Source organism: Flavobacterium sp. (genome assembly GCF_027531905.1).
Lineage (GTDB): Bacteria > Bacteroidota > Bacteroidia > Flavobacteriales > Flavobacteriaceae > Flavobacterium.
This window is the reverse complement of record NZ_JAPZSU010000048.1, coordinates 1-87891: the sequence shown is the minus strand read 5'-3', so window position 1 is coordinate 87891 and position 87891 is coordinate 1. Positions and strand designations below refer to the sequence as shown.

Annotated in this window: 59 protein-coding genes and 1 tRNA gene; 37 read left to right on the top strand and 23 right to left on the bottom strand. The window is 35.3% G+C overall.

Going from position 1 to position 87891, the window contains the following annotated elements; genetic code table 11:
- Positions 1-243: 243 nt before the first annotated feature.
- From O9307_RS12420 to O9307_RS12385, 8 genes are all read right to left on the bottom strand, one after another.
- Positions 244-2403, bottom strand: a complete 2160-nt coding sequence (locus O9307_RS12420; RefSeq protein WP_298299814.1) for a TonB-dependent receptor — start codon at positions 2401-2403, stop codon at positions 244-246.
- A gap of 247 nt (positions 2404-2650) precedes the next feature.
- Complete coding sequence (gene arfB / locus O9307_RS12415) at positions 2651-3052, bottom strand: alternative ribosome rescue aminoacyl-tRNA hydrolase ArfB (protein ID WP_298299812.1); 402 nt, start codon at positions 3050-3052, stop codon at positions 2651-2653.
- A 1-nt stretch (position 3053) separates the two neighbouring features.
- Positions 3054-5189 carry a DUF4301 family protein gene (locus O9307_RS12410; RefSeq protein WP_298299810.1) on the bottom strand — a complete coding sequence of 712 codons (2136 nt, stop codon included), beginning with the start codon at positions 5187-5189 and terminating at the stop codon, positions 3054-3056.
- Entirely contained in the window at positions 5141-5773 is a 633-nt protein-coding gene (gene pnuC / locus O9307_RS12405) for a nicotinamide riboside transporter PnuC (RefSeq protein ID WP_298299808.1), read from the bottom strand. Before pnuC ends, O9307_RS12410 begins: the two co-directional genes overlap by 49 nt.
- 3 nt (positions 5774-5776) lie before the next feature.
- Positions 5777-6508 carry a geranylgeranylglyceryl/heptaprenylglyceryl phosphate synthase gene (locus tag O9307_RS12400; RefSeq protein ID WP_298299807.1) on the bottom strand — a complete coding sequence of 244 codons (732 nt, stop codon included), beginning with the start codon at positions 6506-6508 and terminating at the stop codon, positions 5777-5779.
- A 30-nt stretch (positions 6509-6538) separates the two neighbouring features.
- On the bottom strand, positions 6539-7036 hold the full coding sequence (locus O9307_RS12395) for a DUF6169 family protein (protein ID WP_298299805.1): 498 nt from the start codon (positions 7034-7036) through the stop codon (positions 6539-6541).
- Positions 7033-7200 carry a hypothetical protein gene (locus O9307_RS12390; protein ID WP_155959406.1) on the bottom strand — a complete coding sequence of 56 codons (168 nt, stop codon included), beginning with the start codon at positions 7198-7200 and terminating at the stop codon, positions 7033-7035. Before O9307_RS12390 ends, O9307_RS12395 begins: the two co-directional genes overlap by 4 nt.
- A gap of 80 nt (positions 7201-7280) precedes the next feature.
- Complete coding sequence (locus tag O9307_RS12385) at positions 7281-7931, bottom strand: 4'-phosphopantetheinyl transferase superfamily protein (protein ID WP_298299801.1); 651 nt, start codon at positions 7929-7931, stop codon at positions 7281-7283.
- 296 nt (positions 7932-8227) lie between these two features.
- Here O9307_RS12385 and ahcY point away from each other — a divergent pair, with 296 nt between their 5' ends.
- Positions 8228-9544: an adenosylhomocysteinase gene (gene ahcY / locus O9307_RS12380; protein ID WP_298299799.1), complete on the top strand. Its 1317-nt coding sequence runs from the start codon at positions 8228-8230 to the stop codon at positions 9542-9544.
- A gap of 354 nt (positions 9545-9898) precedes the next feature.
- Complete coding sequence (locus tag O9307_RS12375; protein ID WP_298299797.1) at positions 9899-12163, top strand: patatin-like phospholipase family protein; 2265 nt, start codon at positions 9899-9901, stop codon at positions 12161-12163.
- A gap of 59 nt (positions 12164-12222) precedes the next feature.
- Here the strand turns inward: O9307_RS12375 and rpmA are convergent, their stop codons facing one another.
- Both rpmA and rplU read right to left on the bottom strand, forming a co-directional pair.
- Positions 12223-12483, bottom strand: a complete 261-nt coding sequence (rpmA, locus tag O9307_RS12370; protein ID WP_064714262.1) for a 50S ribosomal protein L27 — start codon at positions 12481-12483, stop codon at positions 12223-12225.
- Positions 12484-12507: 24 nt separating this feature from the next.
- Complete coding sequence (gene rplU / locus O9307_RS12365) at positions 12508-12936, bottom strand: 50S ribosomal protein L21 (RefSeq protein ID WP_298299795.1); 429 nt, start codon at positions 12934-12936, stop codon at positions 12508-12510.
- Between the two features lie 249 nt (positions 12937-13185).
- On the opposite strand from rplU, the gene O9307_RS12360 reads away from it, so the two are divergent.
- Positions 13186-14508 (top strand): pitrilysin family protein, encoded by a 1323-nt coding sequence (locus tag O9307_RS12360; RefSeq protein ID WP_298299793.1) that lies wholly within the window; start codon positions 13186-13188, stop codon positions 14506-14508.
- Between the two features lie 15 nt (positions 14509-14523).
- Positions 14524-16554 carry a pitrilysin family protein gene (locus O9307_RS12355; protein ID WP_298299791.1) on the top strand — a complete coding sequence of 677 codons (2031 nt, stop codon included), beginning with the start codon at positions 14524-14526 and terminating at the stop codon, positions 16552-16554.
- A 197-nt stretch (positions 16555-16751) separates the two neighbouring features.
- On the opposite strand, the gene O9307_RS12350 is transcribed toward O9307_RS12355, so the two are convergent.
- Positions 16752-17618, bottom strand: coding sequence for a DMT family transporter (locus O9307_RS12350; RefSeq protein WP_298299788.1), 867 nt, complete (start codon positions 17616-17618; stop codon positions 16752-16754).
- Positions 17619-17723: 105 nt separating this feature from the next.
- Here O9307_RS12350 and O9307_RS12345 point away from each other — a divergent pair, with 105 nt between their 5' ends.
- Positions 17724-18098 carry a heavy metal-associated domain-containing protein gene (locus O9307_RS12345; protein WP_298299786.1) on the top strand — a complete coding sequence of 125 codons (375 nt, stop codon included), beginning with the start codon at positions 17724-17726 and terminating at the stop codon, positions 18096-18098.
- A 201-nt stretch (positions 18099-18299) separates the two neighbouring features.
- Here O9307_RS12345 and gldD read toward each other — a convergent pair whose 3' ends face one another.
- The 3 genes from gldD to polA form a co-directional block, all read right to left on the bottom strand.
- A complete protein-coding gene (gene gldD, locus O9307_RS12340) occupies positions 18300-18857 on the bottom strand; it encodes a gliding motility lipoprotein GldD (protein WP_298299784.1) in 558 nt (185 codons plus the stop codon).
- Between the two features lie 22 nt (positions 18858-18879).
- Positions 18880-19317: a single-stranded DNA-binding protein gene (gene ssb / locus O9307_RS12335; protein WP_298299781.1), complete on the bottom strand. Its 438-nt coding sequence runs from the start codon at positions 19315-19317 to the stop codon at positions 18880-18882.
- 201 nt (positions 19318-19518) lie between these two features.
- Positions 19519-22380, bottom strand: a complete 2862-nt coding sequence (polA, locus tag O9307_RS12330; protein WP_298299779.1) for a DNA polymerase I — start codon at positions 22378-22380, stop codon at positions 19519-19521.
- 228 nt (positions 22381-22608) lie between these two features.
- Between polA and O9307_RS12325 the strand changes: the two genes are divergently transcribed.
- The gene (locus tag O9307_RS12325; RefSeq protein ID WP_298299777.1) at positions 22609-23844 is read left to right on the top strand and encodes a metallophosphoesterase; all 1236 of its coding nucleotides are present in this window, start codon (positions 22609-22611) and stop codon (positions 23842-23844) included.
- Between the two features lie 71 nt (positions 23845-23915).
- The gene (locus O9307_RS12320; protein WP_064714270.1) at positions 23916-24212 is read left to right on the top strand and encodes a thioredoxin family protein; all 297 of its coding nucleotides are present in this window, start codon (positions 23916-23918) and stop codon (positions 24210-24212) included.
- A 59-nt stretch (positions 24213-24271) separates the two neighbouring features.
- Here the strand turns inward: O9307_RS12320 and O9307_RS12315 are convergent, their stop codons facing one another.
- Both O9307_RS12315 and O9307_RS12310 read right to left on the bottom strand, forming a co-directional pair.
- Complete coding sequence (locus tag O9307_RS12315; RefSeq protein ID WP_298299774.1) at positions 24272-24913, bottom strand: polysaccharide deacetylase family protein; 642 nt, start codon at positions 24911-24913, stop codon at positions 24272-24274.
- Positions 24914-24993: 80 nt separating this feature from the next.
- Entirely contained in the window at positions 24994-28275 is a 3282-nt protein-coding gene (locus O9307_RS12310) for a DUF2723 domain-containing protein (protein WP_298299772.1), read from the bottom strand.
- 237 nt (positions 28276-28512) lie between these two features.
- Between O9307_RS12310 and O9307_RS12305 the strand changes: the two genes are divergently transcribed.
- Positions 28513-28583, top strand: a tRNA-Gln gene (locus O9307_RS12305).
- Positions 28584-28644: 61 nt separating this feature from the next.
- On the opposite strand, the gene O9307_RS12300 is transcribed toward O9307_RS12305, so the two are convergent.
- Positions 28645-29469, bottom strand: a complete 825-nt coding sequence (locus O9307_RS12300; protein ID WP_298299771.1) for a universal stress protein — start codon at positions 29467-29469, stop codon at positions 28645-28647.
- Positions 29470-29654: 185 nt separating this feature from the next.
- On the opposite strand from O9307_RS12300, the gene rimP reads away from it, so the two are divergent.
- The 3 genes from rimP to infB are packed head-to-tail and all read left to right on the top strand — an operon-like array spanning position 29655 to position 34294.
- Complete coding sequence (gene rimP / locus O9307_RS12295; protein ID WP_298299769.1) at positions 29655-30119, top strand: ribosome assembly cofactor RimP; 465 nt, start codon at positions 29655-29657, stop codon at positions 30117-30119.
- 13 nt (positions 30120-30132) lie between these two features.
- A complete protein-coding gene (gene nusA / locus O9307_RS12290; protein WP_064714275.1) occupies positions 30133-31386 on the top strand; it encodes a transcription termination factor NusA in 1254 nt (417 codons plus the stop codon).
- A gap of 52 nt (positions 31387-31438) precedes the next feature.
- On the top strand, positions 31439-34294 hold the full coding sequence (gene infB, locus O9307_RS12285; RefSeq protein WP_298299764.1) for a translation initiation factor IF-2: 2856 nt from the start codon (positions 31439-31441) through the stop codon (positions 34292-34294).
- A gap of 367 nt (positions 34295-34661) precedes the next feature.
- Here the strand turns inward: infB and O9307_RS12280 are convergent, their stop codons facing one another.
- Positions 34662-35051, bottom strand: coding sequence for an SPOR domain-containing protein (locus tag O9307_RS12280; protein ID WP_298299761.1), 390 nt, complete (start codon positions 35049-35051; stop codon positions 34662-34664).
- Positions 35052-35266: 215 nt separating this feature from the next.
- Between O9307_RS12280 and O9307_RS12275 the strand changes: the two genes are divergently transcribed.
- From O9307_RS12275 to queG, 10 genes are all read left to right on the top strand, one after another.
- Positions 35267-36598 carry a c-type cytochrome gene (locus O9307_RS12275; protein ID WP_298299759.1) on the top strand — a complete coding sequence of 444 codons (1332 nt, stop codon included), beginning with the start codon at positions 35267-35269 and terminating at the stop codon, positions 36596-36598.
- 34 nt (positions 36599-36632) lie between these two features.
- Positions 36633-39683, top strand: a complete 3051-nt coding sequence (locus O9307_RS12270) for a TAT-variant-translocated molybdopterin oxidoreductase (RefSeq protein WP_298299757.1) — start codon at positions 36633-36635, stop codon at positions 39681-39683.
- A 34-nt stretch (positions 39684-39717) separates the two neighbouring features.
- Positions 39718-41121: an NrfD/PsrC family molybdoenzyme membrane anchor subunit gene (nrfD, locus tag O9307_RS12265; protein WP_298299755.1), complete on the top strand. Its 1404-nt coding sequence runs from the start codon at positions 39718-39720 to the stop codon at positions 41119-41121.
- Positions 41114-41638 carry a DUF3341 domain-containing protein gene (locus tag O9307_RS12260; RefSeq protein ID WP_064716307.1) on the top strand — a complete coding sequence of 175 codons (525 nt, stop codon included), beginning with the start codon at positions 41114-41116 and terminating at the stop codon, positions 41636-41638. The genes nrfD and O9307_RS12260 overlap by 8 nt, the downstream gene beginning before the upstream one ends.
- An 8-nt stretch (positions 41639-41646) precedes the next feature.
- On the top strand, positions 41647-42192 hold the full coding sequence (locus O9307_RS12255; protein WP_064716308.1) for a cytochrome c: 546 nt from the start codon (positions 41647-41649) through the stop codon (positions 42190-42192).
- Positions 42193-42219: 27 nt separating this feature from the next.
- Positions 42220-43692: a quinol:cytochrome C oxidoreductase gene (locus O9307_RS12250; RefSeq protein ID WP_298299751.1), complete on the top strand. Its 1473-nt coding sequence runs from the start codon at positions 42220-42222 to the stop codon at positions 43690-43692.
- Positions 43693-43712: 20 nt separating this feature from the next.
- The gene (locus O9307_RS12245) at positions 43713-44867 is read left to right on the top strand and encodes a cytochrome c oxidase subunit II (RefSeq protein WP_298299749.1); all 1155 of its coding nucleotides are present in this window, start codon (positions 43713-43715) and stop codon (positions 44865-44867) included.
- A gap of 28 nt (positions 44868-44895) precedes the next feature.
- Positions 44896-46692 carry a cbb3-type cytochrome c oxidase subunit I gene (locus O9307_RS12240; protein ID WP_298299747.1) on the top strand — a complete coding sequence of 599 codons (1797 nt, stop codon included), beginning with the start codon at positions 44896-44898 and terminating at the stop codon, positions 46690-46692.
- A gap of 72 nt (positions 46693-46764) precedes the next feature.
- Positions 46765-47787, top strand: a complete 1023-nt coding sequence (gene ruvB / locus O9307_RS12235; protein ID WP_298299745.1) for a Holliday junction branch migration DNA helicase RuvB — start codon at positions 46765-46767, stop codon at positions 47785-47787.
- Positions 47788-47789: 2 nt separating this feature from the next.
- Complete coding sequence (queG, locus tag O9307_RS12230; RefSeq protein WP_298299743.1) at positions 47790-48713, top strand: tRNA epoxyqueuosine(34) reductase QueG; 924 nt, start codon at positions 47790-47792, stop codon at positions 48711-48713.
- Here queG and O9307_RS12225 read toward each other — a convergent pair.
- From O9307_RS12225 to O9307_RS12205, 5 genes are all read right to left on the bottom strand, one after another.
- The gene (locus O9307_RS12225; protein ID WP_298299740.1) at positions 48708-49733 is read right to left on the bottom strand and encodes a LacI family DNA-binding transcriptional regulator; all 1026 of its coding nucleotides are present in this window, start codon (positions 49731-49733) and stop codon (positions 48708-48710) included. The two genes, queG and O9307_RS12225, sit on opposite strands and share 6 nt — an antisense overlap.
- 623 nt (positions 49734-50356) lie before the next feature.
- Positions 50357-51886, bottom strand: a complete 1530-nt coding sequence (locus O9307_RS12220; protein ID WP_298299737.1) for an alpha-glucosidase — start codon at positions 51884-51886, stop codon at positions 50357-50359.
- Positions 51887-52066: 180 nt separating this feature from the next.
- A complete protein-coding gene (locus O9307_RS12215) occupies positions 52067-52975 on the bottom strand; it encodes a carbohydrate kinase (RefSeq protein ID WP_298299734.1) in 909 nt (302 codons plus the stop codon).
- On the bottom strand, positions 52968-54299 hold the full coding sequence (locus O9307_RS12210; RefSeq protein ID WP_298299732.1) for a sugar porter family MFS transporter: 1332 nt from the start codon (positions 54297-54299) through the stop codon (positions 52968-52970). Before O9307_RS12210 ends, O9307_RS12215 begins: the two co-directional genes overlap by 8 nt.
- Positions 54292-55896: a glycoside hydrolase family 32 protein gene (locus O9307_RS12205; RefSeq protein WP_298299730.1), complete on the bottom strand. Its 1605-nt coding sequence runs from the start codon at positions 55894-55896 to the stop codon at positions 54292-54294. Before O9307_RS12205 ends, O9307_RS12210 begins: the two co-directional genes overlap by 8 nt.
- A 184-nt stretch (positions 55897-56080) precedes the next feature.
- Here O9307_RS12205 and O9307_RS12200 point away from each other — a divergent pair, with 184 nt between their 5' ends.
- The 16 genes from O9307_RS12200 to sprA all read left to right on the top strand — a co-directional run bounded on the left by O9307_RS12200 (position 56081) and on the right by sprA (position 87757).
- The gene (locus tag O9307_RS12200; RefSeq protein WP_298299728.1) at positions 56081-58087 is read left to right on the top strand and encodes a glycoside hydrolase family 65 protein; all 2007 of its coding nucleotides are present in this window, start codon (positions 56081-56083) and stop codon (positions 58085-58087) included.
- A 408-nt stretch (positions 58088-58495) separates the two neighbouring features.
- On the top strand, positions 58496-61465 hold the full coding sequence (locus O9307_RS12195; protein ID WP_298299726.1) for a SusC/RagA family TonB-linked outer membrane protein: 2970 nt from the start codon (positions 58496-58498) through the stop codon (positions 61463-61465).
- 11 nt (positions 61466-61476) lie between these two features.
- Entirely contained in the window at positions 61477-63060 is a 1584-nt protein-coding gene (locus tag O9307_RS12190; RefSeq protein ID WP_366100517.1) for a RagB/SusD family nutrient uptake outer membrane protein, read from the top strand.
- A 168-nt stretch (positions 63061-63228) separates the two neighbouring features.
- On the top strand, positions 63229-66537 hold the full coding sequence (locus O9307_RS12185) for a VCBS repeat-containing protein (protein ID WP_298299721.1): 3309 nt from the start codon (positions 63229-63231) through the stop codon (positions 66535-66537).
- A complete protein-coding gene (locus tag O9307_RS12180; protein ID WP_298299718.1) occupies positions 66530-69781 on the top strand; it encodes a VCBS repeat-containing protein in 3252 nt (1083 codons plus the stop codon). Before O9307_RS12185 ends, O9307_RS12180 begins: the two co-directional genes overlap by 8 nt.
- A gap of 26 nt (positions 69782-69807) precedes the next feature.
- Positions 69808-71160 (top strand): vanadium-dependent haloperoxidase, encoded by a 1353-nt coding sequence (locus O9307_RS12175; RefSeq protein WP_298299715.1) that lies wholly within the window; start codon positions 69808-69810, stop codon positions 71158-71160.
- 4 nt (positions 71161-71164) lie between these two features.
- Entirely contained in the window at positions 71165-72076 is a 912-nt protein-coding gene (locus O9307_RS12170) for a hypothetical protein (protein WP_298299711.1), read from the top strand.
- A 333-nt stretch (positions 72077-72409) separates the two neighbouring features.
- Positions 72410-73720 (top strand): MFS transporter, encoded by a 1311-nt coding sequence (locus O9307_RS12165; RefSeq protein WP_298299708.1) that lies wholly within the window; start codon positions 72410-72412, stop codon positions 73718-73720.
- A gap of 136 nt (positions 73721-73856) precedes the next feature.
- Positions 73857-75035, top strand: coding sequence for a fructofuranosidase/invertase (locus tag O9307_RS12160; RefSeq protein WP_298299705.1), 1179 nt, complete (start codon positions 73857-73859; stop codon positions 75033-75035).
- A gap of 2 nt (positions 75036-75037) precedes the next feature.
- Positions 75038-75970, top strand: coding sequence for a carbohydrate kinase family protein (locus tag O9307_RS12155; RefSeq protein WP_298299702.1), 933 nt, complete (start codon positions 75038-75040; stop codon positions 75968-75970).
- A 10-nt stretch (positions 75971-75980) separates the two neighbouring features.
- Positions 75981-77195: an MFS transporter gene (locus tag O9307_RS12150; RefSeq protein WP_298299699.1), complete on the top strand. Its 1215-nt coding sequence runs from the start codon at positions 75981-75983 to the stop codon at positions 77193-77195.
- A complete protein-coding gene (locus tag O9307_RS12145) occupies positions 77192-79063 on the top strand; it encodes a trehalase family glycosidase (protein WP_298299696.1) in 1872 nt (623 codons plus the stop codon). Before O9307_RS12150 ends, O9307_RS12145 begins: the two co-directional genes overlap by 4 nt.
- Positions 79064-79129: 66 nt before the next feature.
- A complete protein-coding gene (locus tag O9307_RS12140) occupies positions 79130-79555 on the top strand; it encodes a CBS domain-containing protein (protein ID WP_064716331.1) in 426 nt (141 codons plus the stop codon).
- Positions 79556-79696: 141 nt separating this feature from the next.
- On the top strand, positions 79697-81982 hold the full coding sequence (locus O9307_RS12135; protein WP_298299691.1) for an NADP-dependent malic enzyme: 2286 nt from the start codon (positions 79697-79699) through the stop codon (positions 81980-81982).
- An 88-nt stretch (positions 81983-82070) separates the two neighbouring features.
- Positions 82071-82652, top strand: coding sequence for a Holliday junction branch migration protein RuvA (gene ruvA / locus O9307_RS12130; protein WP_064716333.1), 582 nt, complete (start codon positions 82071-82073; stop codon positions 82650-82652).
- Between the two features lie 23 nt (positions 82653-82675).
- Positions 82676-87757, top strand: coding sequence for a cell surface protein SprA (gene sprA, locus O9307_RS12125; RefSeq protein WP_298299687.1), 5082 nt, complete (start codon positions 82676-82678; stop codon positions 87755-87757).
- Positions 87758-87891: the final 134 nt, after the last annotated feature.

Genomic DNA, 87891 nt, shown 5'->3' with positions numbered 1-87891 from the left:
AACTTCTTCTTTTACTTCAATAGTGTTTGCCATTGAAACAGCGCTAAACGCCAAAACTGCCATAGCAGTAAAAATCATTTTTTTCATTTTTGTAACGGTTTTAAATTTATAAAATTTTTTTTGGTTAACCGTTACAAATAGTTAAGAAAAAAAAACATTTCACAATACCCACTTTTAGTGATATTTCAAAAAAAAATCCAGCATCAAAAAGACACCGGATTTTAAAAATAAGTAAACTAAAAATTAAAACTTCAAATTCAATCCTGCTAAGAAATTAATCTCTGCTTGTGGGTAATAGGAAGGATAGATGTCATACATATACCCGTTAGACACATACTTTTTATCCAAAAAATTATTCACTAATCCGCTTAACACAATTTCTTTAAAGATTGTTTTAGGCTTGAATGTGTAACTCACATTGAAGTCGTTTACAAAGTAATCGGCTAATCTTGCCTCGAGTGAGTCAGAATTATTCATGAATTGCTCGCCTACAAATTTTTGCAACAAAGACAAATGCAAGGCTTTAATTGGCGAAAACACCAATACATTGCCCATAATTACCGAAGGAGAATAAGCGATATCAGTCGTTACATTTCCAAGTCCAACATTCAAATCCACATTCTTGTTGGCACTTAAAGTAAAGTTAGGACGCACCATCCATTGTTCAGACAGGGCAATAGTCGCATCTACTTCAAGCCCTAAACGGTAACTTTTTTCGCTATTTGAACGAATGGGAGCGCCCACATCATCTAATTTTCCAGTCAAAATCAACTGGTTTTTATACGCCATATAGTAGAAATTGGTATTCAATTGTATTTTTTCGTTGTTCAAACGCCATCCCAATTCCAAGTCATCTAAGGTTTCAGGTCGTACGCCTCCATTTTCATAATCGGTGCGATTTGGTTCACGATTGGCTCTTGCATACGAAAAATACAATGTGTTCGCCTCGTCAATCTTATAATTCAAACCTGCTTTGGGATTAAAAAAACGAAACGTATCATTGACCAACCCCGTTTCTGGGCTATCGGCTTTGTACTGTACGTGACGATATTGTAAATCTCCGTACAAACTCAATTGTTCCGAAACTTGATAATTGGCTTTGGCAAAAAAGTTTCCATCCGTTTTCGTGGCAAAATCTTCATAATAACGATCTCCCAATTCACTTTGAGAAGCGTAGCGCGCCCAGATCACTTTTCCAAAATGGACACCTTCATATTTATTATAGCCTCCACCCAAAATTAATTGCAAGGCATCGGTAGTATACTTGGCAGAAAAAGTAGTTCCGTAAAAATCATTGTCTAACCATTTTTGGCGTACCAAATCGGTTTTGTTAATGGTTGTTCCGTTAATAACAATCGGTTTCAAACCATAACTAGAAAACTTAGCGTCTTCTTTGTAGTTTTCGTAATAGCCTTTCCCTTTGGTATAGTGCAACGCAAAATTAGAACTCCAGTTATCCGACCATCTTTCGTTCCAATGCAATTGCGAATGGTCTTGTTGGTAATTATCGGTTTCATTATCATAAAAACGAGTAGTTCCCGCTTCGTCTGTAAACATTCCAGCGCTGTTAAATCTACGATTGCTATTCAGCGTTTCTCCATCTATCCCGTTCCAAGCTTGGTATGTTTTTTCTTTTCCTCCAAAAACCAAAGCTTTTAGTAAAGTAGTTTTCCCCACATAAGTTCCTTGCAAGAAATACGATTTCAAATCAGAACTAGCGCGATCAATATATCCATCAGATTGTAAAACAGATAAACGTCCTGCGATTTCAAAATGGTCATTTAGTAAACCGGTACTGAATTTAACCGTGTTTTTCAAAGTATTAAAACTTCCTATTGAGCTAGCAATTTCAGCACTTGCTTCTTTGGTATATGAATCGGTTAGCATATTCAAACTCGCTCCAAAAGCTCCTGAACCATTGGTAGACGTTCCTACACCGCGCTGTAACTGAATACTTTCTACTGAAGAAACAAAATCAGGCATATTTACCCAATACGTACCATGACTTTCAGAATCATTGTACGGAATTCCGTTGATGGTTACGTTTACACGGGTCGCATCGCTACCACGCACGCGAATTCCCGAATAGCCAATTCCGTTACCCGCATCCGAAGTAGTTACCACCGAAGGCATATAGTTCATAAGTGTTGGAATGTCCTGACCCAAATTGCGAAACTGAATTTGTTTTTTAGTCAAATTGCTAAACGAAACCGGAGTTTTTGACGTCACACGCACAGCCGAAACCAAAACATCATCCAATTGGTTGACTTTGGTCGTGTCTTTTACTTGAGCAAAAGTGAAAAGTGAAAAGTGAAAAGTGAAAAGTAAAAAAAATAATCGAATGGAATGCTGTTGGCTTTTGCCTTGTGCCTTTTGGCTCTTTGATGTAATAATGGTGTTCATCCGTAAATAGTTTTACGAATAAAAGGGGGAATTATTCTTTTATTTTTAAATTAATAAATGATTTGTTTTTATGACAAGACAATAGCGAGTACTCTAGTATTTTGTCATTTTTTCCCTTGGCAGCATTACCCGCCTAGGTTCTTTGGGTATGATCTCAGCTCGTTATTTAGAGCACCCCTTTGAGACGGCGCAAATATATATCATTTGTTTGAAGTTCCAAGTTTAAAGTTTAAAGTTTTTGAAACTACTAAAAATCGGGCTTCCTTCTTGATTGCTTGATATCCGATAAACTCTTTTTATCCTTAATTCGTTTTCTGATGGCCGATTTTGGGATTTTGGTCGCTTTTCGTTCTTTGGGAACGAACAATCCATCACGGATTATGGCTAGGAAACGTTTGATTACAATAGCTTTATTTTTGAGCTGGCTGCGGTCTTCATCACAATGCAAAATCAAAAGCTGTTCTGACGTTACTCTATTGGCTAATTTGTTTGCTAACACTATTTTTTCTTCCTCGGTTAATGCCTGGGATTGTTTCAAATCAAAAGTTAAAACGACTTTAGATGATACTTTATTGACATTTTGTCCGCCAGCTCCACTGCTTCTAACGGCCTTAAACTGTAATTCGTTTACTATTTTTTCTGTTTCCATTTTACAAAATGTGCTGGGGCTGATGTGCTGGCTTGAGCAAATCATTTACATTTTTCACAGGGTTGAAAGTAACCATAGGTACCTCTACAAAAACGGTAATCCACTTGGCCATGGCTCCATTCCACAATCCAGGTAATTCGTAGGATTTTATGGTGTCGTTTCCTAACGTTCTTTCTACGATAAATCCGCTATTATGATCTACAAACTGACTTAAATCAAACTTTTTGTTTTTGTAATTTTTAATGCCACAAACTAAATCTACCGGATTAAAATGAGTAGCTTTATCCAAAATGTTCTGCTGTTTTTCATTTTTTAGATCCATCTGAGAAGATTCTACGATTTGCAAGCTTGTCTTTCCTTTGTCGTCCATTACCCAAAAAGGGCCACCGCCAGGTTCTCCTTCATTTTTTACCATGCCACATACCCGAATCGGGCGGTCTAAAACCCCGATCAATTCTTTTATTTTATTCTCAAATGTAAATTCTGGAAACCCTTTAATCATCTTGATACTCAATTCATTTTCAACAAAAGTTACGATTTTATCAACTTCTGATGTGCTAACTTGCTGTTGGTGAATGGCTTCTAGCTGTTTAAAAATGCGCTGTTGTAACTCAATTAAAATCCCCGCTAATCCCTTTTTGTATAAAGCAATGGCGTCCATTTGATTTTGAATTACATTATCAATGTTCTTGATAAAAACAAGATCAGCATCCAAAGCATTGAGGTTTTCAATCAAAGCACCATGCCCTCCTGGACGAAATAAAAGTTCATTATTTTGATTCTTTACCAAGTTATTTTTGGCATCTACTGTTACAGAATCGGTAGCTTTATCTTGATACGAATACCCAATTTCAATAATTGTATTGGATTGTGTTTCGATGGTACTTTTTAGTTCTTGCTCTAATTTTTCAAATAGGGTTTGATGTGCCTGAGTTATGGTAAAATGTAAATAACTTTTTTGTTGTACTGAGGCATAGGTCACACTTTCGTTTAGATGCTCTTCAAATGGCGTGGCTACGTGATCTGAATATTTATGAAAAGGCAAAACACCCTTAGGTTTACTCGCAAAATCAAAATAATCAGGGTATAATAAATAAGTTATAAAGTAATAATTTTTTTTGTCTGCTGGCCAAAACTCAAAGTCGGCAAAATCAGCCCTAAGTCTCTTATCTATGGCTTCAAAAAAAGAAAACTTATCCATACCCACAATAAAAAGCGACAGCTCTAAATCGCGCTTTCTGTTGATGTATGCATTAATACTCTCTGTTTCGTAATGATAATCTCTTAGAAATTCATTCAAAAACTTAAACATTCGTGTGGCTGCTCCAGAGGCAGGCACTAATTTTTTCAACGTTAAAGAAGCTTTGTTTGCATCAAAAAAAGTAGCTTTTTCAATAAACTCCTCCGTAGACAAATACATAATTCCATCACCAATTGTCGCAGGTCTGTCTAAAATGGTTTTGGCAATTCCGTTTTTGTAAATTGTTAGTTGTTCTTGGACTTTAGCTATCGGAATACCGTGCTCATAGATTTGCACAAAATCCAAAGAATCGATTCCCATTTTTTTAGCCTTACGCAACTCTTCCAGAATAGCTATGGCTTTGTTCAATCGGGTTCCTTTATCTCCAGTTAGAGTAATAAATGGTTTTTTGTTATCAATAAGTGATTGTTTGAACACTGAAAAAACAGACTCTCGTCCTTCAGGGCTATCTCTCAAACCATCATCTTCCCATGGCACGTCAATGTCTGTAAGAAAAAATAAATCATATTGGTGGGTGCGAGCCGCTTTATCCAATAACGAGTCACAAAAATTATAATACAATTCAGAAAACACTTTGGTCACCATCAAATTCGTATCACAAAACAAATAAGTATCTGCAATAGCGGCACTTTCATTTTCTAATTTAGTTTGTCCATAGGCAATTGGCAACATATCATCTATATCACAAACACCACGACCACTATTTAGCTTTTCTTGTAAATAGTCGCGTGCAAATTCGGGTACCCAAGCCGTTTGATAGTATTCGGCTAATTGTTTTGCCAAAGTGGTTTTGCCTGTAGATTCAGGTCCAAATATGGCAATTTTTATTATTTCTGAAGCTCCTGTTTTGGAGAGCTGTTTAAGGTTTTCTTCCATTCTAAATAACCATAAAAGGCAATAATTGTAAAAATAATGTATTGAAGGCTTGTAAAGGTATATCCTTTTGCAAAATAAAGCGGTATTGAAATGAAATCTCCAATAATCCAGAAAATCCAATTCTCAATTTTTCGTTTTGCCATTAACCACATGCCTACGAAAAATAGTGCAGTCAATAAAGTGTCTACGTACGAATACCAGGTGGTAAATTTACCAAAATAAAGGTAGACCAATACCACAAAAATTATGGTAGCTACAAAAATAACCATGCTATAGCCTTTGTCTTTTCGTGTGGTCCATGAAATAGGAAATTCAACTTTGTCTCCCTTTTTACGTGTCCAATGGTACCAACCGTAAAGGCTCATTACAAAATAATACACATTGATCATCGAATCGCCTAATAATTCCCATTGCCAAAGCAAATAGGCATAGATTGAAGTACTAACCAAACCCGTTGGAAATACCAAAATATTATCTTTTTTGGCAAACCAAACACTGGCTAAGCCGAAAAAAATGGCAATGAGTTCCAGACTAACCATCAGTGTGGAATAGTCTTTATATTGAGCAAAAAAATAATCGATCATTGTTTATTGTGTATATTTATTTTCAAAAAAAGAAGGATTTTTTTCAAAAGCCGTTCCGATTACTACCAAATCAGCTCCTGCTTCATACGCATTTTGTATCCCCAACAAAGAGGTAATGCCTCCGCCAACAACTAGTGGAATAGTAATGTTTTTAGCCACTTCTCGAATCATTTCTAATGGAACCGATTGCTTTGCGCCACTTCCTCCTTCGAGGTAAATGAGCTGATGCCCTAGCATTTCGCCAGCCATCGCAGTATTACAAACGCTTTCAACATCGATTCGTGATAAGGGTGTAGTCTTACTTACCCGTGCTACTGCTGTTTCGTTGCCACTTTCAATTAAAATATAGCTGGTAGGAATAATTTCTAAGTCGGTTTTTTTGAGAATTGGCGCTGCTTTTACCTGATGTTCGATTAAAAAATCTGGATTGCGACCGGACAATAAGGACAAAAACAAAATACCATCAGCGTGAATTGAAATTTGAGATGGATTGCCAGGAAAAAGCACAATAGGTAATTCACAGATGCTTTTAATCTTTAGAATTAACTCGTCTATAATATTATGAGTTACGTGGCTTCCACCAATAAAAACGTGTGTGGCTGGAGAGCTTATCACTTTTTGAATTAAGGCAGGAACCGTATTCAAGTCAATTTTATCGGGGTCGAGAAGAATGGCAAGGAGCTTGCGTTTTTCTTTTTTTGCCAGTAGAATATCTTGATAGATTGTTGTAGTCATTAGTTCTTTTTAGGTTCTTACTTAATGACATTATTTATCCTCATTACTTCGTAAAGCAAGTAGACTAAATCCATTTATAATTTCTGAAAAATATGGGTTATTCCGTTGAATAATTAATGAAATTGGATAATAAATTCCTTTTGAATCACAAATATGCTCGTCTATTTTGACCAACCCAAATTGATTATGAGTATAAAACCAATTATCAAATTTTCGTCTACGAAGTTCTTGTTTTCCATCAGATGAATCGCAAATATAAATACAAACTGATTGCTCTTGTTTGAAATAAAAATCTTTTATAATCGAAGAAATAGTAGAAGATACTAATTTGTCTAATGGGGGATTTTTCCCAAGAGGATTATGCACAATCTCAATGATAAATTCAAAAATTAAGTGAGCATAAGGTGCTTTTTGGTCTCCCAATAAGTAACTCGAAGGACGGAATTTTATTTCATAAATCAATTCCAATTCCGTTTCAAAAAAATAACTATTGTTAGTTCCACCATCAAATAAAAAAGGATAACTCATTTTTTTTCTTTTTTCAACTGGCGTAACTTTTTCAAAATCTCTTGAAACTCTTCGGTATTATAGCGTTCTTGACTTTCGATTTTAGATTGCTTTTTGCTTTCCAACATCAATTCAATAACCTCATCATTAGATTTAAAAACAGTCTTTTTAACTAGAGTTTTCATGTGTTAGTTTTTTGTTGTTTTTTAGTTCAGATGGAATTTCGTATTCTTTTTGGGTTTTGAGACCAAATAAACTGATTTTATTATATACAAATATAATTATTTTCAAAAGCATAAACTAAAGTAAAAGAATCGAACTCATCAAAACAAATAGTAAACCATTGCTGCTTTTTTTCGAAATCCAAAATGGCCGTGGTTTTTTTTTGGTCTAATTCAAATGGACTGACTTTGATGTGGTTCTTAAAACTAATGCCTTTCTCGTTGCATATTTTAAAAATGGCTTCTTTGGCGCCCCATTTTACGGTTAACTTGCGAATATAATATTCCGTTGAGAAGCTTTGCAGTCGAGATAACTCAGCAGTATCGACAAATTTATCGGCGATGCGAAGGATTTTTTCTCGTTGCAATTCGATATCAATCCCAACAGTTTGATTACTTATGATGATGGCCGCGAATTCGTGTGAATGAGTTATGGATATGTATTTGTTATCGTTCAAATGAGGCTTGCCAGATTTGTCATAAAACAAATCAAAGTCGGTATAGCCTGCTTCGGCTAGTAGTTTTCTAACACTCAAAAAGGCACGCTGATGCAGTTGCGACTTCATTCCGTTGAGTCGCTGGGTGCTAATCGTGTTCAAGTGTACTTGTTCGTATAAATCCGAGAACGTCTCGGTAATGTGCCAAACGTAAAGTGTGGTTTCTTGGTTATACTGGATGGTTTTGAATAACGGCATTTGTAAATAAGGTGTCGTTTATGGTTTGGTTTTTGAATACAATTCTCTTGTCGTTTAGCACATTGCCTAGCCCTGATGGGAACGGCATCCTTGTATGGCGGGGTTCGCCATACAAGATATAGTGGACAGCAGGATTAGCTCCTTATAGTTGACCAACTTTGTATGTGCAATTGACAAGGCATTTAAAATTCTAACGCTTAAGGAATTAAACAATTCACAATTCTCAAAGAAATTGGTTTATTTCTAAACTTATTACGTAAATTTGCAAAAAATTTCAATATACAAATATACTATAAATGAGTACAGCAACTATGCCTTTTGTGGCTTACAAAGTGAAAGACATTTCCTTAGCAGCTTGGGGAAGAAAAGAAATTGAATTAGCAGAAGCTGAAATGCCAGGATTGATGGCGCTTCGTGCAGAATACAAAGACGAACAACCTTTGAAGGGAGCTCGTATTGCAGGATGTTTACACATGACGATTCAGACTGCGGTTTTGATCGAGACTTTGATTGCGCTTGGAGCTGAAGTGACTTGGAGTTCTTGTAACATTTTTTCTACTCAAGATCAGGCTGCTGCTGCTATTGCTGCTGCTGGAATTCAGGTGTATGCTTGGAAAGGTCTTGACGAAGAGTCTTTTGACTGGTGTATTGAGCAAACGTTGTTCTTTGGTGAAGACAGAAAACCATTGAATATGATTTTGGATGACGGTGGAGATTTGACTAATATGGTTATTGATCGTTACCCAGAATTAGTTGCTGGAATTAAAGGATTGTCTGAAGAAACTACTACTGGTGTTCACAGATTATATGAAAGAGTAAAAGCGGGAACATTACCAATGCCAGCGATCAACGTAAACGACTCGGTTACTAAATCTAAATTTGACAACAAATACGGTTGTAAAGAATCTGCAGTTGATGCCGTTCGTCGTGCTACCGATATTATGTTGGCTGGAAAAAGAGTAATCGTTTGTGGATATGGTGATGTGGGTAAAGGAACAGCTGCTTCTTTTAGAGGTGCTGGCTCTATTGTAACGGTTACTGAAATTGATCCAATTTGTGCTTTACAAGCTGCAATGGACGGTTTTGAAGTTAAAAAATTAGATACTGTTATCGCTACAGCTGATATCATTATTACTACAACTGGAAACAAAGACATCGTTTTGGGTTCTCATTTTGAAAAAATGAAAGACAAAACGATCGTTTGTAACATCGGACACTTTGATAACGAAATTGATATGGCTTGGTTGAACAAAAACCACGGTGCTTCGAAAATCGAAATCAAACCACAAGTTGACAAATATACTATCAACGGTAATGACATCATCATTTTGGCAGAAGGTCGTTTGGTAAACCTTGGTTGTGCTACAGGTCACCCAAGTTTTGTAATGAGTAACTCATTCACCAACCAAACATTGGCTCAAATCGAATTGTGGAAAAATAGTGCTGCTTACAAAAATGAAGTGTACATGTTACCAAAACATTTAGATGAAAAAGTGGCGATGTTACACTTAGCTAAATTAGGTGTTGAATTGGAGACTTTACGTCAAGATCAAGCTGAATATATTGGTGTTGAAGTTCAAGGCCCATTTAAGCCTGAATATTACAGATATTAGTATTAAGATTTTAGTACAAAGAATTAAGATAAATCCCTTGCAGAAATGTGAGGGTTTTCTTTTTGCAACACTTTTTTAATGTAGTCTTACATTCTGACTAAAAAAAAATTGATTAAAAATTAGTAAAAAATCATCAACCATCAAACTATCAAAATTTTAACAAAAGAAGAATGTTTGTTTGTTATTCTTATTTAGTATTTTAGAAGGCAACAAAAAAAATGAGTTTGCTAACCTATTGGTATTCAAAATATGAGATATAAAAATAAGTACTTCCGATTCCATACTTTTACTTTGAACCAGCTAAATTTCAAGTCGCATTGGCTGTCTTTTTTCTTATTAATAGTATTATTGGCAATGCCACAACATCACTTTTCGCAGAATAAAAAGCCAAAAGTAGCTTTAGTACTTAGTGGTGGTGGAGCCAAAGGAATTGCGCATATTCCTGTAATTCAGGCTTTAGATTCGTTGGGGATAGTTCCTGATTTAGTAATAGGAACGAGTATGGGAAGTATTGTTGGGGGATTATATGCTATGGGCTATTCAGGAGATAGTATTGCCAAAATTGCGAATAATGCTCGTTGGGATGAATTGTTGGGAGGGAAGGTGTCTCTAAATAATGTTAGTGTAGAAGAAATGAGTGAATTCAGTCGCTACTTAATCGACATCGATGTCAAAAATTACAAACCTATCATTAAATCTTCCTTATTAAATGACCAAAATCTTAGAGAGTTCCTATCACTAATCACTTATCCCGCTTATAACATTTCTAATTTTGATAAATTGCCGATTCCGTATAGAGCAATGGCAACCGATATTTTGAACGGAAAAGCGGTTATACTTGATGAGGGTTCCATTGCATTAGCGATGAGAGCGAGTATGTCTATTCCAGGAGTATTCAAGCCTGTACCTTACCAAAATACTATTTTGGTAGATGGTGGAATGTTAGACAATTTTCCAACAGATATTGCCAAAAACATGGGAGCAGACATTATTATTGGGAGCGATGTTGGTGATGATAAAGTAACTATTGAAAAACTTGAAAATCTCTCGACACTTATTTTTCAATCAGCCATGTTAACTAGTAATTTAAAGAATGATGAAAACAAAAAACTTTGTGATATATTGTTTAGTCATTATCCCAATTTAACTTATTCAACTGGCGATTTTGACGCGAGTAAAGAAATTTATAAAGAGGGCAAAATTGCCACGAAGCAAAATATACTTGCTTTAAAGGCATTGGCTGAAAGACTAAAAGCTTTTCCTGTAAATAAACCACAACTCCCCACTATAGATCGAGAGTTTATGTTGGATACTATTGTTTATAAGAATTTTAGTGATGCTAATCTTAAGTTGGTTGAAAAACGTTCTGGTATAAGAACAAACAACAAATATACCATAGAAGACATAGCTGAAGGAGTTAGAAAAGCAATGGGAACCAATTTGTTCAATCAAATCAATTACACCACTTTTTCAAAAGACAACAAAACCCATCTACAACTCAATGCTTCTGAATACTATAAAAATCAAATTAAAGCCTCTTTGCATTTTGATACTTTTCGCGGTTTTGGAGCCATTATCAACTATACTGGAAGGAATTTACTAGGAGAGTCTTCCCGAGTTCTAATTACAGGAGATATTGCGCAACAACCCAGAATCAGGCTCCAGTATCAAACTATTTTTGGTAAAGACAAAAAATGGTGGTGGCGCTCAGAAATGTATGGTCAACGCTTAACTCAGGATGTATATATTCAACGCAAAAAAGCTGATAATATACAATTTAATTCACTTTATTTTGATAATCAAATTAATAGAAATATAAATTCTTTGAAGAGTTATTTTGGCTTTGGGCTAAACTATCATTATACACATTTGAAACCAAAAACAGATCCCGGCTTTAATACTGTATTTACTTTAAGTAGCTACTATCTAAATCAAATAGAAATGAATGTTCATTATTATACGGACAACCTAAACAAGGTGTTTTTTGCCTCAACAGGAAATAAATTACAAGTAGAATTGTCACGTTCTATTCATCAAGATGTTGATATCAACTACACTAATAATACCGTTCAAAACTTTAGTGGGAGTCTGAATCCCTTTACTAAATTCAATTTTAACTACGAAAATAGAATTCCTATAAAAGACAAAGTACTCATTATGGAAGCTAGTGCAGGATTTTTATTTGAAGATCAAATACAATCTCATCAGATTTCTACTGCTCAGTTTGGGTATGCGTCTAAGTATTTCATTGGTGGTTACACCGCAAATCCCTTGAAGAATAGTGTAACTTTTACAGGTTTACAAGAAAACGAACTCAATGTAAGTCAATTTATAAAAGTAAATCTAAGTCTTCAGGCTAATCTTACGTCTAAAGTGTATTTAATTCCGCATATAGATTTAGCAACAGTTGGGTTTAAAAGTTTTAATGATTTTAAAAGTAATTTTTATGCACCAAAAGGCAAATGGCAAGATTATGATGCCACAAGTATACTGTTCTCTAGTGGTGCTACCATTTCGTATAATACCTTTTTAGGGCCTATCATTTTCGATACTTCTTGGGTGAACAACAATAAGTTAAAATTGTTTTTTAGCATAGGACTATTATTCAATCCATCATAAAAAAGAAAAGCCTGTCAATTCTTGATTGACAGGCTTTGTAATAATTATAATCCTATTGCTTATGCTTCAAATGGAAGTACAGAAACATATGATTTATTATCTTTTTTCTTTTGGAACTTTACAACTCCGTCTACTCTTGCGTGTAGGGTGTGATCTTTACTGATGTAAACATTTTCACCTGGATTGTGTTTAGAACCTCTTTGTCTTACGATGATGTTCCCAGCAATAGCAGCTTGACCACCAAAAATCTTAACGCCTAAACGTTTTGATTCTGATTCTCTACCATTCTTAGAACTACCGACACCTTTCTTGTGAGCCATGACGTATTGGTTTTAATATTGTTATTATTCTTTTGTATCTTCTTTTTTAGCTTTTGGAGCTTTTTTTACTTTAGGAGCTGGCGCTTCTTCAGTGGTTGCTTCAACAGCTGCTTTTTTTGGAGCTGCTTTTTTAGCTGTTCCTGCTGCAGTAATACCTTCAATTACAATTTGAGTAAGATATTGTCTGTGACCATTTCTTTTTTTGTATCCTTTTCTTCTTTTCTTTTTGAAAACGATAACTTTATCTCCTTTTAAGTGTTGTAACACTTTAGCTTCTACTGAAGCACCTTCTATAGCTGGGGCGCCTAAAGTTACATTTCCATTATCATCTAATAAAAGAACTTTGTCAAAAGAAACTTTTGAACCTTCTTCATTAGTCAAACGGTGAACATAAACCTTTAAGTCTTTGCTTACTTTGAATTGTTGCCCTGCTATCTCTACGATTGCATACATACCAAATTGATTTATTGATTTTTAAGGTTGCAAATATACAACTAAATATTAATCCTGCAATCTAATGCTTAAAAAATATTTCTAACCCTATTTTCCTCTGATTTTTAAGCTGTTTACAAGGTTTGAACTAATGTTAAAATCATGCAAAAACAAGATTCTATTTACAATAAAGACTAAAATAAAGTACATTTGGTGTAACATTTATTACAGAACCTGAACTAATGCAAAAACAAAACTTTTATAAACTTTATGAAAAAAACAATAATGGCTTTGAGTAGCGTATTGATGCTTGGAGGCGTTGCCTCAGCTCAAAAAGTAGCGTTTGAAGAATACGACTTAGACAATGGAATGCACGTTATCTTGCACCAAGATCCGTCTGCTCCTGTAGCAATCACTTCAGTAATGTATCACGTAGGATCCAAAGACGAAAAACCAGATCGCACTGGTTTTGCTCACTTCTTCGAACATTTGTTATTTGAAGGAACTGAAAACATCAAACGCGGAGAATGGTTCAAGATTGTAACTGCTAACGGAGGCGTGAACAACGCCAATACATCAGACGATAGAACCTATTATTACGAAGTTTTTCCTTCTAATAATTTAGAACTAGCTCTTTGGATGGAATCCGAAAGACTATTGCACCCAGTCATCAACAAAATTGGTGTGGACACGCAAAACGAAGTAGTGAAAGAGGAAAAAAGAACCCGAATGGATAACCAACCTTATGGCCGATTTCAAGCGGTAGTAAAAGAAAACCTATTCAAAAAACACCCTTACCGTTGGGCAACAATTGGCTCTATGGAGCATTTAGATGCTGCCACTTTAGAAGAATTTCAAGCGTTCAACAAGAAATTCTACATTCCTAATAATGCTGTTTTAGTTGTTGCAGGAGATTTCAAAAAAGACCAAGCCAAAAAATGGATTGCACAATATTTTGGTTCTATCCCAAAAGGAGCTCCAATCAAAAGAGAACAATTCATCGAAGAACCTATAACCGAAACTATAAAAGCCAAATTTGAAGACAACAACATTCAAATTCCAGCTATTGTAGCGGCTTACAGAACGCCTTCAATGAAAACAAGAGATGCACGCGTTTTAGACCTTATCTCTTCTTATTTAAGTGATGGTAAAAGCTCGAAATTGTACAAGAAAATTGTAGACGACAAAAAAATCGCATTACAAGTTGGCGCTTTTAGCAACAGTCAAGAAGATTACGGAATGTATATTTTGTATGGTTTACCAATGGGCAAAAACACCGCTACAGACATTTTAAAAGAAATTGACGAAGAAATAACAAAATTACAAACCGAATTAATCTCTGAGAAAGATTACCAAAAATTACAAAACAAGTTCGATAATAATTTTGTAAGCTCTAACTCCTCTATTGAAGGAATCGCCGAGAATTTGGCTAGCTATTATTTATTGTATGGCGATATCAACCTAATCAATACAGAAATAGAAATGATTCACTCTATCACAAGAGAAGAAATTAGAGACGTTGCCAAAAAGTATTTAAATCCTAATCAACGTTTAGTTTTAGATTACGTACCAGCTGCTGAAAAGGCCAAATAACAAGATATGAACATTATGAAAAATATAAGCATCCTCTTAACCCTATTCTTTGTAACAGGAATTATGCAAGCGCAAAACAGACCACAACCCAAGCCAGGACCTTCTCCAATGGTTCAAATCAAAAAGCCAGAAAGCTTTGTTCTAAAAAATGGACTAAAAGTGATGGTCGTAGAAAATCATAAACTTCCACGTGTTTCTTTTAACCTTACGCTAGACAATCCTCCTTTTGCCGAAGGCAACAAAAAAGGAGTTGATGATTTGACTAGTAGCCTAGTAGGTAACGGAAGTCAAAAAACTCCAAAAGATGTATTCAATGAAGAAATTGATTTCTTAGGCGCCAATATCAACTTCTCTTCGCAAGGCGCTTCTGCAAGTGCACTATCTAAATATTCTGGACGCGTTTTAGAATTGTTAGCTGAAGGCGCTTTGTTCCCGCTTTTCACACAAGAAGAATTCGACAAAGACAAAGCGAAAATGATTGAAGGATTAAAAGCCAACGAGAAAAGTGTAGCCGCAATTTCTAGCCGAGTTGTTGATGTACTAGCTTTTGGAAAAAATCATCCTTCTGGTGAATATGTTTCTGAAGAAACTTTAAAAAACGTAACACTTGCAGATGTTCAAAGCAACTACGCTGCTCGATTTGTGCCAGAAAATGCTTATTTGGTAATCATTGGAGACGTAAAATTCAAAGAAACCAAAGCCGCTGTTGAAAAGCTATTTGGTGCTTGGGAGAAAAAAACCATTACCAAAGAAAGCTATACCGCTAATCCAAACGTAGACAAATTACAAATCAACTTGGTAGACGTACCAAATGCTGTACAATCCGAAATTTCATTGGTCAACACTTTGAATTTAAAAATGAATGACCCTGATTTTTTCCCAGCAGTGATTGCTAATCAAATTTTGGGTGGTGATTTCAATTCGTATTTAAATATGAATTTAAGAGAAAAACACGCTTGGACTTACGGTGCGCGTTCTGAAATTGGAAGCGGAAAATATGTAACCAAATTTGTAGCTACTTCTGCCGTTCGTAATGCCGTTACTGACAGCGCCGTAGTAGAATTCATCAAAGAAATCAAAAAAATCAGAACCGAAAAAGTAGATGCCGAAGTATTGAAAAACGTGAAAGCAGGATACATTGGTCGTTTTGTAATGCAAGTTCAAAAACCACAAGCTGTGGCGCGCTATGCTTTGAACATTGAAACAGAACAATTGCCAGCCGATTTTTACGAAAAATACATCCAAACCATCAATGCTGTAACACCAGAGGACATTCTTCGTGTAGCTAATAAATACTTTTTATTAGACAACACCAGAATTGTAATCGTAGGTAAAGCAAGCGAAGTAACACCTGGATTAGAAAAACTAAAATTGCCATTGTTCTTTTTTGATAAATATGGTAATCCAGTAGAAAAACCAGTAACCAAAAAAGAAATTCCAGCTGGAGTTACTGCCAAAAGCGTTCTAGAAAACTACATCAAAGCTATTGGTGGGAAAGAGGCTTTAAAGAAGGTAAAATCAATCGTTACTATTGCCTCTGGATCAGTTCAAGGCACAACTGTTGAGATGACTTCAAAAATAACCTCAGACAAAAAATTGAGTGTAGAAATGAAGGCTGGAGGAATGACTATGATGAAACGAGTACTAGGAGACAAATCAGGATACGCGATTCAACAAGGCCAACGCAAAGACCTCTCCAACGAAGAGTTTAAAGAAAAGAAAGCCGATATGAATCCTTTTGATGAATTACCTTTACTTGATAAAGCCAGCATTACATTAGCAGGGATTGAATCTATCAACGACACAGATGCCTACGCAATCAAAGATGGCCAATCAACGCTTTATTATGATACAGTAAATTTCTTCAAAATCGCTGAAAGCAAAACTTCTGAAAGAGGAACTCAAACAACCTTTTTCAATGATTACAAAGAAGTTAAAGGAATAAAATTCCCACATACAACAATAATGAACATTGGAATAGAGCTTAAACTTACTACCTCCGAGGTAAAAATCAACGAAGGCGTAACCGATGCCGATTTTCAATAATCACAACTTAAATTAAAACAAAAAGACTGCTTTCATCGGCAGTCTTTTTTCGTTTATACTATTTTGGGCGTGACCCCATTTACCAAAAGAGGCTTATGACTAGCGTGCTATCCGCCTCTTTTGGCAACTGCGGTCGGGCTATACGCGCTACTTCGGTAGCAAGCTGCTATCCCTCACGCAAACCCCCTAAAAAACACCTATTTTCTGGCCGATAAATACACCCCAACCAAAACGATAAAAGCTCCAAAAAGCTGCACAGGAGTTAATAACTCTTGGTCTAACATCCCCCAAAAGAAAGCTACCACTGGAATCAAATACGTAACCGAAGTCGCAAAAACGGGCGACGAAATTTGAATGAGTTTAAAGAAAATAATATTGGCAATACCCGTTCCCAACACTCCCAAAATCAAAATATACAACACCGATTCTTGAACAACCGCTCCGTGCGTCATAGCGAAAAAATCAGTACTATATAATACAGCCAACGCTGGAAAAAGCAAAACCAAAAAATTACCCGTTGTAATACTCAAAGGAGGCAAATCCGATAAATATTTTTTAATCAAATTGACATTTGTAGCATAGCAAATCGAAGCAATCAGCACTAAAAAAGCGTAATAATAATTTTGATTGGGATGATGCACCGCGCCATTCCAAATCAACAAAGCACTACCGACTAAACCAATCAATACGCCAAAAATTTGATTGCGTCTAAAATCCAACCTAAAGAAAAGTGCGCCAATCAACAAGGTATTCAAAGGCGTTAAGGAATTCAGAATAGAACTTATAGAACTATCTATTTGCGTTTGTGCAATAGCAAACAAATACGCAGGAATAAAAGTTCCAAACAAAGAAGTCAAAGCAATATACTTCCACTGATGGTGAGGGATTTTTACTAAACTTCTAAAACCAATCACCAACAAAAAAAGCGCAGCAAAAATAATACGCAACGACCCCAACTGAAAAGCCGTTAGGCCTACCAATCCTTTTTTGATTAATATGAAAGAACTACCCCATATAAGAGATAAAAGCAGCAAATAGCCCCATTTGAATTGTTTTGATAGCATCTGTTTTATTTTGGTTCAAAATTGTAATTATTTTGGGAATATCTAGGTGTTTTTTTGATTAATTTTGACCCCAAATACATTTTAAACTCATCTAAATCAATACCAATGAATAGTAAAAAAACGATTATAGCTATTGCATTTGCAAGTATCGTTATGATAAGTTGCAAAAAAGAAACAGAAACAGCTAAACCAGAAGCCGCTACTACTGAAGCTCCAGCAGTTAAAAAACCAATTGCTGCCGCTAATGTACAAACCGCAAGTTTTGCTATCGAAGGAATGACTTGTGCTGTAGGTTGCGCAAAAACCATCGAAAAAAAATTAGCAGAATCTGAAGGAGTTGAGAAAGCAACTGTTGATTTTGATAAAAAATTAGCAACAGTAACTTTTGACAAAAGCGTTCAAAACCCAACGTCCCTAACTCAAGTAATTGAAGGCGTAGCTGATGGAAAAACTTATAAAGTAGTACAACCTAAATCATAGGCAGAACAACTCTTAAGCAAAAAAGCATTCGTTTTTGGCGAATGCTTTTTTTTATGTTTTTTACTTTCTTATGAAAAACCAAATGTTCTGGCTTAGCCCTGATGGGAGTGGCATCCTTTGCCGCCGGGGTTCGGCGGGAAAGATAGAACGTACAGCAGGAGGATTCGTTATTAAAAAACCAATTGTTGTGCTCCTAAAAAACTACTTCCATTTTAAGGTTTCCATCAGGTGCTGCATGTCGTTTTTGATATAACTTGCGGCAGGCATAATAGAATCAAAATTAGGCTTAGCATAGAAATAAACGGAGCCCGTAATGAAATGTCGCGTGCTATCGGTGGCGTAAAATTGTGAATTGGTGGCGGCATTACCATCGACTTGATAAAACATACCATAGACTTTTTTGTCGGGATTCAAGTAAGGTTGTTCGATGATGTCATCGGCCTTGATCACGTGCTCAAAAGTTAATTTCTGCGCGTCACGCAATAATTGCTTGATGTTATTGGACACCGGTTTGTAAGTCAAATAGATCGTAGCTTTCATTTTGGGATAGGTAATTGTATAACTACAATCTGATTTTCCTTCGATAATGGCAGCGTCATTGCTTTCGAAAGTGAAGGGACAAGCGTTTTTAAAATCGATGTATTGGGCTTCGGGATAATCCAAGCGCAAATAGCCTGAAGGTTTAGGCAACACATCGTCTTTACAACCCGTTATTGCCAACAATACTATTCCTATAAGTAGACTAACTTTTCTTTTCATTTTTATTCAATTGCAACTTTCTTTAAAATGGCAAGTCGTTTATGGGCAAACTGCCATTTGAGGCCTCAAAGTTAGTGTTTTTTGGAGATTCTTGACTGGGATTCGTTTTGTGATCTTGGTCTTTTTTGGTGGTCAAAAATGTAAACTCGGTGACTTGAATTTCGGTAGTAGATTTCATGGTGCCATCTTCGGCTTGCCATTGTCTGGATTTAATGCGTCCTTCTACATATATTTTATCGCCTTTCGAGAGGTATTTTTCACATATTTCGGCGGCTTTATTGCGCACGACCAAGTTATGCCATTCGGTTGAAGTAATTTTTTCGTTGGTGGATTTATTGATATACACTTCGTTTGTAGCCAATTGAAAGCGCCCAATACAGTTGCCGCCTTCAAAATAATGCATCTTAATGTCGTCGCCTAGATGCCCTATTAACATCACTTTGTTCAATGTTCCGTTCATGATTACAATGGTATTTCAACCAAAGATACATTAATTTTTTTAAAACTATTTTGTTGTACTATTATGGATTAAATTTCGAAAAAAGTTGATTTTTTTTGGGCGGTTCTGTAAACAATTATACAACTTGAAGTTACACAGTTAACGATACAAAACCGTCAAAATATAATTATCTTGACGGTTTTGTGTTTTTTAGTGAAGGTATCAATGTGCTTCCAGCCAATTTTTTCCCAATCCAATTTCAACATCCAATGGGACTGCCATTTTGAAGGCGTTTTCCATTTCGTGTTTGATCATGGGTTGTATTTTTTCAAGTTCAGAATGGTGAACATCAAACACCAATTCGTCATGAACTTGTAATAACATTTTGGACTGCCAATTTTCATCAGTGAGTTTTTTATGAATATTAATCATGGCAATTTTGATGATGTCGGCTGCCGAACCTTGAATAGGGGCATTGACAGCATTTCGTTCTGCTCCTCCACGGACAATGGCATTGGCAGAATTGATGTCTTTTAAATAACGTCTTCTGCCTGAAACAGTTTCTACATAGCCGTTTTCTCTGGCAAAATCAACTTGCTCTTGTATGAATGATTTTAATCTTGGATAGGTTTTGTAATACGCTTCTATCAAATCGGCACTTTCTTTTCTAGATAAATTGGTTTGATTGCTTAATCCAAAAGCCGATACACCATAGATAATTCCGAAGTTCACCGTTTTAGCATGGCTACGTTGTTCTTTGGTTACTTCTTCTAAAGGAACATTGAATACTTTGGCGGCCGTACTTTTATGGATGTCTTCTTTGTTTTGAAAGGCTTTAATCATATTTTCTTCCCCACACAAAGCGGCGATAATGCGTAATTCAATCTGAGAATAATCCGCAGAAAGTAGGGTGTAATTTTCATCACGTGCGATAAATGCTTTTCTGATTTGTCGTCCTCTTTCAGTACGAATAGGAATGTTTTGAAGATTGGGATTATTAGAACTCAAACGACCAGTTGCGGCAACGGTTTGCATGTAATCCGTATGTACTCGTCCTGTTTTTTTGTCGACCTGATTGGGTAAGGCATCTATGTATGTACTTTGCAGTTTTACCATTTGGCGCCATTCAAGTATATCGCGAACAATTTGGTGTTCATTGGCTAAGTAAGATAAAACTTCTTCACCAGTAGCATATTGTCCTGTTTTTGTTTTCTTTTGCTTAGCTCCTCCAATTTTTAGCTTATCGAATAATATATCACCTAGCTGTTTTGGGGATGCCAAATTAAATTTCTCTCCAGCCGTTTCATAAATTTGTTGTTCGAAAGCATCAATCTCTTTTTGCATATCAATCGACATCTTTTTTAGGAAATCAACATCCAAATTGATGCCTTCTTTTTCCATATCAGCCAATACTTGTACTAATGGAATTTCAATTTCATCAAATAATTTTTTTGTACCAACCTTTTCTAAAATTGGTTGGAAATGGGCTGCCAATTGAAAAGTGATGTCAGCATCTTCGGTGGCGTATTCTTTAATCGCCTCCAATTCTACTTGACGCATCGATAACTGGTTCTTTCCTTTTTTGCCAATTAAAGTTTCGATAGATTTCGGACTGTATTTTAGATAGGTTTCAGATAAAATATCCATATTGTGTCGCATATCTGGATTAATCAAATAATGCGCAATCATGGTATCAAACAGTTTTCCTTTGACTTGAATGTTGTAATTGGATAGAATTTTCAAATCATATTTCATATTTTGACCAATTTTCTCGATGGTTTCATTTTCGAAAAAAGGACTAAATTTTTCAATTAATTCTTGAGCTTCTTCTTGATTTTCGGGAAAAGGAACGTAAAATCCTTTGCCTTTCTCCCATGAAAAAGACAAACCAACAAGTTCGGCATTCAAAGCATCGATTCCTGTAGTTTCAGTATCAAAACATACTGAAGTTTGTTGTAATAAATTTTGAAGTAATAATTTTACTGAAAAATCCCCTTGAATGATTTGGTAGAAATGAGGAGTGTCTTCGAGTGTTTGGTAAAACTTATTTACACCATTTTCGTTGCTGTTCTCATCATCAGAGAATCCAAACAAATCCATTTGGTTTTCATCGGTCTTTTTTGATGTTGTTTTTTTTGAAGTGGCTGGATTAGTTTCGTTTCCATCCCCATTTCCATCTATTTCGTCATATTCTTTTCCTGTGCCAAAGAGTTTATCGAATTGTGTTTTCATTTGACGGAATTCCAATTCTTGAAACAAAGCGTCTGTTTTTTCTACATCAGGTTGGGATAATTCATAATCCTGAGCCTCAAAAGTAACAGGACAATCGAGTAGGATAGTGGCTAGTTTTTTGGATAAAATGCCTAATTCTTTATTGGCTTCAATCTTTTCTTTCATCGCCCCTTTAAGTTGATGCGTATTGGCCAACAAGTTTTCTAAGGTGCCATATTCGGCCAAAAATTTCTTTGCGGTTTTTTCCCCAACTCCAGGTAGTCCTGGAATATTATCCGCAGAATCTCCCATCATTCCCAAAAAGTCTATTACTTGTTCTGGTCGTTCAATTTCAAATTTAGCCAAGACCTCTGGAATTCCCCATATTTCAATATCATTCCCCATTCGGGCGGGTTTGTACATGAAAATATTTTCTGAGACCAATTGTGCAAAATCTTTATCAGGTGTAACCATAAATACTTGGTAGCCTTCTTTTTCAGCTTGTTTAGCTAAGGTGCCAATAAGGTCATCGGCCTCAAAACCTGCTTTTTCAATAATTGGAATATGCATCGCTTTCAATAACTCCTGAATATAAGGAACGGCAATTTTTATCGCTTCAGGTGTTTCGTCACGATGAGCTTTGTATTCTTGATACATTTCATAACGATAATCGCTCCCACCTTTGTCGAATGCTACTGCCAAGTGATCGGGTTTTTCTCTTCGAATAACATCCAATAAAGAGTTCATGAATCCCATAATGGCAGAGGTATCCATTCCTTTTGAATTTATTCTTGGGTTTTTGATAAAAGCATAGTAGCCACGAAAAATAAGTGCGTAGGCATCTAAAAGGAAAAGTCGTTTTTGAGTTGACATGAATTTTGAATCTAAAATTTGAAAGGGTAAAAATAAACAAAGCAATTTGATTTTGTTCATTGCCATTCTTCAAACTCTTGCATTTGTCTAAAATAATTACTTTTATGGAACCTATATTTAACAATACAAGAGAAGTAGGCTTGTTTTTTCTAAAACATAAGTTAAAAATTAAGCAAGGCGATTCATAGCGCCTACTTTCTTTGTTAATTTGTGCTAAATTTTAGAAATATGATTTTTCGCTTTTTAGTTTTGTTATTGGTTTTGGCGTTTATCGAGGTTTACACTTTTCAAGCGTTCAAAACAATAGCAAAGAACAAGACTTTTTTATGGATATATGCTGTACTTAGTATTGCATTACTCATTTATATAATTTACGGTTTCACTCAGTTTGATCGTTCTGTTGGACAAACACCGTCGTCTTTAAGGACAATGGGGTTACTGTTGTTGGTTTATGTTCCAAAAATTTTGATTACTCTTATTTTGTTAGGTGAAGATGTTTTTAGAATTTTAATTGGTGTAGTTAATCATTTTGTAGAGAATAGTAATGAATCTACTTTTTTGCCTTCTCGAAGAAAATTTGTGAGTCAAGTTGGTCTTGGTTTGGCGGCAATTCCATTCTTGTCATTGATTTATGGGATTTTTGAAGGGAAATATAATTTTAAAGTCATCAAACAGGCTATTTTTTTTTCTGATTTACCTGATGCTTTTGATGGTTTTACAATCACTCAAATTTCAGATGTTCACAGTGGAAGCTTTGATAATGCGGAGAAAATCAGTTATGCTATTGATCTGATTAATGAGCAAAAAACCGATTTGATTTTATTTACTGGTGATATTGTAAATACTCATGCCAAAGAGATGCATCCTTGGATTGACACTTTCAATAAAATAAACAAACATGCATTCGGAAAATATGCTGTGTTAGGAAATCATGATTATGGCGAATATGTTTCTTGGAAAACGAAAGAAGAAAAAGCTGATAATTTTGAAGCCATAAAGCAATTGTATAAACAAATAGGTTTTACTCTTTTGCTAAACGATCATACATTTATCGAAAAAGAGGGTCAAAAAATAGCCTTAGTGGGTGTCGAAAACTGGGGGCACAACTTCAAACAAGCGGGTGATTTGGACAAAGCTGGAGCAGGATTGACAAAGAATGATTTTAAAATTCTTATGAGTCATGATCCTAGCCACTGGGAGCATGTTGTAAAAAACGATCCAAATCATTATCATCTAACTTTATCAGGGCATACTCATGGCATGCAATTTGGTATAGAAATCCCTGGATATTTTAAGTGGAGTTTAGCACAATATGTTTATAAACAATGGGCTGGTTTATACGAAAATTTAGGTAGATACGTTTATGTTAACCGTGGTTTTGGATTTCATGCGTATCCTGGAAGAGTGGGAATTATGCCAGAAATAACTGTTATTCAACTAAAAAAAGGAGAAAATCGAGCGTAATTAGTTAAAAATGCTATATTTGCACCGTAATATCTCTGTATAAAGTATTATAAATTAAATATTTTGGTTTTATGTCAAAATTTGGAGAACTTATAAATGCACAAGTTCCTGTGTTAATTGATTTTTACACAGATTGGAACGAATCTTCAGTTTCGATGCATCCAGTTATAAAAGATGTGGCTGCTGCTCTTGGCGATAAGGCCAAGGTGATACGAATTGATGTTGATAAAAATCAAGAATTAGCCGAAGTTTTACGAATTAAAGGATTACCTACTTTGATGATTTACAAAGAAGGAGTAATGATGTGGAGGCAATCAGGGGAACTAGACGCTAATACAATCATAGGTTTGGTTCAAGAGCAACTATAGTTTTTGGGGTAAAAGAAGACTTAGTTTTATTTCATATAAGTAACGGATTTATATTTGAATCATCTTGGAATGACTTCAAATGTAAATCCTTTCTGTTTTAAGTAGTTTATAGTTTTTGGAAGGGTATATTTTAAGTTTTTTTCCGCTTTTAAGCTGTCGTGAAAAACAATGATACTTCCTGGTTGAACAGACGATATTACATTATTTAGACATTTTTCAGGTGTGATTTGTGTATCGAAATCAGCACTTAGTACATCCCACATAATAATTTTATAGCCTAATTCCTTAATTTTTTTCGCTTGTCCTCTTTTGATTCGACCATAAGGAGGACGAAAGAGGTAGGGCTGCTTACCCGTGTTTAGAGTAATAATAGCATCACATTTTTTGGTGTTTTCTATGTAAATTTCTTCGCTATTTTTCCAGCCATTGTAGTGATCGTTGGTGTGATTGCCAACAGTATGTCCTTCATTAACTATTTGTTTGAAAAGTTCTGGTTGTGCTTGAATGTTTTTACCAATGCAGAAGAAAGTAGCTTTGATGTTTTCTTTTTTTAAAAGGTTGAGTACCCAATTTGTCACTTCGGGTGTGGGACCATCATCAAAAGTTAAATAAATACAATTGTTTTTATTAGGGATGTCCCAAATATAATTGGAAAAATACGTTTTAATGAGGGCATTGGTTTTAATCCAATAGAATGACATATTCTTTTTTTTAATTTTAAAGATAAAAAAAATGTAGCATAAACTAGTTATGCTACATTTATCAGAAGGTGTTCTTTGTGTTATTCTTTTTCTCTACCAAATCTTTCAAAGATTGTGATATAGGTATTAAATTGTGCTTTGTTTTTATTGTAAAAATCCAAATCTCCACTTTCTTTCATTACTAATAATAAACTTCTATAACGTTCGATATCCGTAATGATATCAATAGCAATATCTGATTGTTCGGAAGGAGGTAAGGTGCTGTAATATTTGAGGTTTTCTTTGTACTTTACTATTAATTTTGATAATAAATCTTGAGCTTTTGCTTTTTCGTTAATGTCATAATATCCTTTGGCAAAAGGTTCAACTAAGGAGTAATAGCCAAATTTCTCCAAGGGCATTTTGGTCATAGCTAGTTCTATGATATTTTTTGCTTGGTCTTTTTTGCCTTCCAAAATCAATTGATTCATTAATCTTGACAAGTAAGAGCGATAAGTGATACTGTTTTTTCTTGTTTCAGGGTCATGATAAATAGTAAGGCTTTCGCTATTTCCCCAATCCCATTTCATCACATTTTTGTACATTTTATCACTATCAATTCCTCCCATTTCTAGTGGACTTGCGTCTTTTGGGATGACAGTTTTGATAGGAACCAATTTATAAGTCATTCCGTCTAATTGAAGGTAGTTTTTCATCCAAAGAAAATCTTCGTCATCATAAGCACCTCCACTAAAATAAATAGGTCTTTTCCAATTGTTGTTAGCGATTAAATCAAGCATCATCAATCGATTTTTGTATAAAGCACGACCTTTCATGTCAATATCTATATAAGGAACTATCGAGTCGTATTGTTTTGGAGATACTACCTTATTTTTGATAACGGCTTCTTTGTCAACGGCAAGTCTGATTTTATTTGTTGGGTAAAAATGAATTGACTGACCATTGTCCATTTCAACAATTGATTTTGGATTTTTGATAAAAGTAATCATGTCTTTGATGTCCCATCTGTTTTCAATTTTTGGAATATGGGCTACATAATCTAGTTTGTCACCTACATAGTCTTCATGATTAAACGATATCGGTAGAGGTTCTGATTCGTATGCTTTTCGTTTCATTTGATCGATGTACCAATCAGTCATAAACAGACTGGTATTCACAATTCGAATATCAGTTCGTACCTTTTCAATTTCTTGAGCGTACCATAAAGGGAACGTGTCATTGTCTCCAATGGTGAACAAAATAGCGTTTTTATCGCACGAATTTAGGTAAGCTTTTGCCATTGCAACAGCGGTATATTTGTTTGAGCGGTCATGATCGTCCCAGTTTTGAGAAGCCATTAAAACTGGAGCGGCTAGCAAACTTCCTGCAATAATAATTGGTCCAGCTATTTTTGGTGCCAAATATTTTTGAAGACTTTCATAGAGAGCATAAACACCAAATCCTATCCAAATGGCAAAAACATAAAAGGATCCTACTAAGGCATAGTCTCTTTCTCTTGGTTCAAATGGACGTTCGTTTAGATAAATTTTAAGTGCAAAACCTGTAAACAAGAATAATACTAAAAGAACATAAAAGCTTTTCAGGTCTTTGTTCGCATGGTACATTAAGCCAATTAAGCCAAGGATAAAAGGTAGGAAGTAATAAGTGTTTCTCCCTTTATTATTTAATACATCCGACGGAAGGTTATCTTGAGATCCAAGATGAATGGAGTCCATAAATGGAATACCACTAATCCAATTGCCATCAAGATTGTCATATTTACCTTGAATGTCGTTTTGTCTTCCTACGAAATTCCACATTAAATATCTCCAATACATATAACCAAATTGGTATTCGAACATAAACGTAAAATTGTCTACTGTGGTTGGTTTGTCTACAATCAAGTAATCGCCGTAGCTTTTTAGGAATTTAATGTAGCCGCTATTGTCAATTTGTTTCTGAGCGTAAGCACTTCTAAATTCTGCAACAATTTTTTCTATTTCGTTTCGAACTTGCGCGGTAGCTTTATTCAGGTCTTCTTCGCTTAACTGACTTGGGTCAATACCGTATTTTACCAAATCTTCTTCATAAGGATAGTTAGGATTTAGTCTAAAGGCCGGTGGATTGGTAAAATTGATATAGTTTTCAATATGATCTGCACTTCTCATTCGTGGCAAAATAGTTTTGTGACTATCATCACTATTTTGTTCTGCATTTTTAAAGTTGTTTACAATAACATATTTTCCGCTTTTGTAATCTCTTTCATAATTGGGAGCTTTGTCTAAATAAGGATTATTTGGATCAAGGCCCGCAAAAGCTTCAGTATATTGTGATCCATAGAACAATGGACTCGCGCCATATTGCTCTCTGTTGTAATAGGCTAAAACTTCTCTTGCGTCTGATGGTTTGTTTTCGTTGATAACCACATTAGCATTGGCTCGAATAGGTAACATCATCCAAGTTGAAAAGCCAATTAAAATAAATAAAATGCAAAGAATTATGGTGTTGTGAAAAACCAATCCTTTTTGGCGAGTGTATTTTAATCCAAAGTAGAAGAATAAACCAAATAAAATGGCAACAAAAATTGTCCCAGAATCAAATGGCATTCCTAGAGAATTAACCATAAACACTTCTGTTTTTCCAAAGAAAGCCATTGTTAAAGGAAGAAGTAATTTGAAAATGAATAATAATACAGATATTACAACAACATTAGCAATAATGAAATTTTTAATAGTAACCTTTTCATAATGTTTGAAATAATATAAAAATCCAATAGCAGGAATAGTAAGTAGCGCCATAAAGTGAACGCCAAAGGATAACCCAATTACTAATGAGATAATAAGCAGCCATTTGTTTCCTTTTGGTTTATCCATGTCTTGTTCCCAACGCAAGCCTAGCCAAAAAAGTAAAGCAATTAACAGGGAAGCCATTGCATAAACCTCTGCTTCTACTGCGTTATACCAAAAACTATCAGAAAATGTATAAGCAAGAGTGCCAACAAAAGAACTTCCTAAGATTACTATATTATTATTGGTATTGATTTCTGAAACTCTAGCAATTATTTTTCTCAAAATCATTGAACTAGACCAGAACATAAATAATATGGTAAAAGCGCTTGAAAATACAGATAACATATTCACCATTAAAGCAACGTGTTGATCGTTTGAAGCGAACATGGCAAAGAAAGCACCCATCATTTGAAAAAGTGGGGCTCCGGGAGGGTGACCAACTTCCAGTTTAGCAGCGGTTGCAATGTATTCTCCACAATCCCAAAAACTCATCGTGGGTTCTACCGTTAATGAGTAAGTAATTAAAGCAATGCCGAAAGCAATCCAGCCTAAAATGGTGTTCCATTTATTAAAGTTGAAAGAGGTCTTATCCATGAATTTTTATAGAGTTTGTTTTCAATTACAAAGAAAATGTTTTTTTGTGTAACGTAACAAGCATTAACATTATTTTCTGCAAAAGTAGTAGAATGTTGCAAGTTTCTGAAAACTAGAGTTTTTGATTTTTTTTGATTTCGATTTGTAAATTATTTTCATTTTTTTTGAATAAAATCGTCTTAAAAATTTGTACAACTTAAAATTTGTATTAAATTTGCACTCGCTTAATCGCACTGCTGGTCTATGGTGTAATGGTAACACAACTGTTTTTGGTGCAGTCTTTCTAGGTTCGAGTCCTAGTAGACCAACAAAAAAGCCTCTCAATTGAGAGGCTTTTTTTTATGCCTCATTTTCATGAGGCATTTTGTTTTAGAGTTTAAAAGTTAAAACAGGTTTTTGAGTATGGTTCACGATATCCTCTGTGATGCTTCCATTGAAAAAATGGGCTAAGCCTGTTCTGCCATGAGTGTAAATACAAATTAAGTCAGCATTAATTTTATTAGCGAAATTTAGAATCCCTTTTTCTATATTGGACTCATTGTAGATAGTAATGCTAAAATTACTAAGTGCAAACTCGTGCGCAAAAGCTTCCATGGTTGCGGTTGCGGCGTCCGTGGTTTTAAAGCTATTAGGAGTGCAAATGGTTACTAGGTTAATCTTTGCGTCTAATTTACTTGCGATGTCTTTCATTTTTAAGAAAGGAACTTTAGTTTCGTTAGAGAAATCTGAGGCAAATACTATTTCTTTTGGTGCAAATTCGCCTTCGTCTTTTTTGATAACTAAAACAGGAACATCTGACAAACGCACAACTTTTTCTGTATTAGAGCCAATAAAAATTTCTTCAACACCAGAAGCGCCGTGAGACCCCATAATAATAAGATCTACTTCGTTTTTTTTGGTAAATCGTAGTATACCATCGAAAGCTTTTTCAAATTGAATGAATTCTGTAACTTCGATTCCATCAAGATAAGGGCGATCAAAAATTTCTGCAAAAGTTTCTTTAGCTTTTTGAATAAAAAACATCACCTCTGGAATGCTTTTTCCGCTTGAAATAGCATCACTCATTTGGTTAGGTAGTTCTAACATGTGAAGTAATAAAATTTCAGCATTGTGTTTTTTGGCTAATTGAGCAGCGGCTTTTAATGCGTTTTCGGCATAAACTGAAAAGTCGGTTGGGACTAAAATCCGTTTCATGAGTAGATTGGGTTTAATTGTAAGAAAATCCTTTTTTTAAAAGGCTATAGTAAAGATAAGATTTTTTTTTACCGTATTCAAATAAAATGATTTGTAAAAAAACACTATATTTGCACCGTTATTTATTAAAAGTTAAGTAATGAGGGGACTAATGTCCCCTCTTTTTATAAAATAGTTATAAAAATATGACATTTAAAGAAAAAGTAAATGCATTGGTTGAAGAAGCTTTATCGGAAAGGACTTCTGTTTTTTTAATCGATTTAACTATAACAGATGCCTGTAAGATAATAGTTTCGCTAGATGGAGATAATGGAGTTGCTCTTCAGGATTGTATAGATATTAGCCGTGCAATTGAAAATAATTTAGACCGTGAAGAACAAGATTTTTCTCTCGAAGTTGCTTCAGTTGGCGTAGGTTCTCCATTAAAAATGATTCGTCAGTATAAAAAAAATGTGGGCAGAACATTAATTGTTAAGACAGGAACGGAAATTATTGAGGCAGAATTAGTTGAAGCTAACGATGTTTTTATAATTTTGTCATGGAAAGCCAGAGAGCCAAAAAAAGTAGGAAAAGGAAAGGAAACTGTTCAAAGAGAACTGAAGTTGCCTTACGCAGATATTAAAGAAGCAATTGTTACAGTAACATTTTAATTAAAGAATTCGCATGGAAAATTTAGCATTAATCGATTCATTTTCAGAGTTTAAAGATGATAAACTTATTGATCGTGTAACGCTTATGGCAATTTTAGAAGATGTATTTAGAAATGCATTGAAAAAGAAATATGGTTCAGATGATAACTTCGATATTATTATAAATCCTGATAAAGGAGATATGGAGATTTGGAGAAGAAGAGTCATTGTTGCTGATGAGGATTTGGATTTCGAAAATGAAGAAATTACTTTAACAGAAGCTCGTAAGATTGAAGCCGACTTTGAAATTGGAGAAGAGGTTTCCGAAGAGGTTAAATTGATTGATTTAGGAAGAAGAGCAATTTTGGCTTTACGTCAAAATTTGATTTCAAAGATACACGAACACGACAATACCAATCTTTATAAACAATTTAAAGACATTATTGGTGATATTTACACTGCCGAAGTACACCATGTGCGTCCACGAGTTGTAATTTTGGTTGATGATGAAGGAAATGAGATTGTTTTGCCAAAAGAGAAACAAATTCCTTCAGATTTCTTCAGAAAAGGAGATAATGTACGTGGGATTATTGAGAGTGTAGAGCTAAAAGGAAATAAACCTCAAATCATTATGTCTAGAACTTCTGATAAGTTTTTAGAAAAATTGTTTGAGCAAGAAATCCCTGAGGTTTTCGATGGTTTAATCATGGTGAAAAATGTGGTTAGGATTCCTGGAGAAAAAGCAAAAGTTGCCGTAGATTCTTATGACGATAGAATTGATCCTGTAGGTGCCTGTGTGGGAATGAAAGGATCTCGTATCCACGGAATTGTAAGGGAGTTAGGAAATGAAAATATTGATGTAATTAATTATACAAATAATATTCAGTTATTTATAACAAGAGCATTGAGTCCCGCTAAAGTTTCTTCTATTAAAATTAACGAAGAGACCAAACGCGCTGAAGTGTTTTTGAAATTAGAAGAAGTTTCTAAAGCTATCGGACGTGGTGGACACAATATTAAATTGGCAGGAATGCTTACGGGTTATGAATTAGATGTAATTCGTGAAGGTGATATTGCTGGTGCTACAGCTGATGAGGACGATGTTGAATTGACTGAGTTTTCAGATGAAATAGAAGACTGGGTAATAGAAGAATTTGCGAAAATTGGTTTAGATACTGCAAAAAGTATTTTGAAACAAGAAGTAGAAGATTTAGTTAGAAGAACAGATCTAGAAGAAGAAACAATTTTAGATGTAATGAGAATTTTGAAAGAAGAATTCGATAGTTAAATCTATATTCTTCTAACAACACAACAAAAAAAGATAATAATAAAAAGGTTTTATGTCTGAAGAGAGAATAATAAGAATAAACAAAGTTTTAAGGGAATTGAATATTTCTTTAGAAAGAGCTGTGGATTATCTTAAGGATAAAGGGATTGCTATTGAGTCAAATCCAAACACAAAGATTTCTGAAGATGTATACAATGTCTTGTGCGGTCAGTTTGCTGGTGACAAAGGGAATAAAGAGGCGTCGAAAGAAGTAGGTGAGGAAAAAAGAAAGGAAAAAGAAGCGTTGCGCATTGAGCGTGAAAAGGAAATCGAAAACAAACGCAAAGCAGACGAAGAACGTTTAAGACAACAAGAAATTATCAAAGCTAGAGCTGTAGTTACAGGTCCTGTTCAAGTTGGTAAAATTGATCTTAATCCGAAAAAAGCTGCTCCTGTTTCTAATCCAACTGTAGCTATCAAAAAGCCAGAAGTTCCAGCTGTAAAAGCAACTGAACCTGTAGTTGAAACTAAACCTATTTCTCCAGAAAAACCTTCAACAGACCAGCCAGTTGCGAAGCCAATTGCTGGTATTAAAGAAAAAGAAGTAGTTAAAGAAGTAACTCCAGTTGTAGAGAATACTGCTTCAACGCCTGTTACTCCTGTTTCAGACGAACCAGTTGAGGAAACTATTACAACGCAATACCAAAAGTTGTCAGGAACTACACTTACAGGTCAAATTATTGATTTATCTCAATTCAATAAGCCTAAAAAGAAAAAAGAAGATCCAAAGATTACTCCAAACAAACCTGGTGCTCCAGGAGCGGCAGGAGCTAATAATGCTAATAAGAATAAACGTAAGAGGATAGCGCCAAAACCTGGTGCGCCAAAACCTCCTACAGCGCCGGGAACTCCAAATCCAAATAAAATCACTCCCAATACAGGTGGTGGGTTTAATGCGAATAGAAGTGCAAGACCAGGATTTGTAAAAGGTAATCGTCCTGCTATTGTGGCTAAAGTTGAGCCTACAGAGGAAGAGGTAAAAAATCAAATTCGTGAAACTCTTGAAAAACTTCAAGGTAAAGGAGGGAAATCCAAAGCGGCAAAATATAGAAGAGAGAAAAGAGAGACGCATCGTCAGAAAACTGATGATGAACAAAGAGCATTAGACGAAGGAAGCAAAACAATCAAGGTAACTGAGTTTGTTACTGTTGGTGAAATTGCGATCATGATGGATGTGCCAATTACTAAAGTTATTGGTACTTGTATGTCTCTTGGAATCATGGTAACCATGAATCAACGTTTGGATGCTGAGACTTTGACTATTGTTTGTGATGAATTTGGATATGAAGTAGAATTTATCACTGTAGATATTGAGGAAGCAATTCAAGTAGTTGAAGACAAAGAAGAGGATTTGGTAACACGTGCTCCTATTGTTACCGTAATGGGTCACGTCGATCACGGAAAAACATCTTTACTGGATTATATTCGTAAAGAAAATGTAATTGCAGGGGAATCTGGAGGTATCACACAGCACATTGGAGCTTATGGGGTGACTTTAGATAACGGACAAAAAATTGCTTTCTTAGACACACCAGGTCACGAAGCTTTTACCGCGATGCGTGCACGTGGAGCTCAAGTTACGGATATCGCAATTATTGTTATTGCAGCAGATGATGACATCATGCCGCAAACGAAAGAGGCAATTTCTCACGCTCAAGCTGCAGGTGTTCCGATTATATTTGCTATTAATAAAATTGATAAACCAAATGCTAATCCAGATAAAGTAAAAGAAAGATTGGCTGGTATGAACCTTTTGGTGGAAGACTGGGGTGGAAAAATTCAATCTCATGACATTTCTGCTAAAGTAGGTACTGGTGTGAAAGAATTACTAGAAAAAGTATTGTTAGAAGCTGAAATTTTAGATTTAAAATCTAATCCAAATAAACCTGCTCAAGGAACGGTTGTTGAGGCATTTTTGGATAAAGGAAAAGGATATGTTTCGACTATCCTGGTACAACATGGTACTTTAAGAGTAGGAGATTATATGTTGGCAGGGAAGCATCACGGTAAAATTAAAGCGATGCACGATGAACGTGGACATGTAGTTAAAGAAGCAGGTCCTTCTACACCGGTTTCTGTTTTAGGATTAGATGGTGCTGCAACAGCAGGTGATAAGTTTAATGTTTTTGAAGACGAAAAAGAAGCAAAACAAATTGCTGCTAAACGTTCTCAATTAATGCGTGAACAATCGGTAAGAACACAGCGTCATATTACTCTTGATGAGATTGGACGAAGAATTGCTTTGGGTCAATTTAAAGAGCTTAATATTATTCTTAAAGGAGATGTGGATGGTTCAGTTGAAGCATTGTCAGATTCATTCTCTAAATTGTCTACAGATGAAATTCAAATTAATATTATACATAAAGGAGTTGGAGCAATTACTGAAACAGATGTAATGTTGGCTTCTGCATCCGATGCAATTATTATTGGATTTAACGTTCGTCCTGCTGGAAATGCAAGACAGCTTGCTGATAAGGAAGAAATCGACATTCGTTACTACTCTATCATTTATGCCGCAATTGACGACTTAAAAGATGCAATGGAAGGAATGTTGGCGCCTGAAATGAAAGAAGAAGTTCTAGGTACAGCCGAAATTAGAGAAATTTTCAAAATATCTAAAGTGGGTTCTATTGCTGGTAGTATGGTTATGGATGGTAAGATTACTAAAAATTCAAAAATCAGAATTGTTAGAGAAGGCGTTGTGATCTTTGAAGGAGAACTTTTAGCGTTGAAACGATTTAAAGATGATGTGAAAGAGGTTGCTAAAGGGTACGATTGTGGTATTCAAATCAAAGGATTTAATGATATTGAAGAACGTGATGTTATAGAAGCTTATCATGAAGTTGCAATCAAAAAGAAATTGAAATAATTATATTTATACGAAAAAAGCCTCAAATTATTGAGGCTTTTTTTATGCAAATTGAAGTTTTTTTGTTCAAAAATCCGCATTAGACCTCTTGCCTAAACTGAATTATTCAATATAAAAATTAACTCGAATATTATTATGAATAAGAAAACAATGTTTAAAGAATGTCTTATTTAAAAGAACATAATCCAATTAGTATATACCTTTTTTGAATTCAAAAATAGGAGTAAGTTTTTGTTCTAAAGATGACGTTTGAACTAAATAGCAATAGTAAAAACAAGTGTATTTGATTCACAGAACTCCGCTAAAAAATATAAATGATGAAGTAATTTAGTTATGATAGATTTGCGAATCTGAGTTTGATTACTTTTTATTTTGAAGGTTTAATTAAAAGAATGTTCTTATATTTTTTTTGAAATTCAATCATGTTTCTTTCAGCTTCCATTCTAGTTCTGTAATTTCCAACCCATACTTTGTAGTTTGGAGTTTGAAAAATTATGGTAGCATCAACGTTTTTATTTTCCATTTTGAAGTCGTTTAGCGTTTTTTTAGCAGGATCACTTGCTCCACTAAATATTTGAATTTTGTATCGATCATTTATTGATAATGAGTTGTTTATTTTGATCTTTTCATTCATTAACTGATCAACTTTTGGATCCTGATTTGGTATTGTTTTTTTTGATTGAGCACTTAATTTCGCTATCGATGTAGTGATCGCAAATACAAGAATAATTGATGTTTTGATTGAGATTATTTTCATAACTAATTGGTTTTTATGCAAAAGTACTACTAAAACTAATTGTTAGCCATAAAAATATTATTTAGAATGGATATAAATTGAATTTAAGACTATTTTAAGGTTTTGTGAATAGTTCTTAAGTCGTATTTTTGTCCGAGTTTTTAAATAAAGGTTGTTTTGCTATGTGTGAAATATAGATAAAATAATCAAATTTTAGTAGATAATCATTATATAATATGAAAAAGGTGGGTAACCATAATTCGATCACTAGGAAATTGTTGTTTAGTTTAGGACTAGCGTTAATTTTCTCCTTATCTTCATTAGCTCAAGATGCGGCTCCGGCTCCAGATGCTGCTGCAGCAGCTCCAGCACCAACATCAGGTGGAGATCCTGTTAAAGGAAAAGAACTATTTAATGCTAATTGTGCAGCTTGTCATAAATTAGATGCTAAAGCTACTGGTCCTGCATTAAGAGGAGTTGCTTCTAAATATGAAATGTCTTGGATTTACAAGTGGGTTAAGAATAGCTCAGATTTGATTAAATCTGGCGATGCTGCTGCTGTAAAAGTTTTTGAAGAAAATAATAAGGCAGTGATGACTGCTTTTCCTCAATTGTCTGAAGGTGATATTGATAATATTATAGCTTATACTTCTGAGCCTAAGGCAGAAGCTCCTGCTCCAGGTCAAGGTACTGAAGTTGTTGATGCGAATAAAGCTAGTGATAGTGGAATAAGTAACAATGTTATTCTTGGTGCTTTGGCATTAGTAATGGCGATGTTGGTTGTTTTGTTATTTTTGGTAAACAATGTTTTAAGAAAAGTAGCTAAAGCAAATGGAATTCAAGTTGAGCCTAAAGTTCCATCATTACCAATTTGGAAAGCGTTCGCTAAAAACCAGTTCTTGGTTTTGGTTTCTGCTATCTTTTTATTGCTTTGTAGTGCTTATTTTGTGTACGGTTTTTTAATGCAGGTTGGTGTTGATCAAGAATATGCTCCAATTCAACCGATTCATTATTCTCATAAAATTCATGCTGGTGATAATGAAATCAATTGTAAGTATTGCCACTCCGCAGCTCGTGTTAGTAAAAATGCAGGTATTCCTTCTTTGAACGTTTGTATGAACTGTCACAAAAACATTTCGGAAGTGGCTGAAACTACTGCTACTCCAGAATACAGCAAAGCTTTCTATGATGAGCAAATTCAAAAATTATATGCTGCTGTAGGTTGGGATAAAACTACACAATCCTACACTGGTAAAACGCAGCCTGTAAAATGGGTTCGTATTCATAATTTACCAGACTTCGTGTACTTCAATCACTCACAACACGTAACTGTTGCAGGAATTGAATGTCAAACATGTCACGGTCCTGTTGAAACGTATGAAATTCAAAAACAATTTGCTCCATTAACAATGGGCTGGTGTGTTGATTGTCACAGAAAAACGGATGTTAAGACTGAAGGTAACGAGTACTATACCAAAATTCACGAACAACTTTCAAAAAAGTATGGTGTTGAGAAATTGACAGCTGCTCAAATGGGAGGTTTAGAGTGTGGTAAATGCCACTATTAAAAGAAATTATTAAGATTTAATATTTATATATAATATGTCATCAAACAAAAAATACTGGAAAAGTGTTGAAGAGCTAGACGGAAACAGCTCTATTGTTGAGGCGCTTAAGAATAACGAGTTTGTTGAAGAAATTCCTACTGATGAATTTTTGGGAAATAGTGATAAATTATCTTCTTCTACTTCACGTCGTGACTTTTTAAAGTACGTTGGTTTTAGTACGGCTGCTGCTACATTGGCTGCTTGCGAAGGACCTGTTAACAAATCAATACCGTATGTGTTGCAACCTGAGGAAATCATTCCAGGAGTAGCGGATTATTATGCTACAACTGTATTTGATGGTTTTGATTTTGCCAATTTATTGGTTAAAACTCGTGAAGGGCGACCTATTAAAATCGATAATAATACAATTGCAGGCGCTAAATTCTCAGCTAATGCAAGAATTCATGCGTCAATTTTATCATTATATGATAATATGCGTTTGAAAGAGCCTAAAGTAGCAGGGAAATCTGCCTCTTGGTCTTCAGTTGATTCTAAGTTGAAATCTAGTATCGCTGAGGCTAAAGCAAAAGGTGGTCAAGTAGTTTTGCTTACCAATACTTTAGCTAGCCCTTCAACAGAAAAATTGATTGCTGAGTTTACAGCCAAAAATCCAAATGCTAAACATGTTGTTTATGATGCTGTATCTTCTTCTGAAGCTTTAGATGCATTTCAAACAGTTTATGGCAAAAGAGCTTTAGTTGATTATGATTTTTCAAAAGCTTCTTTGATTGTTTCTGTTGGAGCTGATTTCTTAGGAGATTGGCAAGGTGGTGGATTTGATGCTGGTTATGCACAAGGAAGAATCCCTAAGGCAGGAAAAATGTCTCGTCATTTTCAATTTGAAGCAAATATGACATTATCTGGTGCTGCTGCTGATAAGCGTGTGCCAATGTCTGTAGCTAATCAAAAACAAGCTTTAGTTCATATATATAATGTTGTTACTGGAAATAATGTTTCAGTAAAATTAGATGATAAATTCAAAGCTGAAGTTACAAAAGCAGCTCAGCAATTAAAATCTGCTGGATCTAAAGGTGTTTTAGTATCAGGAATTCAGGATGTTAATGCTCAATTGTTAGTTTTGGCTATTAATCAAGCTTTGTCTAGTGAAGCGTTTGTTACCTCTGGTGCTCGTTTAATTAGAAAAGGTTCCAACGCTGCTGTTGCTCAATTAATAAAAGATATGAATGCTGGTGCTGTTCATACTTTGATTATGAGTGGAGTTAATCCGGTGTATACACTAGCAGATAGTAAATCATTTACTAATGGTTTAAAGAAAGTAACGACTTCAGTTGCTTTAACAATAAAAGAGGATGAAACCGCTTTATTAGCTACTATTGCAGCTCCAGTACCTCATTATTTAGAGTCTTGGGGTGATTTGCAATTAACGGAAGGTACTTATAGTATTACTCAGCCAACCATTCGTCCTTTATTCAATACTAAGCAATTTCAAGATGTATTGTTGTCTTTAAATGGTGTTGCTGGTACCTATTATGATTATTTAAAATCAGTTTCATCAGGAATTATTGCTGGATCTTCTTGGAATAAAGTATTACATGATGGTGTTTATGTAGGAGCTATTTCAACTGTTTCAGCTGGTACTGCAAATTATGTAGGCGCAGCTAATGCCTTAGCTAATTCATCTAGTTCAAAAGGTCTTGAGTTGGTATTGTATACCAAAACAGGAATGGGTGATGGTCAACAAGCAAACAATCCTTGGTTACAAGAGTTTCCAGATCCAATAACAAGAGTTTCTTGGGATAACTATATTACAGTATCTTATGCAGATGCAAAAAAGTTAGGACTTACTAATGAAATAGTTGCTAATGGTGGATTGAATGGTTCATATGTAAAATTAACTTCTAATGGGGTTACTTTAGAAAATGTTCCTGTGATTGTTCAACCTGGTCAAGCTGTTGGTACTGTAGGTATGGCTTTAGGATATGGTCGTAAAGCTGCTCTTAAAGAAGAAATGCAAGTAGGTATTAACGCTTACTCATTATATAAAGATTTTAATGATTTACAAAACGTAACCCTAGAATTGGCCTCTGGAGAACATGAGTTTGCTTGTGTACAAGGTCAAAAAACATTAATGGGTCGTGGAGATATTATTAAAGAAACAACTTTAGAAATTTTCAATACTAAAGATGCCGAAATTTGGAACGAGAAACCGATGGTATCTTTAGATCATAAAGAAGTAGAAGCTACTTCTGTTGGGTTGTGGGATTCTTTCGATCGTTCGATTGGTCATCATTTCAACCTTTCAATTGATTTGAATGCTTGTACTGGTTGTGGAGCATGTGTAATAGCTTGTCATGCTGAAAATAACGTACCAGTTGTTGGTAAAGATGAAGTAAGAAGAAGTAGAGATATGCATTGGTTGCGTATTGATAGATATTATTCATCAGAAAGTACTTTTGAAGGTGATGTAGAAAGAAAAGAAAATATCGCTGGTCTTTCAAGCTCATTGTCTACTTTTAACGAAATGGAAAAAGCTGGAGATAATCCACAAGTTTCTTTCCAACCTGTTATGTGTCAGCACTGTAATCACGCCCCATGTGAAACAGTTTGTCCTGTAGCTGCGACTTCTCACGGACGTCAAGGGCAAAATCAAATGGCTTATAACCGTTGCGTAGGTACTCGTTACTGTGCAAACAACTGTCCATATAAAGTGCGTCGTTTTAACTGGTTCTTGTACAACAAAAACAGTGAATTCGATTATCATATGAATGATGATTTGGGTAGAATGGTATTAAATCCAGATGTTAACGTTCGTTCTCGTGGAGTTATGGAGAAATGTTCTATGTGTATTCAAATGACACAAGCAACTATTCTTAAAGCGAAAAGAGAAGGTAGAGCGATTAAAGATGGAGAATTCCAAACCGCTTGTTCTAATGCTTGTTCTTCTGGAGCAATGATATTTGGAGATGTTAATGATACTAATGCTGCAGTAACTAAATTAGCTGCTGACGAAAGATCATATCATTTGTTAGAGCATGTTGGAACAAAACCAAATGTGGTTTACCAAGTTAAAGTTAGAAATATCTAGTAAAAAAATTAATTAAGAATCAATATAAAGGATTATGTCGTCTCACTACGAAGCAGCCATTAGAAAACCCTTAGTTATAGGTGATAAATCTTATCACGATGTAACTGTAGATGTAGCAGCACCTGTTGAAGGTAAAGCTAATAAGCATTGGTGGATTGTATTCACAATCGCATTAACCGCTTTCCTTTGGGGATTGGGTTGTATTATTTACACAGTATCTACCGGTATCGGAACTTGGGGATTAAACAAAACAGTTGGATGGGCCTGGGATATCACTAACTTCGTTTGGTGGGTAGGTATCGGTCACGCCGGTACATTAATTTCAGCCGTACTTTTACTTTTCCGTCAAAGATGGAGAATGGCTATTAACCGTTCTGCGGAAGCTATGACTATCTTCTCAGTTATTCAAGCAGGTTTATTTCCAATTATACACATGGGTCGTCCATGGTTAGCGTATTGGGTACTTCCTATTCCTAATCAATTTGGTTCTTTATGGGTTAACTTTAACTCTCCATTACTTTGGGACGTATTCGCAATTTCAACTTATTTGTCAGTTTCATTAGTTTTCTGGTGGACTGGTCTTTTGCCTGACTTTGCTATGTTACGTGATAGAGCTGTTACTCCTTTTAATAAAAGAGTGTATTCTATTTTAAGTTTCGGTTGGAGCGGTAGAGCAAAAGATTGGCAACGTTTTGAAGAAGTATCATTAGTTTTAGCTGGTTTGGCTACACCTCTTGTACTTTCTGTACATACTATTGTATCGATGGACTTTGCAACTTCTGTAATTCCAGGATGGCATACTACCATTTTCCCTCCTTACTTTGTGGCGGGTGCGGTTTTCTCTGGATTTGCTATGGTTAATACCTTGCTTATCATTATGAGAAAAGTATCTAATCTAGAAGCTTATATTACTATACAACATATTGAATTAATGAATATCGTAATTATGATTACGGGTTCTATTGTAGGTGTTGCTTACATTACTGAATTATTCATTGCTTGGTATTCAGGAGTTGAATACGAACAATATGCTTTCTTGAATAGAGCTACTGGACCTTACTGGTGGGCTTATTGGGCAATGATGACTTGTAACGTTTTTTCTCCACAATTTATGTGGTTCAAAAAGTTGCGTACTAGTATTATGTTCTCTTTCGTTATCTCGATTGTTGTAAATATTGGAATGTGGTTTGAGCGTTTTGTAATTATTGTGACTTCATTGCACAGAGATTATTTACCATCTTCTTGGACCATGTTTTCGCCAACCTTTGTTGATATTGGTATTTTTATTGGTACTATTGGATTCTTCTTTGTATTGTTTTTATTATATTCTAGAACTTTCCCTGTTATCGCTCAGGCTGAAGTAAAAACAATATTAAAGGGAAGTGGAGATAACTACAAAAGAGAAAGAGAAGCAAATAAAGATGTACACCATGAGTAATAAAGTAATATACGCTATATACAACGACGACGATGTATTGATGGATGCTGTAAAAAAGACACGTGCAGCACATTATCATATTGAAGATGTTTTTACCCCTTTTCCTGTTCACGGATTAGATAAAGCAATGGGATTGGCACCAACTAGATTAGCTATTTGTGCCTTTATCTATGGATTGTGTGGTATTTCATTCGCTACTTGGATGATGAACTATATTATGATTCAAGATTGGCCTCAAGATATTGGAGGTAAACCAAGTTTTAGTTACATTGAAAATATGCCTTCATTTGTTCCAATTATGTTTGAAGAGACTGTTTTCTTTGCTGCTCACTTAATGGTTATTACTTTCTATATGAGAAGTAGATTATGGCCTTTTAAACAAGCCGAAAACCCTGATGTTAGAACTACAGACGATCATTTTTTAATGGAGGTTGCTGTAAATAACAATGAAGAAGAATTAGTTTCTTTTTTCAAAAGTACAGGAGCAGTTGAAGTAAATGTAATAGATAAGAATTAATTGTAGCTATGAGAAGTATATATAAATTAACACTTTTGGCTGGTATTACTTTGTTAGTTTCATCTTGTCATGATAAATTGACACCAAACTATCAGTATTTCCCAAACATGTATGAATCGGTTGGTTACGAAACATATTCCGAATCGAATGCATTTAAAGACGGAAAAGAAGGTCAATTACCCGCAAAAGGTTCTCTAAAAAGAGGATTTGAAGTATATGAATATGAGAATTCTACTGCTGGTTATGAATTGGCTAAAGCTAATTTAAAATCTCCTTTAGATTCTTTAGAGAGAAATTCAGAAAAAGGAAAAGAACTTTTTGAAATTTACTGCATCAGTTGTCATGGAGCTTCTGGTAATGGTAAAGGTAAATTGGTTGAAAGAGAAAAATTTCTTGGAGTGCCTAGTTATGCTGACCGTCCAATTACAGAAGGAAGCGTATTCCATGTTATCACTTATGGATTAAACTCTATGGGATCGCATGCAAATCAATTGAGTGCTCATGAGCGTTGGTTAGTTGTAGACTATGTCCTAAAACTAAAAAGCGAATTATAATTGTTGAACAAACTGATCGTAATAGATATGTATACATTTTCAAGTAAATTAAAAACTTTTTCTTTTATCCTAATGGCTGTTGGTTTATTAGGTATTGGTTATGGTTTTTATAGTGCACCAAAAGATATTCAAGATGTGGAAGCACTTCTTGCTGCAGATTCACATGGTGGTCATGGGGAATCAACTCATGCTGCTCCTGCCGAATCACATTCAGCCACTACAGAGACAACTCACGCAGCTCCTATTGAATCTCAAGAAGCTCATGGTGAAGCTACTCATGCTGCACCAGTAGAATCTCATGAGGTTAAAGAAGAAGTGACAAATGCTGCTCCCGATTCACATGTTGATCATGCTAAGACTGTAGGTCATGACGCTAAAGCAGATGCTGAGCATACAGAACATTTAGAGCATGTTTTGCATCAATTAAGCAATAAGCCATGGGCTGCTGTATATGTAGCTTGTATCTTTTTTATGTTGTTATCCTTAGGAACTTTAGCATTTTATGCTATTCAGCAAGTTGCTCAAGCAGGTTGGTCTCCAGTTTTGTTTAGAGTAATGCAAGGTATCACGGCTTATTTACCAGTAGGTTCTGTAATATTCTTTATCATATTAGTTTTATGTGGATTGCATTTTAACCATTTGTTTATTTGGTTGGATCCTGAAGTGGTTGCTCATGATAAATTGATACAAACTAAATCTGGTTATTTAAACTTTCCATTTTGGATTATTAGAGCAGGTATCTTCTTGTTAGGATGGAATGCTTATAGATATTTTTCAAGAAAAAATTGTTTAGCACAAGATGAATCAGAAGATAATACTTTTTACAAAAAGAATTTCAAAATGTCTGCTTTGTTCTTAGTTTTCTTTATAGTTACTGAATCTATTATGTCTTGGGATTGGATTATGTCAATTGATCCACATTGGTTTAGTACATTGTTTGGTTGGTATGTTTTTGCTAGTTTCTTTGTAAGTGGTATTACAACCATTTGTATGATTACGCTTTACTTAAAATCAAAAGGCTATTTAGAACATGTAAACACAAGTCATATTCATGATTTAGCTAAGTTTATGTTTGGGATCAGTGTATTTTGGACCTACTTATGGTTCTCTCAATTTATGTTGATTTGGTATGCTAATATTCCAGAAGAGGTTACCTATTTTGTTACTAGAATTCAAGATTTTAATTTACCTTTCTTTGGCGCTGTAGCTATGAATTTCTTGTTCCCAGTTTTAATTTTAATTAATACTGACTTCAAAAGAATTACGTGGGTGTTGGTTATGGCAGGTACCGTTATATTATTTGGACATTATATTGATTTCTTTAATATGATTATGCCAGGTACAGTTGGAGATCAATGGTTTATTGGTGTTCCAGAAATTTCTTCAGTGTTATTTTTCCTTGGTTTATTTATATATGTTGTTTTTACAGCACTTACAAAAGCACCTTTGTTGCCAAAAAGAAATCCTTTTATTGAGGAAAGTAAACACTTTCATTATTAATATTTTAAACAGAAAAACAGATGACAAGTTTGTTGGTAATTATAGTTTTAGTTTTATTAGCTGTTGCGCTTTGGCAATTGACTAAGATATTTGATCTTACACAAGTAGGTTCAAAATCTGATGATTCTCAAATAGCAACTGATAATGATAACAATATTCAAGGATATTTGATGTTTGGTTTTTTAGCATTCATTTATATTTTTACGATATATGGTTTGTTAAAGTGGGGAGATTTACCGTTACATACACCAGCATCAGAACATGGTGGTACAGTTGATAATTTGATGAATATTACTTGGGTTTTAATCTTTACTGTGCAAGCAATTACACAAGTTTTATTACATTATTTTGCATTTAAATATAGAGGTAATAAAGAGAAAAAGGCACTTTATTTTGCTGATAACAATAAACTAGAAGCAGTTTGGAGTGTAATACCAGCTGTTGTTTTAGCAGGTCTTATTTTGTATGGTTTATATGCATGGACTAACATTATGTTTATCGATGATGAAGAAGATACTGTAGTTATCGAGCTTTATGCTCAGCAATTTAAATGGACAGCTAGATATGCTGGTGCTGATCAAGTGTTAGGTAAAGCTAATGTTCGTTTGATTGATGGTGTAAATTCAGTAGGTGTGGATTTAGCTGATAAAAATGCTCAAGACGACTTTTTGGCTACTGAAATTCATATTCCTAAAGGAAAAAAAGTTCACTTCAAAATGCGTTCTCAAGATGTATTGCATTCAGCTTATATGCCTCATTTTAGAGCTCAAATGAACTGTGTTCCAGGTATGGTTACTGAATTTGCTTTTACTCCAATCTACACTACTTCAGAGTATAGAGAATTACCTTTTATGGTTGAAAAAGTGGCAAGAATTAATGACTTGCGTTCTAAAAAGAGCACTGAATTAGTTGCAAAAGGTGGAACAGCTTTAGATCCTTATACTTTTGACTATCTATTGTTGTGTAACAAAATTTGTGGAGCTTCTCATTACAATATGCAAATGAAAGTTGTTGTTGATTCTCCAGAGGATTATAAGAAATGGCTGAGTGATAAAGTTGCTTTAGTTAAGGAATATAAAGCTTCAAAAGAAACTCCAGCAGCTGAAGGTGCTTCAGGATCAGATAGTTTGAATGTAGCAAAGGAACCTGCTGCTGTTAAGGTAGCAATGAAATAATTATTTAAGAATATTTAAAAGTATATATATGTCAGCAGAAGGTCACGATCACGGACACGATCACGAACACGAACACCACCATAAGGATACATTCATTACTAAATACATTTTTAGTATTGACCATAAAATGATTGCAAAACAGTACTTGATTACAGGTATTGTTATGGGGATTATTGGTGTTGGAATGTCATTGCTTTTTAGAATGCAATTGGCTTGGCCAGAAGAATCTTTTAAAATTTTCAATATTTTATTAGGTGATAAATTTGCTCCAGAAGGAGTTATGGCTAATGATATCTATTTGGCTTTAGTTACAATTCATGGTACTATTATGGTATTTTTTGTATTGACAGCAGGTCTAAGTGGTACTTTTAGTAATTTGTTGATTCCACTTCAAATTGGAGCTAGAGATATGGCCTCAGGTTTCATGAATATGATTTCCTATTGGTTGTTTTTCTTATCAAGTGTGATCATGATTTGTTCTCTTTTTGTTGAGGCTGGACCAGCTTCATCTGGTTGGACAATTTATCCTCCATTAAGTGCATTACCTCAAGCTATACCTGGTTCAGGAGCTGGTATGACACTTTGGTTAGTGTCTATGGCAATATTTATTGCGTCTTCATTAATGGGATCTTTGAATTATGTTGTAACAGTTATCAACTTAAGAACAAAAGGGATGTCAATGACTAGATTGCCACTTACTATTTGGGCATTCTTTGTTACTGCTATTATTGGTATTATTTCTTTTCCGGTTTTACTTTCTGCCGCTTTATTATTGATTTTTGATAGAAGTTTTGGTACTTCTTTCTTCTTGTCTGATATTTATATTGCTGGTGAAGTTTTACATTATCAAGGTGGATCTCCAGTTCTTTTTGAGCACTTGTTTTGGTTCTTAGGACACCCAGAGGTTTACATCGTATTATTACCAGCTTTAGGGATTACTTCAGAAATTATTGCAACTAATTCTCGTAAACCAATTTTTGGTTATAGAGCGATGATTATGTCTATACTGGCAATTGCGTTCTTGTCAACAATTGTATGGGGTCACCATATGTTTATTTCAGGGATGAATCCTTTCTTAGGTTCGGTGTTTACATTTACAACCTTATTGATTGCTATTCCTTCTGCTGTAAAGGCGTTTAACTACATTACAACTTTATGGAAAGGTAACTTGCAATTGAACCCAGCTATGTTGTTCTCAATTGGTTTAGTTTCTACTTTTATTACGGGTGGTTTGACTGGAATTATTCTTGGTGATAGTACACTAGACATTAATGTACACGATACTTACTTTGTGGTAGCTCACTTCCACTTGGTAATGGGTATTTCTGCACTTTATGGAATGTTTGCTGGGGTTTATCACTGGTTCCCAAGAATGTTTGGAAGAATGTTAAATAAAAATTTAGGATACGTTCACTTTTGGGTAACTGCGGTTTGTGCTTATGGTGTTTTCTTCCCAATGCATTTTATTGGTTTAGCTGGTTTGCCAAGACGTTATTATACTAATACTAACTTCCCACTTTTTGATGATTTACAAAATGTGAATGTATTGATTACTACTTTCGCTTTAATTGGTGGTGCATTTCAATTAGTTTTCTTGTATAATTTCTTTGTTAGTATTTTTTATGGTAAAAAAGCAGAACAAAATCCATGGAAATCAAATACATTAGAATGGACTGCTCCTGTAGAACACATGCATGGTAACTGGCCAGGTGAAATTCCTGAAGTTCATAGATGGCCTTACGATTACAGTAAGCCAGGACATGATGAAGATTTTGTGCCTCAAAATGTTCCTATGAAAGTTGGTGAAGAAGTTTTACATCACTAATTTATAAAAATAGAAAAAGCCTTTCCTTGTGAAAGGCTTTTTTATTGTAAAGCCTTTTTTTATCTTTATCCAATGAATGAAAATTTAGACCCAACGAATACCAACTATAATTCAGAAGAACTTGATATTGAAAAAAGATTAAGACCCCTTAGTTTTGATGATTTTTCAGGACAAGATCAGGTTTTAGAAAATCTAAAGGTATTTGTTGCTGCTGCAAACCAGCGTAATGAAGCTTTAGATCATACCCTTTTTCATGGACCGCCAGGATTAGGTAAAACTACTTTAGCTAATATTTTAGCAAATGAATTAAAAGTAGGAATAAAAATCACTTCGGGGCCAGTACTTGACAAGCCTGGTGATTTAGCTGGTTTATTGACTAATCTAGAAGAAAGAGATGTCCTTTTTATTGATGAAATTCATCGTTTGAGTCCTATTGTTGAGGAGTATTTATATTCTGCAATGGAAGATTTTAAAATTGACATTATGATTGAATCCGGACCAAATGCAAGAACGGTTCAAATTAATTTAAATCCTTTTACCTTAATTGGTGCTACCACTCGTTCGGGTTTGCTTACGGCTCCAATGCGTGCTCGTTTTGGTATATCTTCTCGTTTGCAGTATTATTCCACAGAATTGTTGACTACTATTGTAGAACGTAGTTCTTCTATTTTTAAAATGCCAATTACCATGGAAGCTGCGATAGAAATTGCTGGGAGAAGCAGAGGCACACCTCGTATTGCTAATGCTCTGTTGCGTAGGGTTCGTGATTTTGCACAAATTAAAGGGAATGGCACCATAGATATTGAAATAGCTCGTTTTGCTCTTAAAGCTCTTAATGTTGATGCGCATGGTTTGGATGAAATGGATAATAAGATTTTAACCACAATTATCGACAAATTCAAAGGAGGTCCTGTAGGTTTAACTACTTTAGCAACTGCTGTATCTGAGAGTAGTGAGACTATTGAGGAGGTATATGAACCTTTCTTGATTCAAGAGGGTTTTATTATGAGAACACCACGCGGAAGGGAAGTAACTGAAAAAGCATACCAACATTTGGGTAAAGTAAGAATGAATGTTCAAGGAGGATTGTTTTAGTAATGATTAATAACAAAGAAAAATATACTCAATTTATAAAAGCCGAATCCAAAAGACTCGGCTTTTTGTCTTGTGGGATTTCTAAAGCTGGTTTTTTAGATAAAGAAGCTCCAAGATTAGAATATTGGTTAAGCCAACAAATGAATGGCCAAATGAGTTATATGGAGAATCATTTTGACAAGAGACTCGACCCGACTTTATTAGTAGATGGTGCTAAGAGTGTTATATCTTTATTGTTGAACTATTATCCTTCTGAAGAACAAAATCCAGATTCTTATAAGATTTCAAAATATGCTTTTGGCCAAGATTATCATTTTGTAATTAAAGATAAATTAAAAGAATTATTATTTTCGATTCAAACGGAGATAGGTGAAGTTTCAGGAAGAGCTTTCGTTGATTCAGCACCTGTTCTAGATAAAGCATGGGCTGCGAAAAGCGGTTTAGGCTGGATAGGGAAAAATAGTAATTTAATCACTCAAAAAGTGGGTTCATTTTACTTTATTGCTGAGTTGATTGTAAACCTTGATTTAGAATATGATCATGCTACAACTGACCATTGTGGTACTTGTACGGCTTGTCTTGATGCATGCCCTACGCAGGCTATTGTTGCACCTTATGTTGTAGATGGTAGCAAGTGTATTTCTTATTTTACGATTGAATTGAAAGATAATATTCCATCAGAGTTTAAAGGAAAATTTGACGATTGGATTTTTGGATGTGATGTCTGTCAAGATGTTTGCCCCTGGAATCGGTTTTCAAAATCGCATCAGGAACCTTTATTTAATCCTAATCCTGAACTGCTTCAATGGTCAAAAAAAGATTGGGAGGAAATCACATCTGATACCTTTAATGCTGTTTTTAAGAATTCTCCTTTAAAAAGAACCAAATGGAGGGGTCTTCTGAGAAATATTGATAATTCATTATGATTTCTTACTAGAATCTCTTTCGATAACGCTAGTTTCCAAAATCAAAGTTTTTGGCGTAAACGGAATGTTTTCTTTATGAGCGTGCATTTCTTCTAATAAAAGATTAAATGATGCTACTCCCATTTCATGACTGGGTTGGTCTATGGTGCTCAATTTTGGATTCAAAACTTGAGACATAAACCAATTGCTAAAACCGATTACAGCTACTTGTTGAGGCACTTTTATTTGATGATCGTTAAAGTATGATAAAACGCCTACGGCTATTAAATCTGTTACAGCAAAAACACCATCTACATCTGGATGCTCTTCAATAATTTGTTTAGCAAAATCTAATCCTTCCTGAAAAGTAACATTTTCACAAGTGTAAACCAATTTTGGGTCGTATGGGATTTGATTCTTGTCTAATGTTTTTTTATAACCAATATAGCGATCTATTGAATTTTGTGGGTTTAGGGGGCCTCGAATGTGTGCTATTTTTCTACATCCTTTATCGATTAAATGTTGAGTGGCACTCATCGCTGCTTTTTGGTCATCAATCAAAACCTTCGAACAATTGGCTAATTTGGAAATTTTGTCGAACATTACAAAGGGAATATTTCTATTGATAATTTCTTTGATATGTTCATCAAAATTAGATTCATTAGAAAGTGACATTATAATTCCATCTACCCGTTTATTGATTAGCAATTCTACTTGCTTTTTTTCAAGTTCTATAGATTCATTAGATTGTAAGATAATTACTAAATATCCATTTTTTTCGGCTTTATCAATAATGGCGTTAATCACATTTGAAAAAAAATGATGCATCACTTCAGGAATGATTAATCCGATGGTTTTGGATTCCTTTGTCCTTAAATTCACTGCAAAACTATTAGGTGTATAATGCAAGTCTTTTGCTAAATCCAAAACGGCCTGCTTCGTTTTTTCGCTAACGTCAGGGTAGTTTTTTAGTGCCTTCGAAACTGTAGTTATTGATATACCTAGTTTAGAAGCAATTTCTTTAAGAGTAGTTTCTTTCATGGTCTTAGCTTATGTTTGGTTTCAAATTAAACTATTATTGTAAAAATGAACCATATTGATTTTAAGACAATATAAGTATAAATTTTGTTTTTTTTGTATAAATTATTTGTTTTTAAGGTGTTGTAAAATGTGTATTCGGGTTTTGGAGTAAACTGCGTTAGTACTTAAGGCTTAATTCTACTATTAACAGCTTTTGTTATTCCGACGCGGGAGGAATCATATAATGTGTGTAATTTATGCGGTTCCTTCTTCGTAGGAATGAAAACAAAACCAATAAAATTCGCTTTCAACAAATGCTGTAATTAATAGAATTAAGCGGTTTTTGATAAATAATTTTGCTTTATTCTGAGTCTTTTTTGCTTTTTTCAAAATTTTTATGAATTGAAAAGTCTAATCTAAATAACTATTTTGCTTCATGGGTTTAGATAGAATGAATAGAAATAGTAATTAGTTATTTATATAATGTTAAAGAAAAATATTTTACATTGAAACTATATCAGCAGTAAAAGCTATTGCATTATAATTTTAACTTTATAGAAAAAATGTATTTAATTAATGCAATCAGCAATTATTGCTTCAAAAGGTCTTAAATAATAACTTTCAATCGTATTATTTGGATAATTTTAAAGCAATATTTTTGCTCCTTCAACAGCAATTGGGATTGAAAAAAGGGCTTCTTGTGATGTAAAGTTCAACAAGACCAATATTTTTCGACCATTTAGCTCTCTTAAATAAGCATAAATATTTTCATTTTCTTCGTCCAATAAAGTATAACTTCCATAAATGAGTATGGGTTCTTTTTTTCGTAATTGTACCAACTTTCTAAAATAATTTAAGGTAGAGTCAGCATCATTTTCTTGACTTTCGGCATTGATTGTTAAATGGTTAGGATGTACTTTTAGCCAAGGATTCCCTTCGGTAAAACCGGCATTGGGTGTGGCATTCCACTGAAATGGCGTTCTTCCGTTGTCTCTAGCTCCACCTGTTTTTTGGTCTTCAATGAATTGTTTTAAATCACCTCCTGTTTTTTGAAGCCTTTCATATTCTGCCAAAGTTTCGATATCACGGTAATCTTCAATTTTATCAAATTTTGCATTTACCATTCCTATTTCGTCACCATTGTAATAGTATGGAGTTCCTCTCATCGAAAGTAAAAATGTAGTCAAAAGCTTTGATGAAAATGACTGATATTCTGGTGCGTCATTTCCCCATCGAGAGGTCATTCTGGGTTGGTCGTGATTACCTAAATAAATGGTTCCCCAGCCTTTGGTTTGATATACTGCATCCCAATCTGAATAGATTTTTTTGAAATCAACTAATGAATAAGGACCCATTTTTTTGAAATAACCAGGGATATAACCCAAATTAGTGCCTTCAAAATGATAGCCCATATTCAATTCATTTCTGTCGGCATCTACAAAATTTAAAGCTGTTGAAGTTAGCATTCCTGCACCTTCTGCCAAAGATATACAGTCGTATTTGCTCAACACCTCACGGTTCATTTCTTGAAGATATTCGTGCAAATGAGGACCGCTACCCATATATACATCCCAACGACCTTGGTAATTTTTGTTTAATTCTTCTTGAGTAATTACTGGAAAGCTAGTGTCTTTAGAAATAAATGGAATGACATCCATTCTAAAACCGTCAATGCCTTTGTCTAGCCACCAACGCATCATACTGTAAATTTCTTGTCTAACTTTTGGATTTTCCCAATTTAAATCTGGTTGTTTGAAGTTGAAATAATGGAGGTAATACGAATCAGTTGTTTTGTCATAACGCCAGCCGCTTCCATCAGCTTCGAACGCTCCTGGACGAAAAGCTGGTTTCCCTTTTTCGGCAGGCCACCAATGATAGTAATCTCGGTAGGGATTGTCTCTAGATTTCCGACTTTCTTGAAACCATTTGTGTTCATCACTGCTATGATTAACAACTAAATCCATTACGAGTTTTATACCTCTTTGATGCAGACCTTTTAATAGTGCATCAAAGTCTTGCATAGTTCCAAATTCTTTCATAATATTTTGATAATCTGAAATATCATAACCATTATCAGCGTTTGGAGAACTATAGATTGGGTTTAGCCAAATGATGTCAACACCCAAACTTTTGATGTAATCTAGTTTCGAAATAATTCCTTTCAAATCACCCACACCATCTCCATCAGAATCTTTGAAACTACGTGGGTAAATTTGATAAACTACAGCCTCTTTCCACCATTTTTTATCAAGGGATGTTTTTTTTTTCTTGTGCAGTCATAGGGGCACAAATAATTGCTCTTACAATTGATAAGAGCAGTAAAATTGCATTGTTTTTTTTCATTGTAGTTCCTTTTATTTTAGTAATGGATGCATAAATTCATCGATTTCTTTTCGGGTTATTTTGGGGTTGGCTCCTTCGTGTGAAGCGACTAGGGCTCCTAAAGCACAGGCAAAATTCAATGCTTTTTGAGGATTGTTTTCTGTGATTAAAACGCTCAGTAATCCAGCCAAAAAGGAGTCTCCAGCGCCTACGGTATCGGCCACGGCGACTTGGTATCCGCTATTGTAATAGAATTGATTATTGGTAAATAAAACAGCGCCATGGCTCCCTTTGGTCACACAAATATTGTTGGTATTGGTTTTCTCGGCAATGAATTGTATGTTTTGTTCTAAGGAATGATAGGGAGAATCTAACAAATCGCTGATTTCGTACAATTCTTCGTCGTTGAATTTGATACAATCGGCTTCCATGAATAATGTTTCTAGTAATTCTTTTGAATAATAAGGAGCTCTTAAATTGACATCAAAAACTTTGAATTTTGATAAAGCAATATAATTGAGCAAACTTTGGTGTGAAATGGCATCTCTGCAAGCTAAACTGCCAAAAACAAAAACATCTGCTCCAATTACAGCTGTCTCTCCTTCTTGTGTGTATTTGATTTTGTCCCAAGCCGCGGGATAGTTGATGATATAAGTTGCTGAACCTTTTTCATTTAAATGCACAAAAACTTCCCCAGTTGGATGTGTGTGGTTGATTTGGATGGTTTGTGTTGAAATACCTGTTGGCGTGAGGTAGTCAAGTGCCTCTTTTCCATTTGAATCGTTGCCAATACAACTAATGATTTGCGTATTGATACCAAGGGATTTTAATCTTAGGGATACATTTAAGGGAGCACCGCCAATTTTTTTATGAATCGGAAAGATATCGAATAGGATTTCTCCAAAGCAAACTATGGATTTGGTGTTGGGTTGATTAATCATGAGTTTTCATTTTAGATTCAATTTCTTCAAGCGACAATCCTTTGGTTTCTGGCATCATAAAGAGTACAAAAACGAGTTGCAAGAGCATCATAAAGGCGAAAAAAGCAAAAATAGGCCAAGGATTTTCTTTGTAAATATCGATAACAATAGGTCCGACTAATGTGATTAATGCCGCAAAAATCCAGTGAATTCCTGTGCCAAAAGCTTGCCCGTTTGCCCGAACAGAATTGGGAAAAATTTCGGAAATGAAAACCCAGATTACAGCTCCTTGTCCGATAGCGTGAGATGCAATAAAAAGCATAATAGACAGCAATAAAACTACTGAGCCTAGTTGCGAATAGAAAGCAAAAGCCACCATAGTTAAGCTTATAATGTAGCCTAACGAGCCAATTAACATAAGTTGTTTTCGACCTAAAACATCTATTAAACGCATTCCGATTAGGGTAAAAACCAAATTGGTTACGCCAATCAAAATAGAATTAAACAAGGATTCTTTGGCTCCTAATCCTGCCATTTCGAGAATTTCTGGGGCATAATATAATATGAAATTAATGCCTGATAATTGATTGAAAAAAGCCAACAGAAAAGCCAGAAGAATGGGGAACTTATATTTTTTAGAAAAGAAGGAATCTGAAATTGCAGTTGTTGTTACGTCTTTTTTGATTTCATTAAAACTTTCTTTGGCCTGAGCAGGAGCATAAATCATTTCTAAAACTGCTAGACCCGCTTGGTCATCTTTTTTATTCAGAATAAGCCATCGAGGACTTTCAGGAATTCTAATGACAATGACGCTGTAAATCAATGCTGGTAAGGCAACAATGCCAATCATCCAACGCCAATCGTTGGCGCCGCCAAAGCCTTCGAAAAAATAGTTTGAAAAAAAGGCAATCAGTATTCCGAATACGATGTTAAACTGAAATAAGGTTCCCAATTTTCCACGATTTTCTGGACTTGAGATTTCCGAAATATAGATGGGAGCGGCTACCGAAGAGGCGCCAACGCCAATTCCGCCAATAAACCTAAAGAAAGAAAAAACATAAGGATTGGGAGCCAATGCGGAGCCTAGTGCCGAAACCAAAAACAAGATACCTATCCAAAGTAGCGTTTTTTTTCTACCCCATTTATCACACGGATAACCACCCAGAAGGGCGCCTAATACCGTTCCCCAAAGCGCCATTGACATAATGAAAACGCCATGAAACAATGGAGTGGTGTGCCATAATTCCTTTATAGGTAAATTGGCTCCAGAGATAACTACGGTGTCAAAACCAAATAAAAATCCAGCTACTGCAACAGTAAGTGACCAGTTTCTAACATTATTCATTCTTTGCTATTTTTTTAGGCCAAATACTGCTAATGCTAGTGATGGTAAAATCTTGCAGTTCTTGGTCTTCGGTTGATAAAATACTTAATTGAGTGTAGGGTTTTTGAGGGAAAATTTGTTCAGTGAAACTATACAATCCATCATTCAAGAAAAGCTCTATTGAGGACCAATCCAGAATGATTTGAAAGTCGATTTGATTAGCAATAAGTGCTGAAACGTTAGATTTATGAATGTCTTTCCCAAAGTTTTTTTCAAAGGCAACTTTTCCAGATTTTCGGCGGTCAATGCTAAACGTTTTTGATTTGGAGTTATAATGGAGCACTAACGAATCATTTACGTCATTGGAAAAAACCAATTGTAAGTCTTTGTTTGCTGCTTTGAATCGGATTTCGGATTGGTTAAAAGCGTCATATTTGAAATCGGTTTTTTGATTGGCTTTTAAGGGAATTTTTTTAGAGGTAAAAGCTGGTTTTTGGAGCTTTTTAAAAGCAGTTATAGGTTTGTTTTTCAGAAGATACTCTCCGTTTATTTTTGTCAGTTCAAGTGTTCTTGGCAGTGTCATGGCACTTCTCCAATTTTTGGTAGGTGTATTTCTGGCATATAACCAATTACTCATCCATCCTATGAAAATTCTTTGGTTATTGGGGGCATCATTATAGGTAACACCAGCATAATTATCAGTGCCAAAGTCAATCCATTTGGGTTCTTTTTGAGTGCTAGTAAATGTTTTTCCATCAAAATTCCCCACAAAGTATTGAGTGCCCGAACCTCCATTTGGAGCACCAGGATTGATGCTTATAATTAAAACCCATTTTTCTTCTCCGTTGCCATTTACTTTTAATTTGAAGATATCTGGACATTCCCAAACACCACCGTGGGCGCCATACTGTTTTCCAAATTCACTTTCTTTAGTCCAATCTATCAGGTTTTTTGAAGTGTAAAATTCTGCGTGATCACCTGCAACGAGTACCATGTTCCAGATGTTAGTTTCGTTGTTCCAAAAAACCTTAGGATCTCTAAAATCTTTTTTATCGGTGTTACTTATGATGGGATTTCGCTCGTATTTTTTCCAAGTTTCTCCTTCATCAAGGCTGTAAGCGAGCCCCTGAGATTGTGTATTTATTTTGCCTGCTTTTTCAAAAACCATATTATGATACGTAAAAATGGCTACCATTGGCGGATGTTCTTTGCTTCCCAATCCAGAAGTATTGTTGTAATCAATTACCGCACTTCCTGAGAAAATTAGTCCCAGCTCATCAGGAAATAAAGCTATTTTCTTGTGTTGCCAATGTAGTAAATCGGTACTTGTTGCGTGTCCCCAATGCATTGGTCCCCAAACAATATCTTCAGGATAGTACTGGTAGAACAAATGATAGACTCCTTTGTAAAATACCATTCCATTTGGGTCGTTCATCCATTTTTTTTGGGACGTAAAATGAAATTGTGGTCGATACGGTTCTAAAAATAGTTGGTCAGGATTAGAAGTCAGTTGAATAGCAGTAGGTATCGAGAATTCATTGTCTTTTACTTTCTGACATCCTATATTCAAGAGGCAAAGGAAAACAGGTATTAAATAAGTCTTTGGGAGTACTTTCATTTTTTTTAGTTTAACCATTCTATAAAAATAGAATTCCTTTTTCAAATTATGGAAGGGTAAAAAATCGAAAACGATTTCGATTTTTTCGAAAACGATTTCGATTCTGAATTGAGCGACTTAGTGGTAAAATGCAATTTTTTAAATGTAAATAATCTAAATTTGAAATTATTTTAACATTAAAAATATGAAATCAACAATCATTAAGGTTGCCGCTATTTTTCTTTTTAGTCCATTTTCTCAGGCTCAGACCCAATCCGACGAATGGAATTTGGTAGCGAATTCTCGAGACAATTATTATGGTGTGGCTATGGCCAATGGTCAAATTGGGATTGTTACGGATGCGACTCCGCTCAAAACCAAAGAAATCATTCTCAATGGGGTTTATGATGGTAGTCCAGAAAACGGTATCAGTAGAATTGTGCGGGGTATTGAATTTTTGAACTTGAGATTGGTAATCAATGGGGAAGAAGTGACGGCTTCGAATATAGATAAATGGGAACAAGTAGTTGCTATGAAAGAAGGAACAAGTACCACTTCGTTTCGATTTAAAGATGTGGCTACTATTGAGTATACTATTTTGGCGAATCGAGCTTTGCCTTTTTCTGCGATGGCGATAGTTAAAATTACTCCTTTAAAAAATATCGATGTGACTGTAGCCAATTATATGACAGTTCCTGATGAATTAAAACACGCCAAAAGACAATATAGAGTATTGAAAGACAACCAATATCTAATGCCTGTTTTTGGAACTACTGCACAAACTTTGACAGGTAAATATAAAGTCGCAGCGTCAACCACTTTTTTGTTTGATGGTGCTAGCGAAACTTTGGAGCCAAAAGGCGATGAAGTTGGTTTTTCTAAAAAATTAAGCAAAGGAAAAGGTTTTCGTTTTGCAATTGCTGGAGGAATTTGTACTTCAAAAGATGTTACAGACCCTTTGAATGAGTCCGAGAGACAACCTATTTATGCTTTGCAAGAAGGGATTGATAAATTGTTGTACAAACATAAAAAAGCTTGGGCTGATTTATGGAAATCAGGGGATATTCAAATAGAAGGAGATTTAGATGCGCAACAACGAGTGCGTTTTGCATTGTATAATTTGTATTCTTTTATTCGTCCAGATTCAAGACAAAGCATTGCTCCAATGGGATTGTCTTCGCAGGGATATAATGGTCATATATTTTGGGATACGGAGCTTTGGATGTTTCCGACTTTGTTAGTCTTACAACCAGAAATGGCTAAGTCGTGTTTGGATTATCGTTCTGACCGTTTGGCAAAAGCCAAGCAAAAAGCAACTATTTATGGTTATCAAGGAGCGATGTTTCCTTGGGAATCCGATGATACTGGTGAAGAAGCTACGCCGACTTGGGCATTAACTGGAATTTTCGAGCAACATATTACGGCAGATGTGTCTATTGCTTTTTGGAATTATTTTGCAATGACACAAAACCAATCTTGGTTGCGAAATGAATGGGAAGTTTTGAAACAAACAGCTAATTTTTGGGTCAGTAGAGCAGTAGAAAATTCGGATGGCAGCTATTCTATTCATAATGTGGTCGGTGCAGATGAATATGCTCAGCATGTTGATGATAATGCTTTTACCAATGCTTCTACAATAGAAAGTTTGAAAAACACCATTAAAGCGGCAAAAATTTTGAATGAAAAAGTGAATGAAGAATGGATTAAAGTTTCCGAAAAATTAGTGATTCATAAAGAAAATGGCATAACACAAAATTACAAAGGATACAAAGGACAAATGATAAAACAAGCAGATGTGAACTTGTTGGCTTATCCGTTGCATGTCATAACAGATAATGAACAAATCAAGAAGGATTTAGAATATTATGCTGATAAAATTGACAAGAAAGATGGCCCTGCAATGGCTTCTGGAGTTTTATCTGTTTTGTATGCCAGACTAGGAGATAGTGAGAAAGCGTATGAATATTTTGTAAAATCCTATTTGCCCAATAGTCGTCCACCATTTGGAGTGTTTTCAGAATCCGCCAATAGTAATAATCCTTATTTTGCTACAGGAGCTGGTGCAATGCTTCAAGCGGTAATTTATGGTTTTGGTGGGGTTGAGCAAACGGATAAAGGGTTGCAATTTAATAAAGGCATTTTGCCCAAAAAATGGAAATCTTTGAAAATTATTGGTATTGGAACCGATGAAAAAACAATTACCATTAATTAAATTAGTAAGAGTTGATTACTTAATTTTTAGTTTATAATCTGTTGATTTTATGAGGATAACAAGCGTTAAGTGTGTAATTTATATCAATTACTGTTTTTTATTGAATTATTCGTATAGTTTGTATTGATTTTGGTTATTTGGTTGTGTATTCAACAGATTGTTTTAGTATTCAAAACCGTAAAAAAAGAATTATATGTTTTTTTTAGCGGTTTTTTTTGTGCTTTATATAAAATAAATATTAAAAAAATGAAGTATCTATTTTAAAATCGAAAACGTTTTCGGCTTTACGAAAACGTTGTAGTTATGTTTTTTCTTAAATTTATCATAAAACATTGTGTAAGTTTGATTTGTATAATAAAAGCAATAACCAATTTTTAAAAAAATTATTAACCAACTTATTTATTACGTATGAAAAATAGTCTACTAAAAGGCTTGCTGATGTTTCTAACGGTTCTTTGCACAGGTATGGCCTATTCGCAAGAAATCAAAGGAAAAGTATCAGACGCCAGTGGCCCACTTCCTGGGGCCAATGTATTGGTAAAAGGAACCAGTATTTCAGCTCAAACCGATTTTGATGGAACTTTTATTTTAAGAAACGTTAGTTCAGACGCGGTTTTGGTATTTAGTTACATTGGTTTAAAGTCACAAGAAGTTAGTGCAGCTGGTAAGAGTGTTATCAATGTTGTCTTAAAAGACGACTCCGCTCAACTGAAAGAAGTAATTGTGGTTGGGTATGGAACTGTGAAAAAGAAAGATGCAACGGGAGCTGTGGATCAATTAAGTTCTAAACAATTTGATAATGTTGCTTCACCCTCTCCAGCACAGCTGTTAAGAGGTAAAGTTGCAGGTGTTCAAGTGACTCAATCTAGTGGGGAACCTGGTGCTGGTGTTGCTATTAGAGTACGTGGAAATTCATCTATCCGTTCAGGTAATGGCCCATTAATTGTTGTAGATGGTGTTCCACTAGATGGAGGTAACATATCTGCTGGTGGTGCTGATTTGTTGGGTACTTCATCATCAAGGAATCCGTTAAACTTTATCAATCAAAATGATATTGAAAGTATGTCTGTCTTAAAGGACGCATCAAGTACTGCTATTTATGGTTCTCGTGGTGCTAATGGTGTAATCGTTATTACAACTAAAAAGGGAAAATCAAATGTTCCGCAATTAGTGTATAATACATCTTTTCAGTTTAGTAAAATGTCTGGAAAGTTAGATGTTATGACAGGAGATCAATTTGCTGCAGCAGGAGGAGATGATAAAGGTTCACGATCTTACAATTGGAAGGATGCTGTGCTTAGAAATGGATTTTCTATGAATCACGACTTATCCTTTACAAAATCTACTGAGAATTCTAATACAAGAGTGTCATTTGGAGCTTCAAATACAGATGGAATTGTTAAAAAAACAGGTTTAGATCGTTACAATGTATCGATTTATAATTCAAATGATTTTTTTGGAGGGGCTTTAAAAGTAGAGTCTAGGGTGATTTACTCATCAGTTAGGGACGAAGCCACTTTATTGTCAAATAATGCAGGTTTTATTGGTAATGTAATTGGTACAGCTTTATATTGGAATCCAACGTTACCAATTAGAAATGCAAACGGTTCTTATAATGTGGTTGGAGATGATTATTTGAATCCTGTACAGTTATTAGATTCGTATACAGATTATACAAATACTAACAAATTATTAGGAAGTATTAATTCTACTTGGAAAATCACTAGTAAATTGAAATATCAATTTTTATTTGGCGTTGAGACTTCAAATTCAAGTAGAAAAAGTCAGTTGTTACCAACAATGGAAATATCAGGAAATCAATTTTCGGCCACTGTACCTGGAACATCTGAAGTAAAATATGGAGTTGCTAACATCAACAATCAAAATAAGTTTAATAAAACCTTTGAGCATACTTTAAATTATAACAATGATTTTGGAGATAATTTTAATTTAGATGCTTTAATAGGTTATTCTTATTACGATTATAATGCAGATGGTAATTCATCTAGCGGTAAAGGGTATGATGTAAATCAAGTTAATTTAATTGATAACATTGAGGGAGGTTTACAAAATGAATTTCGTGTAAGTTCATATAGAAATAGAGTAGAGTTGCAATCCTATTTTGGTAGAGTTAATGCTACAATTTACAAAAAAATAATTCTTACTGCTACATTACGTTCAGATGGATCGACTAAGCTAGGAGTTAATAATAAGTACGATTACTTCCCATCTGTGGGGGTTGCTTTTAAAGTTTTTGAAGACAAAGAAGGATTGTTAAATAGTTTTAAAATAAGAGGGAATTATGGTATAACAGGAAATCAAGAGTTTGCTCCAAACTCCGCAATTGCAAGAGCGGCATATGGCAACAACGGAAGCTTGGGTGTTGATACAAATTCAAATGCGGATTTAAAATGGGAAACTACAACTTCTTACGGAGTAGGTGCTGATTTTGAATTAATCAACAACAGATTATCTGGATCAATTGATTATTTCCAAAGAGACACAAAAGATTTAATTTTTCCAGTACCCTCTGCGGCTACTCAACCAGGTCCACCATCACCAAGATTTAAAAATTTACCAGGGAACCTTATCAATAAAGGGATAGAGCTGGCTTTAAATTATAAAGTAATTGATACAAAAGATTTTACTTGGGACGTTGCAGCCAATGCCTCATTCTTGAAAAATGAAGTAAAAAACTTTGCGGGATTTATTGCAACAGGAGGGTTAAATGGACAAGGATTAACTGATGCTTATACACAAGTTATTACGAATGATCGCCCAGCATATACATATTATTTGTATGAGTGGAGAGGATATGATAGTTCTGGAAATTCAATCTATGCAGATGCTGTAGGAAATGACACAGGACTTGGTACTGCTGCTAAAAAATTATTAGATAAACAGCCTTTACCGAAAATAAATGTAGGATTTACTACAAACTTAGCTTACAAAGGATTTGATGCTTCAGCTTCTTTTTACGGTGCATTTGGTCATTATATTTACAATAATACTTCAAATGCATATTTTTTCAAGGGAGCTTTCTTAGGTGGTAGAAATACAACACAAGAAGCTGCAACATCTCCACAAGCACAAGGAGATCCGAACTCTCCATCAACAAAGTATTTAGAAAAAGGAGATTTTTTAAGATTAGGTAATTTAACTTTTGGTTACACTGTTAATTCTCTTGATAGATTTAGCATTAAATCAGCTCGTTTTTTTGTAAATGCATCTAATTTGTTTGTAATAACAAGTTATTCAGGTGCTGATCCAGAGGTAGATACTGATAAATCTCTTAATGGTGTTCCTTCTGCGGGTATGGAGTATTTATCTTATCCAAGAGAGAGAAGTATATCACTTGGACTTAATGTAACATTTTAATTAAAAACAGGATGAAAAGAATAAATTTTATAAAAAGCGTCTTATTTACAAGTACAGTCCTATTAGGAGTAAGTTGTACGAATTTAGATGAAGAAGTTTTAGATGGTGTAGTTATTAGCAACACAGGTGGTTCAACCGTAAACTCAGCCTCGATTTTAGTAAGTGCTTATGAAGGTCTAAGGGGATTCCAAGATCAAGATAAAATGTTTGCACTTGATGAAATGTCAACAGATGCTCTAGTAGGTCCTACTAGAGGAGGTGACTGGGATGATAACGCTAAATGGAGACAATTACATACTCATACCTGGGCACCAGATAATATTGAAATTAGAAATGCTTGGAATTCACTTTTATCTCAGGTGCACAATTGTAATCTTGTTATTGATAATGGTACTCCAGCACAAGTTTCTCAAGCACGTTTTTTGAGAGCATTCTATTATTATAACGTTATTGATTTATTTGGTCAAGTTCCATATAGAGAAAAAGGCAGTTCATTAGAAGCAGATCCTAAGGTTTGGACAAGAGAGGAGGCTACGAATTTTGTAATTACTGAGTTAGAAGCTATTATTGGTAGTTTACCAGCTAGAGTAGCTGGAGACGCAAGTATTGCTAATGTTGATGCAGCACATTTTTTATTAGCTAAACTTTATCTTAATAAAGGGGTGTTTACTGCAGCTGATCCTGCAGGACCATACACATTTGCACCTGCCGATATGACAAAAGTTGTAACTCATGTTGACGCTATTAATTCATCATTAGCGACTGATTATTGGGATAACTTCAAGCCTGAAAATAATACATCTCCAGAGATTTTGTTTTCTTCAAAAAATACAAGAGGAGGACAAGGTGGTGGGATACAATCTCGCTGGAGAATGGGTATGCATTACCAACAAACACCAGATGGATGGAATGGTTTTGCTACAGTGGCAGAGTATTACAATAAGTTCAATCCAAATGATAGACGTATAAAAAACGCAGATCAATATATCTTAGATGATTTTGGAAACAATGTTGGTTTTCAAGTGGGTCAAATGAAAAATGGTAAGAATAGAGATGAAAATGGAAAAGACAAAGATGCTAATGGTGTACCATATACAAATATTCCAGCAGGTACAGTAAATCTAAAAGATAGAAAAGGAAATCCATTGGTTTATACAGCAGCACTTACCTTGATAACTGGAGGAACAACACTTGAAACTGCAGGAATTAGAAGTCAAAAGTATATTCCAGATGCTGCAAATTTAAATACTCCTGAAAACGATTATGCGTTGATGCGTTATTCTGATGCATTGTTAATGAAAGCTGAGGCAATCTTAAGAGGAGGAACTGGTACTAATGATTTAACAAAATTGAATCAAATGATATCCAGAACAACGGTTGCTGGCACGGTACCAACAACTCTTGATGCAATTTATACAGAAAGAGGTAAAGAATTGTGGTATGAAGGATGGAGAAGAAACGATATGATCCGTTTTGGTAAGTTTTTAGAGGCTAGAGAATTGAAACCGTATGTATCTGATAAAAGATATATTTTATTTCCTATACCAGCAGATGCTTTGTTTAATGCAAATCTTAAACAAAACTCTGGTTATTAAAATATTTTGATTTAGATTGAATTTTGTTTTGTGTTAGTTTAGAAAGAGGGTAGTGATACCCTCTTTTTCTTTAAAAGTATTTTTGTAAGTTGTTTTTTTTTACATATTAATTCTATAAATTACGTGTCTATAAGGAACTTACAAAATAATTAAAACCTACTCCCTATTATGTTGCAACGATTATTTCTATTTGCTATTGTAACACTTTTTTTCTCGAATTGTTCCAAGGTTAAAACGGATACTTTATTCACCCAATTACCTTCTTCAGACACAGGTATTGATTTCATTAATGAAGTCAAAAATGGTGAAGAGATGAACATTTTTAAATACCGAAATTTTTATAATGGAGGCGGAGTTGCAATTGGTGACATCAACAATGATGGGCTTTCAGATGTATACTTTACTTCCAATTTAGGCAAAAACAAACTCTATCTCAACAAGGGCAATTTTAAGTTTGAAGACATCTCGTTAAAAGCAGGAGTTGAAGGAACAAAAGTATGGTCAACAGGTGTCGTAATGGTCGATGTTAATGCCGATGGATTACTAGATATTTATGTTTGTAATGCTGGGAATAGTAAAGGGAGTCAACAAAATAATGAGCTTTTCATTAACAATGGGAACCTAACATTTACCGAAAAAGCTGAAGAATATAATCTTGCGGATACTGGAATTACAACACACGCCGCTTTTTTTGATTATGATAAAGATGGTGATTTAGATGTTTACATTCTCAATAACAGCTTTATCCCGGTTAGCAGCTTGAATTATTCTAATAAAAGAGAACTACGCGATAAAGATTGGGATGTAGCCGATATTCTTAAAGGAGGAGGTGATAAATTATTACGAAACGACAGTGGAAAGTTCGTAGACGTGAGTGAAGCGGCAGGTATTTACGGAAGCTTGATAGGTTTTGGCCTAGGAGTAACAGTGGGTGATGTAAATGGGGATTTGTTCCCAGATATCTATATATCGAATGATTTTTATGAAAGAGACTATTTGTACATCAACAATAAAAATGGAACTTTTTCAGAGAAAATTCAGGATTGGACCTCACACATTAGTCAATCCTCGATGGGTGCAGATATGGCCGATATTAACAACGATGGTAAAGCGGATATCTTTGTAACAGATATGTTACCAGAACCAGATGACCGATTGAAAACAACCACAAGTTTTGAGAATTACGATTTGTTTACCCGAAAATTAAATCTTGATTTTTACAATCAATACATGCAAAATACCTTGCAGGTGAATAATGGGAATCAACAATTCAGCGAGATTGCCAATTATGCAGGAGTAGCTAAAACAGATTGGAGCTGGGGCGCTTTGTTGTTCGATATGGACAATGATGGTTTAAAAGATATTTACGTTTGTAATGGTATTTTTCATGACTTAACCAACCAAGATTTTATGGACTTTTTTGCGAATGAATTGATGCAAAAAATGGTCATTACTGGTAAAAAAGCAGAAATTGAAACGATTATCAATAAAATGCCAAGTACACCAATACCTAATTATTCTTTCAAAAATAACACTAATCTTACTTTTTCGAATCAAACACAAAATTGGGGATTGGATACACCTAGTTTTTCTAATGGGGCAGCCTACGGTGATTTAGACAATGATGGCGATTTAGATTTGGTCGTAAATAATGTCAACATGGAAGCCTTTGTTTATAAGAACAATGCTGAAAAGAATAAACAAAACCATTTCGTTAAAGTCAAATTAAAGGGTGACCAACAAAATAAATTTGCAGTTGGAAGCACCGTAGAATTGTTTTCTGGTTCCGAAATTTTACGACAAGAGCTCATTCCTTCTCGCGGTTTTCAATCGTCTATAGATTATACGATGACATTCGGAATAGGAACTAAAAAAATAGATTCCTTACAAGTCATTTGGCCTAACGGGAAAATGCAAACCATTAAAAAAGTAGTAAACAATAGTACGATTCAATTGAATATTCTGGACACGAAGTCCGATTTTGTAGTTAAAAATAAAGTTGTAAAACCCTTGTTTTCCGAAACGAAAACTACATTCATAGCACATAAAGAAAACAGTTTTATCGACTTTGACTACGAAGGCTTGATTTCCAAAATGATTTCTCAAGAAGGACCAGCTTATGCTGTTGCAGACTTAAATGGAGATGGAAATGAAGATGTATTTATTGGCGGAGCCAAAGGTCAAGCTGCTCAAGTTTATTTTAATAAAGGGAATGGAGTTTTTACTTTAATTACCCAAAAAGATTTGCAAAAAGATGCCAATTTTGAGGATACCGCAGCTGCTTTTTTTGATGCCGACAAGGATGGCGATATGGATTTATTAGTGGGTTCTGGAGGAAATGAAAAAGCCGATCAAGCCAATTACAAAAACAGATTGTACTTGAATAACGGAAAAGGCATTTTTACAAAAAGTACAACAGCTCTTCCAACAACAAATAATAATGTGGCCGTGGTTGCTCCTTATGATTTTGATAATGACGGCGATAACGATGTTTTTATTGGAAGCCGAAGTGTACCGGGGATTTATGGCATTGACCCAAAACATTTATTGTTAGAGAATGATGGCAAAGGAAATTTCACCAATGTGATTGATAAAAAAGCTTTTAAAATCAATACCTACGGAATGATTACCGATGCCGTTTGGGAAGATATTGATAACGACTCCAAAAAAGATTTGATTTTGGTTGGGGAATGGAATGCACCCGTGATTTTCAAAAATACAGGTCGAAGATTGACTACTTTTTCATCTAATTTGACCGAATGGAGTGGATTTTGGAATACAGTAGAGTGTGTAGATTTGAATAATGATGGAAAAAAAGATTTGATTCTAGGCAATAAAGGAACGAATACTTCTTATAAAGCGACCAAGGAAAAACCAATGAAATTGTTTATCAATGATTATGATAACAACGGGACAATAGAGCAAATTACTACTCAAACCATTGATAGTAAAGATGTACCCTTGCATTTGAAACAAGAATTGGCCAAACAAATTCCAATGATTAAAAAGAAAAACTTGAGCTATACCGATTATTCTAAAAAGACGTTTCAAGAGCTTTTTGATACAGAAGTAATCAATAATTCGGTTCAAAAAACAGCCAAAATGCAAGAAAGTTGTATTGCCATTAACAAAGGAAATGGCAAGTTCGAAATTCAAGTTTTGCCCAAAGAAGTGCAGTTTTCAAGTGTTAATGCTATAGCAACTATGGATGTCAATAAAGATGGAATACTAGACTTGGTACTTGGAGGGAATCAATATCCTTTTAAACCTCAATTTTCTAGATTAGATGCCAATTTTGGTAGTGTGCTTTTAGGAAGCAAACAAGGGAAATTTACTTGGGTTCCTTATCCAAAATCAGGATTTTTTATTAGAGGGGAAGTCAAGCATTTACAAGTTATCAAGAACAAGAACAATACGACAGCAGTTTTGGCTGTACTCAATAACAACGCGCCTAAACTTTTTATAAGCAATGAATAATTTTTTAAAAATTGGTCTAGCCTCATTAATGTTGACGGCATGTTCCCAAAAAGAAGCACCACTTTTTGATAAACTCGACCCTACGGAAAGCAATATTACTTTCAAAAATGAGCTAATTGAGTCTAAGAATATTTCGATATTAGATTATCTCTATTATTACAATGGAGGTGGAGTGGCATTAGGCGATATCAATAACGACGGCTTAGTAGATGTGTATTTTACTTCCAATCAAGGGAAAAATAAATTGTATCTCAACAAAGGGAACAACAAATTTGAAGATATTTCAGCTAAGGCGGGTGTAGAAGGACAAAGCGATTGGAATGCAGGTACTGTAATGGCCGATGTAAATGGTGATGGATATTTAGATATCTATGTGTGTGCGGTTGTTGGTATCAACGGATTTGAAGGCCAGAACGAACTTTTTATCAATAATAAAAACAACACGTTTACAGAAAGCGCTGCGGAGTACGGTTTAGATTTAGACAATTACAGTTCATCTGCTGCATTTTTGGATTACGATCTAGATGGCGATTTGGATATGTATTTGTTAAATCATGCGGTGCACTCTGAAGCTTCATTTGGTAATGCCAATATTAGGAACAAAAGAAGTTATGAATGTGGTGATAAATTGTTCCGAAATGATAACGGCAAATTTGTTGACGTTAGTGAAAAGGCGGGCATTTTTGGCGGAGCCAATGGGTATGGTTTAGGAATAGCGGTTTCGGATTTTAATTTGGATGGTTATCCAGATATTTACATCGGAAATGATTTTCATGAAGACGATTATTATTATTTGAATAATGGTGATGGTACGTTTACCGAAAGTTTGAAACAGTTTTTCGGACATACTAGCCGATTCTCAATGGGCGTAGATGTTGCCGATGTGAATCATGATGGTTTCCCAGATATTTTAAGTTTAGATATGTTACCCGAAGACGAAAAAGTATTAAAAGCTTCTTTGGGAGATGATAACGTCCAAATGCTGAAAGTACGTACTGAAAAATTAGGCTATCATTATCAATATACTCGTAATATGTTGCAAATAAATCAAGCTGGAAAGCATTATACAGAGACAGCGCTTTTAAGTGGAGTTGCTGCTACAGATTGGAGCTGGAGTGCCCTTTTTGCTGATTACGATCAAGACGGTGAACAAGATATTTTTGTTGCTAACGGAATACCCAAACGCCCTAATGACCTTGATTATGTAAAGTATTATTCTAATGATCAAATAAAGAGCAAGCTCAATACCACTAAGCTTCTTGACAAGGAAGCTCTTAAAAAAATGCCTGCAGGAAATGTTACGAATTACATTTTTCAAGGCAGTACCGATTTAATCTTTAAAAACCGTTCCAAAGATTGGATAGAAAATGACACTATCATTTCTAATGGAAGTGGTTATGCTGATATTGATAATGATGGGGATTTAGACATTATCACCAACAATACAAACACTGTAGCTACAATTTATAAGAATACTACAGATAAGAAAGCGAATTTTTTAAAAATAAAATTGCGTTTTGAAGGAAAAAATACTTTTGGAATTGGTGCTAAAGTTATTTCATATGTCAAAGGTCAAAAACAATTCAAAGAGTTGCAAACCACTAGAGGGTTTCAATCTTCCTCTGAGCCTATGCTGCATTTTGGCTACGGAAAAATAAACACTATTGATTCGTTAGTGGTGATTTGGCCTGACAAAACGTATCAAACACTAAAAAAGGTAAAAGTAAATCAAGCGCTAACTATAAGTGCTAATAAAAACAGAAAAGTATTTGATTACCAATTGCTTCATCCAAAAGTGGAGCCCGTTTTGCAAAAGGTAAAAGGAAACTTAGGGATTGATTTTGTGCATGAAGAAAATGATTTTATTGATTTTATGGCTCAAAAATTAATTCCTTATCAACGTTCAGATCGCGGCCCTGCAACTGCCATCGGAGATTTGAATGGAGATGGGAGAGAAGATGTGTTTTTTGGAGGAGCTAAAGGAAAATCAGCTCAGATTTATATGCAAGGCGAAAAAGGATTTGTGAAAAAATCTTTTATTGATGTTGTAAAAGATTCTATCTATGAAGATGCCTCCGCAGTTATTGCTGATTTTAATGGAGATAAAAATAACGATTTGTATGTTGCCTCGGGTAATGGAGAGAATGCTCAAAATCTAGAAGATAGATTGTATTTAGGCAATCAGTTACAAAAAGCAGTTTTACCATTAATTCGCCAAAACGCCTCGGTTGTAAGAGCTTTTGACTATGATTATGATGGAGATTTGGATCTTTTTGTTGGAAATAATTCGCAATACAATCGTTTTGGAAGCACACCCGATTGTTATTTATTAAAGAATACCAAAGGTAAATTTACCGTAGACCAAACCAAAACATTCAGCAAAATAGGAATGGTTACCGACGCTGTTTTTACCGATTTTAATTCCGATGGTCAAACCGATTTGATTGTAGTAGGAGAATGGATGCAACCCACTTTTTTTGCCAATAAAAAAGGAAAATTTACCAATGTTACCACTGCTGTTTCCTCTTCTAATAATAATGGACTTTGGCAAACTATTCTCCCTTTTGATATTGACCACGATGGCGATTTCGATTATTTGCTTGGCAATTGGGGAATGAATTCAAAATTCAACGCGTCTGAGACTTATCCATTAAAAATGTATTATGACGATTTTGATAATAATGGGGCTTTTGAAACTATTGTAGCAAAAGAGAAGAACGGAAAGTATTACACTACCATGGGATTAGATGAATTGACAGAGCAATTTAGTGGTATGCTCAAGAAAAAATTCAATAGTTATCAATCATTTGCTGGTAAAACAGTCGAAGAGATTTTTGACCCTGCGATGCTGGCTATTGCAAAACAATATGAGGTACATACATTGCAATCGGGCTATTTAAAAAACAATAAAGGAAAATTTGTTTTTGTTCCTTTTTCGAACGCAATGCAAGTGGCGCCAATAACAAGTTTTGTTGCTGGTAATTTTGTCGGAGATGCTAAACCAGAAGTGTTTGCTGCTGGGAATTACTTTGGAGTTTCTCCTTACCACAGCCGATTTGACGGTTTCTCAGGTGCCTTAATCATTGACCAAAAAACAATGCTTTTAGGACACCAATTAGGTATTGATTTGACTCAAAAAGCAGTACGTCATCTAGACATTCTCTCGGTTAAGAATCAAAATTATTTATTGGTCACTATCAATAACAAACCCGCAGAAGTCTATCAAATATATACTAAAAAATAATAAACCAAATTTATAAATTGATTCAAATGAAATCTTCAATTTTAACCCTGTTGTGTGTTTTTTTTATTGCTGTTTCTTGTCAAAAGGAAAAAGCAATAACAATTACCTCAAATGATTATTGTGCAGCTGTTGATACGGTAACTGGAATTATGGTTCATGATATTTTTTCGCCACCGGTAGCGAGTAGAATCTATGTTTATCCTAATGTTGCGGCTTATGAGATTATGGTGCAAAACAGTAAAGAGTATCAAAGTCTACAAGGGCAATTAAAAGGCTTGGATTCTATTCCAGTTTTAGACCCTAAAAGCGGAGTCAATGTTCCGTTGGCGGCCTTAATTGCTCAGATGGAAGTGAGTAAAAAACTCGTTTTTTCTGAAGAAGCTATTGAGAAATACCGCGATAGTTTGTACGCAAAATGGAGTGATGAAAATGAAAAAGAATTTGAAGTTTCTAAGGAATATGCACTAAAAGTGGTTGACCGTATTGCAAAATGGATGGGAAAAGACAACTACAAAGAAACAAGAACGATGCCTAAATATTCGGTTCATGCTGACCAACCGGCTCGTTGGCAACCCACACCACCCGCTTACATGGATGCAGTTGAACCACATTGGGGGAAAATTAGAACCTTAGTAATGGACTCATCAGCTCAGTTTAAGCCCAAAGCACCTTTTCCTTTTTCTACGGATAAAAACTCAGATTTTTATAGAGAAGCAAAAGAAACTTATGACGTAGGGAATAAGATTTTTAAGGATTTATTGGCTATGGAAAAGAGCAAAAGCACTACAATTCCAGAAGAATCTGCTATAGCAACTTTTTGGGATTGCAATCCGTATGCTACCGTGACACAAGGGCACATGATGTTTGCGAAAAAGAAGAATACACCCGATGCGCACTGGATAAATATTGCCAAAATAGCGTGTAAAACCGCAAAAACAGATTTTAATAAAACGGTTTTTGTGTATACCAAAACATCAATTGGTGTTTTCGAATCGTTCATCAGCTGTTGGGACCAAAAGTTCAAAACCAATGTAGTGCGACCAGAAACCTATATCAATCAATACATAGACGAAAACTGGAAGCCACAATTGCAAACGCCTCCTTTTCCAGAGTATACTAGTGGGCATTCAGTTTTATCAGCCTGTTCTGCCGAGATTTTGACGGCAATTTTCGGAGATAATTTTGCGTATGTAGACGATTCTGAGATTCCGTTTGGGTTGCCCAAAAGGAAATTTACGTCTTTTAAACAAGCGGCCGACGAAGCATCGATGAGTAGGTTATATGGCGGAATTCATTACCGTGCAGCAATTGTAAACGGAGTGGAGCAAGGAAAAATGATTGGTAAGTTCATCAATAGTAAATTAAAAATGACCAAGTAAGGCGATGAAGAAGAAAATTGGTATTTTTTGTAGTGTTGTGCTGTTTCTTTTTTTGGGATGGTATTTTGGCATTAAAGCATCGGATTATACGATTACATTTACCGCAAAAGCAGCTTCTGGAACTGTTTTTCAAGGCATACAAGAATGGTCAAATATTCAAAAACAAAAGCGAAAAGAGCATTTTACTGTAGTTGAAAAAAATAATTTTGATTACCTAAAACAGCAGATGACTGTTGGAGATACTGCCTATACTTATGTTTGGGGAATTACTCCTTTGAACGACTCAGTGTCTAAAGTAAGTGTGGGAATCAATGAAATTGGGAAGAGTTGGTACAACAAAATCACAGCTCCCTTTTTTGCGACCAAATTTAAAACCGAGCAAATTAGGAAAGTCAAAGATTTGCGCGAAGGGTTGAATGAGCATCTCAAAAAATTGAAAGTTAGAATTGACGGAGAAGGCACTTCAAAGCCAGTATATGTTGCTTACATTCAACTCAAAAGTGTGTTGCAAGAAAAAGCACAAACGATGATAGGAAATGATGCTACAATTACTGGATTTTTATATACCCATAATATTAAAATCGTTGACCGACCTTATGTAGAAATTGTTGATTGGAATTTGGATACAGAAGCAATCGTTTTTAATTATTGTTTTCCAATTGACCCTTCGACAAAAGTGATTGCTGACGCTAATGTGAAATTCAAAACGATTCCTGCGCTGAAAGGTCTTAAGGCAACTTATTATGGTAATTTTAGAACGTCTGACAGAGCTTGGTTTGCTTTGATGGATTATGCTAAAAAACACGATTTGAAACTACAAAACAAAGTGTTGGAACATTTTCTTACGAATCCGTTCAACGGAGGAGAAGAACTAGACTGGGAAACCCAAATTATTATGCCTTACGAAGTAGAGTAGTTTTTTCTCTTTTCACACCCATTTCCTCCTAAAATCAACATATTCGAAAACGTTTTCGGTTCTTCTGAAAACGTTTTTTGTTGTAAATCAGTGTGCTATTGATAGATTACGATTAAATTTCGGTTTTTAATTTGATTTCGAGTTAGAAGTGATGCCCAAAAACGAAACCATCTTTCTCTTTAGCCCCGACAGTAGCGGCATCCTTTGCTTTTTTCCTTTAAAAAAGCAAAGATATAGCGGATGGCGGGACGATGACAGCAAAGAAGCCTTTTGATTACTGCTCCTAAATATTACTTGAACAAATTATAACTAACCTAAACCGATGCATGACTTATGGCGATAAAGCTAAAACTCAATTTTTGGCAAATTTGGAACATGAATGTTGGCTTTTTTGGCATTCAATACAGTTTTGGATTGCAACAAAGTGCCGTTAATCCTATTTATGATTTTTTGGGTGCTAGTCCAGACGAAATTCCGTTATTAAATTTGGCTGGGCCAGTTACCGGATTATTGATTCAGCCCTTGATTGGCGCGATGAGTGACCGCACTTGGCACCCGCGCTGGGGTCGAAGAAAACCTTATTTCTTTGTTGGAGCTTTGCTTTGTAGTATTTGTTTGTTGTTGTTTCCCTACAGTAGTTCGTTGTGGATGGCGGCTGGCTTGCTTTGGATTTTGGACGCGGGAAATAATACGGCTATGGAACCTTACCGCGCTTTCATTGCCGATAAGTTAGACGAAGAACAACAGCCGATTGGGTTTCAAATGCAAAGTTTTTTTACTGGTTTGGGGCAAACCTTGGCCAACGTTTCGCTCTTTATTTTCCCGATGATTTTTATTGGCAAAACGGGTTCGTTGCCTACTTGGGTGTATGCTTCCTTTTTTCTGGGAGCGGTTTGTTCTATAGGTTCTATTTGGTGGAGTATGAAAACGACCAGTGAAATCCCGCCAACGCCAGAGGAATTAGAAGTTTTGAAATCGCATAAAGGAGGTTTGTTCGAACCCTTAGTTGAAATTTTCTCTGCCATTGGCGATATGCCTCGGGTGATGTGGCAACTGGCTTTGGTGTATTTGTTCCAGTGGTACGCGCTGTTTTGTTATTGGCAAAATTCCTCCAAAAGCATCGCCTTATCCGTTTGGCAAGCCACGCCACAAAGCAATCCCGCTGCTTATGAACAAGCGGTGAGTTGGACAGGTTTGGTCAATGGCTGGTACAATGTAGTTACTTTCTTGACCGCATTTTTATTGGTAGGATTTGCCAAAAAGTTTAGTCCAAAAGCCGTTCACGCCTTTTGTTTGCTCTTGGCAGCCTTAGGATTTTTGGCTTTTCCGCACATCGAAAACAAGAATGTATTGTTTTTCGCCATCACCGGTTTCGGAATCGGGTGGGCGAGTATGATGGGTATTCCGTATTTAATGGTCGTTCACGAAATCCCCAAAGAACGCTACGGCGTATACATGGGCATCATCAATATGATGATTGTGATTCCAATGATTATTCAAAACGTCACTTTTGGATACATTCTCAAACATTTTTTACACAACGACGCGCGACTCGCCATCACTTTTGCAGGAGTACTGCTCTTGTGTAGTATGCTTTGTACGTTATTAATCAAGAGTAAACCAACCGTTTTAAAAGATAATTAGGGCGTGACCACTTCTAGCAAAGGGGGCTTTTATCGGAGCGTGCTAGTTGCCCCCTTTGCTACAAGCGGTCGGGCTTTACGCGCTACTTCGGTAGCCAGCTTCAATCCCTCACGCAAAAAAAAGCAATGTATTGACCATGACAAGTAATATTTCTTATTCAAAAGCTATAGAACTACTCAAACGATGTTCCTCAAAGCAAGGTTTTTTAGCCAGCGCCCAAGACATTTCTAATTACAAAAGAGTTTGGGCGCGAGATGGAGTGATTTGCGGATTGGCAGCTTTGGCCTCAGGCGATGAAACGTTAATTGCTACTTTCAAAAAAACCTTAGAGACTTTAGCCAATTTTCAGCATGAATTGGGAACTATTCCATCGAACGTGTTGTTTGACGAGGAAGAAGTAGCAGTAAGTTTTGGAGGCTTAGCCGGACGAGTAGATGCCGTAACTTGGTTTGTTATTGGCGTTTGTCAGTATGCGTATGCTACTAATGATGTTTCGTTTCTGGCCGAACACGCCGCCAAAATAGAGAAATGTTTTAAACTTTTAGACGCTTGGGAATTCAATAATCGCGGATTGGTTTATGTTCCCTTGTCTGGCAATTGGGCCGACGAATACATCACAGATGGATATGTCTTGTACGATCAATTACTCCGAATTTGGGCACTCAAAAGCTATAACCATTTCGTCGAAGAACCAACTATAGAAAAAAAAATTAAGCAAATAGAAGAATGCATTATCCAGAACTTTTGTCCTGAGACCGTTGGGGAAAAATACCACGAAAGAGCCTATGAGGTATGTAACCTAAAAAATTACATGCCTTGTAGCTTCTCCCCAGCTGGTTATAAAACACAGTTTGATGGTTTTGCGAATTCATTAGTTTTGCTGTTAAATGTAGGCACAGCCGATTTTCAAAAAACAATTTTGGACTATGCCATTACTTTACAACAAGAACGTCCTTTGGGATTGTTACCCGCCTTTTGGCCTCCCATTCATGAAACCGATCCTGATTGGTATTTACTCAAAAACAATTGCAAATACGAATTTCGAAACTATCCAAACGAATTTCATAACGGTGGTAGTTGGCCTATGGTCAATGGTTTCTTTGGATTAGCCTTATTGTCTAAAAATGAAACGACAAAAGCGACTCACCTTTTAACTGCTGTCAATAGTGCGAACGCCCTAGCTGATTTTAGTTTTTATGAGAACTTCAACACAGCAACAAAAGCGCCAAACGGAGTGCCTTTTTGCGCTTGGAGTGCCGCTGGAGCCGTTCTTTTGCATCAAAGTTTATACGCAAATTTTAAACTCTTACTTTAATTTTGGAAAAAACGATAGACCTTATTTGTGCCGGTGAGGTGCTGATTGATTGCATTGGCCAACAAACCAATGCTACAATTGCTGAAACTACTTCTTATGAACGTTTTCTAGGAGGTTCACCAACCAACGTCGCCATGAATGCGGCAAAATTAGGATTGAGTGTCGAGCTAGTCGCTAGTTGCGGTGCCGATGGAATGGGTAATTTTATTTTGGATAGTTTGCAAAAAGTCAAAGTTGGAACGCAAGGCGTAACCCAAAGTGAAACCGCTGCAACCTCTATTATCTTGGTTTCGAAATCGACAGGAACGCCAGACTTTATTTCCTATCGTAGTTCGGATTTTTTGATAGAATCTGTTCAATTTCCAAATGAGATTTTACAAAAAGCCAAGATTTTTCACACAACTTGCTTTGCCTTGAGTAAAAACCCAGCACAAAAAACGATTATAGAAACTGCACAACTTGCGACACAGCTAGGTGTAAAAACCAGTATTGACCTTAATTTTTCGGAACGCATTTGGCCCAATCGCAATGAAGCCCAAAAAGTAATCGCACTTTATTTGGCTACGGATCCTTTCGTTAAGTTAAGCGAAGATGATTGTTTTCGTTTTTTTGGTAAAACGCAATCAGAGTCTTTTATTTTAGATTATTTTCATGAGTTAGGTGCGACGACCATCTGTTTGACTAAAGGAAAAGATGGTGTGATTTTATCGGATAAAGAATACGGAAAAATACACCAAGCTGCGTTGCCTATCGCCGAAATAAAAGACACTACTGGAGCTGGTGATGCGTTTTGGACTGGGTTTTTATATGCTCAATTGCAACAAAAAAATTGGGAAGAAACCCTTTTGATCGCACAAAAACTAGCCGTTCTAAAACTGCAATACCTAGGCGCTTTACCTTCTGATTTAGATATTGTCAACTACTTAAACCAATAAATACCAACACATGAAAAAAAATACGATCAAATGGGCGATGTACCTTAATTATTTTGTCTTTGCTATTTTGCTTAATAGCGTAGGAATTGTAATTCTTAAAGCACAAAGAAATTATGGAGTAGATGAGCTTGAGGCCAGTATATTAGAAGCCTTCAAAGATTTGCCCATAGCCATCGTTTCTTTTTTAGTAGCTTCTTTTTTACCCAGAATAGGATACAAAAAAGCTATGCTTATTGGCTTAGCAATGGTTTTTTTGGCTTGTATAACGATGTATTTTGGCAATTCTTTTACTTCGGCAAAATTACTTTTTGCAACGGTCGGCATTTCTTTTGCCTTAATCAAGGTTTCAGTTTATTCTCTTATCGGAACAGTCACCGAAAATCAACAAGAGCATAACAGTTTAATGAGCAGTATCGAAGGGGTTTTTATGATAGGCATTGCATTGGCTTATTTTTTATTTCCAGCCTTTAATTCTGAAACCGATCCCGATGCTTGGCTCAACGTGTATTGGTTGTTGGCAGGAATGTCGGGAGTTTCTTTTGCTTTTTTGTTTTTGGCAAAGTCAGAAAGTCAAGTGGAGATTCCGGGAGTCAATCTACTCGACGATTTTAAACAAATGTTTCAATTAATGGCCAAATTACTAACGATAGTTTTTGTTATTAGTGCGTTTCTATTTGTGATGATTGAACAAGGAATTATGTCTTGGTTGCCCACTTTTAATAGCAAAGTGCTCCATTTGCCTGAAAATATTAGCATTATGATGGCAAGTATTCTGGCTATTTCTTTAGCAGTAGGAAGATTGGCAGCTGGTTTTTTAACCAAAAAAATCAATTGGATTTGGATTTTAACTTCCTGCATCATAATTGCCATGTTGATTGTGATTTTTGTGTTGCCCAAAGCAGTGGGGCTTGAAGTAAAAACGATTACTTCATTATCCGATATCCCATTGATAGGATTTGCTTTTCCTTTAGTAGGGCTATTCATAGCGCCAATTTATCCTTTGTTGAATTCAGTCGTCTTGAGTGCGCTTCCCAAAAAACTACACAGCTCAATGACAGGATTGATCGTTGTTTTTTCAGCCTTGGGAGGAACTTTAGGATCAAGAATTATCGGGTATTTGTTTAAAAATGAAGGTCCCGAAAATGCTTTTTATTACACTTTGATTCCAATGTTGTTGCTATTGGTTTCCTTTTTTATATTAAAAAAATTAACGACGATTAAATGAAAATAGTAGTAGAGATTGATGCCGTTTTCGAGCAATTATTGCTTCAAGAAGATACGGATAATGATAACAAAATAACCAAAGATGATGCCGGTCCCAGACTATTTGCGCTTACTGATAGTGATACAAAGGTTCAATTTGAAGTTGAAGGAACCTATCATTTGTCTAATCTTTTGCAAGAATTAGCAGAAATGAAGCAACAAGGTCTTGTTTACGGGGAGATTAATTTAGACCGAATTCAGGAACCACCAGTTGAACGAATTTCAAGAAAAATTCGCGAGTCCTATTGGGATGAGCTTACCCGTGTTATCGACCGCAATGGATTGCAAAAAATTCTCCGAGATGAAAAAACGACTAATACCATCCCTACCCTTTATGTATCTGAAAAAGACAAACAAGGAGTAGCTTATTTTTCAGCATTAGAAAAAGAATGGGGGAATTTTAAAGTAGCCATTTTGCCTGAGAAGTATTCGATGGACTATGTTGAGACCCTAAATACTAAACCTGGACTTTTGGCTTTGGCCACAAGCCAAGACGATAAAGAAGTTAAAGGCGTTCCTTTTGTGGTTCCAGGTGGGCGTTTCAACGAAATGTATGGTTGGGACAGCTATTTTATTGGTTTGGGGTTATTAATAGATGGCAAACTAGATTTGGCCAAAGCCATTGCAACCAATTTTAAGTATCAAATAGAATATTATGGTAAAATTTTAAATGCGAACAGAAGTTATTATTTAACCAGAACACAGCCTCCATTATATTCTTCGTTACTTCGTGCCATTGTAGACCATGAAAAACCAGATATTGCTTGGCTGGCAAGTCATTTAGAGACTGTAATTCTAGAATATCATTCGGTTTGGATGGTTATGGGCGAGCGATTAACGCCAACAGGCTTGAGCCGTTATAAAGCGGATGGAATCGGAATGCCGTTTGAAGTAGAACCAGGACATTTTGATGAAGTTTTGGAACCTTTTGCTCAAAAATATCAACTTCCTATAAGAGAACTTGAAAAAAAATATTTAGACCGAAGCCTTGTCGATGCTGATTTGGATCAATATTTTATACATGATCGAAGCATGCGAGAAAGTGGTCATGACACCACCAACCGATTAATTAATTCCTGTGCCAATTTGAATTCGGTTGATATTAATAGCTTTTTATACAAATATGAAATAGATATCGCCTATTTTATTGCAACCTATTTTGAAGGCACTTTTGTTTCTCAAAACAAAACGTATTCATCACAAGAATGGCTTGATAAGGCCAAAACACGAAAGGCATTGATGGATAAGTATTGTTGGAATGAAACAGAAGGAATGTATTTTGACTACGATTTTGTGAATAAGAAGTCTCTTCCATTTGAAGCGGCCTCCACTTTTTTCCCTTTGTGGGCGGGACTGTGTTCTCAAGATCAAGCTGCAATATTGGTAGAAAAAACCTTGCCTAAGTTTGTAATGACGGGAGGTATAGCTGGAAGTACAGCTGAAAGCGTGGCCAATGTAAACCCCGAATCTCCCCAAAGGCAATGGGATTATCCATTTGGTTGGGCGCCTCATCAAATGCTATTGTGGGAAGGACTAAAAAAATACGGTTTTGAATCCAAATTACAGGAAATGGTTTACCGCTGGTTGTGGTTGATTACCACCAATGCAGTGGATTACAACGGTACCATTCCAGAAAAATTCGATTTAGAAATTAGCTCTCATAAAGTATTTGCCGAGTATGGCAATGTTGGAACTGAGTTTGATTACATTGCCAAAGAAGGTTTTGGATGGGTCAATGCATCGTATCAATGTGGTTTATCATTACTCGCACCTAAATGGAAAGGTTATTTAAACCAACAAATTCATCCGGATTATTTTTTTTATGATTAAAAATCACTTTTGTGTTTTTTGAAGGTTTATTTTTTTTATTTTTATGATTCTCTAAAAACAAATTATATGACTGTTAATCAAATATTAAGTACTAAAGGGAAGGATGTTTTTTCTATACTTTCCACCAACACTGTTTTCGAAGCGTTAACAGTAATGAGCGAAAAAAACATAGGTGCCATTCTTATTATTGAAGAAGGCGTTCTAAAAGGGATTTTATCAGAAAGAGATTATGCTCGTAAAATTGTTTTAAAATCTAAATCATCTAAAAAAGCATTCGTTCATGAAATCATGGTTACCGAAGTATTTACCGTGAGTCCTTCGGATAAATTAGAGTTTTGCATGGAATTGATGAGTACCAAAAGAGTTCGTCACTTACCGGTAGTTGAAAATGATGTAGTTGTGGGTATAATTTCTATAAGTGATGTGGTAAAAGCCATTATCGAAATGCAAAAAGAAACAATTGCACATTTAAATTCATACATTACACAGTAATAAAAAATAAATTATGACTTTTTAAAAGCTGCTTTGGCGGCTTTTTTTGTTTTTCAACAAAGATTCTAATAAAATTTAATTTTTGAAGGCTAGTTTGAGATTAGACCTTTATCTTTGTAAGCTAGAAAAAAATCTAAAAAAATGGAGAATAACAATAAAAGAAAGGAAGCTTTATTATACCACGCAAAGCCAACTCCTGGAAAAATTCAAGTAGTACCCACAAAAAAGTATGCCACACAAAGAGATTTGTCATTAGCCTATTCACCAGGTGTCGCTGAGCCTTGTTTGGAAATTGCAAAAGATGTAAACAACGTTTATAAATATACTGCCAAAGGAAACTTAGTAGCTGTAATTACCAATGGTACAGCAGTTTTGGGACTTGGAGACATTGGTCCCGAAGCCTCAAAACCAGTAATGGAAGGAAAAGGGCTTTTGTTCAAAATATTTTCGGATATCGATGTGTTTGATATCGAAATTGGAACCAAAAATGTAGAGGAATTCATAGAAACAGTAAAAAATATCGCTCCCACTTTTGGAGGAATTAATCTAGAAGATATCAAAGCGCCGGAGTCTTTTGAAATCGAACGACGATTGGTAGAAGAATTGAATATTCCGGTTATGCATGATGACCAGCACGGAACAGCGATTATTTCTTCGGCAGCATTGCTTAATGCTTTAGAATTAGCCAATAAAAAAGCCGAGGATATCAAAATGGTAGTTTCTGGAGCGGGTTCTGCTGCAATTGCATGTGCTGATTTGTATGTGCTTTTAGGCATAAAACCAGAGAATGTATACATGTTTAATAGTAAAGGTTTGTTGACTAAAGACAATCCTTCAATTTCCGAATTGCAACGAAAATATGCAAGAGATTGTGAGCCTATAAGTCTTGCCGAAGCGATGAAAGGTTGTGATTTGTTCTTAGGTCTTTCTACGGCAGATGTCTTGACACCCGAAATGCTTTTGAGTATGTCCGAAAATCCAATTGTTTTCGCCATGGCCAATCCAAATCCTGAGATTGAATACAATTTAGCGATTGCTACTCGAAAAGACATCATTATGGCAACGGGACGTTCGGATTATCCGAATCAAGTGAATAATGTGTTGGGATTCCCTTATATTTTTAGAGGAGCTTTGGATGTTCGAGCAACCAAAATCAACGAAGCGATGAAAATGGCTGCCGTTCGAGCGTTGGCATCTTTAGCCAAAGAATCGGTGCCAGAACAAGTAAATGTGGCTTATGGAGCTACAAAACTAACTTTTGGTCGCGAATATATTATCCCAAAACCTTTCGATCCTAGATTGATTGCGGTAGTCGCTCCAGCTGTGGCCAAAGCGGCTATGGATTCTGGTGTAGCACAAAACCCAATTACCGATTGGGGAAAATATAAAGATGAGTTGTTGGAACGTTTAGGACACGACAACAAATTGGTTCGAATGATTACCACAAGAGCCAAATCAGATCCTAAATCTATTGTTTTTGCTGAAGCCGATCATTTGGATGTACTGAAAGCAGCTCAGATTGTTCATGACGAAGGTATTGGATTCCCTGTTTTGTTAGGAAACAAAGAAATTATCTTAGAATTGAAAGCAGAAATAGGTTTTGATGCTGATGTGACCATTATTGATCCTAAGGAAAAGGAAGAAGAAGAGAGAAGAAATCGTTTTGCCAAAACATATTGGGAAACCAGAAAAAGAAGAGGGATTTCGTTCTTGGATGCTCAAAAATTAATGCGCGAGCGTAATTATTTTGCCGCTATGATGGTCAATGTTGGCGAAGCCGATGCATTGGTTAGCGGACATTCTAGAAGTTATCCTTCTGTAGTGAAACCGATGTTGCAATTGGTAGATAAAGCACCAGGAGCTTCTATTGTAGCCACAACCAATATTATGATGACCAAGCGCGGCCCGATGTTTTTCTCGGATACAGCTATCAATATCAATCCGTCGGCAGATGATTTAGCTAAGATTGCCTTAATGACGGCCAAAACAGCAAGAATGTTTGGAGTAGAGCCTGTTATTGCGATGGTTTCGTATTCTAATTTTGGTTCTTCTACCAATCCAAGTGCGGGAAAAGTTCGTGAGGCGGTGGCCTATTTGCATGAAAATCATCCTGATCTTTGTATTGATGGTGAAATTCAAGCAGATTTTGCTTTGAATCCAGAAATGCTTAAAGCTAAATTTCCGTTTTCTAAACTAGCTGATAAAAAAGTGAATACCTTGATTTTTCCAAATTTAGAATCGGCCAATATTACTTATAAACTCTTGAAGGAGTTGAATAAAGTAGATTCTATTGGACCAATTATGTTAGGGATGGGCAAACCGGTTCATATTTTTCAGTTGGGTGCTAGTGTAGAAGAAATGGTAAATATGTCTGCTATTGCTATCATTGATGCTCAAGAAAAACAAAAGAAAAAAGCAAGTAATTAAATAAATTAAAGAACAACAAAAGTCTAGCAGATGATTTTCAGTCAAATGCTAGACTTTTTTGTTATATTTGGTTCATTAAAACAAATACATGATTGCACATTTACAAGGGAAATTAGTAGAAAAATCGCCAACCCATATTGTTATAGATTGTGGGGGTGTGGGGTATCATATCAATATCTCGTTACACACTTATTCGTTATTGCCCAATGCTGATTTTGTAAAAGTATTTACCCATCTTCAAATCAAAGAAGATGCTCATACTTTGTATGGTTTCATAGAAAAATCCGAAAGAGAAATTTTTCGGTTATTGTTATCTGTTTCAGGGATAGGAGCTGGTATTGCTAGAACAATGCTTTCTTCTTTGGACCCTAAACAAATCACCAATGCTATTGCTTCAGGCGATGTGGCTACTATTCAATCCATAAAAGGGATTGGGAACAAAACCGCACAGCGTGTTATTTTAGATTTGAAAGAAAAAATTGTCAAATTATATGATTTAGACGAACTTTCGGTATCGCAAAGCAATACAAACAAAGATGAAGCGTTATCTGCTCTAGAAGTTTTAGGTTTTGTTCGAAAGACTTGCGAGAAAGTTATCGAGAAAATTGTCTTAGCTGAGCCTGATGCTACTGTAGAAACGATTATTAAGAAAGCCTTAAAAAGTTTGTAAAAGAACCAAGAGAGTCCCATTGCATGCATAAAATTTGTATTTTTTTACTTGTTGTATGTACCAGTTTTGTATCGTATGGTCAAGTAAATCCATCGGTTCAAGATACGGTAAAAAAAGGATATTCGGTAGGGAAACTTCAAATTAAAGACCCTAAAAGTATCATATCTTCCTACACTTATGATCCTTTAACGGATCGATATGTGTATACTAATTCTATTGACGGAATCAATATCAATTTTCCAATAATACTTACTCCTGCAGAGTACGAAAAGTTAGTGTTGCAAGAGACAAGACGTAATTATTTTAAGAAAAAAGCTGATGCCGTCGATGGTAAAAAACAGGGCGCCGAAGAAGCAAAAAAGGATTTGTTGCCTCGATTTTATGTAAAGTCTAGTTTCTTTGAATCGATTTTTGGAAGTAATACGATAGATGTTAAGCCAACAGGTTCTGTAGAAATGGACCTTGGGGTACGTTACACAAAACAAGATAATCCTTCATTTTCTCCAAGAAATAGAGCTAATACTTCTTTTGATTTTGATCAACGCATCAGTATGAGTTTAATGGGAAAAGTGGGAACTCGTTTAGGAGTAAATGCCAATTATGACACGCAATCTACTTTTGCCTTTCAAAATTTAATCAAGCTTGAATTTACTCCTTCAGAAGATGATATTATTCAAAAAATAGAAGTAGGAAACGTGAGCATGCCACTTAATAGCTCATTGATTCGTGGAGCTCAGAGTTTGTTTGGGGTAAAAACACAATTACAGTTTGGGAAAACTACATTAACCGGAATTTTTTCGGAGCAAAAATCACAAACCAAAAGTTTGGTTGCTGAGGGCGGAGGAACCGTTCAAAATTATGAGCTTTTTGCTTTGGATTATGACAATGACCGTCACTTTTTCTTGTCGCAATACTTCAGAAGTCGTTATGATAAAGCCCTAGCAGGCTACCCATTCATTGATAGTAGGGTGCAAATTACGCGTATCGAGGTTTGGGTTACTAATAGGCAAAACAGAGTAAACGCCACTTCGAATAATTTAAGAAATATTATTGCGCTTCAGGATTTAGGAGAAGCACAACTAACAGGTTTGGCTGACAATGAAGTGGTTGTTTTGAATCCTTCAACTGGGATTTTCAACAATCCAGCAAATTCCCCATCTGATAATACAAACAATGATTATGATCCTGCTCAAATCGCTTCCGGAACTGGATTACTGAATTCAAATATTAGAGAAATCGCTACGTCCAGTTCAGGATTTAATACTACAGTTGCTGAAGGAAGGGATTATTCTAAGTTAGAAAATGCAAGAAAGCTTACAGCTAATGAGTATACTTTTAATTCAAAATTAGGTTTTATTTCATTGCAACAACGCTTGAGTAATGATGAGGTTTTGGCGGTTGCTTACCAATATACCATTGGCGATCAAGTCTACCAAGTGGGAGAATTTGGAAATGATGGAGTAGATGCAACGAATGTTATAGGCGGAAATAATAACGTACCCCAAGCCATTATTACACAAAGTTTGATCTTGAAAATGCTGAAAAGCAACTTGACTAATGTGAAGGACCCAATTTGGAACTTGATGATGAAAAATATTTATCAAGTACCTGGAGGATATCAATTAAAGCAAGAAGATTTCCGAATGAATATCTTATATGCCGATCCTTCACCCATTAATTATATCACAGAGGTTCCGGGAACTCCTTTTCCTTCGAATCCTACACCAGAAAACAAAGTAGCCGAGACACCTTTATTAAAAGTATTTAATTTAGATCGTCTGAATTTTAATAACGATCCACAAGTAGGTGGTGATGGTTTCTTTGATTTTATTCCAGGAACAACCGTAGATACTCAGAATGGTAGAATCATGTTTACTACCAAAGAACCCTTTGGAGAACTGATTTTCTCTAAACTGAAGACACCAAATTCTGCAGAAAATTATAGCGATGTAGATACCTATAATCCCAATCAAAAGAAATATGTTTTTAGAAGTATGTATCGCAACACTCAGGCTGGAGCTTTACAAGACATCGATAAAAACAAGTACTTAATTAGAGGTAAATATAAGTCATCGGCGGGTGACGGAATTCCTATTGGGGCACTTAATGTTCCACAAGGTTCTGTAGTAGTGACTGCTGCGGGAAGACGCTTGGTAGAAGGCGTAGATTATAGCGTTAATTACCAATTAGGGCGTGTGCAAATTTTGGATCCTTCTTTGCTAGCTTCCAATACTCCGGTTGAAGTATCATTAGAAAATAACTCTATTTTTGGTCAACAAACCAGACGTTTTATAGGTTTAAATGTAGAACATAAATTTTCGGATAAATTTGTAGTTGGCGGGACTTACTTAAAAATGTCTGAACGTCCATTTACCCAAAAATCGAGTTATGGGCAGGAGTCTGTAAACAATACTATTTTTGGTTTCAATGGAAATTTTTCTACAGAAGTACCTTTCTTTACTCGTTTGGTTAATAAGCTACCAAATATTGATACCGATGTACCTTCAAATTTATCCGTTCGAGGAGAAATTGCATTCTTGAAACCTGATACCCCCAAAGCAGATCGTTTTGATGGTGAATCCACCATTTATGTAGATGACTTTGAAGGCTCTCAATCTACTATAGATTTACGTTCTCCTTTTGCTTGGAGTTTATCATCTACACCTGTTAATGATGCAGAAAGTCAATATAATTTTAATGAAAGTGCGACCGATTTGAGTTATGGTTTCAAAAGAGCCAAATTAGCTTGGTATACGATCGATCCCTTGTTTTATACCCAAAAGCCAACGGGTATTTCAAATGATGATATTTCGTTGAATACGACCAGACGAATTTTTAGTGAAGAATTGTATCCCAATACAGATATTGCGCAAGGACAAACTCAAGTAGTAAATACGCTAGATCTAAGTTATTATCCGAAAGATAGAGGGCCGTACAATAATTCGTCTGTCTTTGCGAATACGCCAAAAGATAATTTTGGAGGGATTATGCGCGCCATCAATACCACCAATTTTGAGCAAGGTAACGTAGAATATATTCAATTTTGGGTTTTGGATCCTTATGTTGGTAAAGGAAACAATACGCCAACTAATACTGGTAAATTGTATTTTAACTTGGGAGAAATCTCCGAAGATGTTTTGAAAGACGGAAGAAAACAATATGAAAATGGGTTAGGACCTGATCAAATTTTGGTGAATCCAAGACCTATTTGGGGAGACGTTCCAGCATCTCAATCTTTGATTTATGCATTTGACGGAAATGCCTCCAATAGAACCAATCAGGACATTGGGCTTGACGGTATGAAAAATGATCAAGAAGCTACAGTGTACGCTAATTATGCTTCCGAAAAAGATCCTGCTGCCGATGATTATACTTATTTTGCAAATACTACCGGAGGTGTTTTAGATCGTTATAAAAACTTTAATGGGACAGATGGAAATTCAGCTGTTAATATTTCGGATGCCAATAGAGGTTCGACTACTTTTCCCGATGTAGAAGATATTAATCGCGATAATACAATGAATACTATCAATGCTTATTATGAATACAGTATTGATATGAAACCCAATATGAATGTGGGCGAAAATTTCATTACCGATATCAGGAATACGCAAGTAACTTTGCCTGACGGTTCCGCAACTGAAGCCCGATGGATTCAGTTTAAGATTCCTGTTGCACAGCCACAAAACACGATTGGTGGTATCTCAGATTTTCGTTCTATCCGATTCATGAGAATGTTTATGACCAATTTTGAGTCGCCCATTACCCTTCGTTTCGGTGCTTTAGATTTGGTGCGTGGGGAATGGAGACGTTATACTAATTCTATGGATTTCAATGACACCAATGTAGCCGATGACAATACCACCTTGGATGTCTTAGCTGTCAATATTCAAGAAAATAATGAGCGTTGTCCTATCAATTATGTAACGCCTCCTGGGGTAGTTAGAGAGCAATTGTTTAATAACAATACGGTTATTAATCAAAACGAGCAATCTTTGGCCTTGCGAGTTTCAGGTGATGGTTTAGAACCAAATGATTCCAGAGCGGTTTTCAAAAACGTAAGTATAGATATGCGACAGTATAACAAATTGAAAATGTTCTTGCATGCCGAATCCTTGCCTAAAGAAATTGCTTTAAGAGACAATCAGATGGTTGGTTTTATTCGATTTGGAAACGATTTTACAGAGAATTTTTATCAAATTGAAATCCCTTTACAGGTAACGGCACCATCTTCAGATTGTAAGGTAGGAGCATCATCAGTTTGGCCCGAAGCCAATGAAATGGATTTGAAATTAGAGTTGTTGACCAAGTTGAAAATTCTAGCCATGAGTATTGATCCCGCAACACTTCCACCAGACGGTGTTTTTTATAAATTCGAAGATGAGTTGGATAATTCTTTGTCTGGTAAAACCAATAGATTGCGAATAGGAATCAAAGGAAATCCCAATTTTGGTTTGGTAAGAACGTTGATGGTTGGGGTGAAAAATGATGAATTGAGACAACCAATTCTTGGTGAAGTATGGTTTAATGAGTTGCGTTTGGCTGATATGGACAATAAGGGCGGAATGGCAGCCTTGCTGAATATTGACACTAATATGGCAGATTTTGCTACGCTTTCGCTTACAGGAAGAAAAACCACCATTGGTTTTGGAGCATTAGAACAAAGTCCAAATGAAAGAAGTAGGGAAGATATTCAGCAATATGGTATAGTCACTAATTTGAATTTGGGACAATTATTACCCAAAAAATGGGGGATTAATTTACCGTTTAATTACGGCATAGGAGAGGAAGTAATTACGCCCGAATACGATCCATTTAACCAAGATATAAAACTAAAACAATTACTAAGAGAAACTACAGATAAAGCCACAAGAGATAATATCCAAAATCGAGCAATTGATTATACGAAACGTACAAGCATTAATTTTATTGGGGTAAGAAAAGAAAGAAGTCCAGAACAAAAACCACATGTGTATGATCCCGAGAATTTTACTTTTTCTCAATCTTATAATGAGGTAGAACGTCATGATTATGAAATAGAAAGTTATGTAGACCAGATGAGTAATACAACAGTAAATTACGCATACAGTTTTCAAAGTAAGTAATCAGAATAAAATAATGTCGTATTTTATTGTTTATATGTAGTTAAATTTGTATATTTATCTCATTATGAGATATGTAAACCTAAAAAAAGAAGAGATTGAAGTGTTAGAACACCTTCATCAAAATAGCCCTAATA

What these genes read in the sequence shown, in the direction of transcription:
- O9307_RS12420 (WP_298299814.1), bottom strand. Translation starts at nt 2,403, where the DNA reads ATGAACACCATTATTACATCAAAGAGCCAAAAGGCACAAGGCAAAAGC.
- arfB (WP_298299812.1), bottom strand. Translation starts at nt 3,052, where the DNA reads ATGGAAACAGAAAAAATAGTAAACGAATTACAGTTTAAGGCCGTTAGA.
- O9307_RS12410 (WP_298299810.1), bottom strand. Translation starts at nt 5,189, where the DNA reads ATGGAAGAAAACCTTAAACAGCTCTCCAAAACAGGAGCTTCAGAAATA.
- pnuC (WP_298299808.1), bottom strand. Translation starts at nt 5,773, where the DNA reads ATGATCGATTATTTTTTTGCTCAATATAAAGACTATTCCACACTGATG.
- O9307_RS12400 (WP_298299807.1), bottom strand. Translation starts at nt 6,508, where the DNA reads ATGACTACAACAATCTATCAAGATATTCTACTGGCAAAAAAAGAAAAA.
- O9307_RS12395 (WP_298299805.1), bottom strand. Translation starts at nt 7,036, where the DNA reads ATGAGTTATCCTTTTTTATTTGATGGTGGAACTAACAATAGTTATTTT.
- O9307_RS12390 (WP_155959406.1), bottom strand. Translation starts at nt 7,200, where the DNA reads ATGAAAACTCTAGTTAAAAAGACTGTTTTTAAATCTAATGATGAGGTT.
- O9307_RS12385 (WP_298299801.1), bottom strand. Translation starts at nt 7,931, where the DNA reads ATGCCGTTATTCAAAACCATCCAGTATAACCAAGAAACCACACTTTAC.
- ahcY (WP_298299799.1), top strand. Translation starts at nt 8,228, where the DNA reads ATGAGTACAGCAACTATGCCTTTTGTGGCTTACAAAGTGAAAGACATT.
- O9307_RS12375 (WP_298299797.1), top strand. Translation starts at nt 9,899, where the DNA reads ATGCCACAACATCACTTTTCGCAGAATAAAAAGCCAAAAGTAGCTTTA.
- rpmA (WP_064714262.1), bottom strand. Translation starts at nt 12,483, where the DNA reads ATGGCTCACAAGAAAGGTGTCGGTAGTTCTAAGAATGGTAGAGAATCA.
- rplU (WP_298299795.1), bottom strand. Translation starts at nt 12,936, where the DNA reads ATGTATGCAATCGTAGAGATAGCAGGGCAACAATTCAAAGTAAGCAAA.
- O9307_RS12360 (WP_298299793.1), top strand. Translation starts at nt 13,186, where the DNA reads ATGAAAAAAACAATAATGGCTTTGAGTAGCGTATTGATGCTTGGAGGC.
- O9307_RS12355 (WP_298299791.1), top strand. Translation starts at nt 14,524, where the DNA reads ATGAAAAATATAAGCATCCTCTTAACCCTATTCTTTGTAACAGGAATT.
- O9307_RS12350 (WP_298299788.1), bottom strand. Translation starts at nt 17,618, where the DNA reads ATGCTATCAAAACAATTCAAATGGGGCTATTTGCTGCTTTTATCTCTT.
- O9307_RS12345 (WP_298299786.1), top strand. Translation starts at nt 17,724, where the DNA reads ATGAATAGTAAAAAAACGATTATAGCTATTGCATTTGCAAGTATCGTT.
- gldD (WP_298299784.1), bottom strand. Translation starts at nt 18,857, where the DNA reads ATGAAAAGAAAAGTTAGTCTACTTATAGGAATAGTATTGTTGGCAATA.
- ssb (WP_298299781.1), bottom strand. Translation starts at nt 19,317, where the DNA reads ATGAACGGAACATTGAACAAAGTGATGTTAATAGGGCATCTAGGCGAC.
- polA (WP_298299779.1), bottom strand. Translation starts at nt 22,380, where the DNA reads ATGTCAACTCAAAAACGACTTTTCCTTTTAGATGCCTACGCACTTATT.
- O9307_RS12325 (WP_298299777.1), top strand. Translation starts at nt 22,609, where the DNA reads ATGATTTTTCGCTTTTTAGTTTTGTTATTGGTTTTGGCGTTTATCGAG.
- O9307_RS12320 (WP_064714270.1), top strand. Translation starts at nt 23,916, where the DNA reads ATGTCAAAATTTGGAGAACTTATAAATGCACAAGTTCCTGTGTTAATT.
- O9307_RS12315 (WP_298299774.1), bottom strand. Translation starts at nt 24,913, where the DNA reads ATGTCATTCTATTGGATTAAAACCAATGCCCTCATTAAAACGTATTTT.
- O9307_RS12310 (WP_298299772.1), bottom strand. Translation starts at nt 28,275, where the DNA reads ATGGATAAGACCTCTTTCAACTTTAATAAATGGAACACCATTTTAGGC.
- O9307_RS12300 (WP_298299771.1), bottom strand. Translation starts at nt 29,469, where the DNA reads ATGAAACGGATTTTAGTCCCAACCGACTTTTCAGTTTATGCCGAAAAC.
- rimP (WP_298299769.1), top strand. Translation starts at nt 29,655, where the DNA reads ATGACATTTAAAGAAAAAGTAAATGCATTGGTTGAAGAAGCTTTATCG.
- nusA (WP_064714275.1), top strand. Translation starts at nt 30,133, where the DNA reads ATGGAAAATTTAGCATTAATCGATTCATTTTCAGAGTTTAAAGATGAT.
- infB (WP_298299764.1), top strand. Translation starts at nt 31,439, where the DNA reads ATGTCTGAAGAGAGAATAATAAGAATAAACAAAGTTTTAAGGGAATTG.
- O9307_RS12280 (WP_298299761.1), bottom strand. Translation starts at nt 35,051, where the DNA reads ATGAAAATAATCTCAATCAAAACATCAATTATTCTTGTATTTGCGATC.
- O9307_RS12275 (WP_298299759.1), top strand. Translation starts at nt 35,267, where the DNA reads ATGAAAAAGGTGGGTAACCATAATTCGATCACTAGGAAATTGTTGTTT.
- O9307_RS12270 (WP_298299757.1), top strand. Translation starts at nt 36,633, where the DNA reads ATGTCATCAAACAAAAAATACTGGAAAAGTGTTGAAGAGCTAGACGGA.
- nrfD (WP_298299755.1), top strand. Translation starts at nt 39,718, where the DNA reads ATGTCGTCTCACTACGAAGCAGCCATTAGAAAACCCTTAGTTATAGGT.
- O9307_RS12260 (WP_064716307.1), top strand. Translation starts at nt 41,114, where the DNA reads ATGAGTAATAAAGTAATATACGCTATATACAACGACGACGATGTATTG.
- O9307_RS12255 (WP_064716308.1), top strand. Translation starts at nt 41,647, where the DNA reads ATGAGAAGTATATATAAATTAACACTTTTGGCTGGTATTACTTTGTTA.
- O9307_RS12250 (WP_298299751.1), top strand. Translation starts at nt 42,220, where the DNA reads ATGTATACATTTTCAAGTAAATTAAAAACTTTTTCTTTTATCCTAATG.
- O9307_RS12245 (WP_298299749.1), top strand. Translation starts at nt 43,713, where the DNA reads ATGACAAGTTTGTTGGTAATTATAGTTTTAGTTTTATTAGCTGTTGCG.
- O9307_RS12240 (WP_298299747.1), top strand. Translation starts at nt 44,896, where the DNA reads ATGTCAGCAGAAGGTCACGATCACGGACACGATCACGAACACGAACAC.
- ruvB (WP_298299745.1), top strand. Translation starts at nt 46,765, where the DNA reads ATGAATGAAAATTTAGACCCAACGAATACCAACTATAATTCAGAAGAA.
- queG (WP_298299743.1), top strand. Translation starts at nt 47,790, where the DNA reads ATGATTAATAACAAAGAAAAATATACTCAATTTATAAAAGCCGAATCC.
- O9307_RS12225 (WP_298299740.1), bottom strand. Translation starts at nt 49,733, where the DNA reads ATGAAAGAAACTACTCTTAAAGAAATTGCTTCTAAACTAGGTATATCA.
- O9307_RS12215 (WP_298299734.1), bottom strand. Translation starts at nt 52,975, where the DNA reads ATGATTAATCAACCCAACACCAAATCCATAGTTTGCTTTGGAGAAATC.
- O9307_RS12210 (WP_298299732.1), bottom strand. Translation starts at nt 54,299, where the DNA reads ATGAATAATGTTAGAAACTGGTCACTTACTGTTGCAGTAGCTGGATTT.
- O9307_RS12205 (WP_298299730.1), bottom strand. Translation starts at nt 55,896, where the DNA reads ATGAAAGTACTCCCAAAGACTTATTTAATACCTGTTTTCCTTTGCCTC.
- O9307_RS12200 (WP_298299728.1), top strand. Translation starts at nt 56,081, where the DNA reads ATGAAATCAACAATCATTAAGGTTGCCGCTATTTTTCTTTTTAGTCCA.
- O9307_RS12195 (WP_298299726.1), top strand. Translation starts at nt 58,496, where the DNA reads ATGAAAAATAGTCTACTAAAAGGCTTGCTGATGTTTCTAACGGTTCTT.
- O9307_RS12190 (WP_366100517.1), top strand. Translation starts at nt 61,477, where the DNA reads ATGAAAAGAATAAATTTTATAAAAAGCGTCTTATTTACAAGTACAGTC.
- O9307_RS12185 (WP_298299721.1), top strand. Translation starts at nt 63,229, where the DNA reads ATGTTGCAACGATTATTTCTATTTGCTATTGTAACACTTTTTTTCTCG.
- O9307_RS12180 (WP_298299718.1), top strand. Translation starts at nt 66,530, where the DNA reads ATGAATAATTTTTTAAAAATTGGTCTAGCCTCATTAATGTTGACGGCA.
- O9307_RS12175 (WP_298299715.1), top strand. Translation starts at nt 69,808, where the DNA reads ATGAAATCTTCAATTTTAACCCTGTTGTGTGTTTTTTTTATTGCTGTT.
- O9307_RS12170 (WP_298299711.1), top strand. Translation starts at nt 71,165, where the DNA reads ATGAAGAAGAAAATTGGTATTTTTTGTAGTGTTGTGCTGTTTCTTTTT.
- O9307_RS12165 (WP_298299708.1), top strand. Translation starts at nt 72,410, where the DNA reads ATGGCGATAAAGCTAAAACTCAATTTTTGGCAAATTTGGAACATGAAT.
- O9307_RS12160 (WP_298299705.1), top strand. Translation starts at nt 73,857, where the DNA reads ATGACAAGTAATATTTCTTATTCAAAAGCTATAGAACTACTCAAACGA.
- O9307_RS12150 (WP_298299699.1), top strand. Translation starts at nt 75,981, where the DNA reads ATGAAAAAAAATACGATCAAATGGGCGATGTACCTTAATTATTTTGTC.
- O9307_RS12145 (WP_298299696.1), top strand. Translation starts at nt 77,192, where the DNA reads ATGAAAATAGTAGTAGAGATTGATGCCGTTTTCGAGCAATTATTGCTT.
- O9307_RS12140 (WP_064716331.1), top strand. Translation starts at nt 79,130, where the DNA reads ATGACTGTTAATCAAATATTAAGTACTAAAGGGAAGGATGTTTTTTCT.
- O9307_RS12135 (WP_298299691.1), top strand. Translation starts at nt 79,697, where the DNA reads ATGGAGAATAACAATAAAAGAAAGGAAGCTTTATTATACCACGCAAAG.
- ruvA (WP_064716333.1), top strand. Translation starts at nt 82,071, where the DNA reads ATGATTGCACATTTACAAGGGAAATTAGTAGAAAAATCGCCAACCCAT.
- sprA (WP_298299687.1), top strand. Translation starts at nt 82,676, where the DNA reads ATGCATAAAATTTGTATTTTTTTACTTGTTGTATGTACCAGTTTTGTA.